This is a genomic window from Nocardiopsis coralli (assembly GCF_014892575.1).
Classification (GTDB): Bacteria; Actinomycetota; Actinomycetes; order Streptosporangiales; family Streptosporangiaceae; genus Nocardiopsis; species Nocardiopsis coralli.
The window spans coordinates 1-113,841 of sequence record NZ_JADBGI010000016.1 but is presented as its reverse complement, the minus strand read 5'-3'; the positions used below and the strand labels follow the sequence as shown (position 1 = coordinate 113,841).

Here is a 113,841-nt window from a genome sequence, read left to right as displayed (position 1 = left end):
GATCGGACGTGCGCGCAGGTGGCCGGACTGAAGAGCGAAAGAGTTGTCGCACCCCCGGCACCTTCTACGACCTCCCCACTTCATCCGTGGAGATCTTTGCGGACGGGGCCGGATCGAAGACCGAACCCAACCGATCACGCCGAACGTCCATGGAAAGAACAACGATGCAAGCAAACATCGCGATCCCGAACGTCCAGAGCCCCATGAACAGTATGATCCCTACGTGGAACGCCACCCCGGCAGCAAGAACCGGAACCCGGAAGCGCTTCTCGAAGAGCAACGAGAACGCGAGCAGGAGCTCGACGAGCATCACGAGCCAAGTACCTGCGGCCGTGACCACGGGGATCGCGAACAGGCTCCCGATGCCGTCGAGGTATCCGGGCAATCCGAAGTTTCCGTTGAATATGTAATACAGAGCAGAGCCTTCGGACCACTCCGGGACCGCGAATTTCGCTGTTGAGCTGTGCAGGGCACCATGCAGAAGGAGAGGTTACGTGGATAATTCATGGATTCGCAACCCCTTTCTGGAACGGCGTGACGCCAGTGCAGCGAAATCACAGGCCACAAGGCATTCCCGAGGAATAATCAAACATACGCACCCTCACCGAATATGAGGAGATGCCGGCCATTCTCTCGGTTCGGATATTCGGCGGAGAGTTGCGATCCCACCCAGATATGAGCGCAAGGCACCCTTGAACTGCGAAGATGCGATTTCGTGCACCGCGCGCCTACGCTGACCGGATGACGACTCCGACGTGCACGTGTGGATCCACCAGTTTCGAGGAGGGCTTCATCGACGACGTCGCCCAGGGCGCTGTGCGCTGGATATCGGGCAGCATCGAGTTCGGCATGCTCGGTTTCCCCAAGCGCGGCGGCGACCGCGACCACCGTTTCATCAGCGCCCTGTGCTGCACCCGGTGCGGGGTGCTCACACTGAGAGCACGGCTCGACATCTGAGCCCCCGCGCCGGGGTCGAGGCTCAGTCCTCGTCGCCGTGCTTGGGCAGCACCACGACGGGGATCCGCGCGCGGTGCAGGATCCCCTGGCTCACCGAACCGAGGAACAGCCCCCGGATCGTGCCGCGCCCGCGGGAGCCGACGACGATCGCGTCCGCGCCCTCCGCGGCGCGCAACACCCCGTCGACCGGGTTGGACTGCGTGTGCACCGAGTCGATCTCGATGTGCAGGTCGTCGCGGCCCTCGAGCGCCTCGTCGAGCATCTCGGTGATCAGGTCCTTGGAGCGCTTCTCGAACTCGTCCTCCATGGACCGGAACCCGCCGCCGGCCATCGCGACCGGGTCGTAGGGGTAAGGCACCTCCCAGCTGTTGACCACGACCAGCTCTCCCCCGGTCTCGGCGGCCATCTCCACCGCCAGGCCGAGCGCTCGGCGGCCGTTGCGGGAGCCGTCGACGCCGACGACGATGCGGTCCAGGGACGTCGTGGGTACGTGTCCCTGGTCGTCGTGGGGCACGACCACCACCGGGCAGGGGGCCTGCGCGGCCACACGCACGCTCACAGAACCCACGAACAGCGCGGAGACCGTGCCCAGTCCACGCGTTCCCAGCACGAGCAGGTCGTGGGGACGGCTCGCGTTGATCATCGCCTGCGGGGCGTCCACCATGCTCCCCACGGTCTCGGTCTCCAGGCCCGGCTGCAGTGCGACCGCGCGGTCCCGGGCCTCGGCGAGCACACCGGTGGCCTGGCCGCTGATCTCCTCTGTGGGCTGGAACCGCGGTGTGGAGCGGTCGGTGGGCACGACCATCGGCATCCCCAGGGCGTGCACGATCCTCAACACGGCCCCGCGGCGTACGGCCTCCGCGGCGGCCCACTCCAGTGCCGCCCAGGAGTGGGCGGATGCGTCGATACCGACGACGACCTTCGACGCGTGTTCCTGATCCGCCGACATGTGATCCTCCTCGGAGCGGGTGCTGTTGCACTCACCCCCGGAGTACCCGCTGGGGCACGGGGGACGCCCCGATCGGTCAGGACAACCCCGGTCAGAGCTCCGGGGACGGCCGGGCCGTACCCTCACCAGGACCGCCCGGCCTCCCCCTTCCCCCCGGCCCGGCCCCGCCCCTCGGAAGGAACACCGCTGTGTCCGCGCTCACCGCCGTCGCCAACTTCGCGAGCCGCACGTTCGCGCTGTGGATCATCGTCCTCAGCGCCCTCGCGCTGGCCTTTCCCCACGTCTTCGCACCCTTGGAGCCCTACACTGTCCCGCTCCTCGCGGTGGTGATGCTGGGCATGGGGCTGACGCTGAGGTTCAAGGACTTCGCCGTGGTGGCACGGCGTCCGGTCCCCCTGCTGATCGGCGTGTTCGCGCAGTACCTGATCATGCCGTCGCTCGCCTGGGCCCTGGGCAAGGCGCTCGCCCTCCCGCCGGAGCTCGCACTGGGGCTGATCCTGCTGGGGTGCGTGCCCAGCGGCACGGCGTCGAACATCATGGCCTACCTGGCCCGCGGCGACGTCGCGGTCTCGGTCGCCATGACCTCGGTGTCGACGCTGGTCGCGATCGTGATCACCCCCTACCTGGTGCTCTTCTACGGCGGCCACCTCCTGCCCGTGGACACCGGCGCGATGGTGCTGTCCATCGCGCAGGTGGTGCTGCTCCCGGTGCTCACCGGGCTTCTCCTCCAGGCGCTGCTGCCGAAGGTCGTCGAACGCATGATGCCGGTGGTTCCGACGGTCTCGGTGGTCGCTGTGGTGATCATCTGCGCCGGTGTGGTGGGGAGCAGCCGGGACACGTTCCTGGAGGCCGCTCCCCTGGTGATCGTCGGCGTCGTCGTGCACAACCTGGTGGGCCTGGCGCTCGGCTACGCGGTCGCGTGGATGACGCGGGTCCCCGAGTCCCAGCGCCGCGCCATCTCCTTCGAGGTGGGGATCCAGAACTCCGGGTTGGCGGCCACGCTGGGGGCGGCCCACTTCGGCCCCGCGGCCGCGCTGCCGGGTGCGATCGCCGCGGTGTGGGCCAACCTGTCCGGCCCGGTGCTGGCCACGTTCTGGGGACGCCGGGGTGTCGAGGAACCGGCCCGTGAAACCGCCGACTGAGTTCGCGAATTTCCGGGACCGTTTCCTGACGGGGCCGGTTCCGGTCGTGTCCACGAGCCGCCGACGGAGTAGTCCTCCGGACGGATGCCGTTGCCCTCCTGCTCCTCGTCACCGAGCGTGAGGCCCCGACCTGCTTGTAGTCCTCCACCCGCATCGTGAAGGCCCTCGTTCCCCTGGCCGACGAAGGAGTGGTACGGGGGTTGGTTGATCGTCACCCCCTGCAGATCCGGGTGCTGGGGGGCGTCCTTCGAGGTGAACTCGAGCATCTTGGCGCACTCGGTGTGGCACTCCGGGTTCTCGGTCCCGTGGTCGTAGTCCTCACGCGTGTCGGCCTCGTCGGCGAACTCGGCGCCGTGTCGTCCTCGTAGCCGATCTTGTCGTCGCCGCTGCCTGCAGCCGCGCGGCGCACGGGTCCTCTTGATGCTCTTTCCACGTCGGTCCTCTCGGGGGAAGGGGATCACGGGGGTCTTGGGGGCCGCGAAGGGTCTCGGCCGGGTCGGCCCTGGGCCGTCAGGCCTCCCGGGGGAGCAGGGCGGACACGTGGTCTCCCTGCAGCGCACGGGCGTGCACCTGTTCCACGGCGCACCGCACGGCCCCAGTGCGCACGGCGTCCGCGCCGAGCTCGGAGACCGTGATGTCGAGCCAGGGCGCGTAGAGGTACTCGGCGAACGTGGCCCGCGCCGCCTCGACCAGGCCCGAGAGCGCGGGCGCGACGGCGCCGGAGAGCACGATGCGGTCGAGGTCGAGCAGTCCGACGAGTACCACGCAGATGCGGGCGAGCCGGTCGGCGAGGCGGTCGACGATCTCCACGGCCAGCGGGTCGCCGTCGCGGGCGGCGGCGAAGACGTGCTCGGCCTGCACCTCGTCCTGCCCGTACGCGGCCAGGGCACCGCCCCCGCCCGAGGCGAGGGCCTCCCTTGCGTGGTGCCGCGCCCAGTGCCCCAGGGCCTCCGGAGACTCCACGCCGTTGACCAGCTCGAGCATGCCCAGCTCGCCCGCTCCGCCGCGGGGCTGGCGCAGGAGTTCGCCGCGGAGCACGAGGCCGGCACCGAAGCGTTCCCCCGCCAGCAGGGCGGCGAAGGAGGAGTCCGCCTCGGCCCCGCCCGTGTCCAGTTCGGCGAGGGCGGCCAGGTTGGCGTCGTTCTCCACCACACACGCCCAACCGCGCTCGACGCCGAGCGTGACCAGGTCGGGGTTGCTCTGCTCCCAGAAGCGGTTGAGGCCGACGGGGGACCGCCCCTCGGCGTCGACCGGGGCAGGGACCCCGAGCACGACGGCGCCCACGTCGCCGGGGATCAGGCCGGCGTCGTCGAGCGCGGAGTCGATCGCGGTGAGCACCTCCTTCCGGCGCTCCTGCCCGCTCTGCCGGTCGGGGTCGAACCGGCCGGGTTCGAAGGCCCGTTCGCCGTGGCCGATCTCCCGGCCCCCGAGGTCGGCCACCGAGGCGGAGATGCGGTGCTGGCCCGCGTCCACACCGATGACGTGGCAGGCGTCCCGCCGGAAGGCGTAGCGGAGCGCGGGGCGCCCCTTGGTGTAGGTGCCGGCCCGCCGGGAGTTCTCCAGGACCCCGAGCCACCCCTGGTCGGCGAGTTCGCGGCACAGGTCCAGGACAGTGGCACGCGTCAGTCCGGTCTCGCGGATGAGTTCGCTGGCGGTGACGGGTTCACCGCTCCAGACGTGGTCCAGGACCCGTCGGGCGTTCAGCCGCCGCATCAGCTGCGGTGATCCCACCTGCTCGCCCTCGGCGCCGCCTCGCATCTCGCCCTGCCCTCCGTCGGTGCGATCCGTTCGCCGGGATTATTGCAGCCCCTAAATTAAACGTCTATATTTAGGCGCGGCATCAACGATGGTGTCCTGGATCACAGGAAGGAGTGCCGTGATCTCAGCAGGACGGGGAGCCCCCTCCCCTCTCCCCCGTTTCTCCAGGCGGGCCGCGCTCGGAACCATGGCGGGCGGCGCGCTCGCGTCGGTCCTGGCCGGGTGCGGCTCGGGCGGTGGAGGCACACGGGTCTCCCTGCACCAGTCCAAACCGGAGGCGATCCCCTACTTCGGCGACCTCCTCGAGCAGTTCAACGACGAACACCGGGGCAGCATCCACGCCGTGCACGACATCTCCGCGAACCTCTCCAGCGGTTTCGCGCGCGGCAACCCGCCCGATCTGGGCTGCCTGAACTACAACTTCGAGATGCTGCGGTTCCAGGAACGCGGTGCGCTGTCCGACCTCTCCGATCTCGAGGCGGAGGCGAACATCGCCCCCGAGGTCCGGGAGCTGGTCGAGCACTTCCCCACCTATCCGGGGCGCACCAGCGTGATCCCCTACTCGATGATGGCCGCTGCCGTGCTCTACAACGAGGAGATCTTCGCCGAGCACGACCTCGAGATCCCGACGACCTACAGCGGTTTCATCGAACTGTGCGAGACCCTGCAGGAGGCCGGGGTCGACCCGGTCTACTCCACCTACGCCGACGCGTGGACGGTCTCGCAGGGCCTCATCGACTACAGCGTCGGCGGGAGCATCGACGTCCCCGCGTTCATGGACGAGCTCAGGGACCTGGGCCCCGAGGCCGGCCCCGACGCCCCGGTGTCCTTCTCCGACACCTTGCGCGAGCCCTTGGAGAAGATGCTGCGGATCGCCTCGTTCTCCCAGCCCGGTGCCGCCGCCCGCAACTACGGCGACGGGAACGTGGCCTTCGCACGCGGCGAGGCGGCCATGTACCTCCAGGGACCGTGGGCGCTCACGGAGATCGACCGCATCGACCCCGGGCTCCCGATCGGCATCTTCCCCCTGCCGATGACCGAGGACCCCGACGACGCCGGCGTGCGTGTGCACCTGGACCTGGCGCTGTGGATCCCCGAGGCCGCCTCGCGACCGGACGAGGCGCGGGAACTGCTGCGGTTCCTGATCCGGCCGGAGATCGCCGACCCCTACAACCAGGCCAACCTCGGCTTCGGGGTCCGGGAGGACGCCCCCGACGTGACGGACGCGCGCCTTCAGGACCTGCAGTCCTACGTCGACCGTGCCGCCTTCTACCAGGGCATCTCCCAGGCCCTGCCCGGCACGATCCCCTTCGAGAACTACTGCCAGGCCATCGTCACGGGCCAGAGCCTCGAAGCCGTGCTGCGCACGCTCGACGAGGACTGGGCCCGGCTCGCCCGCAGGTGACCTTCTTCCCCCCGGACACACAAGGATCCCCATGGCAACCACCGTCGAACGCGGGGCGCCGCCGGACGCCGGGACGCGCGACCGCCCGCCCCCGCGCAAGCGTTCCCGGCGCGTCGACCGCACCTACCACCTGTTCCTGGTCCCCGTCCTGATCCTCTTCTCGGTCTGCATCACGCTGCCGGCGGCGATGGGGATCTTCTACAGCTTCACCGACTCGATCGGCTTCGGCGAGTACGAGTTCGTCGGGTTGAACAACTACCTCGTGCTGTTCTCCGACCCGGCGATCCTGTCGGTCTACGGGTTCACCCTCGGGTTCGCGCTGTGCACCGTCGTCCTGGTCAACGTGGTCGCGCTCGGGCTCGCGCTGGGCCTGACCGGCCGCATCCGTGCCCGGGTGACCCTGCGGACGGTCTTCGTCCTGCCGATGGTGGTCTCGGGGATCATCATCGCCTTCGTCTTCCAGTTCGTCTTCTCCCACACCATCCCCGCGGCGGGGCAGGCGCTGGGCATCGGGCCGCTGGAGGAGTCCATCCTGGCCGATCCGGACCTGGCGTGGATCTCCATCGTGCTGGTCACCGCGTGGCAGGCGATGCCCCAGGCGCTGTTGATCTACATCGCGGGGCTCATGACGGTGCCCCAGGACGTCTACGAGGCCGCCGGCATCGACGGGGCCTCGGCGTGGAACCGGTTGCGGCACATCACCCTGCCGCTGATCTCGGGTTTCGTGCTCATCAACGTGATCATCGGGTTCAAGGACTTCCTGGCCGCCTACGAGATCATCCTCGGCCTCACCGACGGAGGGCCCGGGACCGCGACGCGTTCGGTGACGATGGCGATCTTCGCCGGGTTCGAGGACGGCGACTACGCGTACCAGATGGCCAACTCGACGGTCTTCTTCCTGATCACCCTGGCGATCGCGCTCGTGCAACTGCGTCTGACACGAGGAAGGACGGGCGGCTGATGGTGCTCCCCGAAACACGCACCCGGCAGAACAGGGACACGAGCCCCCGCGGCGAGGGGAAGAAGCGGTGGAGCACCACGATCGTGCTCCTGCTGTGTTCGACCACGGTCCTGTTCCCGTTCTACGTGGCCTTCTCCATGGCGTTCAAGACGGGCGAGCAGGCGGTGGACGGCGAGGCCTTCACCCTGCCGTCGCCCTGGAGCGTCGAGGGGTTCGTGCAGGCCTGGGCGCTCACCGACTATCCGCGGGCGTTCGCCGTCTCGGTGTTCATCACCGCGGTGGCGGTCACGGGCACGGTGCTGGCGAGCGCGATGGCCTCGTACGCGATCTCGCGGAACTGGGACCGGAAGTTCTTCCGGTGGTCGTTCTACTACCTGTTGTCCGCGATGTTCCTGCCGTTCCCCGTGCTGGCACTGTCGCAGGTCAAGCTGACGGGCATGGCGGGGCTGGCCAACCCCGCCGGGGTCGCGCTGCTGCACGTGATGTTCCAGCTCTCCTTCAGCACGCTGCTGTTCACCGCGTTCCTGCGTTCCCTGCCGCACGAGCTGGAGGAGTCGGCGCGGATGGACGGCGCCTCGACCTGGTTCACGTTCTGGCGGATCGTCTTCCCGCTGATGGCGCCGATGAGCGCGACGGTGGCGATCTTCGCCTTCCTCAAATCGTGGAACGACTTCATGATGCCGTCGATGATCATCGAGGACTCGTCCCTGCAGACACTCCCGGTCATCCAGGAGGTCTTCCAGACGCAGTTCAGCAACAACTACCACGTCTCCTTCGCCTCCTACCTGATGGCGATGGCACCGGCGGTCATCGCCTACGTGATCTCCCAGAGATGGGTGATGTCCGGGCTCACACAGGGCGCGGTCAAGTAACTCCGACAGCCACACCGCAGAAAGGGACCCACCTTGTCGCTCCACCCCACCGCCGACTCGGCGGAACTGCCGGCCGAGTTCCGCGTCGATCCCGACTGGTGGCGCCAGGCCGTCGTCTACCAGATCTATCCGAGGTCGTTCGCCGACGCGGACGGCAACGGGATCGGCGACCTGAAGGGCATCACCTCGCGTGTGCCCTACCTCCGTGACCTGGGCATCGACGCCGTGTGGCTGAGCCCGTTCTACCCCTCGGCCCTGGCCGACGGCGGGTACGACGTCGACGACTACCGGGACGTCGATCCCCGTATCGGCACCCTGGAGGACTTCGACGCCATGGTCGCGGCCCTTCGGGAGGCCGGCATCAAGCTCATCGTCGACATCGTGCCCAACCACACCTCCGACCGCCACGAGTGGTTCCGGGAGGCGCTGGCCGCACCGCCGCGCTCGGCGGCGCGGGACCGGTACATCTTCCGCGACGGCCGCGGCCCCGGCGGTGCGCAGCCCCCGGCGGACTGGGTCTCCAACTTCGGCGGGCCCGCCTGGACCCGGGTCCCGGACGGGCAGTGGTACCTGCACCATTTCGCGAGCGAGCAGCCCGACCTGAACTGGAAGAACCCCGAGGTGCACGCGGACTTCCTCGAGACCCTGCGGTTCTGGTCGGACCGGGGTGTGCACGGGTTCCGTGTCGACGTCGCCCACGGGCTCTCCAAGGACCTGCCGGAGAACCTGCCGAGCCAGGCCGAGCTGGACGCCACCCCCTCGGACGGCAACCACCCCACCTGGGACCGCGACGACGTGCACGAGATCTACGCCGAGTGGCGGAAGGTCTTCGACGAGTACGACCCGCCGCGGATCGGGGTCGCCGAGGCCTGGGTGGAGTCGGACCGGCGCCCGATGTACGCGAGCCCGCGGGGCTTGGGGCAGGCGTTCAACTTCGACCTGTTGGAGGCCGGCTTCGACGCGGCCCAGTTCCGCCGGATCGTCGGTTTCAACCTGGAGCTGGCCGAGCGCGGGGAGTCCTCCACCACCTGGGTCTTCTCCAACCACGACGTCGTGCGCCACGCGACGCGTTACGGCCTGCCGCCCGAGCCCGACGGCGAGAAGACCGGGACCCGGTGGCTGCTCAACGGCGGGCAGGAACCCGAGCTGGACGCGGCCGCGGGCCTGCGGCGCGCGCGTGCGGCGACGCTGTTCAAGCTGGCACTGCCCGGCAGCGCGTACCTGTACCAGGGTGAGGAGCTGGGCCTGCACGAGGTCGCGGAGATCCCGGACGAGCAGCGGCAGGACCCGTCGTTCTTCCGGAACCCGGGTGTGACGCGGGGCCGGGACGGGTGCCGGGTGCCGATCCCGTGGTCGGCGGAGGGCCCGTCCTTCGGCTTCGGCCCCGCCGAGCCCCACCTGCCCCAGCCGGCGTGGTTCGCCGGGTACGCGGTGGAGGCTCAGGAGGGGGACCCCGCCTCGACCCTGAACCTGTACCGCGAGGCCCTTGCGCTGCGGCGGCGGTTGCAGACCGGGGAGTCGCTGGAGTGGGTGGAGACCGGGGCCGAGCACGTCCTGGCCTTCCGCCGCCCGGGCGGTTGGGTGTGTGTGACCAACTTCGGCGAGGCGCCCGTCGACGTTCCTGACGGCGACGTGCTGCTGTCGAGCGCGCCGTTGGAGAACGGCCGGCTGCCCGGTGCCACGACGGTGTGGGTGCAGCAGTAGGCCTGACGAACGCGGGGCCCCGGGCCGCGGAAACAGGTTCCGTGGCCCGGGGCCCCCGGGGCGGGCCGGCGGCCTCACTCGTACTCGGTGCCGCCCCTGCGGGTGAGGTAGGCGTCCGAGACGAACTTGGCGATGGCGCGGCCCACGAGCACGTTCGAGAAGCGTTCCCGGGCCGGGCGCACCACCACACCCTCGCGCAGGTGCAGACCGCCGCCGCTCCAGGTCTCCTCGCCCTGCGCCGCTGCGAGGAGTTCGGCCTCGTCGTAGGGGCCCTCGTAGACCGTCGGGGCCTGCGGCAGGTCGAGGTCCTCCAGGAGTGCGGGCAGGTCGGCGGCGTCGATCCAGGTGCGGGTGCCGTCGGCGTCCACGCGGATGTCGAAGACCGCGTAACCGGGGTGCTCGCTGCGGCCGGTCTCGCCGTAGGCCAGGTCCTGCACGCCCGAGCCGAAGACCTCGCCGAACACACCCACGCGGTCGGCGCCGAACCGCTCGGCCGCCTTACGTGCTGCCTCGGGAACGCCGTGGGCGGTCACCGCCTTCCAGTACAGGTTGTCCTCGGCGTGGGCGAGCGCGAGGTTCTTCGCGCCCTGCCCCTTGGAGGAGACGAACCCCTCGCCGGTGGCGGCGACGTAGGTGTACAGGCACGCGGTGCCGTGGATCTTCTCCGTCGCGACGACCGGCTCGTCCGGTTCGAAGACGTCGGGATAGCGCTTGACGTTCTCGATCTCGATCCACCGCAGCAGGTCGGGCGCCGGCACGAAGTCACCACTCATGTGCAGCGGCACCTCCGGGACCCACTTGGTGATGCCCAGCTCACCGGAGAAGTCGGTGCCGGCCTCGTGCTCGGCCGCCAGGTCCCGGTCGACCAGCTGCTGCGGACGGCACACGATGCCCTGGGAGAGCTCGCCCCGCAGCCGGATCGCTTTCACCCGGTTGCGCTTGGAACCCGCGAGCTTGCCGGTCAGCCCGATCTCCTCGACGAGACCGTCCGGCAGGAGGGCGCTCTCGGGGATGTAGACCGCCCAGTCCCCGGTGCGGTAGGCGCCCTTGGCGACCACGGCGTGGAAGAGACCGACCTGCGCGAGCTCCAGCGCGTCGGCGTCGGGGTGGGGGTGGATCGTGAGCTGCTCGGCGGTGACCCGCAGCGTGGACATGGGGGTTCCTTTCGCATCGGGGGTTGGAGGCGGTGCGAGAGACCGGGTCTCGCGTGCCTCACTATGGTTCGCGGCGCTTCGGGGCGGCAATGTCTTTTTGTCCCCGCGGGCCCCGGAGGCCGGTGGGGCCCGGCGCGGGGCGGCGGCATAACCTGGGGTGATGCCCAGGACCGACAACCGCCGCCTGCCCCGGTACACCGCCGGTGAGGTCGACGTTCCCTACGCCGTCAGCGGGCACGGGGAGGTCCTGGAGCTCGACACCGTCTGGGCGGAGCACTCGCACCCCACACACGAGCTCCTCTGGAACGAGCGGGGTGTCTCCTCGGCCCGTGTGGGCGCGCGCATCTGGTCGGTGACGCCCAAGCTCGGCCTGTGGATCCCGGCGGGGGTCCCCCACTCGGGACGAGCGCCCGCGGGGACCTGGCACCGGGCGGCACAGTTCCGGGTGGGCTCGGCCCCCGGCCCGGCCCCGGAACCCGTCGCGGTGGAGATGACCCCGCTGTTGTGCCTGCTGCTGGAGCGCCTCGGCACCGAACACCTCGCACCGGAGGCCCGGGAGAGGACCGAGCTCATGGTCACCGACGTGCTCACACCCGCGGCCGGTGAGTTCTTCCTGACGCTCCCCAAGGCGCCGCTGCTCGCCCCGATCGTGGCCGCGCTGCGTGAGGACCCCGCCGACGGCACGACCCTGCGCGCCTGGGCCGGCCGCCTGGGGGTGAGCACGCGCACGATCACCCGGGCCTTCGTGGGCGAGACGGGGCTGACGTTCAGCGCGTGGTCGGCCCTGGCCCGTGTACAGCACGCCATGACGCTGCTGGCGCGGGGCGAGCGGGTCGACGAGGTGGCCGAACAGGTGGGTTACTCGTCGGCCAGTGCGTTCGGGACCGCCTTCCGCAGAGCGACCGGCATGGGCCCGGGACAGTTCCGCCCGAGGTGAGCGGTCTGTCCGTTACGCGACATCGGGTGTCCCCTGTACGCGATTGCGGACAGGGCGAGCGCGCTCTACCTTCTCTTAGGCAAGCCTTACCTCTCATTCGAGGCCCCTCCCCTGCCTCGAGAAACGGGACCCCATGCCACGCGTATCCTCCACCGCAGCCGCCGCCGCAACCCTGGTGCTCGCGCTCTCCGCCTGCTCGACCGAGACCGACAGCGAGGAGGGCGGCGGCGAGATCACCATCGAACACGCGCTCGGAACCACCACGCTGGACTCCCCGCCCGAGCGCGTGGCCACGGTGAACTGGGCCAACCACGAGGTCCCGCTCGCCCTGGGCGTGGTCCCGGTGGGAATGGCCGCGGCCGACTTCGGCGACGACGACGGCGACGGTGTGCTGCCCTGGGTGGACGAGCGGCTCGAGGAGCTCGACGCGGACACCCCCGTGCTCTTCGACGAGACCGACGGCATCGACTTCGAGGCGGTCGCCGACACACAGCCCGACGTGATCCTGGCCGCCTACTCGGGCCTGACCGAGGAGGACCACGACACCCTCAGCGAGATCGCACCCGTGGTCGCCTACCCCGAGACCCCCTGGGGCACGACCTGGCGCGAGATGATCGAGCTCAACAGCGAGGCCATGGGCATGGCCGAGGAGGGCCAGGAGCTGGTCGCCGAGCTCGAGGGCGAGATCGCCGACACCGCCGAGGCGCACCCGCAGATCGGGGACCGGGCGACCATGTTCCTCACCCACGTGGACACCACCGACCTCAGCGAGGTCAGCTTCTACACCGCCCACGACACCCGGGCCCGGTTCTTCGAGGACCTGGGCATGCGCACCCCCGACAGCATCGCGGCCGCCACCGAGGACACCGACCAGTTCGCCCTGACGCGGACCGCCGAGCAGGCCGACGCCTTCGACGACGTCGAGATCATCGTGACCTACGGCGGCGACGAACTCGTCGACGCGCTGGAGGGCGACCCCCTGCTGTCCCAGATGCCGGCGGTGGAGAACGGCGCGGTCGTCAACCTGCCCGGCGACAGCCCGATCGGCACCGCCGCCAACCCCACGCCGCTGTCGATCCCGTGGGTCCTGGACGAGTACCTCTCCCTCCTGGCCGAGGCCGCGGACGCGTCGCAATGACCACCTCCACGGCCACCGACCGGCGCGAGCGCAGTACCCGGCGGCCGCTCCCGCTCAAGACCCTGGCGCTCGTGGCGCTGTGCACGGTGCTGGTGCTGCTCGCGGCCCTGTCGGTCACCACGGGTTCCCGGCAGGTGGGGTGGGCCGACATCGTCGCGGCGCTGGGCGGGTCGACCGACGGGTTCGACCGGGCCGCCGTCGCCGCGCGTGTCCCCCGGACCCTGCTCGCCGTGCTCGCCGGCGCCGCCCTGGGTGTGGCGGGTGCGGTGATGCAGGGCGTGACCCGCAACCCGCTGGCCGACCCGGGCATCCTCGGTGTCAACACCGGCGCCGCGTTGGCCGTGGTCGTGGGCATGGCCTCCTTCGGTCTGGCCTCGGCCACCAGCTTCGCCTGGGTCGCGATCGCCGGGGGCGCCGTGACGGCCGTGTTCGTCTACGCGGTCGGGACCCTGGGCGGCGGGGGCTCGACCCCGCTCAAGCTCGCGCTCGCCGGAGCCGCGACCTCCGCCGCCCTGACCTCGTTCATCAGCGCCGTCGTGCTCTCGCGCAACGACATCGCCGACAACGCCCGCTCCTGGCAGATCGGCGGCCTGGGCGGTGGGACACAGGAGAGCCTGCAGCAGATCCTGCCGTTCCTCGTCGTCGGCTTCGCCCTGTGCTGGTTGTGCGCCCGCGGGCTGAACATGCTCGCGCTGGGCGACGACCTCGCCGAGGGGTTGGGCGAACGTGTCGCGCTCACCCGGGGCACCGCGTCCCTGGGCGCCGTCGTCCTGTGCGGGGCCACCACGGCCGTGACCGGGCCGATCGCTTTCGTGGGGCTGGTGGTACCGCACGTGTGCCGCCTGCTGGTGGGCGCGGACCACCGTTGGCTCCTGCCCTTCTCCGCCCTGGGCGGGGGTGTGCTGCTGACCGCCGCCGACGTGGTCGGACGGGTGGTGGCACGCCCCGTCCAGATCGACGTCGGCATCGTGACGGCGCTGATCGGCGCCCCGTTCTTCATCCACATCGTCCGACGCCAGAAAGTCCGCGCGCTGTGAATCCCCGTACCCGGGACCGCCCTGCCACCACGGGGCACTCCCCCGCACCGGAGCCCGCCTCCACCCTCGAGACCGTGGTCCGCGGCCGTGTGCGCCGCGCACGCCGCCGGCGCACGATCATCGCCGTTCTGGCCGTGCTCGTGGCCGCCGGGTTCGCCGCGAGCCTGATGTTCGGGCAGACCTTCTACCCGCCCGGCGACGTGGCGCGCGTGGTGTTCGGACAGGAGGTGCCGGGCGCCTCGTTCACCGTGGGGCGGCTCCGTCTGCCCCGGGCCGTGCTCGCCGTCGCGGCGGGGCTGAGCTTCGGCCTGGCGGGCGTGACCTTCCAGACCATGCTCCGCAACCCGCTGGCCAGCCCGGACATCATCGGGATCAGCTCGGGGGCGAGCGCGGCGGCCGTGTTCGCGATCGTCGTCCTGGGCCTGAGCGGGACGGCCGTGTCGACCGTCGCGGTCGTCGCGGCGCTGGCCGTGGCGCTGCTCGTGCACGCCCTGTCCGCGCGCCGGGGCGCCGCCGGGACCCGGTTGATCCTCATCGGGATCGGGATCGGCGCGATGATGGACAGCGTCACCGCGCACGTGCTCGACCGGGCTGCCGAGTGGGACCTGCAGGAGGCCATGCGCCGGCTGACCGGCAGCCTCAACGGGGCCACCTGGAACGAGACCGTGCCGGTGCTGGTGGTCCTGGTTCTGGTCGGCCCGCTGCTGCTGGCGATGTCCCGCGACCTGGAGATGTTCCGGCTGGGTGAGGACACCGCCCCCGCCCTGGGGGTACGTGTGGCCCGCACGAGGCTCCTGGCGCTGACGGGCGCGGTGGGGCTCATCGCGTTCGCGACCGCGGCGGCCGGACCCGTGGCCTTCGTCGCGTTCCTGTCCGGGCCGATCGCCGCGCGTCTGGTCGGCCCGAACGGTTCGCTGTTCCTGCCCGCGGCGCTGGTCGGGGCGCTGCTGGTGCTCGTCGGCGACTTCGCGGGCCAGTTCCTGCTGGACTCGCGCTACCCCGTGGGTGTGGTCACCGGCGTGCTCGGCGCGCCCTACCTCGTCTACCTCATCGTCCGCACCAACCGATCGGAGGGCTCCCTGTGACCACGGAACACTCGCTGCGCGCGGAGGAACTGAGCCTGGGCTACGGCGACCGCCTCGTGGTCGACTCCCTCGACCTCGACCTGCCCGCCGGGCGCCTGACCGCGGTGGTCGGGTCGAACGCGTGCGGCAAGTCCACGCTGCTGCGTTCCCTGGCCAGGCTGCTGAAGCCCCGGAGCGGGCAGGTGCTGTTGGACGGGCGTCAGGTGCACCGGATGCCGCCCAAGGAGGTCGCCCGGACCCTGGGCCTGCTACCGCAGTCGCCGGTCTCTCCCGAGGGGATCACCGTCAGCGACCTCGTGGGCCGGGGGCGCCATCCCCACCAGCGCATGTTCTCCCGGTGGGGCAGCGGCGACGACCAGGCCGTGGCCGAGGCCCTGGACGCCACCGGCACCGCCGACCTGGCGGACCGGCCCGTGGACGAGCTCTCCGGGGGCCAGCGCCAGCGCGTGTGGATCGCGATGGCGCTGGCCCAGCGCACCGACGTGCTCCTGCTCGACGAGCCGACCACGTTCCTGGACGTCAACCACCAGGTGGACGTGCTCGACCTGCTGACCGACCTCAACCGGGCGCACGGCACCACCGTGGTGCTGGTGCTGCACGACCTCAACCTGGCCGCCCGCTACGCGGACCACCTGGTCGCCCTGGCCTCGGGGAACGTGCACGCGCAGGGCACACCGGAGGAGGTGCTGACCCCGGAGAACGTGCGCGCGGTCTTCGGCCTGGAGAACCGGATCATCACGGATCCGGTGTCAGGCCGGCCGCTCATGCTCCCGGTCGGACGCCACCACAGCCGGGCGTGAGGGGCGGATCAGTCCAGTTCGGGGTCGTCGGGCCGCTCCCTCTCCAGGCCGGGCCGGGCGTTCTTCCAGTGCCCCCGGGTGAAGTCGGGGACGGGCACGGAGCCACCGCTCTCGAGCGAACTCTCCGACAGCGGCACCAGCGAGGACAGTGAGGCCGAGTCATAGACGTCGATGTCGGGCGTGAGACCGAGCCGCATCAACTGGATGGTCCGCCACTGGAGGATGTAGTCCATCCCGCCGTGGCCCCCGCCCTCGTCGCCGATCTCCTTCCACAGCCAGTGGTCGTACTTCTCGTAGGCCTCGTCGAAGTCGCGCCACTCGTGGTCGTCGTGGTCGAGGGACTCCAGGTAGATGCGCTGTGGGTCGCTCATCCACACCCCGCGTGTGCCGCCGAGGGTGTTGGCCCGGGTCTGGGGGTGCGGTGTGTTCACGTCGTGGTCGACCCGGATCATCCTGCCCGCGGCGGTGCTGAGCAGGCAGACGTTGCGGTCCCCGGAGATGTAGTCGTCCTGCCAGGCCGGGTGGTCGCTGTCCAGGTTCTCGGCGCGGTACTCGGTCAGGGAGAGCGCCGGGGAGGAGAACGAGACCAGGCGGTCGAGGCGGTCGCCCCGGTTGATGTCCATGGCGGCGGTGATCGGGGCCAGCCCGTGCATCGGGTAGTGGCTCGCGTTCATCTTGGTCTGCCACGCGCGGCGCCAGTCCTCGGGGTGGTAGGCGCCGTGGAAGAGGAAGGGGTCGCGGAGGTCGTGCACGTATCCGCCGGAGCCGTGCAGGAGGTCCCCGAACAGCCCTTCCTTGGCCATCATGAGGACACGCATCTCCTCCTGGCCGTAGTTGACGTTCTCCATGAGCATGCAGTGCTTGCGGGTGCGTTCGGAGGTCCGCACCAGGTCCCAGATGTCGTCCAGGGTGACGGCGATGGGCAGTTCCACCGCGGCGTGCATGCCGTGCTCCATGGCGTCCTTGGCCTGGGGGTGATGCCACTCCCACGGGGTCGCGATGTAACACAGGTCGACGTCGTCGCGTGCGGTGAGTTCCTCCCACGCATCGGTGGACCCGGCGTGCACGGCCGGGCGTTCGCCGCCGGCCTCCTCGACGGCGTCGGCGGCTGCGTCGGCCCGGTCCTGTTCGAGGTCGCACAGGGCGGTCACCCGGACCCCGTTGATCTGCAGGAAACGGTCGAGCATGTCCGCGCCGCGTTGGCCGGTACCGATCACCGCGAGGCGGACCTCGTCGTGGGGTTCGAAGGGGACCTCGGTCATGGGGGACTCGTCGCCGCCGCGTTGCGGGGCGTCGTCGGCGGACGCGGGTCGTGCGAGGACGGTACCGAGACCGGTGGCGGCACCGGCCGCTGCTCCGGAACGGAAGAGGTCGCGGCGGGTGGGGGGACGGATCACGTCGATTCCTCCTTGGGGGGTGAGGGGGGTTGGGGGGTGAGGGAGGTCAGGGGGTGACGGGTGCGGCCGTCGGGGCCGCGGGGTCGGAGGGGAACGGGGGTTCGTGACCGGGGATCAGGGGGTCATCGTGCGGTGCGGTCGGGGGTGATCGAGGGGACGTCCCAACGGGCGCCGTTGGCCCAGTAGCGGGCGATCTCGTCCAGGTCCCGGTCCTTGGTCTCCGGGGCGAGGAACCAGATGAAGACGAACGCGATCGCCGCCAGGGCCCCGAAGATGCCGAACACCCCGGCCCCTCCGACGGACTCCAGGAGGGGCGGGAAGGCCTGCGCGACGATGGCGTTGGCGGTGAGGTTGGCGGTGAGCATCAGGGAGGCGCCCAGCGCCCGGTACTTGGCCGGGAAGGTCTCCCCCGCGTAGACCCACACCAGGGCGCCGAACCCGAAGGTGTAACCCATCGTGAAGAGCACGATCGCGGCGAAGCCCACGACGGACGTCCACCCGCCGAACCCGTCGCTCAGGGCGAAGACGGCCACGAGCACGGTGTTGGCGACGATCATGGTGCCGACGCCGGTCAGCAGGACGGGGCGGCGCCCGGCGTTGTCGACGACGAACATGGACACGATCACCGCGAGCAGGGCGCAGAACTGCACGATCGCCGGCAGCCCGAGGAGGGCCGCGTGCCCGGAGAACCCGAGGTCCGCGAAGATGTGCGGCGAGTAGTAGATGGTGGCGTTGATACCGGTGATCTGGATGAAGAACCCGAGGCCGATGGCGAAGACGCTGGCCCTCAGCAGGTGCCCGCGGAACATGTCGCGCAGGCGGCCCGTCTCCTGCTGCAGGTCGGCCTCGATCCGGGCGATCAGGGGCTGGGGATCGTGCCCGGGGTTGATCCTCTCCAGTGATGCGCGGGCCGCCCGGACCCTGCCCTTCAGCAGATACCAGTGCGGTGTCTCCACCACGCGCAGCAGGAGGAAGAAGACCAGGGCCGCGGGCACGGCGGCCATCCCCAGGATGGCCCGCCACGACTCGGTCGCGGCGAGCAGCCAGGCCACGAGGTAGCCGGCGATGATGCCGGCCACGGTGGTGACCTGGTAGGCGACCATCAGTCCCCCGCGCACGCGGGTCGGCGAGGACTCGGCGATGAAGACCGGGACGACGATCAGCGAGATGCCGATCGTGATCCCCAGGCCGAACCGGGCCGCCAGGAGCGACGCGTACTCGGGCGCGATCGCACAGAGCACGGAGAAGCCGACGTATCCGATCGCGATGAGCTGCATGCTGAGCTTGCGCCCGATCGCGTTCGAGATCCACCCGCCGTTGAGCGCCCCCACGATCTGGCCGACGACGACCGCCGTGGCCAACCCCGCCAGCTCGCCCGAGGACAGGCCGAGGTCGGTCTCGAGGAAGAGCAGCGCTCCGGCGATGTTGGAGATGTCGTAGCCGTAGGTGATCCCCAGGGCGACGGCGCTGAGGGCGACCACGACCACTGATCGCGACGAGTTCCGGATGTCGTGGATGAAGCTCATGCATACCTCTCTCAGGTGGACACGAGGGTCACGTCTCGGTCTCCTCACTCACGGTGTGGACGGTGTATCCGGCACCCTCCAGGGCCGCGCGGGCCTCGTCGGGGAGCCGGTCGTCGGTGATCAGGGAATGGAAGGTGTCGGCGTCGCCCACGACGCCGAAGGAACGCCGGCCGTACTTCGAGGAGTCGGCGACCACGGCGGCCACGTCCGACCGCTGGGCCATGAGCCGGTTGACGCTCGCCTCGTTCTCGTTCACCGTTCCGGCCCCGACGTCGGCGGAGAAGGAGTTGACCCCGATGAAGGACCGGTCCAGCCACAGGTGCTTCATGATGAGTTCGGCGAACGTGCCGACGAGCTCGTAGCTCTTGCTGTTGAGTCGGCCGCCGGTGACCAGGATCGAGATCTCAGGGTGGACGGCCAGTCGGCTGGAGATCTCCACCGAGTTGGTGACCACCGTGAGCCCGCTGTGCAGGTCCTCGCGGTTGCCCAGGGCGTCGGCGATCGCGTAGGTGGTGGTGCCGCCGGACAGGCCCACGGACTGGCCCGGTTCGAGCGTCGACAGCGCGTGTTCGGCGATGAGCTCCTTCGAACGCCGGTGCTGCTGGGTCTCACCGCGCAGGGCCAGCGAGTAGGCCACCGAACGGCGCCCCGCTCCCCCGCGCCGGCGTTCGATCAGGTTGTTCGCCGCCAGGTGGTCGAGGTCGCGCCTGGCGGTCGCCTCCGAGACGCCCAGGTCGGCGACGATGTCGGTGATCGAGATCGTGCCGGACTCCTCGATGTTCTCGAGGATGTAGTAGATGCGCTGCTGACGGCTCATCGGCCTGTGCTCCTGACATGGTGGCGGGACACATCGACCGGAACAGTGTCCCGTCGCACGTCTGCCTGTGCCACGAGCTCCGGGTGGCTGGGGTGCAGTCGTCCGGCGCAGGGGGCGAGCACCGCGGCGGCGCCGTATCCGACGGCGCGGCGCAGGGTCGTGGTGAGCGGTTCCGGTTCGTCCGCGGCAAGCCCCAGCGCCAGGCCCGCGGTGACGGCGTCGCCCGCGCCGGTGGTGTTGCCCCTCAGCGCTCCCGGGGTGCGCGCCCTAAGGAGCGACGGGGCGCCGCCGTCGGTGTCGGGGCTTCCGGGTGTCCGGCCGGCCCCCGGGGCGAGCCCGGTGGCGGCGATGATGCCCTCGGCCCCGGCCGTCACCAGCACGTTGCCTGCACCGAGCCGCCCGAGGCCGGCGATGCCCTTGTCGACGGTGCCCGGGACACTCTCGGCGAGCTCGTCGGCGTTGCACTTGACCCAGGTGGCCCCGGCCCGGGCGGCCTCCTTCAGGGCCTGGCCCGAGGCGTCGACGATGCTGGGCACGGAATGCCGGTGTGCGATGGCCACCAGGTCCACGACGAGGGCGGCGGGCGTTCCCGGGGGCAGGCTCCCGGACACGACCAGCGCCCGGAGGCCGCCGGCCCCGCAGCGGTCCTCGATGTCGTGCAGGAGCCGTTGCCAGACGTGGTCCGGGTGGGGCTGCCCGGTCTCGTTCAGGAGTGTGGTGCGGCCGTCCTCCTCCACCACGGTCAGGGTCCGCCGCAGTCCGGTCGGGGAAGCGGTGAACGCCCACCACGAGCGTTCTTCCGTGTCCGCGGGCTCGACCGTGCGGTCGAGGGGACCGGCCGCGAGGGCGGGGACACCGGCGCCGTGCACGATGCGTGCGACGTTGACGCCTTTGCCGCCGAGCCGTGCCGATCCGGGGCCGACCCGGGACACCGTTCCCGGGACGAGCGCCGATGCACGCCAGGTCCAGTCGTGTGCGGGGTTGGGGGTGACGCACATTACCGCGATACCGATCCCCCCTCGTCCCGCTGCCCCTGTTCCGAGCGTTGCGGGCACACGGACACCGAAGGGTCGTCCCGCGAGAGCATCGCGGCGCCGATCAGGCCGGCGGCCGATCCGAGCCGGGCTCTCGACAGCGCCGGTCTCCGGTGGAAGGTCAGGGTGTGCTCGAGCCTCTCGGAGACCGCCGCGCTGATGCCGGCCTCCTCGCTCAGTCCCCCGCCGAGGATGATCGCCTCGGGCGCCAGCAGGGTGACGATCTGGTGGCAGGCCTGGTGGATGGCCCCGAGCGCGCCGTCCCAGACCTGCGCGGCGACACGGTCGCCCGCACCGATCCTCGCCAGCACGTCGGCCGATCCGTTCACCGCGCGGCCGGTGCGTCGGGTGTAGGCCTCGGCGATCGCGCGGGTCGAGGCGATGTTCTCCAACGGGCCCGTGAAGAGGCCCTCCGAGGTCTCCACGTTCACCTCGAGGAAACCGACCTCGCCCGCGTAACCGCCGGAGGAGTACGACCGTCCGTCGATCCTCAGCGCAGCGGCGATCCCGGTGCCGATGGTGATCATGACGGCGTTGTGCGCGGCTCCGGCGTCGCCGAACTCCGCCAGGCCGGCAGCGCGCACGTCGTGGGACATCGTCGCGGGGAGCCCGGTCCGGTCGCGGAGCTTCTGCGCGAAGGGCACGCCCCGCCACCCGAGGTTGGCCGAGTGCACGGCCAGGCCCCGGGCCTCGTCGACGATACCGGGCACCACCACGGAGACCGCGGCGACCGCGTCGCGCCCGTACCGGTTGCGCAACCCCTCGGCCGCGTCGGTGACGAGGCCGACGATCCGGTCCTCGACGCCGGGCCCGGGCCCGGGGGTGGCGACCGTGGCCCCGTCGGTGATCACACCCCGGGGGTCGACGAGGCCGATCTTGACGGCCGTGCCGCCGACGTCCACGGCCAGGGCCGCGGCACCGGGGCCGACGGCACGCCCGTGCGCGGCGGTGGTCAGCGCGTCACACCGTTCCATCCCCGGCGTCCTCAGAGGCTCTCGTCGTCCAGGACGACCGCACGGCTCAATGAGCGCGGGTGGTCGGGGTCGAGCCCATGGCGCCGGGCCCGGGTCAGGGCGGCCGCGTGGAGCCGCACCAACTCCGCGAGCGGATGCCGGTCGGAGGCCTCGAAGCGGGCGCCGGCCGTGCCGACCTGCTCGGCGAGCCCGGGCGGGGCGCCGCCGAACTGCCAGGTGACCCGGCCCGGGCCCGCGATCGCGATCGGGCCGTGCCGGTACTCCATCGAGGGATAGGACTCCGTCCACGCCTGGCAGCTCTCACGCATCTTCAGCGCCGCCTCGTGGGCCAGCCCGAGGCACCAGCCCGACCCGAGGAAGGTGAACTGCTCCGAGGCGAGGAGCTGTTCGTCCAGGGGTTTGCCCAGCGGGCCCGTTCCGGTGGCGTCGTCGAGCTCGAGCTCCGCCAGCAGGTCCCGGGTGTCGACGACGGCGCGGTCCAACCCGAACCGGTCGGCCCCGAGCGAGCCCAGCAGGAGGACCAGGGCCGACGTCGCGAACCGTGTCTGCACGACGCTGTGTTCGTCGGCGAACGGCAGACGGACGGCGTGTGTGGCGTGCCGGGCCAGTGCCGAGTCGGGGTCACCCACGATCGCGACCGTCGGGACCCCTGTGGGCAGGCGCCTCAGTACGTCGAGGACCTCGCTGGTCGTGCCGGATCGTGAGATCAGCACGACGCTGTCGTAACCGCGGGACAGGGGCGCTTCGGTGGGGGTGAAGGCGTCGGTCTCGCCGAGCCCTTCCTGTTCACGTGCCGCGGCGTAGGCCTGTGCCATGAACCACGAGGAACCGCAGCCGAGGACCTGGACCCGCTCACCGTGTCTCGGCAGGACCCCGGCGTGTTCGGGCAGCGCCTCGGACAGCACGCGGTTCCACACCGCCGGCTGCGACCGAAGCTCCTCGAGCATGTGGCGTCCGCTCATGGACTCCCCTCCGACCTCGCATTTATGTGACGTTTGCCACGAAGCTAGCATCGCCTTCATGATCGGTCCAGGGGTGTTTCCGTCATCGAAGTGAGCGAAGTGCTCGAACCCGTGCACCCCGACGTAGGGCGACGAAGGAGGATGGTCGGGATGCCGCTTGTTTCCCTCACCGAGGCCGGCAACCGCTGCCGGGCGGAGAACACCGGGCTGGGCGCGTTCAACGTGGTGCAGCTGGAGATGGCGACCACACTGGTGGACGCCGCCGAGGCCGTGGGCGCACCCGTGGTGCTGCAGATCAGCCAGAACGCCGTGAAGTACCACCGGGGACGCCTCGAACCGCTCGGGCTCGCGGCCCTGCGGGTGGCGGCCGACGCACGCGTCCCGGTCGTGGTCCACCTGGATCACGCCACCGACGTCGCCCTGGTCGAGAGAGCCGTCGAACTGGGCTTCAGCTCCGTCATGTACGACGGCTCGGCCCTGGCCTTCGAGGAGAACGTCTCCACCACGCGCGAGGTCGCGGAGTTCTGCCACGCGCGGGGGGTGTCGGTCGAGGCCGAACTGGGCGAGGTCGGCGGCAAGGACGGGGTCCACGCCCCGAGCGCACGCACCGACCCCCGGGAGGCCGCGGCCTTCGTCCGCCGCACGGGCGTCGATCTGCTGGCGGTGGCGGTGGGCTCCTCCCACGCCATGACCGAACGCACCGCCGAGCTGGACACCGGCCTGATCGGCGCCCTCGCCTCGGCGCTGGAGGTCCCGCTGGTCCTGCACGGTTCCTCCGGGGTGAGCGACGACGGCATGAAACAGGCGATCAGGGCGGGGATCACCAAGGTCAACGTCGCGACGCACCTCAACGTCTGCTTCACTGCTGCCGTGCGGGCCTCACTGGACGACCGCCCGGAGGCGGTGGATCCCCGCCGATATCTGGGTGCGGGTTACGCAGCGGTCGGCCCGGAGGTCGAGAGGCTGCTTTCGCTCTACTCCGGCTAGGGTCACCCGACCGGGCCGTTCGACCTCGCCTTTCGGGGCGCACGGCCCGATGTGGGGCGCGACGCGTGTTCCGGGCGGCGGGATTCCGCAGGGGCAGCCAAAAGGCCAGAAAGCGTTCCTTCACCTGTGCGGCTCTTCACACCGGGACGGCCCGTACGAAAGACCGGCATTTTACCGAGTCTCAGTTGAAGGTGAACGCGTGTTATTTTTGACTGGCAATAGCAGCGTACTTCAGGGGGACCCATGGCACAGAAGGTGGAAGTTCTTCTCGTCGATGATCTGGACGGCGGAGAAGCGGACGAGACGGTGACGTTCGGTCTGGACGGGTCCACTTATGAGGTCGACCTGAGCAGCGACAACGCAGCGAAACTCCGCGACTCCCTGGACTCTTTCATCGAGGCCGGCCGGAAGAAGGCCCGTAAAGCCGCCAAGGGCAAGGTGAAAACCGCGCGCTCGTCCTCGAACCAGCAGCGCGCCGCGGAGATCCGCGCGTGGGCCAAGGAGGCGGGCCTCGAGGTGAACGAGCGCGGCCGCATCCCCCAGTCGGTGGTCGACAAATACGAGGCCGCACAGAAAGGCTGAGGCCGCGGCTCCACTCTCCCGACCACCGGGCACGTGACTCGGCCGGTGGTTCTCGGCGGGCCCCTTCGGGGGCCCGTCTTTTCTGTGTCAGGAACGCTGCTCGATCGCGCGGCGCAGTGCGGTCATGCCGCGTACGAGCGCGTCGAGGTCGTCCGGGTGCAGAGAGGTCAGCACCTCGGTGGAGGGGTCGGGTTCGGCGAGGAACTGGCGTTGGATGTCGCCGGCCATCGGTGTGGCGACCAAGCGGGTCACGCGCCGGTCGGCCCCGGATTCCTCACGGGCGAGGTAACCGAGGGCGACCAGTTTGTCCACGCTCGCGGAGACGGTCGGGGCGGACACCTGCAGGGACCGCGCGAGTTCCCGCCCGGTGGTGGCGGAGCCGGTGGCCACGAGCAGCACGATCTTGAGCTGGTGGAGCGTGAGTTCCAGCCCGAGGAAGGGCTGCATGCGCTGCCCCGCGAGCATGCGCGCTAGCGCACGGCGTTCGGTCGTGTACTCCGCTATGAGCTGCTCGCTCGTCTTCTCCGGCATCCTCCGGCACCTCCCCCGCGGTCAATCTAGCAGCGGAACATCGGTTAGGCTCCACCTAACTGTTAGCCGGTGACGCCGTATCCCGTGAGTGAGGACCGCACCTTGAGCACGCCCCAGAACCTGGCCGACGACATCGATCTCGAGGCACTGCGGGAGCGCTACGCCCGCGAACGCCGACGCCGCCTGCGGCCCGACGGCAGGGCGCAGTACCGCTCAGCCACCGGCTCGTTCGGTTACTACGCGAAGGACCCCTACACCGAGTGGACCGAACGCGACCCGCTCACCGACTCCGTGGAGGTCCTCGTCATCGGCGGCGGCTTCGGCGGCCTCTCGACCGCGGCCCGGCTGCGGCAGGCCGGCGTGGAGTCGCTGCGCATGACCGACGAGGCCGGGGACTTCGGGGGCACCTGGTACTGGAACCGCTACCCCGGCATCCACTGCGACATCGAGTCCTACTCGTACATGCCGCTCCTGGAAGAGGTCGGCTACGTCCCCGAGTGGCGCTACGCACCCGGCGAGGAGATCCGGCAGCACGCCGTGGCCATCGCCGAGACCTTCGGGCTCTACCGCGACGTCCTCTTCCACACCCGGGTGACCTCGCTCGACTGGGACGACGAGGCCGCAGAGTGGACCGTGGGCACCGACCGCGGCGACCGCGTACGCGCCCGCTACGTCGTCACCTCGTCCGGGACCCTGACCCAGCCCAAGCTCCCCGGGATCCCCGGTATCGAGGACTTCCGCGGCCACACCTTCCACACGAGCCGCTGGGACTACGCCTACACCGGCGGCGACCAGTACGGCGGCATGGACGAGCTCGCCGACAAGACGGTCGCGGTCGTGGGCACCGGCGCGACCGGGGTGCAGATCGTGCCGCACCTGGCACGCGACGCCGAACGCCTCCTCGTCTTCCAGCGCACCCCCTCCACGGTCGACGTGCGCGACAACCGTCCCACCGACCCCGAGTGGGCGTCCTCCCTCGGGCCGGGGTGGCAGCGCGAGCGCATGGAGAATTTCCTCTCGGTCGTCTCCGGTGAAGAGACCGACCGCGACCTGGTCCAGGACGGCTGGACCGGCACCGCCCGCCTGCAGCGGCAGATGATCACCGGGGCGCGCGACACCGAACTCTCCGAGGAGGAGCGCGAGCGCCTCGACGAGCTCGCCGACGCCCGGAAGATGGCGCAGATCCGTGCCCGGGTGGACGACGTGGTCGAGGACCGGGAGACCGCCGAGGCCCTGAAGCCCTGGTACCGGTACATGTGCAAGCGGCCCACGTTCAGCGACCACTACCTGCAGGCCTTCAACCGGCCGAACGTGGAGCTGGTCGACACCGCCGACCACGGCGGCATCACACGCATGACCGAGGACTCGATCGTGGTCGGCGACCAGGAGTACCGGGTCGACTGCGTGGTCTTCGCGACCGGGTTCGATGTGGGGGTCTCGGGCGTGCTGACCGGGGCGCTGCCGGTGCGGGGCCGCGGAGGCACGCAGCTGCTGGAGGACTGGTCGCAGGCCGGACCGCGGACCCTGCACGGGTTCTACAGCCCCGGGTTCCCGAACCTGTTCCACCTGGGCCCGCTGCAGAACGCGACCTCGGTCAACTTCACGCACATCCTCATGGAGCAGGCCGAGCACATCGCCGCTGTCGTGGCCGCGGGGCGCAAGGCCGGGGCGCGGGTGATCGAACCGACGGCGGAGGCCGCGGAGTCCTGGGCGCAGACCCTGCGGGGATGCGCCTACGACAACAGCCGTTTCCAGCAGGAGTGCACCCCGGGGTACTACAACAACGAGGGTGCCGGCAGCCCGGGATCGCTCTCCTACAGCCCGGGCCCCGTCTCCTTCCACGCGCTGCTGGAACGGTGGCGCGACGAGCACGTGCACGAGGTCCTGCACACCGAGGCCTGATCCCCTCCCCCGACCAGTGAGGAACCGTATGCCCACCCATGCCCGCAGTCCGCGACGTACCGCGACGGTGCGCACACTGGCCGCCTCAGCGCTCGTGGTGAGCACGGCCGGCTGCTCCCTCGCCCAGGGCGAGGCCGCGGACGGCCCCGCCGAGGACGTGACCGCCGAGCACCTGGTGCAGGCCACCGAGGTCCACGAGGAGACGGGGATGACCCTGCTCGAGGGCCCGACCTTCGCCCCCGACGGCGAGCTGCGGTTCGTCGACGTGACCGCGCCCGAGGGCGAGCCCAAGGTGTTGAGCCTGGACACCGACTCCACCGAGCTGAGCGGCGTGTACACCGATGATGAGGGCTCCTACACCTCGGCCCAGTTCAGCCCGCACGACGACCGGCTGTACCTGACCGACTTCGGGGGCGGGCGCATCGTCTCGGTCACCCCCGACGGCGAGGATCCGGAGGTGTTCTTCTCCGGCGAGGTCGAGGGCGAGCGGATGTTCCCCGACGACCTGGCCTTCGACGAGGAGGGGAACATGTACGTCAGCGACATGGCCGGGTTCGAGGAGCCCGCGTGGGAGGAGAAGGGCCGTGTGGTCCGGGTCGACCACGAGACCGCCGAGGCCGCGGTCCTGGCCGACGAGCTGCCGCCGCCGAACGGGATCTCCTTCACCGAGGACTTCGCCGGGCTGTGGGTCGGCCTGTACGGCGCCAACCGGGTCGACCACTACGAGCTGAACGGGGACGGCACCGAGGTGGCCACCTCGCACGCGGCGATCCACTTCGACGGCGGCACGAGCCGGATCGACTCGATCGCGGTCGACGGAGACGGGAACCTGTACCAGGCGATCCACGGCGAGCCGGCGATGTACGTGTACAGCTCCCTGGGCGAGCACCTGGCCACGGTGCGGGTGCCCGAGGAGGACGCCGAGGGCCTGTACTCGGCCACCAACGTGGCGATCGAGCCGGGCACCACCGACGCCTACATGACGGTGAGCGGTGACGACGGCGGCCACATCTACACCTTCGACGCCCTGGCCGAGGGCGTCCGCCAGTCCAACGGCGGCTGAGGGCCTAACCCTGCGCGGGCCGTCCGTCCTCCGGGGCGGGCGGCCCGTTCCCGTGCTCGGGCGGGCCGTACTCGGCGTCGTGGGCCTCGGCGAACCTGGCGGAGTTGCGCTTGCGCTTTCGGGCGAAGGGCCAGGCGATCGCGAAGGCCACGACCATGAACGCCCCCAGCACCAGGGCCAACGGGTCGCCGTCTCCTCCGATGTGCCGGAGCACCTGGAGCACCAGGAAGGGGCCGGCGGCCACGACGAACAGGACCACCAGGAGCTTGGTGGAGTTCCCGCGCCTGGCCTGGGGAACCAGGTGCCGGGCGAGCCGGTCGGTCTCCGGGTCCCCGCTGAGCACCCCCTTGCGCAGGTGGCGCTGGGCCGCCCGCAGGGTGTCGGGGTCGGCGTCGCGGGGTACCGCGCCGTCCTTCGTGGTCCACTTCAGCATGAACAGTCCGACGCCTGCGCCGAACGCTCCGCCGAGAACCAGCGAGCCGAACAGGACCAGCAGCCAGGGCCACGCCTCGGCCAACGTGGTGTTGCCGAACAGGAAGAGCGGGACGGCGCAGATCCCGATCAGAACGGCGCCGTAGAGGGTGACGGCCACGGTGACCCGGCCCATGTAGGTCCACGGGTGGTTCTGCCCGTAGCGCTGGAGCAGCATGAACTGCCGGACGATGTTGAACCGGCCCATGCGGGGGGATGTGGTCTTCTCGGTCATGGTCCGGTCCCTGCCCCGGCTGCGGGAGAACAGTGCCCGCTGGCCACATTTGGCCAGTGACAACATTCATCCCCTGAAAACGTCCGGCGCCCGCGCCCGGACGCGCGCAGGGCCGGGCACGGGCGGCGCCGTCAGTCGAAGACCACGGTGCTCCTGCCGTTGGACAGCACCCGCCGCTCGCAGTGCCAGCGCACCGCGCGGGAGAGGGCCAGCGCCTCGGCGTCGCGCCCGACCCGCTGCAGCGCGGCGGGGTCATGGGTGTGGTCGATCCGGATCACCTCCTGCTCGATGATCGGGCCCTCGTCGAGGTCGGAGGTGACGTAGTGGGCGGTGGCGCCCACGAGCTTGACCCCGCGCTCGTAGGCCTGGTGGTAGGGCTTGGCACCCTTGAAACCCGGCAGGAACGAGTGGTGGATGTTGATGGCGCGGCCCTCCAACGCCTTGCACGCCTGGTCGGAGAGCACCTGCATGTAGCGGGCCAGCACCACGAGCTCCGCGTCGAACTCGTCGACCAGCTCCAGGAGCCGCGCCTCCGCCTCGGGTTTGCTCTCCGGGGTGACCGGGACGTGCACGAACGGCAGTCCGGCGCCCTCCGCCATCGGCCGCAGGTCCTCGTGGTTGGACACCACGGCGACGAGCTCGGCACCGAGGCTCCCCGTGCGCCAGCGGAAGATCAGGTCGTTGAGGCAGTGGCCGGTCTTCGACACCATCACCAGGACCCGGGCCGCGCTGCGGTCGGAGAAGCTGAAGTCCATCCCGAAGTCGGCGGCCACCGGCTCGAACCGGCGCTCCGTCAGGGCGAGGTCGGCCTCCTCGGGAGCATCGACCTGGGCGCGCAGGAAGTACCGCCCCTGCACGGGGTCGTCGAACTGCTGGTACTCGCCGATGTCGCAGCCGTGCTCGACGAGGAAGGAACTGACCGCGTGCACGATGCCGGTGCGGTTGGGGCAGCTCAGGGTGAGGACGAACGATCGGGTCATGGGGGTCTCCTCAGCATTCCACGATGTTGAGAGCCAGCCCGCCGCGGGCGGTCTCCTTGTACTTGTCCTTCATGTCGGCGCCCGTCTCCCGCATGGTCTTGACGGCCTTGTCGAGGGAAACGTGGTGCTGACCGTCGCCGCGCAGGGCCATGCGCGCGGCGGTGACGGCCTTGACCGAGGCGACGGCGTTGCGCTCGATGCAGGGGATCTGGACCAGTCCGCCGACGGGGTCGCAGGTCAGCCCGAGGTTGTGTTCGATGCCGATCTCGGCGGCGTTCTCCACCTGTTCGGGGGTACCGCCGAGCGCCTCGGCGAGGGCCCCGGCCGCCATGGAGCACGCCGACCCGACCTCGCCCTGGCAACCGACCTCGGCGCCGGAGATCGAGGCGTTCTCCTTGAACACGAGCCCGATCGCCCCGGCGGTGAGCAGGAAGCGCACCGCTGCGTCGTCGTCGAACCCGGGCAGGACCCGCTCGGCGTGGAGCAGGACGGCGGGCACGATGCCGGCGGCGCCGTTGGTGGGCGCGGTCACCACACGTCCGCCCGCCGCGTTCTCCTCGTTGACGGCGAGCGCGTAGAGCGTGATCCACTCCAGGGGATCGGCACCGCCCGCGGCAGGATCGTTATCCAGGCGGGTGCGGAGTTCGCGGGCGCGGCGCCTGACCTTGAGGCCGCCGGGCAGGGACCCCTCGGCGCGGGTGCCGTTCTCGACGCACTCGTGCATGACCGCGCGGATCCGCAGGAGGCCCTCGCGGATCTCCTGGTCGGTGCGGCGCACACGTTCGTTGGCGTACATGACGCCGCTGACCGGCAGCCCGCTCTCCCGGGTCCGGCCGAGCAGTCCGTCGCCGGTGGTGAAGGGGTACGGCACGGGGGTGGCGTCCTGGACGAGCACGGGGCTGCCGGTCTCGTCCTCGTCGAGCACGAACCCGCCGCCGACGGAGTAGTACTCGCGGCGTTCGAGGACCTCCCCTGCGGCGCCGAGGGCGTGGAGCACCATGCCGTTGCTGTGGAAGTCCAGGCGCCGGTTGCGGTGCAGGACCACGTCCTCGTCGGTGTCGAACCGGATCCTGTGGTGGCCTGCGAGAGCGATCCACCCCTCCTCCCGCACGGCGCGCACGGCGGGTTCGGCACCGACGGGGTCCACGAGGTGGGGTTGCTCCCCCATGAGCCCGAGCACGACGGCCTTGACGCTGCCGTGGCCGTGCCCGGTCGCGCCGAGGGAGCCGAAGAGTTCGCAGCGAACGGTCGCGGTGGCCGGCAGGGTTCCGGTCGAGGACAGGCGCGAGACGAAGAGCTGCGCCGCTCTCATCGGGCCGACCGTGTGGGAACTGGAAGGCCCGATTCCTACCTTGAAAAGGTCGAATACGGAGATAGTCACCTTTGCCCCTGAAATACTAGTTGTATCGCTTTGATGTCGACTTGTTCTGGGGCTGCGGCACCAGGTCCTAGGATGGGCGCATGATCACCACCCCCAAGGAGCTCGAACCGCCGTCCATGTCGCTGGCCGACCGCGCCTACGCCGAGATCCAGGAACGCCTGATCATGCTGGACATCCCGCCGATGGCCCCCATCGACGACGGGGTCCTGAGCGAGTCCCTGGGCATCGGCCGCACCCCCGTCCGCGAGGCCCTCAAGCGGTTGCAGACCGAACGCCTGGTGGTCTCCTATCCCCGCCGCGGCACGTTCGCGACCGGGGTGGACATCAGCGACCTGGCCTACATCAGCGAGATCCGGGTGAACCTGGAACCCGTGGCCGCACGCCGGTCCGCCGAGGTGGCCGGGCGCGGCACCAGGGAGCAGCTCTCCGGGCTCGCCGACAAGATCGAGGCCCTGGACGTGGAGAACACCGACCGCAGCGAGCTCATGCGCTGGGACCTGCGGGTGCACCGGAGCATCTACCGGGCCGCGGCCAACCCGCACCTGGAGGACACGCTCCTGCGCTACCACAACCTCGCGACGCGGCTCTTCTGCCTGTTCATCGACCGGCTCACCCGGTTGGACCGGCACATCAGCGAGCACGTGACCCTGCTGCGCGGCATCGCCGACGGCGAGGGCGACATGGTCTCCGAGCTCGCACGCGAGCACGTCATCGGTTTCGAGAAGGCGATCCGCGCGGTCACCTGAACGGGGGCGGCCCGTCCCGCCGCCCCCGCCAGGGGCCCGCATCCGGGCCGTCACCGGCCTCCTCCCAGCGCGGCGGCGCTCCGGACCGTGTGCCGGAGCAGCTGCGCGGTGGTGACCGGGCCGACCCCGCCAGGGACCGGGCTCAGGACACGGACCCGCCCGTCCACGGCCGCGTGGTCGACGTCGCCGGCCAGACCTCCGTCGGGGGTGGGTGTGGTCCCGACGTCGATGACGACCGCGTCCCGGCCGACGTGCCCGGCCGTGATGAGCCCGGGCCTTCCCACCGCCACGACCAGGACGTCGGCGGTGCGTGTATAGGCCTCCAGGTCCTCGGTGTGGCGGTGGCAGACCGTCACGGTGGCGTCGCGGCGCAACAGCAGCTGGGCCACGGGTCTGCCGACCACGTTCGAGTGCCCCACGACCACACACGAGCGCCCGAGCAGGGGGATCTCGCAGTGGTCGAGCAGGGCCAGCACCGCGGCGGCCGTCGCGGGCGGGTGTGCGGGCAGCCCGGCCGCCAGGCGCCCCTGGGAGACGGGGTTGGCCCCGTCCACGTCCTTGGCCGGGTCGATGGCGCCCGCCAGCTCACCGAAGTCGGCGCCGGCGGGCAGCGGTGTCTGCAGCATGATCCCGTGCACGGCGGGATCGGCGCTGAGCCGTGACAGGGCGGACCGGATCTGTTCCGGGCCCGCCTCCGGCCCCAGGTCGATCACGTCGCACAGGAGCCCGGCGGCCGAGGCGGCCCGGGCGATCTGGCGTACGTACCAGGCGCTGGAACCGTGGTCGGTGGCGACGACGAGGGCGAGCCGCGGCGTGGTCCCGGCCAGGTTGAGTTCGACGGCGTCGGCGGCGACCTCGGCGCGGATCCCGCGCGCCACCCCGGTGCCGTCGAGGGATTTGGTGGCTGGAGAGGGAAGTGTGGTCATCGGAGGATCTGCTCCCTGACTGCTTCGGTGGTCTCGTCGGCCCTGCGGAGGACGGCGTCGGTGGCGGCGACCGCTCCGGCCAGTTCGTCCCGGTTCGGAAGGTCCGCTCCCGCGCCCAGGTTGATCTCGACGTTGACCCGTGAGGTGGCCGCAGCGGCCCGGGCCGCCTCGGCCGCCGCGGCGATGTCGGAGACGACGTTCGGGTTGCACAGCGGGCGCAACTGCTCGGCCAGGTCGAGCACACGCGAGGCGACCGCGACGACCTCGGCCGGGACCCGCCCGGCCTCGGACAGCGCACCGGCGATCGCCCGGGTCCGGGCGTCCTGCTCCTCGGGTGTGGACCGCGGCATCCGGTGGGCCCGGCCCACACCCCGGAACGCCGAGACGTCCTGGTCGGCCAGCACGAGCGCACGTTCGCGCAGGGTGTCCGCGCTCTCGCGCACCCGCTCGACGGTGGGCGCCTGCTCGGCCTCGGCGGGCCCGTTGCTGTAGCGGGCCACCATGGCGACCAGCGCCGCGCCCTGGGCGGCGTGCAGCGCACCGGCCGCCCCTCCGCCCGGTGCGGGTACACGTGCGGCGAGCTCGCTGAGATAGGTGTCGACGGTGTCGGATCGCATGGGGTCCTCCGGTGGGGGGCGAGGGAGGGGCGCCGATCAGCGGCGGATGCGCTTCATCTCCGGGTCGACCAGGGGTTCGGCCGCGACCGTGGCCCTGACCCTGCGGTCGAAGTACTGGATCTCCACGGGTGTGCCGGGCACGGCCGAGGAGGGCAGCCACGCGTAGGCGATCGGGACGCCGAGCGTGTGGGCGAAGGCCGCGGAGGTGACGTAGCCGGCCGGTTCCCCGCCGATCAGCACCGGCTCGGAACCGAGCAGGACACTGCGGCCGTCGTCGACGGTCAGGCAGGTCAGGCGCCTGGAGACCGCGTCGGGGTCGAGGGCCTCGACCGCCTCGCGACCGATGAAGTCGCCCTTCTTGCCCATGCGCACCGCGAACCCGATGCCGGCCTCGTAGGGGTTGTGCTCGGTGTTCATGTCCGCACCCCAGGCGCGGTAGCCCTTCTCCAGGCGCAGGCTGTTGAACGCGGCCCGGCCGGCGGGGGCGACACCGAGCTCGCGCCCGGCCTCGTACAGCACGTCCCAGAGCTTCTGCCCGTACTCCGCGCTGGTGTAGATCTCCCAGCCCAGCTCACCGACGTAGGACACGCGCAGCACCGTGACGGGGATGCCGCCGATGTGGGCGCGCATGCAGCGGAAGAACTTCAGGCCGTCGTCCGAGAAGTCGTCGCGGCTCAGGGGTTGGACGAGGTCGCGGGCGAGGGGGCCCCACACCCCGATCCCGCAGGTGCCGCCGGTGACGTCGCGGAGCTGCACACTCCCGTCGGCGGGCAGCTCGCGGCGCAGGCGGTCGAGGTCGAGGTTGCCGTTGACCCCCACCTGGAAAGTGTGCTCGTCGAGCCGCGCGACCGTGATGTCGCTGCGCACACCCCCGGCCTCGTCGAGCAGGAGCGTGTAGGCGACGTAGCCGGGCACGCGGTCCATCTTGCTGGTGGTGAGCCGGTCGAGGAAGGCGATCGCTCCGGGGCCGGTGACCTCCAGGCGCTTGAGCGGGGTCATGTCGTACATCGCGACGGCGTTGCGCGTCTTCCACGCCTCGGCGGCCGCGATGGGCGAGTGGTACATCGCCGACCACGGGTCGCGCGGCCGCGGATACCACTCGGCGGGCAGCTCCTTGACCAGCGGGGCGTTGGCCTCGTACCAGTGCGGGCGCTCCCAACCGTGGCTCTCCAGGAAGAACGCGCCGAGCTCGCGCTGGCGTGCGTGGAAAGGGCTCACCCGCAGGTCCCTCGGTGAGAACTTGGGCTGCGAGGGGTGCGTGACGTCGTAGATCTCGATGAAATTCTGCTTGGAGGTCTCCTCGACGTAGTCGTCGACGGTCTCGATCTCGTCGAACCTGTGCACGTCGCAGCCGTGCAGGTCGACCTCGCTGCGCCCGTCGACGAGCAGCTGGGCCACGGAACGGGCCACGCCGGAGGAGTGCGTGACCCAGACGGCCTCGGCGATCCAGAACCCCGCGACGTCGGGGGACTCCCCGATCAGGGGCCCGCCGTCGGGGGTGAAGGAGAAGATCCCGTTGAAGCCGGCCTCGACCTTGGCCGTGCGCAGGGCGGGCAGCAGGCGCTTGCTCTGCTCCCATGAGGGCGCGAAGTCCTCGTCGGTGAAGGGCAGCATGGACGGCATCTCCTCCTCGGAGGTGGAGCCGTCCTCGTTCTCGGGCAGGTCGGTGAGCGAGACCGGGATGGGACGGTGCGCGTAAGTGCCGATCCCGATGCGGTCGTTGTGCTCGCGGTAGTAGAGGTCGTGGTCCTGGTGGCGCAGGATCGGCAGGCGCGCCTCGGAGAGCTCGTCGTTGCGGCCGACCAGCTCGGGGACCTGGTCGGTGCGGGCGTACTGGTGCGCCATGGGCAGCAGCGGCACCTTCATGCCGACCATGTCGCCCACCCGGCGGCCCCAGAAGCCGGCGCAGGAGACCACGATGTCGGCGGGGATGTCGCCCTGGTCGGTGTGCACCCCGGTGACCCGGCCGCCCTGCTGGTTGATGCCGAGCACGCGTGTCGATCCCCGGAACTCCGCCCCGGCCGCCTCGGCCCGGCGGGCCAGGGCGATCACCGCGCGGGAGGCCTTGCCGAGCCCGTCCGTGGGGGTGTGGAACCCGCCGAGCACCTCGTCGGGGGCGAGGAGCGGGTGGAGCCGGGCGCACTCCTCGGGGCCCACGACGGTTCCGGGCACGCCCCAGGAGGTGGCCCAGCCCTGCTTGCGGTGCAGGTCGGCGAGGCGTTCGGGGGTGGTGGCGATCTCCAGGCCGCCGACCTGGTTGAAGCACCACGCGCCGTCGACGTCCAGGCCTCGGAGCTTCTCGGCCGTGTACTGGGCGAACGCGGTCATCGTCTTGGAGGGGCCGGTCTGGTAGACGAGCCCGGGCGCGTGCGAGGTCGAGCCGCCGGTGAGGGGCAGGGGCCCCTGATCGACCACGGTGACGCGGTTCCATCCACGTGCGGTGAGTTCGTCTGCGAGGTTGGCGCCGACGATGCCGGCCCCGATGATGACGACGCGGGGGGTGGGACTCATGAGGGTCTCCTAACTCGTGGTCACCCGTGGATGCCCTGTGTGATCGCGCGCGGGCACGGAAGTGGTGCGGCCGGGGTGAGAGGCGAGAGCGGGGGCAGGGGTGCTTCGGGAGGGCTCTCGGGGAGAGGGGTGCGGGCGGGCGGATCCGCCGTGGGCCCTCGGAGGTTCGCGGTGACCTTCCGAGGCGCCGGCATGTCGTCAGCAGACTGATATATCAGATGGTCGGCAGATTAGGCTCCGGAAATTACCGCGGTCAAGAGCTCGCCGGAAAATCGACCGGACAAAAATCGACCCTTGCGCCCGCTCCGGACGCCTCCTTATGCTGAGCGCCAACTGATATGTCAGATCAGTTTCTGTTCGTCCCCAGGTCGTCCGACCTTCTCTCCCCTCCCCGGTTCCCCGCGTGGAAGGAATCCCCATGACCCCCTCACCCAGGGCCGGCGCGCCCGACCTCCCCCACGGTCGGCTGTCGGAGGTCGACCCCGAGGTCGCCGCGGCGGTCGACGCCGAGCTGGACCGGCAACGCTCCACGCTGGAGATGATCGCCTCGGAGAACTTCGCACCGCAGGCGGTGCTGGAGGCCCAGGGATCGGTCCTGACCAACAAGTACGCCGAGGGTTACCCGGGCAAGCGCTACTACGGCGGCTGCGAGAACGTCGACGTCGTCGAGCAGCTGGCCATCGACCGTGCCAAGGCCCTCTTCGGCGCCGCCTACGTCAACGTGCAGCCGCACTCGGGCGCCCAGGCCAACGCCGCAGCGATGTTCGCCCTGCTCAGCCCGGGCGACACCATCATGGGCCTGGACCTGGCCCACGGCGGCCACCTCACCCACGGCATGCGCATCAACTTCTCCGGCAAGCTCTACGACGTGGTGCCCTACCACGTCGGCCCCGACCACAGGGTCGACATGGACGAGGTCGCCCGGCTGGCCCGCGAGAAGCGTCCGAGGCTGATCGTCGCGGGCTGGTCGGCCTATCCCCGCCGGCTCGACTTCGCCCGGTTCCGGGAGATCGCCGACGAGGTCGGGGCGTACCTGATGGTGGACATGGCCCACTTCGCCGGGCTCGTGGCCGCCGGCCTCTACCCCGACCCGCTCCCCCACGCCCACGTGGTCACCACGACCACGCACAAGACCCTGGGCGGGCCGCGCGGCGGGGTCGTGATGTCGGCGGACGAGACCCTGGCCAAGAAGTTCGACTCCGCGGTCTTCCCCGGCCAGCAGGGCGGCCCGCTCGAACACGTCATCGCCGGAAAGGCGGTGCTGTTCAAGCTCGCCGCAGAGCCCGCATTCGCCGAGCGCCAGCGCCGCACGGTCGAGGGTGCCCGGATCCTGGCCGACCGGCTCTCGGCCGAGGACTGCACGCGCAAGGGCGTGCGCCTGGTCTCCGGCGGCACCGACGTGCACCTGGTCCTGGTCGACCTGCGCGGATCCGAGCTCGACGGCAGGCAGGCCGAGGACCGCCTCCACCGGATCGGCATCACCGTCAACCGCAACGCGGTGCCCGACGACCCGCGTCCGCCCATGGTCACGTCGGGCCTGCGCATCGGCACCCCGGCCCTGGCCTCACGGGGCTTCGGCGCCGCCGAGTTCACCGAGGTCGCCGACGTCGTCGCCGAGGCCCTCGACCCGGCGCTGGACGAGGCCGCGGCGGGTGCCCTGCGCACGCGCGTGGAGAAGCTCGCCGCCGACTTCCCCCTCTACCCGCACACGGACGGAGCACCCTGATGGCGCCGCGCACCCCCGGAGCCGACCTGCCCGAGCACCCGGAGTGGCTCTGGAGCTCCCCCGAGCCCAAGGCCTCCTACGACGCGGTCATCGTGGGCGGCGGCGGGCACGGGCTGGCCACCGCCTACTACCTGGCCGTGAACCACGGGATGACCGACATCGCCGTGCTGGAGAAGGGGTGGCTCGCGGGCGGCAACATGGCCCGCAACACCACCATCATCCGGTCCAACTACCTGTGGGACGAGAGCGCCGGCCTCTACGAACACTCCCTGAAGCTGTGGGAGGGCCTGGAGGACGAGCTCGACTACCCGCTCCTGTTCTCCCAGCGGGGCGTGCTCAACCTGGCGCACTCCCTGCAGGACGTGCGCGACAGCGTGCGGCGGGTCAACGCCAACCGGCTCAACGGCATCGACGCCGAGTGGCTCGACCCCGCGCAGGTGGCCGAGGTCTGCCCGATCATCGACACTTCCGAGGACCTGCGCTACCCGGTCATGGGCGCCACCTGGCAGCCGAGGGCCGGGATCGCCAAGCACGACCACGTGGCCTGGGGGTTCGCCCGGGCGCTCGACCGCATGGGCGTCGACATCGTCCAGAACTGCGAGGTCACCGGGTTCGAACGGGTCGGCGACCGGATCGTCGGGGTCGAGACCACCCGCGGCCCGATCCGTGCGGGCAAGGTCGCGATGGCCGCCGCGGGCCACTCGTCCGTGCTCGCCGACACCCTCGGCCTGCGCCTGCCGGTGCAGAGCCACCCGCTGCAGGCGCTGGTCTCGGAGCTGCTGGAGCCGGTGCACCCCACCGTGGTGATGTCCAACGCCGTGCACGTCTACGTCTCCCAGGCCCACAAGGGAGAGCTCGTGCTCGGCGCCGGCATCGACGCCTACAACTCCTACTCCCAGCGGGGTGCCTTCCACACGATCGAACGGCAGATGGCCGCGGCGGTCGAGCTGTTCCCGATGTTCGCCCGGGCGCACGTGCTGCGCACCTGGGGCGGGGTCGTCGACGTCACCCCCGACGCCTCCGCGATCGTTGGCCTGACGCCCTTCGAAGGCCTCTACGTCAACTGTGGTTGGGGCACCGGCGGGTTCAAGGCGACACCGGGCGTGGGCTGGTGCTTCGCCCACACCATCGCCAACGACGGCCCCCACCCCCTCAACGCCCCCTTCTCCCTCGAACGCTTCACCACGGGCGCCCTCGTCGACGAGCACGGCGCCTCCGGTGTCGCCCATTAGGAGTCCACATGATGCTGATCCCCTGCCCGTGGTGCGGGCCGCGTGACGAGATCGAGTTCCACTACGGCGGGCAGGCCGGCGTGGCCTACCCGCAGGACCCGCAGGCCGTCTCCGACCAGGACTGGGCGGAGTTCCTGTTCTTCCGCGACAACCCCCGGGGCGAGTTCGCCGAGCGCTGGCTCCACGCGGCCGGGTGCCGCCGATGGTTCGGCCTCCGGCGCGACACCGTCACCAACCGGGTTCTCGACAGCGACGACACGAGGACGGTGACCCAGTGAGCAGGTTCAGGCTGCGGACCGGGGGACGGATCGACCGCGACCGCCCACTGCGCTTCACTTTCGACGGCCGCGAGTACCAGGGGTACGAGGGCGACACCCTCGCCTCGGCCCTGCTCGCCAACGGGGTCCACCAGGTCGCCACCAGCATCAAACACGGGCGGCCGCGCGGCATCATGGCCGCGGGTGTCGAAGAGCCGAACGCGCTCGTACAGATCGAGAAGCCCTTCCCCGAGCCGATGCAGACCGCGACCACGGTCCGGCTGGCCGACGGCCTGGAGGCCACCGGGCTGCCCGGCCAGGGGCGCCTGGCCACCGACCCGGACCCCGCGCGGTACGACTCCATGCACGCCCACTGCGACGTGCTCGTGGTCGGGGCCGGTCCCGCCGGTCTGACCGCGGCGCTGACCGCGGCGCGCAGCGGGGCCCGTGTGATCGTCGCCGACGCGGACACCGAGTTCGGCGGCGGGCTGCTCGGGACCTCGGAGCGGCTGGACGGCGCGCCCGCCGACACCTGGGTGCGGCAGGCCGTGGCCGAGCTGGACCGTTACCCCGAGGTCCGGCAGCTGCCCGGCACCACCGTCTTCGGGCACTACGAGAACAACTACCTGGTCGCACTCGAGCACCGGGGCGAGCACGCGCACACCCGCCAGCGCGTGTGGCGGATCCGCGCCCGCGAGGTCGTGCACGCCACGGGCTCGCACGAGCGGCCGCTGGTCTTCTCCGGCAACGACCGGCCCGGGATCCTGCTCGCCGGGGCCGCACGCACCTACCTGCACCGCTACGGGGTCGTGCCGGGCGAGCGGGTGGCCGTGTTCACCACCGACGACAGCGCCTACGCGGCCGCCGTGGACCTGCACGACGCCGGTGTGGAGATCGCGGCGGTCGTGGACGCCCGCGGGTCGGTGCCCCCGCCGTGGGAGTCGCTGTGCACCGAACGCGGGATCACGCTGATGCCGGGGTCGGCGGTCGTGACCACCTCCGGCCGGGAGCGCATCGACCAGGTCCGGGTCGCCCCGTGGTGGCAGGACGAGGCGGCACCCGGCGCGGAGCACACGCGCATCGCCTGCGACACCCTCCTGGTCTCGGGCGGGTGGAACCCCGCGGTGCACCTGCACAGCCAGGCGCGTGGGGGCCTGTGTTTCTCCGAGGACCTGGGCGCGTTCGTGCCCGACGGGTACCCGCCGTCGGTGCGTTCGGCGGGTTCCGCGGCAGGGGAACCCACCACCGACGCGTGCCTGGCCAGCGGGGCGGACGCGGGGGCCCGGGCCGCCGTGGCGTGCGGGCTCACCGCTGAGCCGGCCGATCTCCCCAGGGCCGGGTCCGTGCCGGTCCGGTCGGGCCGCACCGTGTGGATGGTGCCCTCCCCCACCGACTCCACGGGGGACACGCAGTACGTGGACCTGGCCCGGGACGCCACCGTCGCCGACGTCCGGCGGGCGATCGGGGCCGGCATGGAATCGGTCGAGCACATCAAGCGGTACACGACCCTGAGCACCGCGCACGACCAGGGCAAGACCTCGGGGACCCTCGCGAGCGGCGTCATCACCGAGCTCCTGGGGCGCAGTACGGGTGAGATCGGCACGACCACATTCCGGGCGCCGTACACCCCGGTGGCCTTCGCAGCGCTGGCCGGCCGGGAACGCGGCGACCTGTACGACCCGGTGCGGGTCACCTCGATCCACGACTGGCACGTCGAGCAGGGTGCGCCGTTCGAGGACGTGGGCCAGTGGAAGCGCCCCTGGTACTACCCGCGCGGGGACGAGGACATGGAGGCCGCGGTCCTGCGCGAGTGCGGCGCGGTGCGCTCGGGTGTGGGCATCCAGGACGTGTCGACGCTGGGCAAGATCGACGTGCAGGGCCCGGACGCCGCCGAGTTCCTCGACCTCGTCTACACCAACAAGATGAGCACGCTGAAGGTCGGGCGCGTGCGCTACGGCCTGATGTGCCACGCCGACGGGATGGTCTTCGACGACGGCACGGTCGCGCGCGTCGATGAGCACCGGTACCTGATCACGACCACGTCGGGCGGCGCGGCCGGGGTCCTGCAGTGGTTGGAGGACTGGCTGCAGACCGAGTGGCCGCACCTGCGGGTGCACCTGACGTCGGTGACCGAGCACTGGGCGACCATCGCGCTCGCGGGCCCGCGCTCGCGCGAGGTGCTGTCGCGGGTGGCGCCCGGCATGGAGCTGGACAAGGACGGGTTCCCGTTCATGTCCTGGAAGGACGGCACGGTCGCCGGGCACGGGGCCAGGGTCTTCCGGATCAGCTTCTCCGGCGAGCTCGCCTTCGAGGTCAGCGTGCCGTGGTGGCACGGGCGCGAGGTCTGGGAGGCGCTCGTCGAGGCGGGCGAACCCCTGGGGATCACGCCCTACGGCACCGAGACGATGCACGTCCTGCGTGCGGAGAAGGGCCTGCCGATCGTCGGCCAGGACACCGACGGCACCGTGACCCCGTACGACCTGGGGATGGGCTGGGCGGTGTCGAAGAAGAAGGACGACTTCCTGGGCAAGCGCTCCTTCACCCGTGCCGACACCGCACGAACCGACCGCAAGCAGCTGGTGGGCCTGCTGCCCGCCGACCCGGACCTGGTGCTGGCCGAGGGCGCCCAGGTGGTGGAACACCCCGAGCTCCCGGCACCCCCGGTCCCGATGCTGGGCCACGTCACCTCGAGTTACCGCAGCGCGGTGCTGGAACGCGGGTTCGCCCTGGCCCTGGTCGAGGCCGGGCGCGACCGGATCGGCGACACGGTGCACGCCACCGCCGGCGACCGGCTCGTCGCGGCCACGATCACCGACCACGTCTTCTACGACAAGGAAGGAGCACGCCGCGATGGCTGAGATCACCGGTGAGTCGCCCCTGGCCTCCCGCACGGAGCTGCTGGCCGAGACCTCTGTTCCCGGGTCCCTGGACATCGGGGAGATCCCGTTCCTGACCCAGGTGACCCTGCGCGTGGCGCCGGAGGGCGCGGCGGCCGCACGGGTCGCCGACACCCTGGGCGCACCCCTTCCGGGCCCCGGCACGTCCGCGGTCGCCGGTGACCTCCTGGTGCTGTGGATGGGGCCGGACGAGTGGCTCGTGGTGGGTGAGCAGGGCCGGGCCCCGGACGTGGAGGAGGCGCTGCACAAGGCCCTGGACGGCGAGCACGGCGCGGTCGTGGACGTGTCCGGGCAGCGCACGGTGGTGGAGATCGCCGGGCCGCGTTCGGAGGAGTTCCTCAACAAGGGCTGCTCGCTCGACCTGCACCCGTCCTCCTTCGGCCCGGGCCGGTGCGCGCAGACGCTGTTGGCGCGCACGGAGGCGACCCTGCTGCGGCGCCACGGGGCGACCCCGGTCTTCTGGGTGCTGGTCCGGTCGTCCTTCGCCCGGCACCTGGCGGACTGGTCGGCCGACGCGGCCGCCGAGTACGGGGAGGGCGCGGTCCTGGCGTGAGCGAGACCCCGCCGTGGATCCGCCACTGAACACGGGCCCCGGCACCCCCGCCGGGGCCTTCCCACGTCCCGCACGGCGCGGTCCCGAGGGGCCGCGCCGTGCAGTTCTGTGGGTGGCCGGTCAGGTCCGGCCGGGGGCGATGGCCGCCTCGACCCAGGTGTGGAACTCCCCGATGTGGTGTTCGGAGGGGACCAGGACCCCGCCCCGGGCGTACTGGCGCGAGGACATCGCCGGCTGGCACCGCTCACACGCGTCGAAGTCCTGCTGGTTGACCCGGTGGAAGATCTCCACGGATCGCGACAGGTCCTTGCCGCTGTCGACGACCTCCTGCGTGTACAGCCAGTCGCACTCGACGATCGTGCGGTCGACGGCCACCGGGTACATGCGGTGGAAGATGACGTGGTCGGGAACCAGGTTCACGAACACCTGCGGCCGCACCGTGATCGCGTAGTAGCTGCGGTCCTGTTCCTCGCTCACCCCGTCGATCCGGCCGAACCCCTCGCTGCCGTCGACGGTGAAGCCCTCGACGTCCTCGCCGAAGGCCGCCCCGTGCCCCACGTAGAACTGGGCGGCGTAACCGTCGGCGAACTCGGGCAGCACCTCGGTCAGTTCCGGGTGGATCGTGGCGCAGTGGTAGCACTCCATGAAGTTCTCGATGATGAGCTTCCAGTTGGCCTTCACGTCGTAGGTGATGCGTTTGCCCACCGTGAGCCCGTCGACGCCGTAGTTGTCGATGGCCTCGGTGCTGCCCAGGCGTGCGACGACGTCGGCGACGACGGTCTCCTCGAAGGAGGGCGGGGTGTCGGCCAGGCACACCCACACGTAACCGAGCCATTCGGTCAGGTTGAGCGGCTGCAACCCGTAGGCGGTGCGGTCGATGTCGGGCATCGACGTGAGGTTCGGCGCGGCGATGAGCTTGCCGTCGAGCCCGTAGGTCCAGGCGTGGTACGGGCACTGGAAGGAACGCTTGACCGCGCCCGATTCCTCCGTGCACAGCCGGGCGCCGCGGTGGCGGCACACGTTGAGGAAGGCGCGGGGTTTCCCGTCGCGGGCGCGGGTGACGATCACGCTCTCCCGGCCGATCTGCACGGTGCGGAAGGCGCCCGGCTTGTCCAGGTCGGAGCTGCGCACCGCGCAGAACCACTGGGCCTCGAAGATGTGCTCCTGTTCGAGTCGGAAGGTGCCGGGGTCGGTGTAGTCGGTGCCGGGCAGGGTCGGGATGAGGCTGTCGGCGGGGACCTCGTCGGCGGCCTGGGTGTGCACGGACGTGCCTTCGGTCAACGGGGGGCTCCTTGCGCGGTGTTCGGGAACTCCGGAACTCGGTGTGTGCCGGCCGGGGCAGGGGCCGGGGACATGCGGGCAGGGGGCGGTGGGGACGGAGTGCGGGCGGGTCGGGGGCGGGCGGGCCGGGGACAGGATCCTGCTGCGGGCTCAGGGACGGGGGCGGACGCCCAGGGGCCGGGGGTCGGCGGCCACGGTGGCCTTCACGCGCTCCCCCAGGTGTGTGATCTCCACGCCCTGCCCGGGGTCGGCCAGGGACGCGGGCAACCAGGCGTGCGCGATACCGGTGCCGACCGTGTATCCGACGTCGGCGCGGGTCACGTGTCCGACCACGGCGCCCTCGGCGTGGACGGGGTCGGCCCCTCCGACCCGCGCGCGGGGGTCGTCGATCGTCAGGCGGGTGAGCTGCCGGACCGCGGGGGTCCCGGCGCGCTCCTCGAGGGCCTCCCTTCCGCGGAAGTACCCCTTGCCCATGCGCACGGCGTGGCCCAGGCCGGCCTCGTAGGGGTCGTGTTCGGTGGTCACGTCCCTGCCCCAGGAGCGGTGGCCCTCCTCCAGGCGCAGGCTGTCGAAGGCCGCGCGCCCGGCCGCGATGAGGCCGTGGTCGCGGCCGGCCTCCCACAGGGTGTCCCAGAGGAGCCGGCCGAGGTCGGCGCTGGTGCGCAGCTCCCATGCGGGTTCACCGATGCCGGAGGTGTGCAGGGCGATGACCGGCGCGGCCCCCAGGTGCAGGCGCAGGGCCAGGGGCCGCCCGGGGGTGTGGTCGGACAGGCCGTCCGCGGAGAGCTCCTGCATGAGGGCGTGCGCCCGCGGGCCCCACAGTCCGAGGCAACAGGTGCCCGGTGTGAGGTCGCGCAGGTGCACGCTGCCGTTGCGGGGCAGGTGCCGGCGCAGCCAGTCGACCCCGGTGGTGCCGTCCGCCCCGACGAGGAAGCGTGCTTCGTCCCGGCGCACGACGGTCAGCTCGCCGCGGACCCTGCCGTCGTCGTCGAGCATGAGGGTATGCACGACCGCGCCCGGTTCGTGGTCGACCTCGTTGGTGGTCATCGTCTGCAGGAAGCTCAGCGCCTCGGGGCCGCTGATCTCCACGCGGGTGCGCGGTGTCAGGTCGAACAGGGCCGCACGTGCGCGGGCCACCAGCGCCTCGGCGCCCACGACGGGCGAGCGGTCGCGGTCGGGCCACCCGTGGCGTTCGACGACCCTCTCGACCTCGGGCAGGGCGGCGTTGGCGTCGTACCACTGCGGGCACTCCCAGCCGGCCGACTCCACGGAGCGGGCCCCCAGTTCCAGCTGACGTTCGTGGAAGGGCGAGGTGCGCAGGGGGCGGTCGGCGTCGGCGGGGCGCGGGACACGCGCCCCGGTGTCGAGGGAGGCGCGGGCCCGGCGGCTGTGCCGGTACACGTAGACGGGCGAGCGCTGGACCTCGTCGAACCGGTCGAGTTCACAGCAGTGCAGGTCGTCCCGGGGCCTGCCGTCGACGATCCATTCGGCCACCGACGCGGCCACCCCGGCGGCGTGCGAGGGGCCCACCGCCTGGACGACCCAGAAACCGCCGAGGGCGGGGTGTTCGCCGAGCAGGGGGTGGCCGTCGGCGGTGGCCAGGGCCTCCCCGGGAACGGTGTGTGCGTCCGTCCTCCCGGCGAGCCCGGGCACCAGGTCGGCGACGGGACCCCAGTCGGGGAGCCCGTCCCCCGGGTCCCCGTCGGGCTCGGCCCGGTAGCCGTGGGCGCGCAGGTGGGGCGAGCCGGGGCGGCGGCCGGTGCTGAGGGCGGTGTCCCCGTGCCGCAGGACCGGCCCGCGCGCGTCGAAGCCCTCCTCCTCGCCCTCCTCGGTCCCCGTTCCGGTGTGCAGGACCCGGTGTGGCAGGTCGGTGACGGGCAGCGGAAGGCCCACGGTCGCGGCGATGCGCGGGCCCGAGGCGCCCGCGCAGGAGACCACGGCGTCGGCGCGGAAACTGCCGTGTTCGGTGGTGACGGCGCGGACGCGGTCGGCCCGGCGTTCGATGCCGGTGACCCGGTGGAACGGCAGGAACCGCACCCCGCGCTCGGCCGCCCGTTCGGCCTGGGCGCGGGCCGCCCCGTGCAGGTCGACGACGCCGTCGCCGGGGGTGTACAGGCCGCCCAGGAGCGGGGCCGTGCCGAGCTCCGGGTGGAGTCCGGCGCACTGTCCGGGGGTGAGCAGCGACGCCTCGATCCCCCAGGAAGCGGCCCACCCGTGCTGGTGTTTGAGGCCGTCCCACCGTGTCGGGGTGGTCGCCAGTTCCAGCCCTCCCAGGTTCCGGAACAGGGGCCGTCCGTCCGCGGCGAGGCCCGCGTAGGTCTCGGCGGTGCGGACGGCGCTCGCCGACAGGGTCTTGCAGGGGCCGACCCGGAAGAGGAAGGCGGGGGCGAGGGGGTGTTCGGGGGCGGAGCCGACCGTGGGCAACGGTCCCTGTTCGAGCACGGTGACCCTGGTCCACCCGCGAAGACTCAGCTCGTCCGCGAGGGCGCAACCAACGGTTCCCGCGCCGATGACGACGACATGGGGCTGCGTGGCCATGACGGCCCTCCTGTGCCTCCGGTGTTGCTGAATATGCAACACGATGCGGGATGCGCAACGACGTAGGGACCAATGTGAAGTACACGAGAAGGCGCTGTCAACCCCCGCGGAAAAAGATCGGGAGGCCCGCTTTTCGCACCCTGGACACAACAGAAAAAGGGTGGGGACCGAAACTCGGACCCCACCCTCTGAACAGGAAAAATGGTAATTCGGGTCAGCGTTCCACGTGGCCGAGTCTTCCGGAGAATTCCCGGGCGGCCGAGTCCAGCTCCCGGGACAGCTGCCGCACGCGCCGGTTGGAGAGCCGGTAGGAGGGTCCGGACACACTGATGGCCGCGACGACGGACTCACCCGGGCCGCGCACCGGGACCGCACACGCGTGCAGACCGGGCTCGAGCTCCTCGAAGCTGGTGGAGTACCCGTCGTCGGCCACCGCCTGCAACACGGGCCGCAGCTCGTCGGGGTCGGTGATGGTGCGCGCGGTGTAGGAGGGCAGCTCGCCGCGGAGGAACTCCTCCCGCTCGTCCTCGGTCATCGACGCCAGCAGGACCTTGCCGCTGGAGGTCGCGTGCAGGGCGGTGCGCTGGCCGGTCCAGTTCTGGGCCGCGATCGCCGACGACCCCCGCGCCTGACTGACGTTGACGGCGCTCATGCCGTCCAGGACCGCGATGTTGACGGTCTCGCCCAGGCGCTGCGCGAGGTCCTCGCACAGCGGAGCACCCAGGCGACCGACGTCGATCTGCCTGGTCACGGCCCCGGCGAAACGCAGCATGGCGAAGCCGATGGTGAACCGGCCGCGCTCGCCGTCCTGTTCGACGAGCCCCTTCGACTGGAGCGTGTAGACCAGCCGCGATGCCGTGGACTTGTGCACGCCCAGCTCGGCGGCGATCTCGGTGATGCCGGCCTCCCCCTGACGCAGGAGGAATTCGAGGACAGCGACCGCGCGGTCGACCGACTGCACGATCATCGAATCTTTGCGCTCGGAGTTTCCCATAGAGAAACAGTAAGCACGCAGAACGGACATCAGCAATTCTGCGCCGACCCCTTGACGCACTCTCGAGCGGAGCCGCACGATGATGTTGCGCATTACACAGAGCGTTCCTCATTACGCAACGGAGGGTTCCGATGCTGCTTGCCGCATGCACCGTGGAGGACCTGCCCATGGGCGAGTCGGTCCGCATCGACGCCGACGTGCCGATCGCGGTGTTCAACGCCGACGGCCGCCTGTACGCGATCGACGACACCTGCTCCCACCAGGACGCCTCGCTCTCCGAGGGCTGGTTGGAGGACTGCTTCGTCGAGTGCCCCCTGCACGAAGCCCTGTTCGACCTCCGCACGGGCATGCCGAGCTGCCTGCCCGCGAAGAAGCCCGTCCGCACCCACCCGGTCGTCGTCGACGGCGGCCACATCTACGTGCAGCTCGTCGAGCAGGAGGCGGTCGCATGAGGACGGTCACCGTGGTCGGCGCCTCCCTCGCCGGTATGCGTTCGGCCGAACACCTGCGGGCCCAGGGTTTCGACGGCCGTCTCGTGGTGGTCGGCGACGAACCCCACCTGCCCTACGACCGGCCCCCGCTCTCCAAGCAGTTCCTCGCCGGGACCGCCGACACCGCCTCCCTCGCCCTGGGCGACCGGTCCGACTTCGACGACCTGGACGCCCAGTGGCGCCTGGGCGTGCGCGCCACGGGCCTGGACGCCTCCGCCGGAACGGTCACGCTGTCGGACGGCACCGAGATCGCCACGGACGGCGTGATCGTGGCCACCGGCGGCCGGGCCAGGACCGTGCCCGGAGCCGAGGGGCTCGACGGCGTGCACACGGTGCGCACGATCGAGGACACGCTCTCCCTGCGCGCCGACCTCGCCGAGAACCCGGGCCCGGTCGCCGTGGTCGGCGCCGGCTGGATCGGCACCGAGGTCGCCTCCACCTGCCGGGCGCTCGGCCTGGAGGTCACCGTGGTCGAGGCGGCACAGGAACCCCTGGTGCGCGCGCTGGGGCCGCGCATGGCGGGGATGTGCACGAGCTTGCACGCCGAGCACGGGGTCACGCTCCGGTGCGGCGCCGGGGTGCAGGAGTTCACCAGCACACCGCACGGTTCGGGGCGGCGGGTCACGGGGCTGGTCCTGGCCGACGGCACCCGGGTTCCGGCCGGTGTGGTCGTGCTGGGGGTGGGCATGAGCCCGAACGCGGACTGGCTGGCCGGCTCCGGGCTCGAGGTGGACGACGGCCTGGTGTGCGACGCCGGCCTGGTGGCCTCGGCCCCGAACGTGGTCGCCGTGGGGGACGTGGCCCGCTACCGCTCGGCCACCGGGCAGCTGGTGCGCCACGAGCACTGGACCAACGCCTCGGAACAGCCGGGCACCGCGGTGCGCAACCTGCTCGCGGGCGCGACCGTGGCCGAGTACCGGCCGTCCCGGTACGTGTGGTCGGACCAGTACGGGTGCCGCCTGCAGGTCGCCGGGCTCACCGAGGACGCCGACGAGGTCGAGGTGGTCGAGGGCTCGGAGGAGAGCCGCTCCTTCGTGGCCGCCTACCGGCGCGGGGGCACGACCACCGGGGTCTTCGCCATGAACAACCCGAAACTCTTCACACGCACGCGGCGGAAGCTGCTCAGGCCCGCGCCCGCTTGAGAGCGCACCGCGCGGTGCCCCGTTCACCCGCGTGCGCGCGCACGAGAGGCGCCCGGCCCCGGGAGGACCCCGGTTCCGGGCGCTCTCTTCTGTGCTGTCGGCCGTGCGGCGCCCTGTTCAGGACTCCCGGCGCCGGGCGAGCACGTGTCGGCGCAGGCCTTCCAGGGCGAGCACGACCACGGCGCCGGAGATCAGGTGCATCAGGGTGAGCGAGGTGATCGTCACCGCGTCGGCCCCGTAGGTGAACACGCTCCAGAGCGTGCCCACGGCCAGCAGGGCTCCCAGCACCTGGGCGAGCCGTATGACGCCCGGCCACCAGCGTGCGATCACCGAGGCCAGGACGATGCCGAGCACCATGGGCACGATCGACGAGGAGGCCACGGAGCCGGCCTGGACCACGTAGTCCGGTTCCCCGGCCTCCACCAGGACGAGCGAGGCGCCCGAGACCTGAGCCGTACCCCAGACGAGCAGGTTCAGCACGGTCGCGGCGACGGCCCCGAAGAGCGCCGCCCGCCACCAGTTCAGGGCGGTGCGGGTGCGCTCGGGGGCCTGGCTGCCGGTGCGGACGGTTTCTGTGGATGTCATGTCGGCCTCCTGGTGTGCGTGTTCTCGGTCTGACACACAGACTCCGACCTGAAGCTTTGTTGAGGTCAAGGGCCGATTTCCGCCTCACCTGCACGGGAAGAATTCCGGGCCCGGGTGCGTTGCAAGCCCCTCGCCCACCCGTGGCCCGACCGCCCCCTCCACCACCCTCAACGGAGACCTCCCGTCCGGTACGCGCACGGGTGCGCGCAGACCTGGCCCTTTCGGACGTGACCTGGCCGGAGTACCGGGGCTGGGTCCAGCGGCCACGCAGCACCCTCGGCCGACCACGCACAACGCTCGGTGGGAAAATCCCAGCCGACCACCTGCCCGACCTACCGCCGCCCACAAGGGCCATCAGGTGTTGCGAAGCCCCCAGATTCCACCCCGAGGGCGGGCCTGTTCTCCCTTCGGAGTCAAGACCGGGTTCCCGTCAGCTCGGGCGCACGGGCACCCAGGGCGCTGAGCGCGCAGAGCACACCGAACCCTCCTGCGACGAGCAGCGCGGCGGTGCGGTCGTCGCCGGTGGGCAGGCCCGTGCCCATGATGGCGGCGTCCCCGGCGTCGGAGGCGACACGGATCCCGATGGCGGTGAGCAGCGGCCACCCCGCGGGGACGAGCATCATGGCCGCGCCGCAGGCGAGGTCGCGCACGAGCATGGTGCGGGTGAGCAGTGCGAGGTCGGGGTCGGGCGCGCCCTCGGACAGCCCGATGGCGGCGGTCATGGTCTCCGGCCGTGCGAGCACGACCACGGCGTAGCCGACGGTGACCGCACCCATGACTCGCGGGAAGGCGCTCAGGAGGAATCGGCCGGCGGTGCGGGGAGTGCTGCGGGTCCGGGGCGATACACGTTCGGAGGACACGGGGTCACATCCGTCTCTGTGGGTGCTGGGTCGCGGGGAGGGTAACCCGCGCGCCGGGCTCCCGGCCCTCGTGGCACGCAGGGGACCGGACACGAGGGCCTTGACCGGTCTTTCGCGGATGGCTAATCTCGGGGACAGGTTGTTCGTCATAAGAACAAGTATTCACAATGCGAACGGAGGCCTCATGGTCCTGCCCCTGGACGAGGCGGTCCGCACCCTCATCCGCGACGGGGACACCGTCGCCCTCGAAGGGTTCACCCACCTCATCCCCGTCGCCGCGGGGCACGAGATCATCCGCCAGGGCCTGCGCGACCTCACCCTGGTACGGATGACCCCCGACATCGTCTACGACCAGCTCATCGGCGCCGGGTGCGCGCGCAAGCTCGTCTTCTCCTGGGGCGGCAACCCCGGCGTGGGCTCGCTGCACCGGTTCCGCGACGCGGTCACCCACGGCTGGCCGGTCCCCCTGGAGGTCGAGGAGCACAGCCACGCCGGCATGGCCAACCGCTACGTCGCGGGCGCTTCCGGCCTGCCCTTCGCGATCCTGCGCGGCTACAGCGGCACCGACCTCGTGGGCAACAACCCCAACATCAGCACCGTGACCTGCCCCTTCACCGGGCAGGAGGTGGCCGCCGTCCCCGCGGTCAACCCCGACGTCACGGTCATCCACGCCCAGCGCGCCGACCACGACGGCAACGTGCAGCTGTGGGGCATCACCGGGATCCAGAAGGAGGCCGCCCTGGCCGCCGAGCGCGTCCTGGTCACGGTCGAGGAAGTCGTCGACACCCTCGAGCCCGTGCCCGGCCAGGTCCTGCTGCCCGGCCGGGTCGTCGACGCAGTCAGCGTGGTCCCCGGCGGAGCGGCCCCCTCCTACGCACACGGGTACTACGAGCGCGACAACTCCGCCTACAAGGCGTGGGACAAGATCGGCCGCGACCGCGAGGCCTTCACCTCCTGGCTCGACGACCTCACCGGAAGTACCCCCGGAGCCCGCCCCGAGCGGTCGGGCGCGACCACCCCCGACCCGGCAGGGAGCACCTCGTGACCACCGTGACCTGGACCTCCGACGAAATCATGACCGTCACCGCGGCGCGCTCGCTCGAGGACGGGATGTCCTGCTTCGTCGGCATCGGTCTGCCCAGCACCGCCGCGAACGTCGCCCGGCGCACCCACGCGCCCGGGCTGTGGATGATCTACGAGTCCGGAACGCTCGGCACGGTCCCCGACCACCTGCCGCTGTCCATCGGCGACGGCATCCTCACCGACACCGCCGACACCGTGGTCTCGGTCCCGGAGGTCTTCAACTACTGGCTGCAGGCCGGGCGCATCGACGTCGGTTTCCTCGGCGCCGCCCAGCTCGACCGCTACGCCAACATCAACACCACGGTGATCGGCGACTACGACGACCCCAAGGTGCGCCTGCCCGGTGCCGGCGGCGCGCCCGAGATCGCCGCGTCCTGCCGCGAGGTCATCGTGATCATGCGCCACAGCAGCCGCGCCTTCGTCGACCGGGTGGACTTCGTGACCTCGGTCGGGCACGGGCGCGGCAAGGGCGACCGCGAACGCCTGGGCCTGCGCGGGGCCGGGCCGACCCGGGTCATCACCGACCTCGGCGTGCTCGAACCCGACCCGGAGACCAGCGAACTGGTGCTGACCGGCGTGCACCCGGGTGTGGAGGTCGACCAGGTCGTGGAGGCCACCGGCTGGGACCTGAGGATCGCCGACGACCTCGTGCGCACCCCCGCCCCCACCGACGGCGAGCTGTCCGTGCTTCGCTCTCTCACCGGGGCCCGCTGACACCGGCCCCGCCGCCCGACCGGCCCGCATCGGCCGGAACACACCGACCGTGCCCGGCCACGACCCCACCACGACCAGGAGGCCCCCGGTGAGCGACACCTACGTCCTCGACGCCGTCCGCACCCCCTTCGGCAAGTTCGGCGGAGCGCTGTCCGGCGTCCGCCCCGACGACCTCGCCGCGCACGTCGTCGGCGCCCTCGTCGACCGCGCCCCCGGCCTGGAGCGTTCCGGGTCCCCCGTCGGCCCGGGCGGCAGCGAAGGCGAACCGCCCGTCGACGAGGTGCTGTTCGGCAACGCCAACGGCGCCGGCGAGGAGAACCGCAACGTCGCCCGGATGGCGTCGATCCTCGCGGGGCTGCCCACCTCGGTCCCGGGGTCGACGGTCAACCGGCTGTGCGGGTCCGGCCTCGAGGCGGCGGTCCAGGGCAGCCGCGCGATCCAGACCGGCGACGCCTCCCTGGTCCTGGCCGGGGGTGTGGAGTCGATGAGCCGCGCCCCCTGGGTCGTGCCCAAGCCGCCCAAGGGGTTCCCGGCCGGCGACGCGACCCTGCACTCCACGACGCTGGGCTGGCGCATGGTCAACCCGTGCATGCCCGACCAGTGGACGGTGTCGCTGGGCGAGGCGACCGAGCGCCTGGCCGACAAGTTCGGGATCGCCCGCGACGAGCAGGACGCCTTCGCCCTGGCCAGCCACGAGAGGGCCGCCGAGGCGTGGGAGAAGGGGGTCTTCGACGGCGAGATCGTCCAGGTGCCCGGCGCGCACCTGGACCGCGACGAGTGTGTGCGGGAGACGTCCCTGGACAAGCTCGGCGGGCTCAAGACCGTGTTCCGGGCCGAGGGCACCGTCACCGCGGGCAACGCCTCACCCCTCAACGACGGCGCCGCCGCCCTGCTGCTGGGCGACAGCGCCGCCGCCGACCGCACCGGGCTGGAACCCCTCGCACGCATCGCGGGCCGGGGCGCGGCCGGTGTGGACCCGGACGTGTTCGGTGTCGGTCCGGTGCGTGCCGCCGAGATCGCCCTCCAGCGGGCGGGGATCGGCTGGGGCGACCTGTCGGTGGTCGAGCTCAACGAGGCCTTCGCCGCCCAGTCCCTGGCCTGCCTGCGTTCGTGGGACGGTCTGGACCCGGCCGCCGTCAACCCCAACGGCGGCGCCATCGCCCTGGGGCACCCGCTGGGTGCGTCCGGGGCCCGTATCCTCGGCTCCCTCGCCCACGAGCTGCGCCGGCGCGGCGGCGGGTGGGGCCTGGCCACGCTCTGTATCGGGGTCGGCCAGGGGCTGGCCGTCGTCCTCGAGGCCTGAGCCCCGCACGAGCCCGCGCACGAACCGAAAGGACCACACGATGCCCACCACCCCCGAGGCGAGGACGGGGTCGGGGCTGTACGTGCCCCAGTACGTCCGCGACCACGACACCCATCCCCCGCTGGACTACCCCGGGTACAACAGCACGGCGCTGCGCCACCCGAAGCGGCCGCTCACCCTGCTGCCGCACACGCTGACCGAGGTCACCTCCCCGGTGCTGGGCCACGAGCGGGTCGGCGAGCTCGACCACGACCTGACCCGCCAGCACGAGGGCGGCGAACCCCAGGGCCAGCGGATCACCGTGCACGGGCAGGTGCGCGACAGCGACGGCAGGCCGGTCCCGCACACCCTGGTGGAGGTCTGGCAGGCCAACGCGGCCGGGCGCTACCGCCACACCGGCGACAACTGGCCGGCCCCGCTGGACCCCTACTTCACCGGGGTCGGGCGCGCCATGACCGACGCCGAGGGGTTCTACCGGTTCGTGACGGTGCGGCCGGGCGCCTACCCCTGGAAGAACCACCAGAACGCGTGGCGCCCCGCGCACATCCACTTCTCCCTGTTCGGGCAGGCCTTCACCCAGCGGCTCGTCACGCAGATGTACTTCCCCGACGACCCGCTGTTCTTCCAGGACCCGATGTGGAACTCGGTGCCCGAGGAGGCCCGGGAGCGTATGGTCGCCCGGTTCGACTACGGCAGCACCGAACCCGAGTGGGCGCTGGCCTACCGCTGGGACATCGTGCTGCGGGGCCGCGGGCAGACCCCGTTCGAGTCCGAGGAAGAGATCGCGGAGGACGACGAGTGAGCACCTACCCCACCACCCCGTCCCAGACGGTCGGCCCGTACCTGCACATCGGTCTGCCCTGGCCGGACGGTCCGTTCGCGGTCGACGAGGGCACACCGGGTGCGGTGTGGATCCGCGGGACCGTGCGCGACGGGGCCGGCGAGCTGGTCGCCGACGCGCTCGTCGAGACCTGGCAGGCCGACCCGGACGGCCGTTTCGATCACCCCGACGACCCGCGCGGCGCACGTTCGTACCCGGGGTTCCGGGCGTTCGGCCGCTGCCCCACCGACGGCGAGGGCTCCTACGGCATCCTCACCCTGAAGCCGGGCGCGGTACCGGGACCGGACGGGGACCAGGCGCCCCACATCGACGTGTCGGTCTTCGCGCGCGGGATGCTGCACCGGGTCGTCACGCGCCTGTACTTCCCGGAGGAGGAGGCCGCCAACGCCGCGGACCCTGTGCTCGCCAGCGTGGAGGACCCGGAGGCGCGGGCCACCCTCGTGGCGGGCACGGCCCCCGACGGCTACCGTTTCGACATCCGGCTGCAGGGCGAGGGAGAGACGGTCTTCTTCGACATCTGACCGCCCGCCCGGGCGCTGCCGCCGACCGCGCCCGTCCGTCCACCGAGGGAGCCACATGACCGGCCTGTTCGACGGGGTCCTCACGCGGGGCCCCGTCGGTCCGTGCACCGACGACACCGCCTGGCTGCGGGCGCTGCTCGACACCGAGGCGGCGCTGGCGCGGGCCCTGGCCGACACCGGCCTGATGACGCCCGCGCAGGCCGAGGCGGTGGCGGGCGCGTGCGACCCGGACCTGTACGACACCGGGGCGTTGGGACAGGCGGCCGCGGGCGGGGGCAACCCGGTGATCCCGCTGGTCAAGGAGTTGACCGGACGGGTGCGGGCCGTGGACGCCGAGGCCGCCCGCCACGTGCATCAGGGCGCGACCAGCCAGGACGTCATGGACACCGCCGCGATGCTCCTCTCGCGCCGGGCCGGGGACGCGCTCCTGGCCGACCTGGACAGCGCGACGGAGATCCTGCTCTCCTTGGCCGCCGAGCACCGGGACACCCCCATGGCCGGGCGCACCCTGCTGCAGCAGGCGCTGCCCACGACCTTCGGGGCGGTCGCGGCGGGGTGGGCCCACGGGCTCTCCACGGCCGGCGACGGGCTGTGGCGGGCGCTCGACGAGAGCGCGGCCGTGCAGCTCGGCGGGGCGGTCGGGACCCTGGCCTCCTTGGGCACGGACGGGCCCCGCGTGGCCGCCGCGCTCGCCCGCCGGCTGGGCCTGGCCGAACCGGCTCTGCCCTGGCACACCGAACGCGGCCGCATCGCCGACCTCGCCGGCGCCCTCGGGCGTGTGGCCGGCGCCGTGGGGACCGCCGCACAGGACGTGGTCCTGCTGTCCCAGACCGAGATCGGCGAGGTCACCGAGGACGGCGGCCCCGGGGTCGGGGGTTCCTCGACCCTCCCGCACAAACGCAACCCGGTCGCCGCCGTCAGCGCCCTGGCCTGCGCCCGCCAGGCCCCCGGCCTGGTGTCGACCCTGCTGGCCGCGCAGATCCAGGAACACCAGCGGGCGGCCGGGTCCTGGCACTCCGAGTGGCTGCCGCTGACCGACCTGTGGCGGCGCACCGGCAGCGCGGCGGCCTGGATGCACACCAGCGCCGAGCGCATGCGGGTGCACCCCGACCGGATGCGCACCGGACTGGACGCCACCGGCGGGACCGCGCTCAGCGAACGGGTCACCACCGACCTGGCCCCCGAACTGGGGAGGTTGGAGGCCCACCACCTCGTCTCGGCCGCCTGCGCGGAGGCCGTCGAGACCGGACGCGACCTGGTCGGGGTGCTCGCCGAGCGCCTCGACGGGGTCCGGAGCCCCGACCGGATCCGCGCCCTGCTCGACCCCTCCGGTTACCTGGGGGCGGCCGGCCTCTTCACCGACCGTGTCACCGGCGCAGGCGAGGCGGGGAGCAACGGCAGCACGACCAGCGAAGAAGGAACCCATGAGCGTTGAACTCCACCACACCGTCAGCGGCCCGGAGGACGCCCCGGCGCTGCTGCTCGGGCCCTCCCTCGGTGCGGCCTCCGACATGTGGCAGCCGCAGGTCGAGGCGCTCTCGGCCCACTTCCGGGTGATCTGCTTCGACACCCGCGGGCACGGGGACTCCCCCGTTCCGGACGGCCCGTACTCCATCGCCGAGCTGGCCGGGGACGTCCTGCGCCTGATGGACGACCTCGGGGTACGCCGCGCCCACTACGCCGGGCTGTCGCTGGGCGGCATGATCGGCCAGTGGTTGGCGGTGCACGCCCCCGAGCGCATCGACCGGCTCGCGCTGCTGGCGACCTCCCCGCGCATGGCACCGGCACAGAACTGGCTGGACCGGGCGAAGCTGGTGCGGTCCGAGGGCACCTCCGCGGTCGCCGACGGGGTCGTGGACCGCTGGTTCACCCCCGGTTTCGTGCAGGAACACCCCGACCAGGTGCAGGACCGGCGCGACCGGGTCGCCGCCACCGCCCCCGAGGGGTACGCGTCGGTGGCCGAGGCGATCGCCGAGTGGGACATCGTCGCCGAACTGCCGCGCGTCGAGGCCCCGACCCTGGTCATCGCCGGGGCCGACGACCCGGCCACCCCGCCGGAGGGGCACGGTTCGACCATCGCCGAGCAGATCCCCGGTGCGCGCCTGGCCGTGCTGGACCAGGCGGCGCACCTGCTGTCGTGGGAGCAGGCCGAGCGGGTCAACACGCTCCTCGTCGAGCACTTCACCGCCGGGGACCGGCACGCCGCGGGGATGCGGGTGCGCCGTTCGGTGCTCGGCGACACCCACGTGGACCGCGCCGAGGAGCGAAAGACGCCGTTCAGCGAACCCTTCCAGGACCTCATCACCCGGTACGCCTGGGGTGAGATCTGGACCCGGCCCGGCCTGGACCGCCGCACCCGCAGCTGCATGGTGCTCACCGCGCTGACCGCGCACGGCCACTGGAACGAGCTGGGCATGCACGTGCGCGCCGCCCGCCGCAACGGCCTGAGCGCCGACGAGATCGGCGAGGTCTTCCTGCAGGCCGCCATCTACTGCGGGGTCCCGGCGGCGAACAAGGCCTTCGCGATCGCGCAGGAGGTCCTGGCCGAGGAGGCCTGACCGGGCCTCCGCACTCGCTGCGCCACGAGGGCGCCCGGCCGCGGCCGGGCGCCCTTCGGTGTGTCCGGGGTCAGTCGTCCGCCGCCGGGACCCGGGGACGGGCTCCGGGATCGGTACCTCCGTCCGAGGTGCCGGGGCCCGTACCCCCGTCCAGGTGTTCGGGTTCGACCGGGGCGGGGCGGCGGGCGCAGAAGACCGCCAGGCCGCCGAGCACCCCGACCAGCGCGAAGGCGTAGAAGCCCCACGGGTAGGCGATCCCGGCGGTGATCAGCGCGCCTCCCAGCACAGGGCCGGTCATGGCGCCCAACCGGCCGACACCCGCCGACCAGCCCAGGGCGGTCGCCCGGTTGGCGGGCGGGAAGACCCGGCTGATGTAGGCGTAGACGAGCACCTGCGAGCTGAAGACGAAGCACCCGGCCAGGAGCACGGCCGCGTACGCGCCGACACCGGGCAGGCGGATGCTGAGCGCCGCGAGCAGCACCGAGGCGACCGCGAACCAGACCAGGTTGGTGGCGCGCGGGCCGAAGCGGTCGGCGGTGCGGCCGGCCACGATCAGGCCGACGACGGCACCGGTGTTGAGGGCCAGCAGCAGTCCCAGGGCGGCGTCGAGTTCGTACCCGGCGGCGCGCATGATCTCGGGCAGCCAGGTGTTGAGCCCGTAGACCAGCAGCAGGCCGCAGAAGGAGGCCGCCCAGAACGCGAGGGTGGACCGTCCCAGGCCGCCCCGGAACAGCGAACGGACCGCGTCGGAGCTCGCGCCGGCGGCCGGACGCTGCGGGGCCTGCTGCCCGAAGGACTCCGACTCGGGCAGGTACCGGATCATCAGCGGCACGAGGACCAGCGCGGGCAGGGATCCGGCGATGAACATGGCCTGCCAGCCCAGCGTGGGCAGGATGAACAGGGCGATCAGGGCGGTCAGCATGGCGCCCACGTGGTAGCCGGTCATCAGCGTGGTCGTGGCGCTGCTGCTGCGGCCCTTGCGGGCGTACTCGGTGGACAGGGCGATCGCGGTGGGCAGGCAGCCGCCGAGTCCGATCCCCGCCAGGAACCGCAGGAGCGCGAAGGCCCACAGCGAGGGCGCCCAGGCGCACAAGGCGGTGAGCAGGGAGAAGCTCGCCACCGCGTAGATCATGACCTTCCGCCGGCCGATGACGTCGGTGACGGTGCCGATGAACAGCGCCCCGATCGCCATACCGGCGAGCCCTGCCGTGGTGGCCATCCCGGCGGTGTTCGGGGTCATCCCCCACTGGCCCTCGTCGAGCAGCGTGGGCAGCGTGGTGCCGAGCACCACCATCTCGAAACCGTCGAGCACGACGGCGATCCAGCACAGGGGCATGACCCACCCTGCGTGGCGGACGGACGATCTCACGGGGCGCCTCCTGGAGGGGCGTGATGCGTGTGCGGGAACGCGGACACGCGGTCGGTCGGTGCGTGGCGGGGGGCGATCGGTGTCAGAGGGATCGGTGTCAGAGGGACAGGGGCCAGCCGGTGTAGGCCTCGGCGAGGTAGGTCGAACCGGCGGCGCTGCTGGTGACCGAGTCGAGCTCGCCGCGCTGGCGGTTGAGGTCGAAGTCGCTGCCGGCGGGGTCGGTGTGCAGCATCGAGGTCATCCAGTAGGAGAAGTGTTGGGCACGCCAGACGCGGCGCAGGGCGGTGGGGCCGTAGGTGTCCAGGGTGCCCTCGTCGCCGGATCCGAAGAAGTCGGTCAGGGTGCGGGCGAGCACCTGCACGTCGGCCATGGCGAGGTTGAGGCCCTTGGCGCCGGTGGGCGGGACGGTGTGTGCGGCGTCGCCGGCCAGCAGCAGGCGGCCGTGGCGCATCGGGGTACGGACGTAGCTGCGCATGGGGATCACCCCGCGCTGGAAGATGCGGCCCTCCTTCAGGGAGAACCCGTCCTCTCCCGCGACACGGGCCTGGAGTTCGTCCCAGATGCGGGCGTCGCTCCAGTCGGCGGGGTCCTCCCGCGGGTCGCACTGGAAGTACATGCGCTGGACGGTCGGGGTGCGGCTGCTGATGAGCGCGAACCCGCGTTCGGAGTGGGTGTAGATCAGCTCGGGCGCGGACGGCGGCGCCTCGGCGAGGATCCCGAACCACCCGAAGGGGTAGGTGCGGAAGTGGTCCTGGGCGGTGCCGTCGGGGAAGGCGTTCCGGCTCACCCCCGCGGACCCGTCGCACCCGGCGACGACGTCGCAGCGCAGGCGGGTTCGGGTACCGTCGCGGTCGGTGAAGGCGACCTCGGGCTCGGTTCCGCCGACCCCGTCGACGACGACGTCGGAGACGCCGAAGCGCAGGTCGGCGCCGTCGCGAACGCGGGTGGCGATGAGGTCCTTGAGCACCTCGTGCTGGGGGTAGAGCCACACGGACCGGCCCACGTGGCGGGCGAAGTCGATGCGGTGCCCGCGGCCGTCGAAGCGCAGTTCGATGCCGTCGTGCCGGGCCCCCTCGGTGTGGACGCGGGTGTCGATCCCGGATCCGGAGAGCAGGTCGACGGTGCCCTGTTCGAGGATCCCTGCGCGGATGGTGCCCTCGATCTCGTGGCGTTCGCGGATCTCCACGACGACGGAGTCGATGCCCTGCGCTGCGAGCAGGTGGGAGAGGGTGAGGCCGGCCGGGCCCGCGCCGACGATCGCGACCTGGGTTCGGGTCTCGTGAATGTGCATGAGGTCAACGGAACCCGTGCGTCAGGTCACAGTCCAGGGGTGTGTTCCGTTGACCGGAAGATCCGTGCAATTATGTGCGCATGCCGAGCATGCGTACGGATGACGACCGTTCGGTGACCGCCCGAGCCCTCGATCTCCTCGGAGCCCTCACCCCTGAGCGCCCCAGCGCGACCCTGGCCGAGCTGGCCCGCGCGGCGGGCCTCGCCCCGGCCACCGCCCACCGCCTCGTCGGGGAGCTGCTGTCGTGGGGCGCGCTGGAACGCGGCGCGGACGGGCGCTACCGGGTCGGGCTGCGGCTGTGGCGCACCGGCCTCCTGGCACCGGTCGCCGACCGCCTGCGCGAGCGGGCGCTGCCGTACATGCAGGACCTCTACGAGATCACCCGCGAGAACATCCACCTGGCCGTGCGCGACGGCGACCACGCGCTGTACGTGGAAAAACTCGCCGGACACCGCTCCGTCCCGGTGCTGTCCCGGGTGGGTGAACGCCTGCCCCTGCACACCACCGGCGTCGGCAAGGCGCTCCTGGCCTGGTCGGGACCGGACCATGTGCAGGCCTACTGCGCCCGCGGCCTGGAAGCACGCACCCGCCACACGATCACCGAGGGCGGCAGGCTCGCACGGGACCTGCGCCGGGCGGTCGAGCGCGAGTACGCCTCCACCCACGAGGAGATGACCCTCGGTTCGTGCTCGGTCGCGGTGCCCGTGCGCCCCGACCGGCAGGCGCCCCCGGTCGCAGCGCTGGGCATCGTGGTGCACTCGGTCCGCGCCGACCTGCAGCGGCTGGTCCCGGCGCTGCGGGTGGCCGCCACGGGGCTGGGACGGCGCCTGGCCGAGGACCCGGACCCGGGCGTGCCGGGCCGGCCCGGGTAGTCGGTCCGCGCGGGCTCAGAGCGCCGAGGGGTGCCGGGTCAGCGGCATGACCTCGATGTCCATGTACGGGAACAGCGGCAGGGCGGTCAGGATCTTGTGCAGCTCGTCGGCGGACTCCACGTCGAAGACGCTGATGTTGGAGTACTGGCCGACGATGCGCCAGATGTGCACCCACGTGCCCTCGCGCTGCAGCTGCTGCGAGTAGGCCTTCTCGCGGGCGACGGTGTCGGTGCGCACCTGCTCGTCGAGGTCGCGCGGGATGTCGACGTCCATGCGGACGTGGAAGAGAGCCATGTCGGGCCTTCCGGTCAGGTGCGGGTGAAGCGTTTGACGGCGTCGGGGTCGAGCTCGACGCCGAGCCCGGGCCCCTCGGGCAGGTGCAGGCGCCCGTCGGCGTAGCGCAACGGTTCGGTGAGCAGCTCCTCGGCCAGCAGCAGCGGCGCGAACAGCTCGGAACCGTGGTTGACCCCGGGTTCGGAGCACACGAAGTGCAGCGAGGCGGCGGTGCCCACCGGCCCCTCCAGGGACGTCGCGCCGTGCAGGGCGACCCCCTGTGCCTTGGCGATCGCGGCGACCTCCCGGCTCTGGCGCAACCCGCCGACCTTGGTGGTCTTGAGCGCGATGACGTCGGCCGCCCCCTGGCGCACGACCTCCAGGGCGTCGTGGGGGCTGCACACCGACTCGTCGGCCATCACCGTGGCGCCGGTGCGGCGGGTGAGCTCGGCCAGCACCTCGATCTGGTTGCCGGGGGTGGGCTGCTCGACCAGATCGACGCCGGCCTCGACGAGGCGGGGCACGTGGGTCAGGGCGGTGAAGCGGTCCCAGCGGGCGTTGACGTCCACGCGCACCGACGCGCGCCCGTCCAGGGCCCGGGCGATCTCGGCGACGCGGCGGGTGTCCTCGTCCGGTGGCAGGGCGCCCATCTTGAGCTTGAAGCTGTGGTGGAGCCCGGACTCGAGCTTGCCCTCGACCTCGTCCAGCACCTCGCCGACGGGGGCCGAGCCGAGCGCCCAGGTCACCTCGATCGAGTCGCGGCACGCACCGCCGAGCAGGTCGTGCACGGGCACCCCGAGCGAACGGGCCCAGGCGTCGTGGAGGGCGACGTCGACGGCGGCCTTGGCGAAGCGGGCGTTGGCGACCACCCGTTCCAGGTCGGCCATGATGCCCGGGAGCTCGTTCACCCGGCGGCCGACGATCACGGGGGCGAGGTAGCGGTCGACGATCGCCTTCATGGTCTCGACCGATTCGCCGCCCCACCAGGGACCGCCGGGCACGACGCCTTCGCCGTGGCCGGCCACGCCGTCCTCGGTGGTGACGGTGACCAGCAGGATCGGCTGGGCGGTGGCGGTGGTGGTCGCGAACTTGTGCGGGCGTATCAGGGGCACGTCGAGGATGACGCTGTCCACGGAGCGGACGGTGAGGTCGGGCATGTGCGCTTCCTGTGCGAGCGGGCAGGGGGCGGCCGCCGGCCCGGTGCGGGCCGACGGCGGCGAGGACGGGACGGGGTGCCCTACTCGGCGGGGTCGAGGGCGAAGCGGTACTCGACCCGGTGGAGGCCGTCCTCCCCCTTGACCGGGTCGAGGATCAGTTCGGGCTTGGTGGCGGAGGCGACGTCGTCCTCCACCCACTCGCCGCCCCGGAAGTAGAGCTGCGTGGTGATGGGGTGGCGGCCCGGGCTGGACACGATCAGGTGCAGGTGGGCGGGGCGCCACGGGTGGCCGTTCTGCGCCTCGATGAACTGCCCGGTGGGGCCGTCGGTGGGGATCTTGTACGGCGCGGGCAGCGCGGTGGTGATGGAGTAGCGGCCCTGCTCGTCGGTGACGATGGTGCCGCGCAGGTTCCACTCGGGCAGGTGCGGCGCGAACTGCGAGTAGTACCCCTCGGCGTCGGCGTGCCAGAGCTCGACCTTCGCGCCGCCGAGGCCGTTGCCGTCGAGGTCGGTGACCTGGCCGGAGAAGACGAGCTGCTCGCCCCGGCGGTCCTCCTCGCGCATCGGCATGGTGCACTCGGCCGGCAGCTCGGGCGCGTCGGCCACGTAGTAGGGACCCTCGATGCTGCCCTTGGTTCCCTGGCGGGAGCGGGCCAGGACCTCCTCGACGGAGTGCTCGATGAACACGTCGAGGAACAGCGGCCACTCGCCGCCCTCGCCGACGTCGATGAGCCACTGCTTGAGGACGCGGTACTCGGCGTAGCTGACCTCGTGGTCGAGGATCACCCGGTTGAGCGCGCCGAGGGCGTCCTTGGCGATCGCGGCCAGGCGCTCGGGCGGGGTGTCGGCGCTGACGCGCTCGGCGGTGAACTTCTCGGTGGCGGCGGTCCCGGAACCGGAGGCGGTGGGGGCGTCGGTGGCGGTCATCGGGGTTCTCCTCGCGGATGTCGCGGACGGGAGCGGAGCGGTGTCGCCGCGGGGGTGCGGGGGTGCGGGCCGGGAACGGGACCCACCCCACGGGGCGTACGCTGTGCGTACTGGTTAACCGCTGTGCGTACGAGGCTCAGTGTGCGTTGGTTCACCGGTGCTGTCAATGCCAGACTTCGCGGGCACGGCCCGGACACCCCGACTCGGAGGCCCCATGACCAGCAACGACCGCGACTTCATCCGGAGCATCGAACGGGGCTTCACCGTCCTGTCGGCCTTCGGCGAGCAGCGGCCGACCCCCACCCCGGCCGAGGTCGCCGAGGCCACCGGGCTGTCCCGGCCCGCGGTCCGGCGCATCCTGCTCACCCTCCAGCGGCTCGGGTACGTGGACAACGACGGGGACCGGTGGCGCCTGACCCCGCGGGTGCTGAGCCTGGGTCGGCACTTCTCCGCCTCCCACGCGCTGACCGAGGCCGCCCAGCCCCTGCTGCTCGAGCTGGCCGACCGCACCGGGGAATCGGCCTCCCTCGGTGTGCTCGACGGGACCGACGTGGTCTACGCGGCACGGGTCCCGGTCCGCCGGATCATGAGCATCAACGTCTCGGTCGGCACCCGGGTCCCGGCCTACGCCACGTCCATGGGGCGGGCGCTGCTGGCGTGGGAGAGCCCGGACACCGTCGACCGGGTGGTCTCGGGTTCGGGCTTCGCCCCGTTGGGCCCGGCCACGGTCACCGACGCCGACGCCCTGCGCGAGGCGGTCGGGGCGGTACGCGAACACGGGTACGCCCTGACCTCCGACGAGCTGGAGCGCGGGCTCATCACCCTGGCCGCCCCGGTCCGCGACGCCTCCGGGGTCTCCGTCGGCGCCCTGGCGAGCTCCACCTCGACCGGGCGGGCCTCGGTGGAGGAGTTCCGGGACGCGGTGGCCCCGCTGATCACCGACGCGGCCGAGCGGCTCAGCAGCCGCATGGGGTTCACCGGCCACTAGCACCTCGGGGACCTCACTGACCTGGGACTCCACCGGGGGACGGCCCGTGTCCCCCGGCTCCCGCACAGCATGACGGGCCGGGGCTGTCCGGCTCCAGACCCCCTGGGCCAGTCCTAGGCATTTGCCCGGTGTGACTCAGGACACCGAGTGTCAAGGTGGTGGGCAACTTCGCCGAAACGACCTGTTCACGGCGGGTTCACGAGCACCACAGGAGGTACCCGGTGACCGAGACCCTGGGCCATGTCCGATCCCTCCTCGACGACGCACTCATCGAGGACGAGGCCAACGGCCGCCACCAGATGCACCGGTCGGTCTTCACCGACGAGGAGCTCTTCGAGCTCGAGATGAAGTACATCTTCGAGGGCAACTGGGTCTACCTGGCGCACGACAGCCAGATCCCGAACGTGGGCGACTACTTCACCACCCACATCGGGCGCCAGCCGATCGTCATCACCCGCGGCAAGGACGGCGCGCTCAACGCCCTCATCAACGCGTGCAGCCACCGCGGCGCCATGCTCTGCCGCCGCAAGACCGACAACCGCACCACCCTGACCTGCCCCTTCCACGGGTGGACGTTCAACAACGCCGGCAAGCTGCTCAAGGCCAAGGACCAGCGCAGCGGCGGCTACCCCGAGCAGTTCAACAAGGACGGCTCGCACGACCTCACCAAGGTCGCCCGGTTCGAGAGCTACCGCGGGTTCCTGTTCGGCAGCCTCAACCCCGACGTCAAGCCGCTCGACGAGCACCTCGGCGACACCCGCACCATCCTGGACATGCTCGTCGACCAGTCCCCCGAGGGCCTGGAGGTGCTGCGCGGCGCCTCCACCTACACCTTCGACGGCAACTGGAAGCTCCAGGCCGAGAACGGCGCGGACGGTTACCACGTCTCCTCCACACACTGGAACTACGCGGCCACGACCGCCCGCCGCAAGTCCGGTGAGTCCGCGAACGAGACCAAGGCGATGGACGCCGGCACCTGGGGCAAGCAGGGCGGCGGTTACTACTCCTTCGACCACGGCCACCTGCTGCTGTGGATGTGGTGGGGCAACCCGCAGGACCGCCCGCTCTTCCCGCAGCGCGAGGAGCTCGCCGAGAAGTTCGGGGAGAAGAAGGCCGAGTTCATGGTGGGCGCGTCCCGCAACCTGTGCCTGTACCCGAACGTGTACGTGATGGACCAGTTCTCCAGCCAGATCCGGCACTTCCGGCCGATCTCGGTGGACAAGACAGAGGTCACCATCTACTGCATCGCGCCGAAGGGCGAGAGCGACGAGTCGCGCGCCAACCGGATCCGCCAGTACGAGGACTTCTTCAACGCGACCGGCATGGCCACCCCGGACGACCTGGAGGAGTTCCGCTCCTGCCAGAAGACCTACCGGGCCACCGCCTCCCCGTGGAACGACCTCAGCCGCGGCGTCACCCACCAGCTGAACGGCCCGGACGAGACCGCGCGCGGCATCGGGCTCGACAACGTGCTCTCCAGCGGCGCCAAGACCGAGGACGAGGGCCTGTACCCGATCCAGCACGGCTACTGGCGCGACGAGATGGTCAAGGCCCTGGCCGAGGAGAGCGCCCACCGGATCGAGCAGAACACCCAGAGCTGAGGCCACCGACCATGACGATCACCGCATCCGTGCCCGCGACCGCCGCCACCATCACCCGCGCCGAGGTCGAGGACTTCCTGTACCGCGAGGCCCGGCTCCTGGACGACCGCCGGTTCGAGGACTGGCTGGAGTGCTATCACCCCGAGGCCGAGTACTGGATGCCGGCCTGGGACGACAACGGCGAGCTCACCGAGGACCCCCAGCGCGAGATCTCGCTCATCTACTACCCCAACCGGGGCGGCCTGGAGGACCGGGTCTTCCGCATCCGAACCGACCGCTCCAGCGCCACGTCGCTGCCGGAGCCGCGGACCGGCCACAACATCTCCAACGTGGAGATCCTCGACCGCCGCGACGGCGAGATCGACCTGCGCCACAACTGGTTCTCGCTGTACTACCGGTACCAGACCACCGACACCTACTTCGGGGTCACGCACCTGACGCTGGACCTGACCGGCGAGCAGCCCCGCATCCGCCGCAAGAAGATCGTGCTGAAGAACGACTGCGTGCACCACGTCGTCGACATCTACCTGCTCTGATCCCGCTCCCCCAGCCCCCGGAAGGAGGCACCCCATGGCGCACCAGGTCGCGCTGGCCTTCGAGGACGGCGTCACGCGCATGATCTCCTGCAACCCGATGGAGACGGTCGCCGACGCCGCCTACAAGGCCCGCATCAACATCCCCTTCGACTGCCGCGACGGCGCCTGCGGAACCTGCAAGGCGTTCTGCGAGAGCGGCGACTACGACGGCGGCGACTACATCGAGGACGCCCTCACCGACGACGAGGCCGACGAGGGGTACTGCCTGCCCTGCCAGATGACCCCGGAGAGCGACCTCGTGGTGCAGGTGGCCAGCACCTCGGCCGCCGCCAAGACCGGCGCCGCCCGCCACACCGGCACCCTCACCGAGCTCCGCCACCTGTCGGAGACCACGGTCGCCTTCACCCTGGAGGTCGACGAGCGCGACGAGCTGGCGTTCCTGCCCGGCCAGTACGTGAACGTGGAGGTGCCCGGCACCGGGTCGACACGTTCCTACTCCTTCAGCTCGGGCCCCTCCGCCCGCGAGGTCTCGTTCCTGGTGCGCATCACCGAGGGCGGGCTCATGTCGGAGTACCTGCGCGACCGCGCCCGCGAGGGCGACCGGCTCGACTTCACCGGGCCGATGGGGAGCTTCTTCCTGCGCGAGCAGAAGCGCCCCGCCCTGCTGCTGGCCGGCGGCACCGGGCTCGCCCCGATGCTGTCGATCCTGGAGCGGATGAAGGACTCCCCCGCCGAGCACCCGGTCCACCTGGTCTACGGCGTCTCCACCGACGAGGACCTCGTGGAGCTGGAGGCCCTGGACCGGCACGCCGCCGAGCTCCCCGGGTTCACCTACTCCTACTGCGTGGCCGACCCCGACAGCGGCGCCCCCAACAAGGGGTACGTGATGTCGCTGATGGGCCCCGAGCACCTGCACGGCGGCGACGTCGACGTGTACCTGTGCGGCCCGCCGAAGATGGTGGAGGCGGTGCGCGGGCACCTCGACGACGAGGGCATCGCCCCGGCCGCGTTCCACTTCGAGAAGTTCAACCCGGCCGCCGCCCCCTCCGACGGGGAGAAGGAGGGCCTGCGGTCCTCCCTCGGGGAGAAGGTGGCCGGATGAGCGCCTCGGTCCACCCCGGCCGGTTCGACGGCAAGGTCGTCGCGGTCACCGGCGCGGCGCAGGGCATCGGCCGCGCGGTGGCCCTGCGCATCGCCGCCGAGGGAGGCACGACGGTGCTGATCGACCGTTCCGCGGTCGTGCACGAGGTCGTGGAGAAGATCCTCGGCGACGGCGGACGCGCCGAGGCCCTCACCGCCGACCTGGAGTGCTTCGAACCCGCCGAGGAGGTCTTCGACGGGATCCAGGAACGCCACGGCCGCATCGACGTGCTCGTCAACAACGTCGGCGGCACGATCTGGGCCAAACCCTTCGAGAAGTACACCGCCGACCAGGTGCAGACGGAGATCCAGCGTTCCCTGTTCCCGACGCTGTGGTGCTGCCGGGCGGTGCTGCCGCACATGATCGAGGCCGGCGGCGGCACCGTCGTCAACGTCTCCTCGGTCGCGACCCGCGGCGTGAACCGGGTCCCCTACTCGGCTGCCAAGGGCGGCGTCAACGCGATCACCGCATCGCTGGCCCTCGAGGCCGCACCGCACGGCGTCCGGGTGGTGGCGACCGCGCCGGGCGGGACCGAGGCCCCCGCCCGCAAGGTGCCGCGCGGGCCGTCGGCCGCCACCGACCAGGAACGCGCGTGGTTCCAGGAGGTCGTGGACCAGACCACCGAGCACTCCCTCATGGGCCGGTACGGATCGCTGGAGGAACAGGCCGCCGCGATCTGCTTCCTGGCCTCCCCCGAGGCCTCCTACATCACCGGGAGCGTGCTGCCGGTGGCCGGCGGCGACCTCGGCTGACGGGAGGGGTCACACCCCCCGGCCCCTCCCCTTCTTCCGCGCTCTTCCCCTCTCTCCCGCCCCGCGCGCCCCTGCCCTTCCTTCGCGCGCCCTCGGCCTGCTCGCATTCCCCTGTTCCCCCTCCGTCGCCCTGACCCCGCTCGTCCCACCGGACCCATGGCATCCGGCGGCGGCTCAGCCCCGCCGCACCATCCCGCCCGCAAGGGAGACCACCCATGCCTGCTTCCCGGGAGACCGCCTCCGCGACCCCCGACACCACCTGGAAGAGCCCCCGCCACCGCAGCACGGTGCGCTGGGTCGTCCTCATCGCGGCGCTCGCCGTGCTCTTCGACGGTTACGACCTCGTCGTCTACGGGACCGTGCTTCCGACCCTGCTCGCCGACCCCACCGACCTGGGCGAACTCACGCCGGGCCAGGCGGGGGCACTGGGCTCATACGCACTCGTCGGCGTCATGGTCGGCGCTCTGACCGCCGGGGCCGTCGGCGACCGCGTCGGCCGGCGCCGTATGATGATCATCAACATCGTCTGGTTCTCGGTCGGCATGGGGCTGACCGCGATGGCCACGTCCGTGGTCGCCTTCGGCGTGCTGCGCTTCGTCACCGGCCTCGGTGTGGGCGCCCTCGTGGCCACCGCCGGCGCGGTCGTGGCCGAGTTCGCTCCGCCCGGCCGGCGCAACCTGTACAACGCGATCGTCTACAGCGGGATCCCGGCCGGCGGTGTGATGGCCTCGCTGCTGGCGATCCTGCTGCAGGAGGCGATCGGCTGGCGCGGGCTGTTCTGGATCGGCGCGCTGCCGCTGGTGATCCTGCTGCCCCTGGCGCTGGCCAAGCTGCCCGAGTCCCCGCGCTGGCTTCTCTCCCGCGGCCGTACCGAGGAGGCCGCACGGGTCGCCGAACGCACCGGGGTGCCCCTGCCCTCCGCGAGTGAGGACGCCGCCGAACGCGACGACGGCGGGCGTTCGGGCTTCGCGCTCCTGGCGAGCCGCCCCTACCTGCTGCCGACCGCCCTGCTGGGCATGATGAGCTTCGCCGGGCTGCTGCTCACCTACGGGCTCAACACGTGGCTGCCGCAGATCATGGGGCAGGCCGGGTTCGACACCCAGGGCTCCCTGGCGTTCCTGCTGGTGCTCAACGGCGGCGCCATCCTGGGCGCGCTCTACGCCTCCTACCGGGCCGACCGCACCCACCCGCAGCGCATCATCGCCGTCACGTTCGGGCTCGCCGCGCTCGCCCTGGTCGTGCTGACCCTGGGCCTGCCGGTGTGGATGCTGCTGGCCGCGGTCGCCATGGCCGGTGTCGGCACGATCGGGACCCAGGTGCTGGTGTACGGGTTCGTGTCGAACTACTACCCGACCTCGGCACGGGCGGCCGGCGTGGCCTGGTGCGCCGGGTTCGGGCGGCTCGGGGGGATCCTGGGGCCGCTGGTGGGCGGTGTGCTCATGGGCGCGGGGCTCAGCAGCGAGGCCTCCTTCTACGTCTTCGCGGGCATCGCGGTGCTCGGCGCCGCGGTCACGTGGAGCGTCCCCCGGGAGGCGCGGCGGGCAGCAACCGCGGCATCACCCGAGGTCATCGGGGCGGAGTCGGCCGCGAGCGGCGACAGCGCACCTTCTAGCCTGCACAAGTGAGTGAAACAGGACACCCGGTGACCACTCTGCGCCGACACGAACTCGACACCCTCAACGCACACCTGGCCACGGCACGCTCCGACCGTTCCCTGCTGGTCCTGCTCGAGGGGCCGCTGGGCTCGGGGCGGACCACCCTGCTCTCCCGCTTCACCCGGCAGTGCGGCGACGGGATCACCGTCTCCGTCTCGGCCCTGCCCTGGACCAGCGACAGCCCCTACGACCTGGCCGAACAGGTCCTGGACGCCCTTCCCCTCCCCGGTGCCGCCGGGGAGGCGGGGCGTCCCGCACCCTCGCCCCTGATGCTGGCCGAGGCCTTCACGACCGCCGACCGCCCGGTGACGGTGGTGGTCGACGACGCCCACTGGACCGACACCGAGTCCCTGCGCGCGCTGGTCACGGCGGTGCGCAGGGCCGGGTGCGGTCGGGTACTGGTCCTACTGGCGGCCGACGACGGGGCCGCCGACCTGTCCCCCGCGTTCCGAAGACTCCGCGACCGCCACGTCGACCACACCGTGCCCCTGCGCCCGCTGACCAGTGCCGAGATCCGCGACCTCGCCCACACGGCCGCGGGTGTGCACCTCAGCCCGGGCAAGGCGCGGCTGCTGCACGAACACACCGGCGGCGACCTGTCGTCGGTCCTGCGGATCCTGGCCGAGGCCACCCCGGACACGTGGCGGGACACCTCGCGGTCGCTCCCGGTCCCCGCGTCCGTGCACGCCGAGGTGCACGAGGCGCTGCACCGGTGCTCGCCCGCCGGGGCCGCCGCCGCCCGGCTGGTGTCGGTGCTGCACGAACCGGTGCGCTACGAGGACGTGCGCGACGTGCTCGGGGTGCGGGATCCGCTGCCCGGGTTGGACGAAGCGGTCCGGCACGGGCTGCTGCGGGTCGTGGACGGCACCGCCCGCACCTGTTTCCGGTTCGTCTCACCCATGGCCCGGGCCGCGGTCTACCGGTCGGTGCCGCCGGCCGAACGCCGCGAGCTGCACCTGCGTGCGGCCGCGGGGCTGGACGGGACCGACGCCGTCCTGGAGCACCGGGCGGCGGCCGCGCTCGGCGGGGACGAGGAGCTCTCGGCCGCCCTGCGCGACCGGGCCGGGGTCCACGCGGCCGCCGGGGAGTGGCCGACGGCGGCGCGCCTGTTCCTGACCGCCGCCGAGCTCACCGACGGCTGCGACACCCGCGACGCGTTGACCATCGCCGGGGTGGACGCGCTGGTCGGGTCGGCCGACATCCCCGCGGCGATGATGCACACCCCGATGCTGGAAGAGGTGCGCCCCTGTCCGTCCCGGGACGCCTCCCTCGGTTACCTCGACATCCACCGCGGGCGCCGGCGCGCGGCGCACGCGTCCCTGCACCGGGCGGTGGCGGCCCTGAACCCCGCCACCGACCCGGCCGGGTTCGCGTCCGTGGCCCAGCGGCTGGTGCTGCACTCCTTGTGCGAGTGGCGCCCGGAACGGCTCGTCCACTGGGCCGAACGGGTCCAGGAGACCGGGGAACCGGGCACGTCGCCGGTGGTGGAGGCGTGGGCGATCCGCACGCTCGGGCAGGCCATCGTGCACGGCGAGGGCGACGGGTCCCGCGAACGCCTGGTGGCCGAGATCGGGTCGGTCTCGGCCACGCACACCCAACGGTTCCAGATGGCCGCTGGGTGGGTGGCGCTGGCCATGGACGACCCGGTGCCCGCCCGCGGCCTGCTCGAGAGCGCCCTGCCCACGAGGGAGGGCGACGGCTCGGCCCGCATCTCCCTCTGGGCGGAGGCCTGGCTGGCCCGCACCCACTTCGTGCTGGGCGAGTGGGACGAGGCCCTGCGGGTGGTCGCGCGCGCCTCGGCCCGGTTCGAGCGCTACGAGCTGACCCTGCTGAGCCCGCTGCTGCACTGGACCGCCGCGCAGGTGCACGCGCTGCGCGGGGACCAGGCCGCCGCCGGGAACCACCTGCGGCGGCTGGACACCTCGCCGGAGGGGTACCCGATCCAGGTCATCCCCTCGGCGATGTGCAACATCCAGTGCGCCGCGGTGCGGGGCGACCACGAGGCCGTGCTGCGGGCGGCGCGCCCCCTGCTGGAGCTGTCGGAGAGCGTCGACTTCCACCAGCCCGGGTTCTGGCCCTGGCACGACATGTACGCGGACGCACTGGTGCTGGCGGGCCGGGTCGAGGAGGCCGACGCGTTCCTGCGCCCGCACGAGGAGCGTTCGGCTCTGGCCGGGCACCGTTCGACGATGGCCAAGCTCAGCGCGGCCCGGGGGCGGATCCACGCCGCCCGGGGCGACATCGACCAGTGCCGGAGGGCGTTCGAGCGGGCCCTGGAGCTCATCGAGGACATCCCCGTGCCGTACTACCGGGCGCGGATCCACTTCGGCCACGGCCAGGCCCTGCGCCGGGCCGGCAAACGGCGGGAGGCGGACGCGGCGCTGGCCTCGGCGCGGGAGATCTACGTGTCGCTGGGTGCGTCGGTGTACGTGGACCAGTGCGACCGCGAGTTGCGCGCGGGCGGGTTCAACCGGCCGCGTTCGGAGGACCCCACGAAGTTGACCGCGCAGGAGTGGGCGGTCACCGAGCTGGTGGCGTCCGGCATGACCAACCGGGAGGCGGCCGAGCGGCTGTGTGTCTCCGTCAAGACCGTCCAGTACCACCTGACCAGGATCTACGCGAAGTGCGGGGTGCGCTCGCGCAGCGCCCTGGCCGCGAAGTTCGCCGAGGCGTGAGCGGGGAGGAGCAGCGATGACGGCGCAGTCCGAGCAGGGCCGGGACACCCGCGGGTCCGGGCACGACCGGGCAGTGGGGTCCGATGGGGCCGGCGGCGGCTCGGCGGGAGGGGGCCGGCCGCGGTTGCTGGAACGCCCCGACCGGCGGCCGCCCTCCCCGCGCAGGGTCCTGGCCGACCTGGGCCCGTCGTACGCGGCGTCGGCGGTCGTGGCCCTGGTCTTCTCGGCGACCGGACCGGTGGCCGTCATCTTCGCCGCGGGTTCGTCCGGCGGGTTGAGCGGGGCGGAGATGGCGTCGTGGATCTTCGCGGTCTTCTTCGTCAACGGCGTGCTGACCCTGGGCGTGAGCTGGTTCTACCGCACCCCGTTGGCGTTCTTCTGGACGATCCCCGGGACGGTGGTGGTCGGCAACGCGCTCGCCGGCGGCCTGCGGTGGAGCGAGGTCTTGGGGGCGCTGGTCGTGACCGGGGTGCTGGTCACGGTTCTGGGCCTGAGCGGCCTGGTGCGGTGGGTCAACGACGCGCTGCCGTTGCCGATCGTCATGGCGATGGTCGCGGGGGTGTTCCTGGACTTCGGTCTGGGGCTGGTGGGCTCGGTCGGGTCCCTGCCGCTGGTCGCGGTGCCGATGGTGGCGGTGTTCCTGCTGTTGTCGGCGCTGGGCCGGTGGGCGCGGTGGATGCCGCCGGTGCTGGGCGCACTGTTGGTGGGGGTGGCCGCGGTGGTGCTGACCGGGAGCGCCGGCGGTGCCCCGCAGACGGGCTCCCCCGTGGCCCTACCCCTGCTGCAGGCGCCCGAGTTCACCGTGCGGGCCCTGACGGAGCTGGTGGTCCCGGTGGCCATCACGGTGCTGGTCGTGCAGAACGGCCAGGGTGTGGCGGTCCTGCGGTCGGCGGGGCACCGGCCCCCGGTGAACGTGTCCGCGATCGTGAGCGGGGTGTGGTCGGTGGGTGTGGCCCCGCTGGGCGCGGTGTCCACGTGCCTGACCGGCCCGACCAACGCGCTGCTGGTCGCCACCGGTGAGCGGGCGCGCCAGTACACGGCGGCGCTCACGCTCGGGGTACTCGCGATGGTGCTGGGTGTGTTCGCCCCGGTCTTCGTCGGGCTGATGTCGGCGGCGCCCGCGGCGTTCGTGGCGGCGCTGGGCGGGCTGGCGATGCTGCGGCCGTTGCAGAACGCCTTCGTGGCCGGGTTCGGGTCGACGCACACGCTGGGTGCGCTGGCGTGTTTCCTGGTGACCGTCGCCGACGTGCAGCTGTGGAACGTGGGCGCCCCGTTCTGGGGCCTCGTCGTGGGCCTGGCCGTCTCTGCGCTGGTGGAACGGCGGGGGTGAACCCGCTGTCAGCGTGCGCGTTCGGAGACCCCCGGCGCCGCGCGGTCGCGGGGTTCGGGGTGGCCCGGCAACCCCTGTCGGCGGTAGAGCGCGGGCCGCACGCCCTCCCACGGGGTGGACTCCTCGAGCACCTCCAGCACCTCGACGTCCTCCCCGCGCACGAAGCACTCCCGCGAGGGCAGCCAGTAGTTCTCCAAGGAGGGCGGGACCCCCTTGACCCCGCTGAGCAGGCCCTCCTCCGCGTCCCAGAGGCCGTGGCGCGAGCGCAGCAGGACCCGCAGCTGCCAGTCGCGTCCGGCGGGCCCGGTCTGTCCCCACCGGGCGGCGCTGCGGTGCTCGGAGACCTGCGCGATGCGCCGGCGGATCTGCAGCACCTGGCGTCCCACCGCGGGGTTGCGCCCGTGCCCGCCCAGGGCACGCAGGTACCGCTGCTCGACCCCTTGGCGGGTGATGTTGGTGGCACGCGCGATCCGGCTCCAGGCGACCGGTTCCGGGCGTTCGCGCAGGGCGGCGAGGTGGCGGCGCTCAGCGGTGTCCAGGGTCTCGCGGAGTTCGTCGATGAGGCTCAGGGTGTCCAGCCGGTCGGCGTCGGAGGCCTCGACAGAGCTTCCCAACGCCACGACGTGCACGAAGTCGTCCGCGTGGTGGGGGTAACGCGCGTCGAGGCGGCGGCTGGCGGCCGAGCGCAGGTGTTCGGCGGGCAGGGGTCGGGGCACGGCTCCTCCAGGTCCGGGAACACTTCGCGGGGGGCGATTCACACGCTACGGCGCGCGGACCTGCCCGTTCAGGCGTTTCGTCGAACTCGCCCTTCCGGGTGCGGACTTCCCCGCACTCCCCAGGACATTCGGGACGGGGTGTCACCCCTGTGTGAGCTGGGGACTCGTGAAGCGCTCAGATCTCTTGCGTTACACGGGTTGACGCCGAGTAATTGGAAATCTAGTTTTCAGTTTCCTGTTCTCCCGACACGAGGAGCCCCGCATGATCGAACGCCGCCTCTTCCTCGGAGGGACCGCGCTCGCCGCCGGCGTCCCCCTGCTCGGCGCCGCCGGGTGGTCCGCCTCCCGGGCCCGTCCCGCCTCGGCTCGTACGCGCACGCGCAATTCGGGAGCGCTCCCGGTGAGCTTCACCAACGACTCCGGGCGCTACCCCGACGACGAGATCCTGCTGTACATCGTCGGTACGGACCTGACCACCGACGAGCACTGCTGGGTGGACTCCGACGGCACGCCCCACCCGGTCAGCGAGGACGACAACACCGACGACGGGTACACCGACTACTCCATCCCGCTGGACTCGGTGCCCGACGACATGACGCTCCCCTTCATGTCCGGGCGCATCTACATCGCGCTCGGCGGCAAGCTCGGCATCCGCATCGTCGCGGACGGGGACGGCAACCCCGCGCTCCAGCTGCCGTCGGGCTGGGTGGAGGACGAGCCCGGCTTCGACGTGCTGCACGACTCGGTGGAGTTCACGCACAGCGAGGACGGCATGTTCTGCAACACCACCATGGTCGACCAGTTCAGCGTGCCCATCGGGATCGAGCTGGCCGGGCAGGAGGACCACGCGACCGGGTTCTTCGTCCCGGGCGGGCGCGACGCCGTCTTCGAGACGCTCGCCGGCGACGCCGACTTCGGCGACCTGGTCTTCGACGACCTGCGCGTCATCGCCCCCGGCCACGGCCTCGGGGTGGGACGGTTCGACGGTTCCTACTACGACCCCTACGTGGACCGGGTGTGGGAGTACTACGCCGACACCGACCTGGTCGTGACCACCAACGCCGGGACCTTCACCGGCAGGGTCGAGGGCGACGAGCTGGTCTTCGACGGCGGCGTGGCCCCCATCGCCCGCCCCTCCACCGCCGACGTGCTGTTCTGCGACGGCGCGCTGGACGCCCCCAACGACGGCATCACCGGCCCGGTCGCGGCGATCGTGGGCGCGGCCCTGAACCGCTCGACCCTGCTCGACCACTCCGAGCAGCCCACCGACGACCCCGACGGGTTCTACCTGGACGAGGTCACCAACCGGTACGCGGCCGTCTTCCACGAGAACACCGAGGACGGAAAGGCCTACGGGTTCGCGTTCGACGACGTGGAGGACTTCGCCTCCTACGTCCAGGACCACGGGCCCAGCGCCTTCGCCGTCACCCTCACACCCTTCTGATCAGGGACCGGGCCGCCGGACCGATGCGCCGGCGGCCCGGCCGCGCTCATAGGATCGTGCGGGACGGGGCGGACCGCCCCGCACGAACGCACGGGACCGGGCCGGGGCGCCGGTGCCGGAAAGGAACGTGATCGACGTGGACGTCTCCGGGCTCCGGGCCGTGAAGGACCACACCCAGCTGCGCGAACTCGTGGGCGAGCCCGCGCCCGTCGTCGTCGCCAAGGACCGCGGGTACCTGGACGAGCACGGGCTGGCCTTCCTGGAGCGCAGCCCGTTCGTGCTACTGGCGACCTCGGGTGCGGACGGCACCTGCGACGTCTCCCCGCGCGGTGAGGAACCGGGTGTGTTCCGCGCCCTGGACGCGCACACGGTCGCCATCCCCGACCGGCCCGGCAACCGCCGTGTGGACTCCCTCGTCAACATCGTGGACAACCCCCGGGTCGGGCTGTTGTTCTGCGTGCCCGGCACCGAGGAGACGCTGCGGGTGAACGGCACCGCGACGATCGTGGTGGACGAGGAACTGCGGGAGAGCTTCGCGGTGCGCGGGCGCGCGCCCAAGCTGGTGCTGGTCGTGCGCGTGGAGGAGGCGTTCTTCCACTGCGCGAAGGCGTTCCGGCGTTCCTCGCTGTGGGACCCCGCGACCTGGCCCGACCGCTCGGAGCTGCCCACGCTCGGGCAGGTGCTCAAGGACCTCGAGAAGAGCCCGGAGCCGGTCGAGGCCATCGACGCGGCGCTGGAGGCGGAGAACCGGGCCGCCCTGTACTGAGCCGGGAGCGTACCGAGCCGCCCCGGGCACCCCGATCAGCCGGGCGGCCTTGTCCGCTCTTGGCCGGGACCTCCGTGTCTTCGTGCAGCCCGCCGGGTAGGTCAGCCGACGCACTCGCCTCCACCGGCTCGGAGGGCGTCATGGCAACCGACCTGAGCAGGATCGACAGCGTGGTGTCGACCCTGGCGCGCGACAGCACCTACATGACATTCGAGGCGATCCCGTCCGCCCTCGCCGACGGCGCCGAGCGGGCCGGACTCCACGGGGTGCGCCTGTACCTGGGCGACCGACAGCAGCGCACCCTGAACGAGGTGACGGGCGACAGCAGGGGCGCCGGCCTGGACGGGGAACGGCTGCGGGTGGACGGCACCGTGGCGGGTCTGGCGTTCATCCAGACCCGGGTGGTCCGGGTGGGCTGGGAGCCGCGCTTCTGGGTCCCGATCATGAACGGGAGCGAACGCCTGGGGGTACTGTACGTGCACCGGGCCGATCACCTCGACGAGGAACCTCTGTACCGGCTGGCCGCGATCGCCGGGCTCCTGGTGGTCGACAAGCGCCCCAGCAGCGACTCCTACGCGCGGTTGATCCGCACCCGCCCGATGTCGGTCGCCGCCGAGATGCAGTGGACGCTGATGCCGCCCAACACGTTCGCGACCGACCGGGTCACGCTGTCGGCCACGACAGAACCGGCCTACGACAACGCCGGGGACTCCTTCGACTACGCCGTGTCAGGCGACATCGCGCACATGGCCCTGTTCGACGCGATGGGCCACGACAACGCGGCGGGGCTGCTCGCGAACCTGACCGTGGGGGCGTTCCGCAACGAGCGGCGGCGCGGCACCGAGCTGTCGGAGCTGCCCGCCGGGGTGGAGGAGATCCTCACCGAGGACTTCGTGCGTTCGAGGTTCACGACCGGGATCATGGCTGAGCTCGACACGGCGAGCGGCGAGTTCCGGTGGGTCAACTGCGGTCACCTCCCGCCCGTGCTCCTGCGCAAGGGCGACCGTGTGATCACCCTGGAGTGCGAGCCCACCCACCCGTTGGGCATGAACTTCGGGGTGCCCGTGACCGTGTGTCACGCACAGCTCCAACCCGGGGACCGGGTCCTCATGCACACCGACGGCGTGACCGAGGCACGGGACTCCCGCGGGGAGGAGTTCGGGATCGACCGTTTCGTGGATTTCATCGTGCGCCACGAGGCCGACGGGCTGCCTGTGCCCGAGACGCTGCGCCGCTTGGTGCAGGCCGTCCTGGCCCACCACGACGGGCAGCTCGAGGACGATGCGACGGTCCTGTTCTGCGAGTGGCACGGGCGGTAGGAGGGGCGCCGGCCCGTCAGGGCGTGCGGCGGGAGGCGCTGTCGGCGGGCAGGGGTCCGGTTCCCGTCGCGCGGGTGAGCACGTCGACGAACGACTGGGCGCGGGCGAACTCCAGGGACGTGAACGGCAGGTCGGGGCGGAGCGCCACGAGGTGTCCGCCGTCGGCACCCCGCAGGCACAGGGTGGCCCCGCCGTTGCCCTCCCCCTCCATGTGCGCGGGCTCCTGTTCCCCGGGCCGGACCTCGGTGGCGCGCAGCAGGCGTGCGAGGGCCTGCGGCAGGGTCGAGGTCCCGTCGAGTACGCGTCCGACCAGGCGGAGGGTGTCGCTGGTGTCGTCGGTGAGGTCGTGCGGGGTCGCGTTCTGCAGCGCCCGGGTCCGCGCTCCCGCCCTGTGCACGGCGCCGCGCAGCAGGTGCGGGCCGACGTGGGAGGGGCTGAGTACGAGGAGTTCGTCGGTGACCTCCTCCCCGGCGGGATGCACCTGGACCGTGCGGATGTCGGCGCCGGTGCGGGCGAGTTCGTCGGCGAGGCGGGCCAGTCCCCCGGGCTGGTCGCTGACCTCCACGCGCAGGCGCCAGATCCGGCGCGGACCGGCGGCGTCCGGATCGTCGTGGGCGGCACGGTGGTCGGCCGAACGGGAGGCGTGGTGCAGGGCGCGTCGGCGGTGGTGGCGCCAGCAGCGGGTGGCCACGACCGCGAGGATGAGTGTGATGCCGACGGCGGCCAGGGCCCCGGCGGAGGAGTGTCCGAGCAGGAGGACGAGGGTGTGGGCGGCGGCGCCCGCGGTGAAGACGGCGGCGAGTTCGGCGAGCTCGGCCCACAGGGGGTGGCGGTCGTGGGTCGGGTGTGCGGTGTCGTCCGGACGGGTCCGCGGTGTTCCGGTGGCAGCGTCCATGGGCCCAGCATGGGGGACCGTCGTTATCGTCCGGTTACCGGATGTGAAGCCGAGGTGAGATCTGCGCAAAGCCGCGGGGCGTGCCTCATTCGGGGCGGCCGACGGTGAACTCGGCCAGGGTGATGCCGCGCCGGCTGTGGTCGCCGGCCAGGAACAGTCCCGCCCCCTCCGCCAGGTCGGAGAGCTCGGCCACCTCGCGTTCGCGGCCGTTGAAGTAGGCGAGCATGCGCACGTCGAGCTCGGTGACGGCCGCTCCCCCGCCGTACTCGGCCACCAGCACCGTGCCTCCGGGGCCTGCGGCCTCCGCGCAGCGGCGCAGGATCGCCAGGGCCGCGCCGTCGTCCCAGTCGTGCAGGACCCAGCAGAGCAGATAGGCGTCGTGGCCGGCGGGCAGCGGGCTGAAGAAGTCCCCGGCGACCGCGTCGCCCCGGTCGTCCAGACCGGCGTCCCGGAACGTCCTCCGCGCGGAGTCCGCTGCGCCGGCGAGGTCGAGGACGGTGCCGCGCAGCGAGGAGAAGCGGCCGAGGAGCTCATGCAGGAGGGTCCCGTCGCCGCCCCCGACGTCCAGGACGTGCCTCAGGGAACCCCACCCGTACATGCCCGCGAGGGTGCGCGCGTGCTCGGCCATGCGGGAGCCCATGACGCGCTCGAAGGAGGCCGCCAGTTCGGGCGAGGCGGCGAGGTCATCCCAGAACGTCGAGCGGAAGTACCGCCCGTAGGCGGACTCGCCCGTGCGCAGTGCCGGGGCCAGCTCGGACAGGCACAGGTCGGCGCGCCCGAGGGCCCCGTCCGCGGTGATCCATTCCCGGAGCGACCACGGGTGGTCGGAGCGCAGGGCCTCGCCGGTCGCGGTCAGGGCGAAGCGGTCGCCGTGGGCGGTGAAGAGTTCTTCGGTGACCAGGTGGCGGAGGACCCGTTCGAGGGATCCGGGTTCCGCCCCGACCGCCTCCGCGAGTTCGTGTGCGGTGCGGGGGCCGTCGGCGAGGTGGTCGGCGACGCCGAGGGTGGCCACGGCGCGGATCGCCATCGGGGTGACCGGCTCGGCCTTGTGCCACAGGCGCGCGGCGTCCTCGCGGCCCTGCGGCTCGCCGGTGGCCGGTCCGTGCATGTGGTGTTCCTGCGCCATGGGTCGCCCCTGTTCCCCGCGTGGCCGTGTCCTCGGACGTTATCCCGTCGGGTACCCGGTTGTCAGCGGACGGTGGACCGCCGCCCTCCGGGCCCGTGCGATCCGGCTCCGGCGGGGGTAGGTCGGTAGGCATGGCACACACCGTCGAACACCGCGCCCGGGCCCTCCTGCTCGACGGGGACTCCCTGCTCCTCATGGAACGCGACCGCCCCGACCGTCCCGGCATCTACCACATCACCGTCGGCGGAGGGGTGGAGCCCGGCGACCCGACCCTGACCGACGCGCTGCACAGGGAGGTGCGCGAGGAGATCGGCGGGGAGCTGGAATGGGCGGTCCCGGTGCACGTAGTGGTCGAGCGGCACCCCGGTCTGGTGCGGATGCAGCACGTCTTCGCCGCGCGGCTGGGGGCGTGGGACTTCGCGCTGCGGTCGGGGCCGGAGTTCGACCAGCCGTCGAACGGCCGCTACACCCCCGTGCACGTGCCGCTCACCCCGGAGGCGGTCCGGGCGACCGCGCTCGAACCCCGCCAGTTGCGGAATTTCGCCGCCGAGCACATGGACCTGTTGCGCGCGTGGACGGCCTCCCGCACCGCGCCGGGTTCCCCATTCCCCGGTGCCCCCGCGGTGTCCCGCGGCGGCGCCGCGTGACCGTCGAACCGACCGGGGCCCGGAACCACCAGAAGGCCCGGCCGGAGGCCGAGCCCTCCACATCGCACCGGGCGTCGGAACCGGCCGCCGGTGCCCGAGCCCCCACGAGGCCCTTCGAGCACCCGGCCACGAGCACACGAACGTCGCGAACTTCCCGAGCGCCGAGCCACCACATCGACCCGCCCCGCCGGGATGGCCCGCACGGGCCCTCCCGGAGCAGCCCCCGCGGTGTCCCGCGGCGGCGCCGCGTGACCCTTCGCCCGCAGAAGCCCAGTGCCCCGAGGGCACAGCCGGAGGCCGACGGCTCCACGCCGAGCGCGCCCCACCCATCCCGGTCCGAGCCCGGAGAACCCGGCCCCGGGAAAGGCCGGGCCGACAGGCCCTGCCTCGAGCGCATGACGCCCGAGGAACCAGAAGGTCCGGCCGGAGGCCGGGCCCCGACATCGATCCGCCCCACCGGGGCAGGCCCGTACGGGCCCTCCCGGAGCGGCCCCCGCGGTGTCCCGCGGCGGCGCCGCGTGTTCGCATGGAACAGAAGGAACCCCCCGGTCCGGACCGGCCCACGGGGCCGGCGACCGAGACACCCCCGAGGAGGCCGAGTGGACCCAGTGGACCGAACGGACCGAATCGACCACGCCCCCCGAGTGCCCCGGCAGGCCCAGCCGACCGGAACGGCCGAAGGACCCGCCGGCGGCGTCGGCGTCCCGGTGGACCTGCCGGACGCGGGCACGCTCGCGCGCCGTATCGCCCGCGGCGAGGCGAGCGCGACCGGCACCGTCCGGGACGCGCTGGCGGCCGTCGAGCGCACCTCCCACCTGCGCGCCTTCACCCAGGTGTGGGCGGAGGAGGCCCTGGAGCTCGCCACCCGCATCGACGCCGCCCTCGCCCGCGGCACCGACCTCCCGCTGGCCGGGGTCCCCTTGGCCGTGAAGGCGTCGGAGGGCACCGACTCCCGCCAGGCGCAGGCGCTCATCGCAGCGGGTTCGGTCCCGATCGGTTCCACGTCCGTACCAGGCCCCGGAACCGAGTGGAAGACCTGGGGCCGCACCGACGCGGGCCCCACCCTCAACCCCTGGGACGGCGACGCGGTGCCCGGCGGCTCCTCGGCGGGCTCGGCGGTGGCGGTGGCCGCGGGCGCCGTGCCGTGGGCGACCGCCAGCGACGGAGCCGGGTCGACCCGCATCCCGGCCGCCTGGTGCGGGGTGTCCGGCTACAAGCCGACCACCGGCCTGCTCCCCGCGCGTGACCGGGCGGGCCTCACCGTGGGCGGGCCGATCGCGCGCACCGTCGCCGACCTGGAGCTGTACCGCAAGGTGGTCCTGGGCGCGCGCCCCGCCCCGCCACCCACGCGGATCCGGGTGGCGTGGTCGCGCACGTTGGGCTTCAACGACCCCGACCCCGAGGTGGCCCAACTCGCCGAACAAACCCTGCACCGGTGGGCACGCGCCTCCGACGCGGTCGAGGCCGTGGACGCCCGTGTGGAACTCACCGATCCGGCCGATTCCTGGTTCGCCCGGCGCGGGGACGGCGACGTGCAGGACCACGACCCCGTGGACCGCCGCAACACCCGGGCCCTCGCGCAGCTCTTCTCCGGGTTCTCCGGCGCGGACCTGTTGGCGACGCCGACCACACCCAACCCGCCGCACCCCCATTCCGGCCCCGGCGAGGTGATGAGCGTGGGGTTCACGTGGTTGTTCAACCTCACGGGACACCCCGCGGTGAGCCTGCCGGCCGGGCGCACCCGGCGCGGCCTGCCCGTCGGCCTGCACCTGGTCGCACCGCACCACGCGGACGCGGCGCTGTTGTCCGCCGCGCGCGACGCCGAACGCTGCGCGGGCCCCGCAACGTGAACGCCGCCGAGGGGTCGTGCCTCGTCGTCCTGCGGGGCAACTCCGCCTCCGGCAAGAGCACGACCGCTCATGCCCTGCGCGAGGCCCACGGGCGCGGGATGGCCCTCGTCGAACAGGACCACCTGCGCCGGACGTTGTTGTGGGAGAAGGACCGCCCGGGAGCGGCCAACATCGGTCTCATCGACCTGACGGTGCGCCACGCGCTCGCCCACGGCTACCACGTCGTGCTCGAAGGGATCCTCCGCGCCGACCACTACGGCGCGATGCTCACTTCACTCGCGCGCGACCACCCCGGCCGCACCCGCGCCTACTACTTCGACCTGCCCTTCGACGTGACCCTGGAACGGCACTCGAACAAAGCCCTGGCGGCGGAGTTCGGCGAGCCCGTGCTCCGCCGCTGGTGGCGTCACCACGATCTGGTTCCGGGCCTCGGTGAGACCACGATCGACCGCCACTGGACCGTGGAGGGGGCGGTCGCCCGCATCCTGCACGACTGCGGCCTCCACGCACTCCACGACCCGTGACCGCGGGGCGGTGACGCCCGGGTCAGGTGCCGGTGAACGTCGGGGTACTGCGGTCGAGGGAGGCGGCGACGCCGGCGCGGTGGTCGTCGGTGCTGATGAGCGCGACCTGTTCGGCCGCCTCGCGTTCCATGGCGGCCGGCAGCTGCGCGCGCAGGTCGGCGCGGAGGGTGGCCTTCATGGAGCGCACGGCGAGGGGCGCGGACGCGGCGATGCTGCGGGCCTGCGCGAGGGCGGCCTCGAACACGGCGCCGGCGGTGTCCTCCTCGGTGAGGTGGTCGGCGAGGCCGATGGCGCGCGCTTCGGTGCCGGTGATGCGGCGGGAGGTGTAGAGCAGGTCGGCGGCGTTCTGCTCGCCGACCAGGCGCGGGAGCGTGAGGCTGATGCCGAATCCCTGGTGCAGTCCGAGGCGGCCGAAGTTGGCGTGGAACCGGCTCGAGGGTGCGGCCACGCGGAAGTCGGCGGCGCAGGCCAGGCCGAGCCCTCCGCCGACGGCCGCGCCCTGGACGGCGGCGATCACGGGGACGGGCAGGTCGAACAGGCGGCGCCCCTCGGCGTAGATGGCGCGCAGGCTCCGGTCGGGGGTGTCGCCGACGCCGGTCCCGGAGAAGTCGAGGCCGGCGCAGAAGTTCTTGCCCTCGGACGCCAGGACGAGCGCGCGGCACTCGGGGGAGGCGGCGGCCTTCTCGGCCTCGTCGGCCAGGCCCCGCAGGAGGCCGAGGTCGAAGTGGTTGTGCGGCGGCCGGTGCACCCGCAGGACGCCGACGTGTCCGTCGAAGCGCACGGACAGTTCCTCGCTCATGGGTCGCTCCCCGGGTCGGTGGTGGAACGGAACCGAGGTTACTGGGTGGTAGTCCGGCGGCCGCGGGCGGGCATGACGAAGGCCCCTCCCGCAGGAGGGGCCCCGGCCCGGCTCGGATGCCCCGTAGGGCGCGTGTTGTCGCTGCACGCTCTCCGCCAGGCAAAAGCCACCATACGCGCCCGTTCCGGACCCGGAACACGGAGGGCCGCGACGGGCCGCTCCGCGCGCGGGCGCGCAGGCCCGGGGTCGCCCGCACAGCACCGCTTCCGGCGCGCGGGAAACTCCGGAAGATTCTTCGGGGACGGGGTTTCCGGTGGCGTCGTGTACCGGAACCCGGCCCCGCCGAGCATCAGCGCATGTGCACCAGGTGCGCCGGCAGCCCCGCGAGCGGCGGCGCCTCCGGAAGCCCCTCCGCGTCGAGCCCCCACAGGTGCTCGACCAGGCCGTAGGTCAGCCCGATCATGTCGACGGGGGCGAGGGCGGGCAACCGCAGTACGAGCGCGTCGCCCCGGCGCGGCCGCCCCACCCACAGGTCGGTCGCGGCACGGTCGGCGTGCACGGTGAGCCCAAGGAGGTCGAAGGGTTCGTCGGCACGCCGAGACCACGCACCGGACGAGGAGGACAGTTCGTCGAGCAGGAAGGCGTGGCGCTCGGCCGGCCCCGCCTCGGCCCCGGGGTCCCAGAAGACCGTCCCGTGGTCGGCGGGGGCGGGTTCAGCCGGCCCGTCCGCGCGCAGGGCGGCCAGGAGGGCGTCGGGCCCCGGCTCGGGGGCGCACTCGAAGCGGGTCTCGGGGTGACCGTCGCGCGAGACGGTGATCCGGGGGCGAACCGCGAGCGAACGCGCCCCACCCGGGGCCGCCCCCGATCGATCCGGGCCGGCCCCGGGTCCAGCGGGGTCCGCCCCGGCCAGGTCCACCCTGCTCAGCAGGGACCCGGGGTTGGCACGCTGCAGCCCCGCGAGGTCGAAGAGCAGGGGCGCCCACCACGCTGCGGCGGGCCACCGGCGGGACCCGGACACGGCCCGCCCCGACTGCTCGTGCTCCATCGCCACTCCTCCCGTCGGGGGCGCGGCCGCCCGGCCGCGCCCCCGTGGTCTACCCGGCGGCACTCGCGTCAGGCAATGATGTTGCGGACCCAGTCCGGGCAGTGCCCCTGGACCCCGTCACAGTAGGACGTCACCACACCGAAGGGCGCTCCCCTGGCGTCGCGGAAGTTCACCACGGTCGTCGTGGGCTGCGTGTCTACGACTTCGCAGAAGAACCACCAGCTGCACTCCACCTGGAGCACGGTCGTGCTGTAGGTGTAGCTGGTCCCGGACTGGTGCTCCTTCTCGAGGCCGTCCGGGCTCTGGGTGAAGGCGCGGACCGCGTCCGTTCCGAGGTTGTGCTTCTGCTCGACCTTGTACTCGCCGAACCCGGTGTCGCCGCCGCTCCACCGGCCGGCGCGCATGGTGACCTCGTCGCCGTCGACGTCGTTCCAGCTGTCGACGATCTCGTAGGGGTTCTGCTGGGCGGTGTCGTCGGCCGAGGCGCCGTCCTCGCCGGTCACCGCGGCCTCGATGTCCTCGGGGGCGAACCCGGCGTCCTCGAGCTCCTCGAAGTCGAAGCGGCCGTCGGTGGGGAGTTCGCCGGCGTCGACGACGGCGAAGGTGACGCTCTGCCCCTCCTCGAGCGTCGAGGGGGCCTCCTGTGCGGTGGCGGTCGGGGCGAGCGCGACCAGGAGGAATGGCGCAGCGGCGATCCCTGCCAGGAATTTTTTGGTCCAGTTCACGATCTCAACTCTCCTTGAGTGGGGGTTTTCGGTGAACCGGGAATCAATCTAGACAGAACCGGAGAAAGAAAACAGCGAACGGCCGGGTTCGGCCATGAATTCACCCCGCAATGACCTCACGCCAGAGGACCGAAACCCCGGAACATCGGGCCATACCGCTCACCATCGACAGCCGAAACGGCATGGAGAACTGACCCATGTCCACATCGGGCCAACCCCGGAATCGACACCCGATACCGAAACCCAGGAAGGTCGCAATAAAACCCTACCCCACGGGGAACCCCATTCCGAATTTCCGGCCGAGAAGAAAGAAAGGCACCGCTCCGAATTCCGGAAACCATCGCACCGCACCCCGGCGCCGCACGGCCCACCCCCGCACACCCCGGACCCGCGCCGCCCCGAGCGCCCCGCCGCCACCGCACGGTTGTCCGCCGGCCCCGTGATGTGGGTCGCATTCACCACGGATCCGAGCCACTCGGACACCCGGCTGCACGCAGTCGAGCGAGCCTCCGAACACATTCAGTGATCATCTCCCCGCAGGTAAGCCCGCACACGCGCGTGAGACCGAGGGGGAAACACTACTGAAGGTGATCACGGTGGAACGCAGTGCCCCATACCGGCCACTGTACGAACCCTGGGCTTTAGGTTAGCCTTCCCTTGGTCCGGACGTCCCCGCCCGCACCCCATGTGTTCGCTCTCCCCCTCATGCCCGCATCCGGCCCACGGATGCATCCGGCATGCCCGCAATCAGGAGGACCTTCCATGAGCTCGCTCGCGCGGTCCGTCGAGGACCCGCACGCCGCAGAGCCGGCCGATCCGCCGGACCCGGCCCCGGAGCACCTCGCGCAACTGTTCGACGCCGGCAGTGCTGAGCACTACCACGACCTCACCCGCGAGGCCTCGGGCCGCGTCGCCCGCAGAGTGGCCGCCGCAGAACAGCCTCTCACCGGTGCCACCGCCGAGGACCTGCGCCCCGGCATGGAAGCGGTTGACCTCGACCGCCCGCTCGGCGACCCCGTCGCGGCCCTGGACGAGCTCGAGCACCTCTACCTCGACGACGCCGTCTACTTCCACCACCCCCGCTACATGGGGCACCTCAACTGCCCGGTGGTCCTGCCCGCGCTCATGGGCGAGTCCGTGCTCTCCGCGGTCAACTCCTCCCTCGACACCTGGGACCAGAGCGCCGGCGGCACCCTCATCGAGCAGCGCATGATCGAGTGGACCTGCGACCGTATCGGGTTCGGGTCCTCCTCCGACGGGATCTTCACCAGCGGCGGGAGCCAGTCCAACCTCCAGGCCCTGCTGCTCGCCCGCAACGAGGCGCACGAGCGCGAGGACCCCGACGCCCGCCTGGCCGACCTCATCCCCCGGATGCGCGTCCTGGCCTCGGAGGTCGGCCACTTCAGCGTCGCCAAGTCGGCCGCGCTCCTGGGCCTGGGTTACGAGTCCGTGGTCTCCGTCGCCTGCGACGACCGGCGCCGTATGCGCCCGGACGCCCTGGCCGCCGAGCTCAAGCGGTGCCGGGCCGAGGGGCTCCTCCCCATCGCCGTGGTCGCCACCGCCGGCACCACCGACTTCGGCAGCCTCGACCCCCTGCCGCAGATCGCCGACCTGTGCTCGCGCAGCGGTGTGTGGATGCACGTGGACGCCGCCTACGGGTGCGGCCTGCTGGTCTCGCGCCACCGCCACCTGCTCAGCGCCATCGAGCGCGCCGACTCGGTGACCGTCGATTTCCACAAGTCGTTCTTCCAGCCGGTCAGCTCCAGCGCCGTCCTGGTACGCGACGGCGTGACCCTGCGCCACGTCACCTACCACGCGGACTACCTCAACTCCCGCTCGGACGGCAGCACCCCGATCCTGTCGCCCAACCAGGTCGACAAGAGCCTGCAGACCACCCGCCGTTTCGACGCGCTCAAGCTCTGGCTGACGCTGCGTGTGATGGGCGCCGAGGGCATCGGCGAACTCTTCGACGGGGTGCTCGACCTCGCGGTGCAGGGCTGGCAGCTGCTCGACCAGGACGAGCGCTTCTCGGTCGTGACCCGCCCGACACTGAGCACGCTGGTCTTCCGGTGCGCGCTGCCCGGGGTCGACGAGGACCTCGCCGACGCCGCCAACCGCTACGCCCGCGAGGCGCTGCTGGACTCCGGTGCGGCCTTCGTGGCGCGCACGACCGTCGGCGGACGCCCGTACCTGAAGTTCACGCTGCTCAACCCCAAGGCCACCGTGGACGACATCAGCGAGGTGCTCGACCTGGTCGCCGGACACGCCGAGCGGTTCGTCGCCGAGCACGGTGCACCCGCCCCCGACGCCCTGTCGGCCGCGGACGCGGAACCGACCTCCACCTCGACCCACGGGAGTGCCCAGTGAGTGACAGCCCCCGCACCCCCGATACCCCCGATACTGCCGACACCGCGCAGAAGGTGTACGACTTCGCCGCGATCGGCGTGGGCCCCTTCAACCTGGGCCTGGCCGCCCTGAGCGACCCCGTCGCCGAGCTCGACGGGCTGTTCCTCGACCAGAAGCCCGAGTTCGACTGGCACAGCGGCATGATGCTGGAGGACGCCGAACTCCAGACCCCGTTCATGTCGGACCTGGTCACCCTGGCCGACCCCACCTCGCCGTTCTCGTTCCTGAACTTCCTCAAGGAGAACGGGCGGCTCTACCCCTTCTACATCCGCGAGCGCTTCTATCCCCTGCGCGCGGAGTTCAACGACTACTGCCGCTGGGTCTCTCGCGGGGTCGGCGACAACGTCCGGTTCGGCCGACGGGTCGAGTCGGTGGAGTTCGACGACGGGCGCGCGCTCTACACCGTGCGCAGCACGGAGACGGCCACGGGGCGCACGCACACGGACCTGGCCCGCCGCCTGGTGCTGGGCACCGGAACCCCGCCGTACGTGCCGCCGGCCTGCCGCGACCTGCCGGGCGACGCGGTGCACAGCTCCGGGTACCTGTACGCCAAACAGGACCTGCAGAAGAAGGACAGCATCACCGTCGTGGGCAGCGGCCAGAGCGCCGCGGAGATCTTCTACGACCTGCTGCAGGAGGCCGACACCCACGGCTACCGGCTGAACTGGGTCACCCGTTCGCCGCGGTTCTTCCCGCTGGAGTACACCAAGCTCACGCTGGAGATGACCTCGCCGGAGTACGCCGACCACTTCTACTCGCTGCCCGAGCACAAGCGCGAGGAGCTGGTCGCCTCCCAGAAGAACCTGTACAAGGGCATCGACTCCGACGTCATCGACGCGATCTACGACCTGCTGTACCAGAAGAGCCGGGTCGCGGCCCCGCGTGTGCGCCTGATGACCAACACCGAGGTCACCGGGGTGGACCACGACGAGCAGGCGTACCGGCTGGAGCTGCGCAACTCCGATCAGGAGCGCGACTTCGCCTTGCAGACCGAGGGGCTCGTGCTCGCCACCGGCTACCGGTACCAGGTCCCCGACTTCCTGGAGCCGATCGCCGACCGCCTGGCCTGGGACGGCCCGGGACGGTTCGCGGTGCGCCGCGACTACCGGGTGGACCTGGCCGCGCACGAGGGCGGGCCTTCCGCAGAGGGCGCGGGCGACGGCGGGGCCGGTGCGGTCTACGTGCAGAACGCGGAACTGCACACGCACGGCTTCGTCTCCCCCGACCTGGGAATGGGCGCCTACCGCAACTCCTGCATCCTGCGGGGGATGCTCGGGCGCGAGCCGTACACGGTGGAGCGGTCCATCGCCTTCCAGGAGTTCGGTGCACCCGGCAGTTCCGGCGCCGGGACCTGGGAGGGCGAGGACCTGACCCCGCTGCCCGCCGACGACGCTCCTCTGGAGGCCTCGAACCGATGAGCGAGACCACGCACGACGGCGCCGCGGTGTTCACCCGGGACGACCCCCACCTGGGCCGGTTCACCGTCCGCCCCGTCGACCCCGACACCGACGTGCCGCTGCTGCACCGGTGGCTGACCCACCCCAAGTCGTCGTTCTGGCTGATGAACGGGGCGAGTGAGGAGGACGTCGACCGGATGTTCCGGACCACCGCCGCCTCCGAGCACGAGCACGCCTACATCGGCGAGTGGGAGGGCGAGTCCCGGTTCCTCGTGGAGCTGTACGACCCCGCCCACACCGAGCTCAAGGACGCCTACACGGTGCGCTCGGGCGACGTGGGCATGCACTTCCTGGTCGCACCGACCGACAGCCCGGTCTCCGGGTTCACGCGCTCGGTCATCACCACGGTCATGGAGCTGGTCTTCACCGACCCCTCCGCCGACCGGGTCGTGGTGGAGCCGGACGTGCGCAACGGGCCCGTGCACGAGCTGAACGCGGCGATGGGGTTCCACGTCGACCGCACGGTGTTCCTGAGCGAGATGGACAAGGACGCCTACCTCAGCTTCTGCAGCCGGGAACAGTTCGCGGAGGCCACCGCGACCGACACGACGACGGGAGGGGAGCGGCGATGAGCGTCAGCACCCACGACGAACACGACCCGGCCGGCCTCGGCGCGGACGACCCGCGCACGGCCGCAGTCGGCCCCTACGGCGCCGCACCCCAGGACGCGACCGCGCACCTGGACCCCGAGCTGTGGGGGCGCGCCAACCGGCTGCTGGTGCGCAAGGCCCTGGCGGAGTTCACGCACGAGCGGCTGCTGCGGCCGGAAGCCGCCGGTGAGGGCCGGTACACGCTGAAGAGCGACGACGGCGGCATCGAGTACCGGTTCACGGCCCGGGTCCGGGCGCTGGACCACTGGATCGTCGACGCCGACAGCATCGAGCGGGTCCGCCGCGGTGGCGAGGCCCTTGCGGTGGACGCCCTCGACTTCATGCTCGATCTGCGGGACACGCTCGGCCTCAGCGAGGAGGTGCTGCCGGTCTACCTGGAGGAGATCAGCAGCACCCTGGCCGGAAGCGTGTACCGGATGGCCGACGGGCAGCTGGGCTCCCCCGAGCTGGCCCGGGCCGGGTTCCAGGCGATCGAGGCCGGGATGACCGAGGGCCACCCGTGCTTCGTGGCCAACAACGGGCGGCTGGGCTTCGGCGCCGGCGAGTACCAGGCGTTCGCGCCCGAGACCGCCGCTCCGGTGCGCCTGGTGTGGGTGGCGGCGCGCCGTGCGCTGACGACCTTCACGTGCTCGGAGGACCTGGACCGCGAGCGGCTGCTGGTCGCCGAGCTGGGACCGCAGGTGCTGTCCTCCTTCGACGCGCAACTGCGTGACCTGGGGCTGGACCCGGCCGACTACCACCTGATCCCGGTGCACCCGTGGCAGTGGTGGAACCGGATCTCGGTCACCTTCGCCGCGGACGTGGCCCGCCGCGACCTGGTGTGCCTGGGGTACGCCCCGGACGAGTACCGGGCCCAGCAGTCGATCCGGACCTTCTTCAACACCTCCGCGCCCGAGCGGCACTACGTCAAGACGGCGCTGTCGGTGCTGAACATGGGGTTCCTGCGCGGGCTGTCGTCGGAGTACATGGAGGCCACGCCCGCCATCAACGACTGGCTGACCGAGCTGGTCGCCGGCGACCCGATCCTGGCCTCGACCGAGGTGGAGATCCTGCGCGAGCGGGCCGCCGTCGGGTACCGCACCGACCACTACGCGCGGGCCGCGACGAAGGGTTCGCCGTACCTGAAGATGCTGGCGGGGCTCTGGCGCGAGAGCCCGGTGCCGCGTCTGGCGTCGGGCGAGCGGGTGGCGACGATGGCGTCGCTGCTGCACACCGACGCCGACGGCCGCCCGCTCGCGGCCGAGTTCATCGCGGAGTCGGGCCTGGCGCCGACCGACTGGCTGCGCAGGTACCTGGACGCGTACCTGGTGCCGCTGCTGCACTCCTACTACGCACACGACCTGGTCTTCATGCCGCACGGTGAGAACGTCATCCTGGTGCTGCGCGACGGGGTGCCGCAGCGGGTGCTGCTCAAGGACATCGCCGAGGAGATCGCGGTGATGAGCGAGGACGCCGAGCTGCCGGAGGCCGTGGAGCGGATCCGGGCGGAGGTGCCCGAGGACATGCGGTTGCTGTCGCTGTTCACGGACGTCTTCGACTGCTTCCTGCGGTTCCTGAACGGGATCCTCGCCGACGAGGACCTGGTGAGCGAGCAGGAGTTCTGGGCGACGGTCGCGGCGTGCGTGACCGACTACCAGGCGTCGGTGCCGCAGCTGGCGGACAAGTTCGAGCGCGATTCTCTGTTCGTGGACGAGTTCGCGCTGTCGTGCCTGAACCGCCTGCAGCTGCGCAACAACAAGCAGATGGTGGACCTGCAGGACCCGGCCGGGGCCCTGCAGCTGGTCGGCACCCTGGAGAACCCGCTCGCCCGGTTCCGTCCGGGCGACGTGTCCCGGTAGGCGCGCTGGGAGGGGCCCGTCAACGGCGACGGGCCCGGGTCGCGGCCCCGTGGGGGGTGGTTCAGGTCCCCACGGGGCCGTTTCTTGTGTCCGGCGGCTCAGCCCGGCACCGTCTCCCCGGTGTCCTGCCCGGTCTCCGGTTCTCCGGGCTCCTGCCGGGTCTCCGGGGCCTCCTGCGGAGAGGACAGTCCGGCGACGGCGGCGTGCAGCCGCTCGTGCCGGTCCCGGGGCACACCGAGGCGGTCCAGCCACACGCCGAGTTCGCCCTCCTCCAGGTCCCGTTTGGCGGTCTCGGCGCCCGGCCGCCGTACGGTGACGGTCCCGTGGGTCAGGGTCACGTGGCTGCCGTCGCCGGGATGGCCGGCCACGATCAGCATGGACCGGAACGACGAGTCGGGGTGGCCGCTCACGTAGTGGTTCCCCATGTCCACGTCGGCGGGGCGTACGAGGAGTTCGTCGGTGGTGTGCTGGCGTTCCCACGTCCCGCGCGTCCACCGCTGCAGCTCCCAGGAGACCGTGCCCTCCTCGACGACGCGGCGCACGCGGTGGGTCGTGCCGGCGTAGGTGTCCTGCGCCCCGTCGCGCAGTTCGATCGTCCGCAGCAGCCCGGATCCGTAACCCGGGTCGGCCAGCAGCCGCCGCCCGTCCAGCAGGACCTCGACGACCATGTGGGCCCGCGGCGCCTCGCCGGGGTCCCCGACCCGCCCCAGCCGGCGCCGCACCTCGTAACCGAGGCGTTCCAGGGCGGCGGCGAGCAGGGTGCCGTGCTCGAAGCAGTACCCGCCGCGCCCCTGTTCGAGGAACTTGCGGCCCACCGAGGCGAGGTCGGTGCGCGGCCCCTCCCCCAGCAGCACGTCGATGTTGTCGAAGGTGAAGGCGCGGACGTGGGCCTCGTGCAGGCGGTCGAGGGTCGCGCGGTCGGGGGTGCGCGCGTCCACACCCAGGCGGTCCAGGTAGGCCTGCAGGTCCAGTTCAGCCGTGTTCCAGCGGTCCTGGTGCGTCATGATCGGTTCCTTCCCGTGGATGCGGTCAGTGCGTGTACTCGGTGCCGCGCAGGCGTAGCGCCACGACGACGGCGAGGGCCGCCCCGGTGAGGCCGGCGGCCACGAAGGTGGTCTGGGTGGCGAGGGTGAAGGCCGGGCGCACCGCCTCCATGAGGGCCTGGCCCGCCTCCCCGCCGAGGCGTTCGGCGACGGCCGCGGCGGCACCGACGCTCCCCTGGGCCGACTCGGCGTCGGCGGGGTCGAGCCCGGCGGGCGCGCCGGTCTCCAGCACGGCCCGGTAGACGGCGATACCGAGGCTCCCGATGAAGGCCATCCCGGCGGCGTTGCCCAGGCCGGCGAAGACGTCCTGGACCGCGGTGGCCGACCCGGTGTGCTCCTCGGGTGCGGAGGTGATGAGCAGCTGCGAGGCCGTGGTCATGAAGACCGACCCGGACACCGTCATGACCGTGATGGCCGCGACCAGGCCGATGGGGTCGTGCACCCCGAGCGGCGCCACGGCCGCCAGCGCGCTGAGCCCCATGAGGACGAGCGTGCCGGCGAGGGCGGGTGCCGGGCTGACCAGGCGCTGCACGACCGGGGTCAGGAGGGTGCCCAGGATGCCGCCGGCGGCGGGGCCGAGCATGAGCAGGCCCACCTGCAGGGCGCTCATCCCCACGACCACTTGCAGGAGCTGGGTGACGAACATGTCGGTCGCTCCCATCCCCACCGAGGCGGCGAAGAGGACGACCACCAGCACACGGAACACCTTCGGGGTGAACAGGCTCAGCGGCACCAGGGGATGTGCGCTGCGTGCCTGCCGTCGCAGGAAGAACACGACCAGCACGGCCCCGGTCAGGGTCGAGAGCGCGGGCAGGGGCGCAAAACCGCTGTCGGCGGTCTCCTGCAGGCCGTGGACCAGGGCCATGACCATCGCGATGGACAGCACGACGCTGACCAGGTCCACGCGCACCGACGGGTCGGGGCGGTCGCGCGGGAGCAGGATCGGGCCGGCCAGCAGGAGCGCGAGGGCCGCCGGCACGTTGACCAGGAAGACCGAACCCCACCAGAAGTGCTCGAGCAGCAGCCCGCCCAGGGGAGGGCCTGCGGCGGCACCGCCGGTGAAGGCCGCCATGAAGACGGCGAAGGCGACGGAGAATTCGCGTGTGGAGCGGAACATCATGCGCAGCAGCGCGAGCCCCGCGGGGGTGAAGGCGGCGCCGGCGATGCCCAGGAGGGCCCGCGCGACGATGAGCATCTCTGCGGTGGCGGCGAAGGCGGCCAGGAGCGAGGCCGCCCCGTAGACGAGGACGGCGGCCAGCAGGAGCCGGCGGCGGCCCAGACGGTTGGTCAGGAGCCCGAACGTGATCACGCTGGCGGCCGACAGGAACTCGCCGATGTGCAGGATCCACAGCTGTTGGGCCCCGGTGGGCGCGAGGTCGGCGCTGAGCGAGGGCAGGGCCAGGAAGAGCACCGTCATGTCGGTGGCCAGCATGAAGATCGGCAGGGACATGGCGGCCAACCCCGCCCAGGCCCAGGGCCCGGCCCGTTCGGTGGTGTGCGCGGTGTGCATGGTCGCGGTTTCCCTTCCGGATCGTCGTCCGCGGTCCATGGGGTGACTGTGGCCGGTGCGGGTTCCGGAAGGGCTCCCCCGGGGTTCCGGTGGCCTGGGCGAGGACCGGAACCCGCCCGCACGCACGGTTTCCGGGGTCCGGTTCTCCCTGGACACCCCGGGTCGGGGCCGTGCGACGATGAGGCCATGCGCGTTGACGTGTTGGGGCCGGTGCGGCTGAGTACCGACGCCGGTGAGCCGGTGCCCGTGCCCGAGCGCAAGGTGCGTCTGCTGTTGGCCCTCCTCGTCTCCCGGGAGGGTGAGGCGGTACCCGCCGACACCCTGGTCGAGCAGGTCTGGGGCGACGGCCGGGCCGCCCACCCCACGCGTGTGCTCCGGGCCAAGCTGTCCCAGCTCCGTTCCGCCCTGGACCTGGCCGCGGAGGGCGGCCGGGGGCTGTTGGTGCACACCCCGGCGGGTTACCGGTTGGACCTTCCGACCGGGGCGGTGGACGCCGAACGGTTCCGGGACCGGGTGGAACGCGCCCGCGCCGCGGGATCGGCGCGCGAGCGTGCCGACCTGTTGGGCGGGGCGTTGGCGCTGTGGCGGGGTGGGGCGTACGCGGACGTGGCCGACGAACTCGGGCTCGCCCCCGTCCTGGCCGCCCTGGAGGACGCGCGGTTGGGCGCGCTCGAGGAGCGGGCGGAGGCCCTGGCGGAGTCGGGTGAGCCCGAGGCCGCGGTGGAGCTGGCGAGCGCACCGGCGAAGGAGCACCCCACCCGGGAGCGGCTCACCGGTGCGTTGATGTCGGCCCTGTACCGGACGGGACGCCAGCGGGACGCGCTGATGCTGTTCGAGTCGTTGCGCGAACGCCTGGCCGAGGAGCTCGGGGCCGACCCGGGGCCGCAGTTGCGCGCACTCCACGAACGGATCCTGCGGCAGGACCCGGAACTGGCCGCCGCCCCCGGGGCCGGTGAGCGCCCCGCCCCGGGGTCCGAGCAGAGCGCCCGGGGCAGGCTGCCGTCCGAGATCTCGCCGATCATCGGCCGTGCCGAGGAGGCCTTCGAGGTCGGCTGTTACCTGGACCGGGGGAGGCTGCTGACGCTGACGGGGATCGGCGGGGTCGGCAAGACCCGGCTGGCGGTGCACGTGGCGCACGCGCGACGGGAGCACTTCCCCCGGGGTGTGTGGTTCGTCGACCTGACGGCGCTGTCGCCCTCCCCCGGGTTCGCGGCCGGGGCAGAGCCGTGGGAGGTGGCCTACCGGGTCACCGATCTGGTCGCGGCCGCGATCGGGCTCCCGGTGCGCACGGTGCCCGACGACTGCCTGCACCGCCTCGGGGACGCGCTGGGTGAGCGCCCCTCCCTGCTGGTGCTGGACAACTGCGAGCACGTGGTCGAGGAGGCCGCCGCCTTCGTCGGGGGGCTCCTGGAGAGCGTGGCCGGGGTGCGGGTGCTCGCCACCGGCCGCGAGCCGTTGAACCTTCCGGACGAGCAGCGGTACGACCTGCGGCCGCTCACCGTCACCGCCGAGGGCGGCCCCGGCCCGGCCGTGCAGTTCTTCACCGAGCGTGCGCGCGCCGTGGACCCGGGTTTTGTCCTGGACTCGGAGACCGAACCGGTGGTGGAACGCATCTGCCGTGCCCTCGACGGTCTGCCGCTGGCGATGGAGCTGGCCGCCAACCGGGTGCGCGCCCTGTCGGTGCACGAGCTGTCGGACCGGTTGGCCCACCGGCTCAACCTGCTCTCCCGCCCGGGCGGCCGGGTCCCGCGCCGCCAGCAGACGCTCAGGGCGATGATCGACTGGAGCTGGCGCCTGCTGGACGGCGCCGAGCACAGGGTCCTGCGGCGGCTGGCGGTGTTCCGGGGCGACTGTTCCCTGGCGGCCGCGGAGGCGGTCTGTGCCGACCCCGACGGCGCCGGGGACGAGGGGGTTCCGGCCTCGTCGGTCCTGGACGTGCTGACCGGGTTGCTCGACCGGAGCCTGGTCACCTCGGAGCCCGTGGGCCGCGAGCGGCGGTTCGGCCTGCTGGAGTCCATCCGGATCTACGCGGCCGAGAAACTCGCCGAGGCGGGCGAGCTCGAGGAGGCCGAGCGGCGCCATCTCAACCACTACACGGATCTGGTTCGGCGGGCCGACGCGGGCCTGCGCGGCCCCGACCAGCGCGCGTGGCTGTGCCGGATGGACACCGAGCACGTGAACCTGCCGCAGGCCCTGGACACGGCGCTGTCGCACGGGGAGGGCGCCCACGCGGTCGAGCTGACGCTGGGAACGTTCTGGCACCGGTGGATCACCGGGCGCATGGCGCACGTGGGCGAGGACCTGGCGGCCGCGGTCGCGCTGCCCGGCCCGCGCGATGACCGTTTCGCCCGCGCCGAAGCCCTGTCCGTGGCGCTGGAGGTGCACGAGCACCCCGAACGGGCCGAGGCGCAGGTCGATCGGGCGCTGTCGCTCTTCGGGGCCCGGACCCGGGTGGAGCGCGCCGAGGTCCAGTGGTTCGCCGGTCTGAACCTCTTCACCGCGGGGCTCGAGGGGGCCGGCGAGCGCCATCTGTCGGAGGCGATCGGCACGTTGGCCGAGCACGGCAGGGACTGGTCGGCGGCGGTCGCGGTCTGCTACCGCGACTGGATGCGGCTGTCGGTGCACGGCACCCTGCCCGAAGGGCTGCCCGACGGCCGCGGGGCCGGGGAGGTCCTCGAAGGTCTGGGCGACGACTGGGCCGTGGCACAGAGTCTGTCCGTGGACCACCTCGAGGCCGAGGTCCTGGGCCGGTACGGCCGGGCGCGGGCGGTGTCCGAGCGGGCGCTGGCGCTGTGCGAGGACCTGGGCCTGCCGACCGAGGTGTGCTGGTGGCGGGTGAGCCTGGCCGTGTGCATGCTCCGTGACGGTGAGGAGACCGGGGCCGCCGACCTGTTGCAGCGGGCCAGGGAACAGGCGCACGGGCTCGTGGACACCTACTGCCTGGGCTACGCCGATCTGGCCGAGGCGATGGCGGCGCGCCGGGACGGGGACCTGGTCCGTGCCCGCCGGTGCCTGGACCGCTGGACCGGTGTGGCCGCGACGTCCGGGGCCGGCCCCCTCACCGGTCTGGAGGAGGGTTTCCTCGCTCTGGCCGAGGGGGAACCCGAACGTGCCGCGACCGCCCTGCGCGGCCTGCTCCCGACGGTGCCCGCCACGGACGCCGCGCCGGTCCTGGCCCGGGCCCTGGAGCTGCGGGCCGGAACCGAGGCGCTCGGCGGCGACCCCGTACGTGCGGCCGAGGCTCTGGGCGCGGCCGCGGGTGTGCGCGCGGGTACGGCACCCAACGTGCTGGAACGCGCGGACCTGGGGCGTGTGCGGGCCCTGGTCGCGGACCAGCTCGGCGAGGGGCCCTTCGCGGAGGCGCTGGAACGGGGCGCGGGCACGACACCTTCCGACGTGCTGGAACGGCCCCTGCGGGGCTGAGGCGGGCCCGGGGCCGACCGGGGACCGGAACCCCGGGGGAACGTTTCCGGAACCCCGCGGGGCGAGTGTCGGGGTGTCAGCAGGACACGACGCCCCGAAGGGATCGCACGGCCATGACCGACACGACACGTTCCGCGCACGCCCCCGGCCGCGATACCGCTCCCCTGCGGGTGGCCGTCCTCATCGGCAGTGTCCGCAAGGACCGCTTCGGCCCGGTCCCGGCCCGGTGGATCACCGCGCAGCTCACGTCCCGCCCCGAGCTGGACGTGGACCTGGTGGACCCGGCCGAGTACGACCTGCCCCAGGTCCTCAACGGCAACGACCCGGGCGAACCGCTCCCGGAACCGGTCAAGGCGCTGGGTGAGCGGTTGCGGCGGGCCGACGCCTTCGTGGTGGTGACCCCGGTCTACAACCGCAGTTACCCCGCCTCGTTGAAGACCCTCGTCGACTGGTTCGACGAGGAGTGGACGGCCAAGCCCGTCGGTTTCGTCTCCTACGGCGGTCTGACCGGCGGGGTCCAGGCGGTGGAGCACCTGCGCGCGGTCTTCGCCGAGTTCAACACGGTCTCCCCGCGTGAGGCGGTGCTGTTCCCGAACTTCTGGGAGGCCTTCGACCACGACGGCCGGCCGGTCGACGCCGGGACGGTGTCCCGGGCGACCGACGTCTTCGCCGACCAGCTCCTGTGGTGGGCCCGGGCGTTGCGGCGTGCGCGCGCCGAGTCCCCCTTCCCGGTGGAGGGCGAGCAGTGAGGGCCCCGAGAGGCCCGTACACGAGCGGGCGGGCACCGGGCCGCCCGGCAACGGAAGAGGTGGAGTGAGATGGGTTTCGAACCGAGGTCGGTGGCGGCCTACAGCATGGACGACGTGGGGTTGTGGGCCTGGGAGGACGAGGACTCCGGCGCTCACGTGGGTTACATCGCCGACGAGGAGGAGGGCTCCCGCATGGGCCTGGCCTTCGTCCGGTTCCGTGCGGGGGTGAACTTCGACTTCGCGTGGCCCTACGACGAGATCAGCGTGGTCACGCGCGGGTCCCTGACGGTGCGCACCGGCGGAGAGGTGATCACCGCGCGGGAGGGGGAGATCCTCACCCAGCCGAAGGGGGTGGCCGGGACCTTCGAGATCGACGAGGACCTGGAGATGATCTGCGTCCACTTCCCCACGTTCGCCCGGGCCTTCGGGATGACGTTGCGCGAGTACAAGGCCGAGACGGACGCCGGGCGGGAGCCGTCCGGCGGTGAGGCGGCGCCGCGCGGCCGGGAGTGGGCCGGGGGCGCTTTCGACCCCACTCGAATGCAGGTGTTCGGCCCGGGTGACGTGCCTTCCTGGGGGACCGTGGAGGAGGAACCGCTGTCCCGGGTTGGTTACCTGGCCGACCGGGCCGAGGGGTTCCCCATGGGCATGGCCTACTCGGAGTTCGCCCGGGGCGGGGTCCACGACCTGTCCTTCCCCTACGACGAGGTCGCCGCCGTGACGCGGGGTTCGTTCACGGTGCGCAGCGGGGGCCGCTCGTTCCGGGTGGGGCCCGGCCGGATGCTGTACATGCCCGCCGGGGTGTCTGCGGTCTTCGAGATCGAGGAGGACACCGTGGCCGTGGGACTGCACCACCCCACGTTCGCGGAGGCTTTCGGGCACGACCCGCACCAGGTGTACTGACCCGAGAGGTTGGTGACGCGGCCCGAGGCGCCCCGCCGCCCGTCCCCCGCGGGGGTCAGGCGGCGGGGGTCTCGGTGAGGTGCCCGTCGTGCAGGCGCAGGACCCGGTCGGCCCCGCGCGCTTCGTCCGCCGAGTGGGTCGCCACCACGACCGCGCACCCCCGGTCGCGTTCCTCCGCCAGCACCTGCGCGATGGCGGCGCGCGCCTCGGTGTCCAGGCCGGTGGAGGGTTCGTCCAACAACAGCAGGTCGGCCTCCTGTGCCAGCCCCTGCGCGACGAGCACACGCTGGCGCTGCCCGCCGGAGAGCGCGTGCAGCGGCCGACCGGCGAGATCGGCCACGCCGAGCCGGTCCAGGCAGTGCGCGACGGCCCCGTGGTCCTCACGCCGCAGACGCCGCCAGGCACCCCGGCGGGCCCAACGGCCCATGCGCACGGTCTGGACGACGGTGAGCGGCAGCGCGTCCGGAACCGCGCTGCGCTGGGGCACGAACGCGGGCCGGTGCGACCCGCGGTGCTCCACACGTCCGCTCCGCAGCGGATGTGTGCCGGCCAAGACCCCGAGCAGGGTCGACTTCCCGGACCCGTTGTCCCCGACGAGCGCGGTGACGGTCCCTGCCCGGATCTGCGCACTCACGCCGCACAGGACGTCGGCCCCGTCGTGTCCGGCGTGCACGGCGTCCAGGCTCACCCGCGCCCTGGTCCCGGTCTCGGTCTCGGTCGTCATGGTGGTCTCCGTTCCTACGCCCGGCCGGCCCTCAGGCCCGACTTGCAAATGATAACGGTTTTCATTGTAATGTGTCGGGCATGGAAGCACTGCTCGGACCCTTCGAGGTCTCCTTCGTCCAGCGCGCGCTGTGGGGCGGCGTCCTGGTTTCGCTGACCTGCGCGCTCGCCGGAACATGGGTGGTGCTCCGCGGCATGGCCTTCTTCGGGGAGGCCGTCTCGCACGGCATGCTCCCCGGCGTGGCCCTGGCCTCCCTGCTCGGCGGGAGCGTCTTCGTCGGGGGCGTCCTGGCCGCGGGCGCCATGGCCGCCGGGGTCACCGTGCTCAGCCGTTCACCCCGCCTGAGCAGGGACACCAGCATCGGCCTCCTCTTCGTCGGCATGCTCTCGATCGGCGTGATCGTGGTCTCGCACTCGCGGTCGTTCGCCGTGGACCTGACCGCGTTCCTGTTCGGGGACGTGCTCGCCGTGACCCCGCGCGACCTCGTCCACCTGGCCGGAGCACTCGCGGTGGTCGCCGCCGTGGCGTTCGCCGGGCACCGGTCCTTCCTCGCCCTGGCCTTCGACCCGCGCAAGGCCCACACCCTGGGGCTCTCCCCCAAGTGGGCCCACGCCGCGCTCCTGGCCCTGGTCACCCTGGCGGTCGTGGCGTCCTTCCACGTCGTAGGCACCCTGCTGGTCTTCGGCATGCTCATCGCCCCGCCGGCCACGGCCGTGCTGTGGGCCCGCACGGTTCCGGGCATCATGCTCGGCTCGGCCGTGCTCGGGTGCGCCGCGACCTACACGGGCCTGCTCGTGTCCTGGCACGCCGGAACCGCGGCCGGGGCGACCATCACCGCGACGGCCGTCGGCTTCTTCCTCGTCTCCGCCCTCGCAGCCCATGTGCGCGGGCTGCTGACCCGGCGTTCCTCCCCGCTCCCCGTCCCGACCCCGCCCTCCGCCGCTGCCCAGGGCACGGCCCGCACCGAGAGGACCCCCACCCCGTGACCCGCACATCCCGCACCCGGATCCCCCGTACGTTCGCGCTCACCGCCGGGGCGCTCGCCCTGGCCGCGGCAGCCACCGCGTGCACCGGCGGCACGGGCGAGGAGGACACCGACGCCGGCGCCGACGGCGAGGCCACCCCGCACGGTTACGTCGAGGGCGCCGAGGAGACCGCCGAACCCCAACCGCGCCTGGTCGTGGCCGACGAGGAGGGCGAGGCACAGGTCCTGGACCTGGTCACCGAGGAGGCCACCGACCTCGACCCGCTGCCCGACCCGGTGTCCCTGAGCGGGGACGGCCGGTTCGCCCACCTGTCCGACGGCGAACGCACCCGCGTGGTCGACACCGGGGTGTGGACCGTCGACCACGGCGACCACAACCACTACTACCGCGCGCCCGTCGAGGACCTCGGCGAGGTCGACATGCCAGGCCCCGTGCGGAGCGCCTCCGACACCGATCACAGCGTGCTCACCGGCGACGACGACACCCTCGTGCTCGACCGCTCCGCACTGGAGGACGGCGCCACCGAGACGGCCGACGCCGGCACCGAGTCGGAACCCGGAGCGCTCCTGGCCCCGTACGAGGGGTTCCTCGTGCACGCCCACGAGGACGGCACGGTCGAGGTCCTGGACGCGGAGGGTGGGACCGCCGAAGAACTCGACGAGACCTGCGAGGACCCCGCCGACAGCGCGCTCACCCGGTCCGGCCTGTTCCTGGTCTGCGACGGGGGCGCTCTGGAGGTGACCGGGTCCGACGAAGGGTTCTCCGCCGAGGCGCTCCCCTACCCCGACGGGACCGACGACGGCGACCGCGCCGAGTCCCTGGGCCACCGCCCGTTCGCCACCACCGTCGCGGCCCCGGCCGGCGACGACGGCGTGTGGGTCCTGGAGAGCGGTTCCGAGGGATGGAACCGCCACGACCTGCCCGACACGGTCGCGGCCACCGCGATCGGCGAGGGCGGCCCCGTGCTCGCCCTGACCGGGGACGGCCGGCTGCACGCCCTCGACCCGGAGACCGGGGAGGAACGCGCCTCCACCGACCTGCTCGCGGGCGTCGATCCCGAACACCCGCCGGTGGTCGAGGCCGATGCCGGGCGCACCTATGTCAACGACGCCGAGGAGGGCCTCGTGTACGAGATCGACCACGACGACGACCTGCGGGTGGCGCGCGAACTGGAGACCGGCCCCGCTCCCCACTTCATGGTCCGGACGGGGTACTGATGGGCGCCCCCGCACACCCGCGCACCCACGCGCGCATGCACCTCCTGCTGCCGGCCGCCGCCTGCGCATGCGCGCTCGCCCTCAGCGGCTGCACCGGGGATGCCGGCGACCGGGACCACGTGGTGGTCACGACCAACATCCTCGGCGACGTCACCGAGAACGTGCTGGGCGGCCAGGCGGAGGTCACGGTACTCATGCCGCCGGACGCCGACCCTCACTCGTTCGAGATCTCCGCGCAGGAGGCGGCCCTGTTGGAGTCGGCCTCCCTCGTGGTGCACAACGGGCTCGGCCTGGAGGAGGGCGTGGAGCACCACGTCTCCGCCGCCGAGGAGGCCGGGGTCCCCACCCTCGAGGTCGGGACGCACGTGGACCCCATCGACTACACCTCCGACGAGGACCGGGGCGAGCCCGACCCGCACTTCTGGACCGACGCCCAGCGCATGCTCTTGGCCGTCGACCTCATCGCGGAGGCCGGGGCGGAGGAGCTCGACGGTGCCGACACCGACGCTCTGCAGGCCGACGCCGAGGACTACCGCGGGGAGATCGAGGAGCTCGACACCTGGATGGCGGAGCGCTTCGAGGCCCTGCCGGAGGAACGGCGGTCCCTGGTGACCAACCACCACGTCTTCGGCTACCTGGCCGAACGCCACGGTTTCGAGGTGATCGGCGCGGTCGTGCCCAGCGGCACCACGCTGGCCTCGCCGAGCAGCGCGGACCTCGCGGACCTGGCCGAAGCGGTCGACAGGGCGGGCGTGGAAGCGGTCTTCGCCGACTCCTCCCAACCCGACCGGCTGGCCCAGGCCATGGCGGAGGAGGCAGGGACCGAGGTCGAGGTCGTCCCGCTGTTCTCGGAGTCGCTCACCGCGGACGGCGGGGGCGCCGACACCTACCTGGAGATGATGCGCTCCAACACCGACGCGATCGCCGACGCACTGACCGAGTGAGCCCCCGGCCGTGCCTGTCGAGGGCCGTGGGCCGCGTCCTCCCCTGTCCCCGCGCGGCGCTCCCCCGCTCACGTCCGACACGCCTCCCGACCATCCCCACCCATCCCCGCACAGAGGAGAAGCACCATGTTCACCCCACGCCACACCGGTACGGCCGCCCTGGCCGCATCGGCGCTGCTGCTGACCGGCTGCAGCGGCGGTTCCGGCGACGACCCGGCTCAGGCCGGGGACGGCGCAGACATCACCGACCCGGTGGTGACCACCTATGACGGGGGCATCCTCGTCCTCGACGGATCGACCCTGGAGGTGGAGGCCGACATCGAGCTCGACGGTTTCAACCGGCTGAACCCGGCCGGGGACGGGCGGCACCTGCTCGTGTCCACCTCCGCCGGGTTCGAGGTGCTGGACGCGGTCGCCGGCGAGCTCACCGGGACCGTGTTCGAGGCCGGAACCCCGGGCCACGTCGTGGTGCACGAGGGCCGCACGGTGCTGTTCGACGACGGCAGCGGCGACATCACCGTCTTCGACAGCGACGAGGCCGGCGAGATCGAGCCGGAGGAGGCCGAGACCCACAGCAGCGGCGAGCCCCACCACGGGGTCGCGGTGGAGCTGTCCTCCGGGGAGCTGGTGCACACCGTCGGCGACGAGGACGAGGTGTCCGGTGTCGCGGTCCTGGATCCCGAGGGCAACGAGGTCGACCGCACCGACGACTGCCCGGGTGTGCACGGTGAGACCGTCGCCCAGGACGAGACGGTCGTCGTGGGCTGCGAGGACGGCGCCGTGCTCTACGACGGCGACGGGTTCGCCAAGGTCGACAGCGAGGACGACTACGGGCGTATCGGCAACCAGGCCGGGTCCGAGCACTCGCCCGTGGTCCTGGGCGACTACAAGGTCGACGAGGACGCGGAGCTGGAGCGCCCCGAGCGGGTGGCGCTCATCGACAGCGCGGCCGAGGAGCTGGAGCTGGTCGACCTCCCGGCCAGTTACACGTTCCGTTCCCTCGGGCGCGGCCCGGAGGGCGAGGCGCTGGTGCTGGGCACCGACGGCACGCTGCACGTCATCGACCCCGAGGAGGGGGAAGTCGTCGACGGGGTCGAGCTCATGGACGAGTGGGAAGAGCCGCTGGAGTGGCAGCAGCCGCGCCCGGCCCTGTTCGTCCGCGGGTCCACGGCCTACGTCAGCGACCCGGACGCGGACGAACTGCACGCGGTCGACCTGGAGTCCCTGGAAGTCACGGCCACGCAGGGGCTCGAGGGTGAGCCGAACGAGCTGAGCGGCGTCTCCGCGCCCTGACCACGGCTCCCACGGACACTCTGCTCCGCAGCCACCGGCGGTGGGCCCGCCCTCTCCCCGGGCCCACCGCCGGTCCCTACTCCTGCGTCCCGGCGCCTATGCTGTCCGGTGCCCGAGGAACCGTGTTCCCCGCCACCGCGCAGTCACCGACGACGGAAGGCACCCATGCCGGACTCCCCCTCCCGGATCCCCCACGGCATCGACACCTCCGAACCCCACTCCGCCCGCATCTACGACTTCTGGCTGGGCGGCAAGGACCACTACCCCGTCGACCGGGCCGTAGGTGAGCAGATCCGCTCCGCGCTCCCCGTCATCGGGGACATGGCGGTCAAGAACCGGGCCTTCCTCAAGCGCGCGGTGCGCTTCCTGGCCCGGGAACGGGGCGTGCGCCAGTTCCTCGACGTGGGCACGGGACTGCCCACGGCCGACAACACCCACGAGGTGGCGCAGGCGACGGCGCCGGACTGCCGTGTGGTCTACGTCGACCACGACCCGCTGGTGCTGGCCCACGCCAGGGCCCTGCTCACCAGCACCCCGGAGGGACGCACCGCCTACGTCGACGCCGACCTGCGCGACCCGGAGACCGTCCTGCGGGAGGCCTCCCGCACCCTCGACCTGTCGCGTCCGGTGGCGCTGACGCTGCTGGGCGTGCTCTTCCACGTGCCCGACGACTCGGCGTACACGATCGTGCGGGACCTCATGGCGGCTCTGGCCCCGGGCAGCTACGTGGTCCTCACCCATGCCACCGACGTGGTCACCGGGCCGGCGATGCGCGAGGCGGTCCGGCAGTGGAACGAGGCCGCGTCCGTCCCGATCACGTTGCGCGCCCCGGCACAGATCGAGCGCTTCTTCCAGGGGTTGGAGCCGGTGGAACCGGGCCTGGTCTCCCTCCCCCTGTGGCGCCCGGACGCCTCGCAGGTGGGCACACCGCAGGAGATCGACGAGTTCGGCGGCGTCGCGTACAGACCCTGACGTGTGCCCCGGGCCGCGCCCCCGCAGTTCACAGAACACCCGTTCAGGGACGCCCCGGACACCTGCTGTTAAGGTATGGCTCACCTAACCTCAGGAGGTCCCCACCCATGGTCACCCCAACGGCCACCCTCGCCCCTGTTCCGGCCCTGCGTCCGACCGCCGCCGCACACATGACCCGCCGCGGGTTCGGGTTCGCCGGCGCCGCCGTGCTCGCCCTGACCGCGTGCGGGCCGGGCGCGGACTCCCCCGACGAGCAGGAGGGCGGCCGCACCGTCGAGGACGCGACGGGCGAGGTCGAGGTGCCCGAGCAGGCCGAACGGGTCGTGGCCCTGGACAGCCTGGTCATCGACACCTGCGTCGCCCTGGGCGCCCCGCTCGTGGGCGCCGCCGAGGCCGGGTCCGTCGACACCCTGCCGGTCTACCTCGGTGAGGACGTCGAGGGCGTGGAGACCGTCGGCAACATCGCCGAGCCCAACCTCGAGGCGATCGGCGCCCTGGAGCCCGACCTGATCCTGGGCACGAAGCTGCGCCACGAGGACCTGCACGAACAGTTCTCCGCGATGGCCGCGACCTTCTTCGTCGCCGAACCCGCCATCGGCTGGCAGGACAACGTGCTGGCCATCGGCCGGGCCCTGGGCCGGGAGGACCGCGCCGAGGAGGCCCTGGGTTCCCTGCTCGCCGAGGCCGTCGACGCGGGGCAGGAGGTGGGCGCCGAGGGCACCACCGTGCACGTGCTCCGCCGCGTGGACAACGGGGTGCGCCTGCACGGGCCCGACACCTTCTCCGGTTCCGTGCTGCGCGAGATGGGCTTCAGCGTCCCGGACATGGACTGGGACGACAACGACATGGCCGAGCTGAGCTTCGAGAACCTCGACCGCGTCGACGCCGACGTCGTCTTCGTCACCGACGACACCGACCTGGACGACGAGCTGCTGTCCGGGGTCCCCGCGGTCGCCGACGGCAACGCGTACGGGGTGGACGACCGCACGTGGATCTCGGGGATCGGCGTCGTCGGCGCCGGCCACATCATCTCCGACGTGCGCGGCTTCCTGGCCTGACCCCGGGCTTCGACCCGGTCGGACCCCGCTCGACCGTCCGTCCCCGACCCGCTCAGGCGCGCTGGGGGCGGCGGTCGACCGGGACGATCATCGGGGTCTTGGTCTCGGGGTCGGGCACCACGCGCACCGGCAGCCCGAAGACCTCCTCGACCAGCCCGGCGGTGACCACGTCCTCCGGTGCGCCCTGGGCGACGATCGCACCGTCCTTCATCACCACCAGGTGCGTGGCGTAGCGGGCGGCGTGGTTGAGGTCGTGCAGCACGGCCACGAGCGTGTGCCCGCGGTTGTGGTGCAGGTCCGCGCACAGGTCGAGCACGTCCATCTGGTGGGCGATGTCGAGGTAGGTGGTGGGCTCGTCCAGCAGGAGCAACGGCGTCTGCTGGGCCAGCACCATCGCCAGCCACACCCGCTGCCGCTGCCCGCCGGAGAGCTCGTCCACCGACCGGTCGGCCAGATCGGTGACCCCGGTGGCCTCCATCGCGTCGGTGACCACGGCCTCGTCCTCGGCCGACCACTGGCGCAGGAACCCCTGGTGGGGGTAGCGCCCGCGCGAGACCAGGTCGGCGACGCCGATCCCGTCGGGCGCCACGGAGCTCTGCGGCAGCAGCCCGAGGCGGCGGGCGACCTCCTTGGCCGGGTAGGAGCCGATGGCCTTGCCGTCCAGGTGCACCTCCCCGTCGGCGGGCTTGAGGGTGCGCGAGAGGGCGCGCAGCAGGGTGGACTTGCCGCAGGCGTTGGGGCCGACGATGACCGTGAACGAGTTGTCGGGGATCGACACCCCGAGGTCGCGGGAGATGACCCGCTGGTCGTAGGCCAGGGTCAGCCCGTGGCCGTTGAGGCGGGTGTCGTCGTGGCCGTTGGTGCTCATGTGTTCCTCGAGGTGGTCAGGCACGGCCGCCGCGCCATTCGGTGTACAGAAGCCAGATGAGGTAGGTGCCGCCGATGACGGCGGTGACCACACCCACGGGGAGCTGTGTGGGCGCCAGGGCGCGCAGGGCCACCAGGTCGGCGACCACGAGCAGTGTCGCACCCATGGCGGCCGCGCCCACCAGGGTGGTCCCGCCCGAACGGGTCAGACGGCGGGCCAGCTGCGGCGCGGCCAGGGCGACGAAGCCGATCGGGCCCGCCACGGCGATGGCGGCGCCGGTCAGGGCGCTGGCCGCGGCGAAGGCGACGATCTGTGTGCTGCGGGTGTTCACGCCCAGGCCGCGGGCGGTGTCGTCGCCCAGTTCCATGAAGCGCAGGCGGCGGGCGTAGGCGAAGAGCACCCCGCCCAGCAGCACGAACGCGATCCACACGGCGGCGACCTCGGCCCACCCCCGGCCGTTGAGGCTGCCGATCATCCAGATCTGCGCGCCCAGGGCGTCGGTGAGTTCGGCGCGGGTCATGAGGTAGTCGCGCACCGACGAGAGCATGGCGCTGATACCGATCCCGACGAGTACGAGCCGGTACCCCTGCACGCCGTTCTTCATCGCGAGCAGGTAGACGACGGCGGCGGTGATCAGCCCGCCGGCGATGGCCCCGAGCGACACCCCGAGGCGGCCGGCGCCGAAGGCGAGGATGGCGGCGACGGCACCGGTGGCGGCCCCGGACGTGAAGCCGATGATGTCCGGGCTGCCCAGGGCGTTGCGCGACAGGCTCTGGAAGACGGCCCCCGCCACACCGAGCGCGGCCCCGACGCCGAGCGCGGTCAGGGCGCGGGGCAGGCGGGTGTCCTGCACGAAGAACACGTCGAGGTGTTCCCCGTAACCGAAGATCGCCGCGGGCACGGCCGACAGCGGCACCTCGTAGTCGCCGACGGAGACCGACAGCGCCAGGGTGAAGGCGCTGACCAGGACGAGTACGAGGACGACGGCCAGCGTGCGGGGCCGGGCCAGGAAGGACAGGCGCCCCCGCAACGGCCGCACGGGCACGGTTCCGTGCGGGGCGTGGCTCCGGGCGGGACCGGGGCGCTTGCTCAGGGTGTCACTCACAGCTGGGCCATCTTTCTGCTGCGGACCAGGGCGATGAACACGGGGGCGCCGACGATCGCGGTGATGATGCCGACCTCCAGTTCGGCCCCGGGGACGACGAGTCGGCCGACGACGTCGGAGGCGGTCAGCAGGATCGCTCCGAGCACGGCCGAGTAGGGCAGGAGCCAGCGTTGGTCGGGCCCGGTGATGATGCGTGCGATGTGCGGGATGACCAGGCCGACGAACCAGATCGGCCCGGCCGCGGCGGTGGCGGCGCCGCACAGCAGGATGATGCCGACGGCGGCCAGGGCGCGCACGACGGGGATCCGGGCCCCGAGGGAGGCGGCGAGGTCGTCCCCGAGCGCGACGGCGTTGAGGGAGGGGCCCATGCACAGGGTCAGCACGATGCCGGCGACAAGGAACGGCGCGACCTGCCAGAAGATCTCGATGTCGCGTCCGACGAGGGATCCCACCTGCCAGAAGCGGATCCGGTCGAAGGCGAAGTCGTTGAGCACCACGACGCCGTGCACGAGCCCTTGGAGCACGGCGGCCAGGGCGGTTCCGGCCAGGGCGAGGCGGACCGGGGTGGCGGCGGCGCGTCCGCGGGACCCGAGCGCGTAGACGGCGACGGCGGCGAGGGCGGCGCCGATGAAGGCGGGCCAGACCAGGGCGGTTCCGCTGACGCCGAGCACGACGCTGGAGACGACCACGGCCGCGGCGGCGCCGGAGTTGACGCCGAGGATGCCGGGTTCGGCGAGCGGGTTGCGGGTCAGCCCCTGCATGAGGGCGCCGGCCAGACCGAGGGCGGCGCCGACGAAGACGCCGAGGATCGTGCGTGGCACGCGCAGGCTGCGCACGACGTCGTGGTCGTAACCGCCGTCGTAGTGGACCAGCGCGTTCCACACCTCGACGGGCGCGATGGCCTTGGATCCGACGGAGATGCTGAGGAGCACGCACCCGCCGAGCACGGCGAGGGCGAGCAGGAGCCCGGTGGGGCGGGCCACGCGACGGGCGCGTGTGGGTCCGGGGGGACTGGGAGCGCGCAGAGCCACGTGCTTCCCCGTTCGTGTTCGCGTCGAAGACAGAAGGTGAGGCTTGCCTTAGTATGGACCGACGCATCATCGTACGGCACGTCGGACAGCGCCCACCGCCCGACGTATCAGGCCAGGCTTACCTTACCAATCCTCCACGCGAAGGGTCCGATCGATGCCCCTGTCTGCATTTTTGCCCCGTTCCCTTCCCGCCGTGGGCCTCGGCGCGGTCCTCGTGGCGGCCGGCTGCTCACCGGGCGGCGACGACCCCTCGGAGCCCGACGGCGAGACCCGCACGGTCGAGGCGGCCAACGGTTCCGTGGAGGTACCCGCCGAGCCGCAGAGCGTGGCGGTGCTGTGGCGCCCGACCCTGGGGGCCGCCACGCAGCTCGGCCACGACGTGGTCGCGACCATGGGCACACCGGGCCAGAGCGGGCAGGGGCTGGAACCGTTTCTGCCCGAGGGGGCCGACGCCGACGCGCTCACGGTGGTGACCAACTCCCCCTCCGAGGAGGACGTCAACATCGAGGAGCTGGCCAACACCGCCCCCGACCTGATCATCGGCGTGGACACGCAGATGGGCGCGCAGGCGGAGATGCTCGACGACCTGGAGCAGATCGCGCCCACCGTACTCCTGGAGTGGGACGGCACCGGGGCCTGGCGCGGCCACCTGGAGGAGGTCGCCGAGGTCCTGGACGAGCCCGACCGGGCCGAGGAGGCGGTGGCCGAGTACGACGAAGCGGTGGAGGAGGCGCGCGAGGAGCTGTCCGACGCCGGCACCGACCCCGCCGAGACCGAGCTGTCGCTGGTGCGGCTGCAGGACGAGAGCGAGGTGCGCCTGGAGACCTCGGCCTCGTTCCCCGGGCAGGTCGTGGACGACCTCGGCTTCGCCCGTCCCGACGACCAGATCGACCCCGACGGTGAGACGGACTTCGTGCCGCGCAGTTACGAGAACCTGGACTCCGCCGACGGGGACGCGGTGTTCGTGCTGACCGGGTCGGGTTACCCCGAGGCGCCCGACACGTTCTCCGACGGGGTGTGGGCGAACCTGTCAGCCGTGCAGGACGAACAGGTCTTCCACGGCGACCACGACGTGTGGGGCGCCGCGTCCTACTACGCGGCGCACCGGATCGTCGAGGAGGTCACGGCCGCGCTGACCGGTGAGGCCGAGCCCGCCGTTTAGATCGTAGGTGGGGTTCAGATCGTTGATGGGGATTGCGCCCGGGGGGCGAAGGGGTGAGGCCTTCCCTCGGGCCCTGGGGGTGGGGGCTGTGGTGTGGCCTCGGGGGTGCTGGTTCGTTGGGGGTGGGTTCGTCGAAGGTGGGTTCGTCGAGGGTGGGTTCGTCGAGGGTGGGTTGTCGGGGTCTCGGATGGGTGTTCTGTGGTGTTGCCTCGGGGGTGGTGGTTCGTCGGGGCCGGGATCGTAGCCCGGCCGGGCCTGCACGCAACCCTCGTCGGCGCCACCCCCAGTCGCTGAACTCGGTGGAACGCGGCAGCTTTCTTGTGGTTGTTCGGGGCGCCTCGGGGTGTGCGTTCCGGCCCTGTTCGCCGGGCTGACCCGACCCACCTCGACGAACCACCCTCACCCCCGAGGCCCCCGCCCGCAGCCAAAAGAACGGTGGGCACGGGCGAACGGCAACTACCCCACTCCCTGGGGCGCTTCATTGCGACCAACGGTCCAGGCGTGCGGGCGGCCTTCGCTCCTGCGACCACCACTCTGGCCCCGCGCACTCCCGGCAGGGCATTGAGTCCAGGGGTGGCAGGTGTGCGGACGGCCTCCCGGGCCCCGCGCACTCCCAGCCGAGCATTGAGTCCCAGGGGTGGCACGTGTGCGGACGGCCACCCGGGCCCCGCGCACTCCCGGCCGAGCATTGAGTGTCAAGGGTGGCACGTGTGCGGGCGGCCACCCGGGCCCCGCGCGCTCCCGGCGGAGCATTGAGTCTCAGGGGCGGCACGTGTGCGGGACCGATCGGTCTTGGAGATTCTCCAGGCCTCGTGAGCGTGATGTCAGGTGGGTCACCGGCGAGCACCTGCGCCAACACGTCCTGCTCGAGAGATTCTCCGTTCGGGTCGCGCTGCGATGTGACCGTCGAAGACGGGGGTGGCGACCGCGGTCCTGGAGATTCGCCAAGCCCTGGGGCGGCTGCCGGGTGTCGTCGGCGTGTGTGCCTCCTCCGGGCCCTGCGCACTCCCCGTCGAGGATTCAGGCCTGGTGGCACGTGTGCGGGTGGCCTCCTGCCGGGGTCTGGGCTGACTGCTCACCAATCGCGCGGTCGCCGGGTCGCCCGGTCGTGCCCTGATTTCTGGTGGGGCCGAGAGGGAGGGCGCTCGATCCTGTGTCTCTGCGCCTCTGTGTTGTTGATGGTGCTCATAAGGGCGCTGACAACGTTTTCAGGTGCTCAGAAGAGCACTACCAACCGCGGGGAAGGGCCGCTCGGTCCAGGAGCAGGCTCACGTGCGATCGGGTCCGGTGGGGACAGAGTGCGGGCCGCAGCCGTGGGTGGGTATGTGTTGGGCCTTCGATGGAGATGCTCCAGAAGCGGTGCCTGGTGCCTGGCGCCCGGAGCGTGGTGGGCTGTGGGCCGTGGGCCTCGGCGGGGCCGGTTGCGGCAGTTGCCGTCCCAGCGTGCACCGCTGGATCCGGTCCTGGAGATTCTCTGACGGCCAGAGCGGGGCTCGGCAGGGGGACCGAGCCCGGTGCGGGCGGCCTATGGAAGGGGCCTGCTGGTCTAGCCGGTGCCGGTGTCGGTGGTGCCGGTGGTGTCGGTGGTGTCGGTGACCTCAGCACCCGAGCCGCCCTTGGCGCCGCCACCGGTCCCACCGGTCCCGTTGGTGGGGGTGTTCTCGGTGCGGGTGTGGCGGTACTTGGCGCGGTTGTGGGTCGAGCACAGGGGCTGGAGGTTGGTGGCCTTGGTTTCGCCGCCGTGGGAGAACTCGGTGATGTGGTCGGCCTCGCACTGCGAGACCGGCACGTCGCACCCGCCGTTCCAGGCGCAGGTGGTGTGCCCGGCAAAAGCGGCGGTGCGCAGGTAGCCGGGTGCGAGGCGGTGGGCGCGGCCCAGGTCCAGGGGCAGGCCGGTGCGGTCGTCGAAGATCAACCGGCGGATCTGGGCCGTCGGCGCCATGGCGCGCACCGCGGACAGGGCCAGGACGTTGCCGTCCTCGGTCACGGCCACACCGGAGGAGACGGGCACACCGGGGAAACCGGAGGGGCCCGGGAAATCGGGGGTGGTGGAGGGCGGCCCGGTGTTGGCGTTGGTGCCACCCGCGGTGGCGGTGGCGGTGGTGGTGACGCCGCCACCGGTGCCGCCGCCGGGGTCGGGGCCCGGTTCGGCGCCCGGCTCGGGGCCGGGGGCGGCACTCGCCCCGGTGTTCCCGGTTGCCCCGGTGGTGTTGGCGCCACCTGCGGTGGCGGCGCCCACGGCCCCGGCTGCGCCGGTGTGGCCGACGCCGTTGGCGCCGTCGGAGTTGTTGGTGTCGGTGTCGGTGTTGAAGGCGAAGCCGAAGCCCAGCAGCGCCGACAGGGGCACGGTGATGTTGATGACGGCCTTGGTGCCGGGCGGCTGCGAGCAGCCGCCACCGGCGGTGGCGCCAGTGGCAGCGGCAGGGCCGCCGGAGCCAGCCCCGGCGCCAGCGCCGTCGGCGTGGCCGACGGAGTCGGTGCCAGCAGCAACGGTGGTGGCACCGGCGAAGCCGTTGCCGTTGCCGTTGGTGGTGTGGCCGTGGTGGCCGTGGGCGAACCCGGCCGCGGAGATCAGGGCGTCGTAGGTGCGCGCGTAGCGCGAGGTCACCGACTCACCCGCGGGGATGAGTTCGATGTCGGCACCGGTGCCGGTGGTGCCTTCGGCACCACCAGGCGTCTTCTCGGTCGCCCCGTACGGGGCCGTGAAAGAAGCCAGCGCCGCCTTGAGGCGCTCACCGTCAGAAGCAGGGCCCCAGGCCTGGAACGTGAAACCGGCGAACGAGGTCTGCAGGCGGGCCCCGCGCTCAGCGAAAGCGGCCTCTTCGTTCTTCTCCGCCCGGTTGGGGTTGTAGGTCAGCCCCAGGGCGTGGGCGGTGCGGTCCAGGGTCTGCACCGAGGTGGCCGGCTTGACCCGCTTGAGGTTGGCCAACCCGTGCTCGAGCTTGGCCCGGTACAACTCCTCGTCCGGGTTCTCACCCACATCGCGGTTTTCGACCTGGCGC

Annotated in this window: 99 protein-coding genes; 59 read left to right on the top strand and 40 right to left on the bottom strand. The window is 72.1% G+C overall.

Going from position 1 to position 113,841, the window contains the following annotated elements; all coding sequences use genetic code 11:
* Positions 1-64 precede the first annotated feature (64 nt).
* The gene (locus IDM40_RS18470; protein WP_193123277.1) at positions 65-385 is read right to left on the bottom strand and encodes a hypothetical protein; all 321 of its coding nucleotides are present in this window, start codon (positions 383-385) and stop codon (positions 65-67) included.
* A gap of 356 nt (positions 386-741) precedes the next feature.
* Between IDM40_RS18470 and IDM40_RS18465 the strand changes: the two genes are divergently transcribed.
* Complete coding sequence (locus tag IDM40_RS18465) at positions 742-957, top strand: hypothetical protein (protein WP_193123276.1); 216 nt, start codon at positions 742-744, stop codon at positions 955-957.
* 22 nt (positions 958-979) lie between these two features.
* Here the strand turns inward: IDM40_RS18465 and IDM40_RS18460 are convergent, their stop codons facing one another.
* Positions 980-1,906: a universal stress protein gene (locus tag IDM40_RS18460; RefSeq protein ID WP_193123275.1), complete on the bottom strand. Its 927-nt coding sequence runs from the start codon at positions 1,904-1,906 to the stop codon at positions 980-982.
* A 188-nt stretch (positions 1,907-2,094) separates the two neighbouring features.
* On the opposite strand from IDM40_RS18460, the gene IDM40_RS18455 reads away from it, so the two are divergent.
* A complete protein-coding gene (locus IDM40_RS18455) occupies positions 2,095-3,048 on the top strand; it encodes a bile acid:sodium symporter family protein (RefSeq protein WP_193123274.1) in 954 nt (317 codons plus the stop codon).
* A 510-nt stretch (positions 3,049-3,558) separates the two neighbouring features.
* Here the strand turns inward: IDM40_RS18455 and IDM40_RS18450 are convergent.
* Positions 3,559-4,806 carry an ROK family transcriptional regulator gene (locus IDM40_RS18450; protein WP_193123273.1) on the bottom strand — a complete coding sequence of 416 codons (1,248 nt, stop codon included), beginning with the start codon at positions 4,804-4,806 and terminating at the stop codon, positions 3,559-3,561.
* 118 nt (positions 4,807-4,924) lie between these two features.
* Here IDM40_RS18450 and IDM40_RS18445 point away from each other — a divergent pair, with 118 nt between their 5' ends.
* Genes IDM40_RS18445 through IDM40_RS18430 form a run of 4 tightly spaced genes read left to right on the top strand, consistent with a single transcriptional unit; the run spans position 4,925 to position 9,748 of the window.
* Positions 4,925-6,211 carry an ABC transporter substrate-binding protein gene (locus IDM40_RS18445; RefSeq protein ID WP_328807057.1) on the top strand — a complete coding sequence of 429 codons (1,287 nt, stop codon included), beginning with the start codon at positions 4,925-4,927 and terminating at the stop codon, positions 6,209-6,211.
* A gap of 31 nt (positions 6,212-6,242) precedes the next feature.
* On the top strand, positions 6,243-7,172 hold the full coding sequence (locus IDM40_RS18440) for a carbohydrate ABC transporter permease (protein ID WP_193123271.1): 930 nt from the start codon (positions 6,243-6,245) through the stop codon (positions 7,170-7,172).
* Positions 7,172-8,044: a carbohydrate ABC transporter permease gene (locus IDM40_RS18435; protein WP_235997718.1), complete on the top strand. Its 873-nt coding sequence runs from the start codon at positions 7,172-7,174 to the stop codon at positions 8,042-8,044. Before IDM40_RS18440 ends, IDM40_RS18435 begins: the two co-directional genes overlap by 1 nt.
* 33 nt (positions 8,045-8,077) lie before the next feature.
* Positions 8,078-9,748 carry a glycoside hydrolase family 13 protein gene (locus IDM40_RS18430; protein ID WP_193123270.1) on the top strand — a complete coding sequence of 557 codons (1,671 nt, stop codon included), beginning with the start codon at positions 8,078-8,080 and terminating at the stop codon, positions 9,746-9,748.
* Positions 9,749-9,822: 74 nt separating this feature from the next.
* Here the strand turns inward: IDM40_RS18430 and IDM40_RS18425 are convergent, their stop codons facing one another.
* Positions 9,823-10,902, bottom strand: a complete 1,080-nt coding sequence (locus IDM40_RS18425; RefSeq protein ID WP_193123269.1) for an RNA ligase (ATP) — start codon at positions 10,900-10,902, stop codon at positions 9,823-9,825.
* Positions 10,903-11,062: 160 nt separating this feature from the next.
* Here IDM40_RS18425 and IDM40_RS18420 point away from each other — a divergent pair, with 160 nt between their 5' ends.
* The 5 genes from IDM40_RS18420 (at position 11,063) to IDM40_RS18400 (ending at position 15,899) form a co-directional block, all read left to right on the top strand.
* A complete protein-coding gene (locus IDM40_RS18420; RefSeq protein ID WP_193123268.1) occupies positions 11,063-11,839 on the top strand; it encodes a helix-turn-helix domain-containing protein in 777 nt (258 codons plus the stop codon).
* A gap of 133 nt (positions 11,840-11,972) precedes the next feature.
* The gene (locus tag IDM40_RS18415) at positions 11,973-12,977 is read left to right on the top strand and encodes an iron-siderophore ABC transporter substrate-binding protein (protein WP_193123267.1); all 1,005 of its coding nucleotides are present in this window, start codon (positions 11,973-11,975) and stop codon (positions 12,975-12,977) included.
* Positions 12,974-14,014 carry a FecCD family ABC transporter permease gene (locus IDM40_RS18410; RefSeq protein ID WP_193123266.1) on the top strand — a complete coding sequence of 347 codons (1,041 nt, stop codon included), beginning with the start codon at positions 12,974-12,976 and terminating at the stop codon, positions 14,012-14,014. The genes IDM40_RS18415 and IDM40_RS18410 overlap by 4 nt, the downstream gene beginning before the upstream one ends.
* Positions 14,011-15,099 carry a FecCD family ABC transporter permease gene (locus IDM40_RS18405; RefSeq protein WP_193123265.1) on the top strand — a complete coding sequence of 363 codons (1,089 nt, stop codon included), beginning with the start codon at positions 14,011-14,013 and terminating at the stop codon, positions 15,097-15,099. Before IDM40_RS18410 ends, IDM40_RS18405 begins: the two co-directional genes overlap by 4 nt.
* Entirely contained in the window at positions 15,096-15,899 is an 804-nt protein-coding gene (locus IDM40_RS18400) for an ABC transporter ATP-binding protein (RefSeq protein ID WP_193123264.1), read from the top strand. The genes IDM40_RS18405 and IDM40_RS18400 overlap by 4 nt, the downstream gene beginning before the upstream one ends.
* Positions 15,900-15,907: 8 nt before the next feature.
* Here the strand turns inward: IDM40_RS18400 and IDM40_RS18395 are convergent, their stop codons facing one another.
* The 6 genes from IDM40_RS18395 to IDM40_RS18370 all read right to left on the bottom strand — a co-directional run bounded on the left by IDM40_RS18395 (position 15,908) and on the right by IDM40_RS18370 (position 22,609).
* Entirely contained in the window at positions 15,908-17,296 is a 1,389-nt protein-coding gene (locus IDM40_RS18395) for a Gfo/Idh/MocA family protein (protein WP_193123263.1), read from the bottom strand.
* A 122-nt stretch (positions 17,297-17,418) separates the two neighbouring features.
* The gene (locus tag IDM40_RS18390; protein WP_193123262.1) at positions 17,419-18,822 is read right to left on the bottom strand and encodes a sugar porter family MFS transporter; all 1,404 of its coding nucleotides are present in this window, start codon (positions 18,820-18,822) and stop codon (positions 17,419-17,421) included.
* A gap of 28 nt (positions 18,823-18,850) precedes the next feature.
* A complete protein-coding gene (locus IDM40_RS18385) occupies positions 18,851-19,639 on the bottom strand; it encodes a DeoR/GlpR family DNA-binding transcription regulator (RefSeq protein WP_193123261.1) in 789 nt (262 codons plus the stop codon).
* Positions 19,636-20,637 (bottom strand): 1-phosphofructokinase family hexose kinase, encoded by a 1,002-nt coding sequence (locus tag IDM40_RS18380; RefSeq protein ID WP_193123260.1) that lies wholly within the window; start codon positions 20,635-20,637, stop codon positions 19,636-19,638. Before IDM40_RS18380 ends, IDM40_RS18385 begins: the two co-directional genes overlap by 4 nt.
* Positions 20,637-21,647, bottom strand: coding sequence for an ROK family protein (locus IDM40_RS18375; protein ID WP_193123259.1), 1,011 nt, complete (start codon positions 21,645-21,647; stop codon positions 20,637-20,639). Before IDM40_RS18375 ends, IDM40_RS18380 begins: the two co-directional genes overlap by 1 nt.
* An 11-nt stretch (positions 21,648-21,658) precedes the next feature.
* Complete coding sequence (locus tag IDM40_RS18370; RefSeq protein ID WP_193123258.1) at positions 21,659-22,609, bottom strand: SIS domain-containing protein; 951 nt, start codon at positions 22,607-22,609, stop codon at positions 21,659-21,661.
* Between the two features lie 150 nt (positions 22,610-22,759).
* On the opposite strand from IDM40_RS18370, the gene IDM40_RS18365 reads away from it, so the two are divergent.
* Positions 22,760-23,596 carry a class II fructose-bisphosphate aldolase gene (locus tag IDM40_RS18365; RefSeq protein WP_193123257.1) on the top strand — a complete coding sequence of 279 codons (837 nt, stop codon included), beginning with the start codon at positions 22,760-22,762 and terminating at the stop codon, positions 23,594-23,596.
* 243 nt (positions 23,597-23,839) lie between these two features.
* Entirely contained in the window at positions 23,840-24,178 is a 339-nt protein-coding gene (locus IDM40_RS18360) for a histone-like nucleoid-structuring protein Lsr2 (RefSeq protein ID WP_193123256.1), read from the top strand.
* Between the two features lie 87 nt (positions 24,179-24,265).
* Here the strand turns inward: IDM40_RS18360 and IDM40_RS18355 are convergent, their stop codons facing one another.
* The gene (locus tag IDM40_RS18355) at positions 24,266-24,709 is read right to left on the bottom strand and encodes a MarR family winged helix-turn-helix transcriptional regulator (protein WP_193123255.1); all 444 of its coding nucleotides are present in this window, start codon (positions 24,707-24,709) and stop codon (positions 24,266-24,268) included.
* 102 nt (positions 24,710-24,811) lie between these two features.
* On the opposite strand from IDM40_RS18355, the gene IDM40_RS18350 reads away from it, so the two are divergent.
* A complete protein-coding gene (locus tag IDM40_RS18350) occupies positions 24,812-26,611 on the top strand; it encodes a flavin-containing monooxygenase (protein ID WP_193123254.1) in 1,800 nt (599 codons plus the stop codon).
* 28 nt (positions 26,612-26,639) lie between these two features.
* Positions 26,640-27,674, top strand: coding sequence for an SMP-30/gluconolactonase/LRE family protein (locus IDM40_RS18345; protein WP_193123253.1), 1,035 nt, complete (start codon positions 26,640-26,642; stop codon positions 27,672-27,674).
* A 4-nt stretch (positions 27,675-27,678) separates the two neighbouring features.
* Here the strand turns inward: IDM40_RS18345 and IDM40_RS18340 are convergent, their stop codons facing one another.
* The 3 genes from IDM40_RS18340 to IDM40_RS18330 form a co-directional block, all read right to left on the bottom strand.
* Positions 27,679-28,380: a hypothetical protein gene (locus tag IDM40_RS18340; RefSeq protein WP_193123252.1), complete on the bottom strand. Its 702-nt coding sequence runs from the start codon at positions 28,378-28,380 to the stop codon at positions 27,679-27,681.
* Between the two features lie 131 nt (positions 28,381-28,511).
* Positions 28,512-29,360 (bottom strand): formyltetrahydrofolate deformylase, encoded by an 849-nt coding sequence (gene purU, locus IDM40_RS18335; protein WP_193123251.1) that lies wholly within the window; start codon positions 29,358-29,360, stop codon positions 28,512-28,514.
* Positions 29,361-29,370: 10 nt separating this feature from the next.
* Positions 29,371-30,741, bottom strand: a complete 1,371-nt coding sequence (locus IDM40_RS18330; RefSeq protein ID WP_193123250.1) for an L-serine ammonia-lyase — start codon at positions 30,739-30,741, stop codon at positions 29,371-29,373.
* 80 nt (positions 30,742-30,821) lie between these two features.
* On the opposite strand from IDM40_RS18330, the gene IDM40_RS18325 reads away from it, so the two are divergent.
* Positions 30,822-31,487 (top strand): GntR family transcriptional regulator, encoded by a 666-nt coding sequence (locus tag IDM40_RS18325; RefSeq protein WP_193123249.1) that lies wholly within the window; start codon positions 30,822-30,824, stop codon positions 31,485-31,487.
* A gap of 50 nt (positions 31,488-31,537) precedes the next feature.
* Here the strand turns inward: IDM40_RS18325 and IDM40_RS18320 are convergent, their stop codons facing one another.
* From IDM40_RS18320 to IDM40_RS18310, 3 genes are read right to left on the bottom strand one after another with little or no spacing between them, the layout of a single operon-like run.
* Positions 31,538-32,413: a bifunctional 5,10-methylenetetrahydrofolate dehydrogenase/5,10-methenyltetrahydrofolate cyclohydrolase gene (locus IDM40_RS18320; RefSeq protein WP_193123248.1), complete on the bottom strand. Its 876-nt coding sequence runs from the start codon at positions 32,411-32,413 to the stop codon at positions 31,538-31,540.
* The gene (locus tag IDM40_RS18315; protein ID WP_193123247.1) at positions 32,410-33,030 is read right to left on the bottom strand and encodes a cyclodeaminase/cyclohydrolase family protein; all 621 of its coding nucleotides are present in this window, start codon (positions 33,028-33,030) and stop codon (positions 32,410-32,412) included. Before IDM40_RS18315 ends, IDM40_RS18320 begins: the two co-directional genes overlap by 4 nt.
* Positions 33,031-33,066: 36 nt before the next feature.
* The gene (locus IDM40_RS18310) at positions 33,067-35,541 is read right to left on the bottom strand and encodes a GcvT family protein (RefSeq protein ID WP_193123246.1); all 2,475 of its coding nucleotides are present in this window, start codon (positions 35,539-35,541) and stop codon (positions 33,067-33,069) included.
* Between the two features lie 418 nt (positions 35,542-35,959).
* Here IDM40_RS18310 and glyA point away from each other — a divergent pair, with 418 nt between their 5' ends.
* Genes glyA through IDM40_RS18285 form a run of 5 tightly spaced genes read left to right on the top strand, consistent with a single transcriptional unit; the run spans position 35,960 to position 42,206 of the window.
* Entirely contained in the window at positions 35,960-37,267 is a 1,308-nt protein-coding gene (gene glyA / locus IDM40_RS18305; protein ID WP_193123245.1) for a serine hydroxymethyltransferase, read from the top strand.
* Positions 37,267-38,499, top strand: a complete 1,233-nt coding sequence (locus IDM40_RS18300) for a sarcosine oxidase subunit beta family protein (protein ID WP_193123244.1) — start codon at positions 37,267-37,269, stop codon at positions 38,497-38,499. Before glyA ends, IDM40_RS18300 begins: the two co-directional genes overlap by 1 nt.
* A gap of 8 nt (positions 38,500-38,507) precedes the next feature.
* A complete protein-coding gene (locus IDM40_RS18295; RefSeq protein WP_193123243.1) occupies positions 38,508-38,777 on the top strand; it encodes a sarcosine oxidase subunit delta in 270 nt (89 codons plus the stop codon).
* Positions 38,774-41,614 carry a 2Fe-2S iron-sulfur cluster-binding protein gene (locus IDM40_RS18290; RefSeq protein ID WP_328807056.1) on the top strand — a complete coding sequence of 947 codons (2,841 nt, stop codon included), beginning with the start codon at positions 38,774-38,776 and terminating at the stop codon, positions 41,612-41,614. Before IDM40_RS18295 ends, IDM40_RS18290 begins: the two co-directional genes overlap by 4 nt.
* Positions 41,607-42,206 (top strand): sarcosine oxidase subunit gamma, encoded by a 600-nt coding sequence (locus tag IDM40_RS18285; protein ID WP_193123241.1) that lies wholly within the window; start codon positions 41,607-41,609, stop codon positions 42,204-42,206. Before IDM40_RS18290 ends, IDM40_RS18285 begins: the two co-directional genes overlap by 8 nt.
* Positions 42,207-42,326: 120 nt before the next feature.
* Here the strand turns inward: IDM40_RS18285 and IDM40_RS18280 are convergent, their stop codons facing one another.
* The 3 genes from IDM40_RS18280 to IDM40_RS18270 form a co-directional block, all read right to left on the bottom strand.
* Positions 42,327-43,487, bottom strand: coding sequence for an aromatic ring-hydroxylating oxygenase subunit alpha (locus IDM40_RS18280; RefSeq protein WP_193123240.1), 1,161 nt, complete (start codon positions 43,485-43,487; stop codon positions 42,327-42,329).
* A gap of 150 nt (positions 43,488-43,637) precedes the next feature.
* A complete protein-coding gene (locus IDM40_RS18275) occupies positions 43,638-46,025 on the bottom strand; it encodes an FAD-dependent oxidoreductase (protein WP_193123239.1) in 2,388 nt (795 codons plus the stop codon).
* Between the two features lie 214 nt (positions 46,026-46,239).
* Complete coding sequence (locus IDM40_RS18270; protein WP_235997717.1) at positions 46,240-47,019, bottom strand: IclR family transcriptional regulator; 780 nt, start codon at positions 47,017-47,019, stop codon at positions 46,240-46,242.
* Positions 47,020-47,150: 131 nt separating this feature from the next.
* On the opposite strand from IDM40_RS18270, the gene IDM40_RS18265 reads away from it, so the two are divergent.
* On the top strand, positions 47,151-47,471 hold the full coding sequence (locus IDM40_RS18265; protein ID WP_193123238.1) for a bifunctional 3-phenylpropionate/cinnamic acid dioxygenase ferredoxin subunit: 321 nt from the start codon (positions 47,151-47,153) through the stop codon (positions 47,469-47,471).
* Positions 47,468-48,652 carry an NAD(P)/FAD-dependent oxidoreductase gene (locus IDM40_RS18260; RefSeq protein ID WP_193123237.1) on the top strand — a complete coding sequence of 395 codons (1,185 nt, stop codon included), beginning with the start codon at positions 47,468-47,470 and terminating at the stop codon, positions 48,650-48,652. Before IDM40_RS18265 ends, IDM40_RS18260 begins: the two co-directional genes overlap by 4 nt.
* A 117-nt stretch (positions 48,653-48,769) precedes the next feature.
* On the opposite strand, the gene IDM40_RS18255 is transcribed toward IDM40_RS18260, so the two are convergent.
* Both IDM40_RS18255 and IDM40_RS18250 read right to left on the bottom strand, forming a co-directional pair.
* Positions 48,770-49,237 carry a DUF6069 family protein gene (locus IDM40_RS18255; RefSeq protein ID WP_193123236.1) on the bottom strand — a complete coding sequence of 156 codons (468 nt, stop codon included), beginning with the start codon at positions 49,235-49,237 and terminating at the stop codon, positions 48,770-48,772.
* A gap of 413 nt (positions 49,238-49,650) precedes the next feature.
* On the bottom strand, positions 49,651-50,097 hold the full coding sequence (locus IDM40_RS18250; protein WP_193123235.1) for a hypothetical protein: 447 nt from the start codon (positions 50,095-50,097) through the stop codon (positions 49,651-49,653).
* A 184-nt stretch (positions 50,098-50,281) separates the two neighbouring features.
* Between IDM40_RS18250 and IDM40_RS18245 the strand changes: the two genes are divergently transcribed.
* The 7 genes from IDM40_RS18245 to pcaDC all read left to right on the top strand — a co-directional run bounded on the left by IDM40_RS18245 (position 50,282) and on the right by pcaDC (position 57,117).
* Positions 50,282-51,142: a CoA transferase subunit A gene (locus IDM40_RS18245; RefSeq protein ID WP_193123234.1), complete on the top strand. Its 861-nt coding sequence runs from the start codon at positions 50,282-50,284 to the stop codon at positions 51,140-51,142.
* Positions 51,139-51,894 (top strand): CoA-transferase subunit beta, encoded by a 756-nt coding sequence (locus IDM40_RS18240; RefSeq protein ID WP_193123233.1) that lies wholly within the window; start codon positions 51,139-51,141, stop codon positions 51,892-51,894. The genes IDM40_RS18245 and IDM40_RS18240 overlap by 4 nt, the downstream gene beginning before the upstream one ends.
* Before the next feature lie 88 nt (positions 51,895-51,982).
* Positions 51,983-53,197, top strand: coding sequence for a thiolase family protein (locus IDM40_RS18235; RefSeq protein ID WP_193123232.1), 1,215 nt, complete (start codon positions 51,983-51,985; stop codon positions 53,195-53,197).
* A 40-nt stretch (positions 53,198-53,237) separates the two neighbouring features.
* On the top strand, positions 53,238-53,999 hold the full coding sequence (gene pcaH / locus IDM40_RS18230; protein ID WP_193123231.1) for a protocatechuate 3,4-dioxygenase subunit beta: 762 nt from the start codon (positions 53,238-53,240) through the stop codon (positions 53,997-53,999).
* Entirely contained in the window at positions 53,996-54,559 is a 564-nt protein-coding gene (gene pcaG / locus IDM40_RS18225) for a protocatechuate 3,4-dioxygenase subunit alpha (protein ID WP_193123230.1), read from the top strand. The genes pcaH and pcaG overlap by 4 nt, the downstream gene beginning before the upstream one ends.
* Positions 54,560-54,614: 55 nt before the next feature.
* Positions 54,615-55,994 carry a 3-carboxy-cis,cis-muconate cycloisomerase gene (pcaB, locus tag IDM40_RS18220; protein WP_193123229.1) on the top strand — a complete coding sequence of 460 codons (1,380 nt, stop codon included), beginning with the start codon at positions 54,615-54,617 and terminating at the stop codon, positions 55,992-55,994.
* Positions 55,984-57,117 carry a bifunctional 3-oxoadipate enol-lactonase/4-carboxymuconolactone decarboxylase PcaDC gene (gene pcaDC, locus IDM40_RS18215; protein WP_193123228.1) on the top strand — a complete coding sequence of 378 codons (1,134 nt, stop codon included), beginning with the start codon at positions 55,984-55,986 and terminating at the stop codon, positions 57,115-57,117. Before pcaB ends, pcaDC begins: the two co-directional genes overlap by 11 nt.
* Positions 57,118-57,187: 70 nt before the next feature.
* Here the strand turns inward: pcaDC and IDM40_RS18210 are convergent, their stop codons facing one another.
* A complete protein-coding gene (locus IDM40_RS18210) occupies positions 57,188-58,486 on the bottom strand; it encodes an MFS transporter (protein ID WP_193123227.1) in 1,299 nt (432 codons plus the stop codon).
* A gap of 97 nt (positions 58,487-58,583) precedes the next feature.
* A complete protein-coding gene (locus IDM40_RS18205; RefSeq protein WP_193123226.1) occupies positions 58,584-59,777 on the bottom strand; it encodes a 4-hydroxybenzoate 3-monooxygenase in 1,194 nt (397 codons plus the stop codon).
* Between the two features lie 80 nt (positions 59,778-59,857).
* Between IDM40_RS18205 and IDM40_RS18200 the strand changes: the two genes are divergently transcribed.
* Positions 59,858-60,649: an IclR family transcriptional regulator gene (locus tag IDM40_RS18200; protein ID WP_193123225.1), complete on the top strand. Its 792-nt coding sequence runs from the start codon at positions 59,858-59,860 to the stop codon at positions 60,647-60,649.
* Between the two features lie 15 nt (positions 60,650-60,664).
* On the opposite strand, the gene catC is transcribed toward IDM40_RS18200, so the two are convergent.
* The 3 genes from catC to catA form a co-directional block, all read right to left on the bottom strand.
* Positions 60,665-60,943, bottom strand: a complete 279-nt coding sequence (gene catC / locus IDM40_RS18195) for a muconolactone Delta-isomerase (RefSeq protein ID WP_193123224.1) — start codon at positions 60,941-60,943, stop codon at positions 60,665-60,667.
* A gap of 14 nt (positions 60,944-60,957) precedes the next feature.
* A complete protein-coding gene (locus IDM40_RS18190; RefSeq protein ID WP_193123223.1) occupies positions 60,958-62,079 on the bottom strand; it encodes a muconate/chloromuconate family cycloisomerase in 1,122 nt (373 codons plus the stop codon).
* Positions 62,080-62,159: 80 nt separating this feature from the next.
* Positions 62,160-63,005 (bottom strand): catechol 1,2-dioxygenase, encoded by an 846-nt coding sequence (gene catA / locus IDM40_RS18185; protein WP_193123222.1) that lies wholly within the window; start codon positions 63,003-63,005, stop codon positions 62,160-62,162.
* A 214-nt stretch (positions 63,006-63,219) separates the two neighbouring features.
* On the opposite strand from catA, the gene IDM40_RS18180 reads away from it, so the two are divergent.
* The 8 genes from IDM40_RS18180 (at position 63,220) to IDM40_RS18145 (ending at position 73,683) form a co-directional block, all read left to right on the top strand.
* Positions 63,220-63,993, top strand: coding sequence for an IclR family transcriptional regulator domain-containing protein (locus tag IDM40_RS18180; protein WP_193123221.1), 774 nt, complete (start codon positions 63,220-63,222; stop codon positions 63,991-63,993).
* Positions 63,994-64,214: 221 nt separating this feature from the next.
* Positions 64,215-65,594: a benzoate 1,2-dioxygenase large subunit gene (gene benA, locus IDM40_RS18175; protein WP_193123220.1), complete on the top strand. Its 1,380-nt coding sequence runs from the start codon at positions 64,215-64,217 to the stop codon at positions 65,592-65,594.
* Positions 65,595-65,605: 11 nt separating this feature from the next.
* The gene (benB, locus tag IDM40_RS18170) at positions 65,606-66,130 is read left to right on the top strand and encodes a benzoate 1,2-dioxygenase small subunit (protein WP_193123219.1); all 525 of its coding nucleotides are present in this window, start codon (positions 65,606-65,608) and stop codon (positions 66,128-66,130) included.
* 34 nt (positions 66,131-66,164) lie between these two features.
* On the top strand, positions 66,165-67,232 hold the full coding sequence (benC, locus tag IDM40_RS18165; RefSeq protein ID WP_193123218.1) for a benzoate 1,2-dioxygenase electron transfer component BenC: 1,068 nt from the start codon (positions 66,165-66,167) through the stop codon (positions 67,230-67,232).
* The gene (locus IDM40_RS18160; protein WP_193123217.1) at positions 67,229-68,023 is read left to right on the top strand and encodes a 1,6-dihydroxycyclohexa-2,4-diene-1-carboxylate dehydrogenase; all 795 of its coding nucleotides are present in this window, start codon (positions 67,229-67,231) and stop codon (positions 68,021-68,023) included. The genes benC and IDM40_RS18160 overlap by 4 nt, the downstream gene beginning before the upstream one ends.
* A gap of 215 nt (positions 68,024-68,238) precedes the next feature.
* Positions 68,239-69,648: an MFS transporter gene (locus IDM40_RS18155; RefSeq protein WP_193123216.1), complete on the top strand. Its 1,410-nt coding sequence runs from the start codon at positions 68,239-68,241 to the stop codon at positions 69,646-69,648.
* Complete coding sequence (locus tag IDM40_RS18150; RefSeq protein WP_193123215.1) at positions 69,645-72,353, top strand: helix-turn-helix transcriptional regulator; 2,709 nt, start codon at positions 69,645-69,647, stop codon at positions 72,351-72,353. The genes IDM40_RS18155 and IDM40_RS18150 overlap by 4 nt, the downstream gene beginning before the upstream one ends.
* Before the next feature lie 16 nt (positions 72,354-72,369).
* On the top strand, positions 72,370-73,683 hold the full coding sequence (locus IDM40_RS18145; RefSeq protein WP_193123214.1) for a benzoate/H(+) symporter BenE family transporter: 1,314 nt from the start codon (positions 72,370-72,372) through the stop codon (positions 73,681-73,683).
* An 8-nt stretch (positions 73,684-73,691) separates the two neighbouring features.
* Here the strand turns inward: IDM40_RS18145 and IDM40_RS18140 are convergent, their stop codons facing one another.
* The gene (locus IDM40_RS18140) at positions 73,692-74,399 is read right to left on the bottom strand and encodes a hypothetical protein (protein WP_193123213.1); all 708 of its coding nucleotides are present in this window, start codon (positions 74,397-74,399) and stop codon (positions 73,692-73,694) included.
* A 262-nt stretch (positions 74,400-74,661) separates the two neighbouring features.
* Here IDM40_RS18140 and IDM40_RS18135 point away from each other — a divergent pair, with 262 nt between their 5' ends.
* From IDM40_RS18135 to IDM40_RS18125, 3 genes are all read left to right on the top strand, one after another.
* On the top strand, positions 74,662-75,843 hold the full coding sequence (locus IDM40_RS18135; protein ID WP_193123212.1) for a beta-1,3-glucanase family protein: 1,182 nt from the start codon (positions 74,662-74,664) through the stop codon (positions 75,841-75,843).
* A 127-nt stretch (positions 75,844-75,970) separates the two neighbouring features.
* Positions 75,971-76,609, top strand: coding sequence for a pyridoxamine 5'-phosphate oxidase family protein (locus IDM40_RS18130; RefSeq protein WP_193123211.1), 639 nt, complete (start codon positions 75,971-75,973; stop codon positions 76,607-76,609).
* Positions 76,610-76,749: 140 nt separating this feature from the next.
* On the top strand, positions 76,750-77,928 hold the full coding sequence (locus IDM40_RS18125; RefSeq protein ID WP_193123210.1) for a PP2C family protein-serine/threonine phosphatase: 1,179 nt from the start codon (positions 76,750-76,752) through the stop codon (positions 77,926-77,928).
* Positions 77,929-77,944: 16 nt separating this feature from the next.
* Here IDM40_RS18125 and IDM40_RS18120 read toward each other — a convergent pair whose 3' ends face one another.
* Together IDM40_RS18120 and IDM40_RS18115 are read right to left on the bottom strand one after the other, a co-directional pair.
* The gene (locus IDM40_RS18120; protein WP_193123209.1) at positions 77,945-78,823 is read right to left on the bottom strand and encodes an ACT domain-containing protein; all 879 of its coding nucleotides are present in this window, start codon (positions 78,821-78,823) and stop codon (positions 77,945-77,947) included.
* Positions 78,824-78,908: 85 nt separating this feature from the next.
* On the bottom strand, positions 78,909-79,949 hold the full coding sequence (locus IDM40_RS18115) for a methyltransferase (RefSeq protein ID WP_193123208.1): 1,041 nt from the start codon (positions 79,947-79,949) through the stop codon (positions 78,909-78,911).
* A 131-nt stretch (positions 79,950-80,080) separates the two neighbouring features.
* Here IDM40_RS18115 and IDM40_RS18110 point away from each other — a divergent pair, with 131 nt between their 5' ends.
* The 3 genes from IDM40_RS18110 to IDM40_RS18100 all read left to right on the top strand — a co-directional run bounded on the left by IDM40_RS18110 (position 80,081) and on the right by IDM40_RS18100 (position 82,970).
* A complete protein-coding gene (locus IDM40_RS18110; protein WP_193123207.1) occupies positions 80,081-80,596 on the top strand; it encodes an NUDIX domain-containing protein in 516 nt (171 codons plus the stop codon).
* Between the two features lie 608 nt (positions 80,597-81,204).
* Positions 81,205-82,446, top strand: coding sequence for an amidase family protein (locus tag IDM40_RS18105; RefSeq protein WP_407940005.1), 1,242 nt, complete (start codon positions 81,205-81,207; stop codon positions 82,444-82,446).
* Positions 82,443-82,970, top strand: coding sequence for an AAA family ATPase (locus IDM40_RS18100; RefSeq protein ID WP_193123206.1), 528 nt, complete (start codon positions 82,443-82,445; stop codon positions 82,968-82,970). The genes IDM40_RS18105 and IDM40_RS18100 overlap by 4 nt, the downstream gene beginning before the upstream one ends.
* Before the next feature lie 22 nt (positions 82,971-82,992).
* Here IDM40_RS18100 and IDM40_RS18095 read toward each other — a convergent pair whose 3' ends face one another.
* The 3 genes from IDM40_RS18095 to IDM40_RS18085 form a co-directional block, all read right to left on the bottom strand.
* On the bottom strand, positions 82,993-83,769 hold the full coding sequence (locus tag IDM40_RS18095) for an enoyl-CoA hydratase/isomerase family protein (RefSeq protein WP_193123205.1): 777 nt from the start codon (positions 83,767-83,769) through the stop codon (positions 82,993-82,995).
* Between the two features lie 349 nt (positions 83,770-84,118).
* Positions 84,119-84,814: a hypothetical protein gene (locus tag IDM40_RS18090; protein WP_193123204.1), complete on the bottom strand. Its 696-nt coding sequence runs from the start codon at positions 84,812-84,814 to the stop codon at positions 84,119-84,121.
* Between the two features lie 68 nt (positions 84,815-84,882).
* Positions 84,883-85,539: a hypothetical protein gene (locus tag IDM40_RS18085; RefSeq protein WP_193123203.1), complete on the bottom strand. Its 657-nt coding sequence runs from the start codon at positions 85,537-85,539 to the stop codon at positions 84,883-84,885.
* A gap of 762 nt (positions 85,540-86,301) precedes the next feature.
* Here IDM40_RS18085 and IDM40_RS18080 point away from each other — a divergent pair.
* The 4 genes from IDM40_RS18080 to IDM40_RS18065 are packed head-to-tail and all read left to right on the top strand — an operon-like array spanning position 86,302 to position 91,851.
* A complete protein-coding gene (locus IDM40_RS18080) occupies positions 86,302-87,906 on the top strand; it encodes a pyridoxal phosphate-dependent decarboxylase family protein (protein ID WP_193123202.1) in 1,605 nt (534 codons plus the stop codon).
* Positions 87,903-89,363 carry a lysine N(6)-hydroxylase/L-ornithine N(5)-oxygenase family protein gene (locus tag IDM40_RS18075; RefSeq protein WP_193123201.1) on the top strand — a complete coding sequence of 487 codons (1,461 nt, stop codon included), beginning with the start codon at positions 87,903-87,905 and terminating at the stop codon, positions 89,361-89,363. Before IDM40_RS18080 ends, IDM40_RS18075 begins: the two co-directional genes overlap by 4 nt.
* Positions 89,360-89,974 carry a GNAT family N-acetyltransferase gene (locus IDM40_RS18070; protein WP_193123200.1) on the top strand — a complete coding sequence of 205 codons (615 nt, stop codon included), beginning with the start codon at positions 89,360-89,362 and terminating at the stop codon, positions 89,972-89,974. Before IDM40_RS18075 ends, IDM40_RS18070 begins: the two co-directional genes overlap by 4 nt.
* On the top strand, positions 89,971-91,851 hold the full coding sequence (locus tag IDM40_RS18065) for an IucA/IucC family protein (RefSeq protein ID WP_193123199.1): 1,881 nt from the start codon (positions 89,971-89,973) through the stop codon (positions 91,849-91,851). Before IDM40_RS18070 ends, IDM40_RS18065 begins: the two co-directional genes overlap by 4 nt.
* Before the next feature lie 98 nt (positions 91,852-91,949).
* On the opposite strand, the gene IDM40_RS18060 is transcribed toward IDM40_RS18065, so the two are convergent.
* Positions 91,950-92,855 (bottom strand): arylamine N-acetyltransferase family protein, encoded by a 906-nt coding sequence (locus IDM40_RS18060; protein WP_193123198.1) that lies wholly within the window; start codon positions 92,853-92,855, stop codon positions 91,950-91,952.
* A 25-nt stretch (positions 92,856-92,880) separates the two neighbouring features.
* Entirely contained in the window at positions 92,881-94,404 is a 1,524-nt protein-coding gene (locus IDM40_RS18055) for an MFS transporter (RefSeq protein WP_193123197.1), read from the bottom strand.
* Between the two features lie 186 nt (positions 94,405-94,590).
* On the opposite strand from IDM40_RS18055, the gene IDM40_RS18050 reads away from it, so the two are divergent.
* The 3 genes from IDM40_RS18050 to IDM40_RS18040 all read left to right on the top strand — a co-directional run bounded on the left by IDM40_RS18050 (position 94,591) and on the right by IDM40_RS18040 (position 99,479).
* Complete coding sequence (locus IDM40_RS18050) at positions 94,591-97,827, top strand: BTAD domain-containing putative transcriptional regulator (RefSeq protein ID WP_193123196.1); 3,237 nt, start codon at positions 94,591-94,593, stop codon at positions 97,825-97,827.
* A gap of 113 nt (positions 97,828-97,940) precedes the next feature.
* Complete coding sequence (locus IDM40_RS18045) at positions 97,941-98,576, top strand: NADPH-dependent FMN reductase (protein WP_193123195.1); 636 nt, start codon at positions 97,941-97,943, stop codon at positions 98,574-98,576.
* A gap of 69 nt (positions 98,577-98,645) precedes the next feature.
* Positions 98,646-99,479 carry a cupin gene (locus IDM40_RS18040; RefSeq protein WP_193123194.1) on the top strand — a complete coding sequence of 278 codons (834 nt, stop codon included), beginning with the start codon at positions 98,646-98,648 and terminating at the stop codon, positions 99,477-99,479.
* A gap of 55 nt (positions 99,480-99,534) precedes the next feature.
* Here IDM40_RS18040 and aztA read toward each other — a convergent pair whose 3' ends face one another.
* Positions 99,535-100,203, bottom strand: a complete 669-nt coding sequence (aztA, locus tag IDM40_RS18035; RefSeq protein WP_193123193.1) for a zinc ABC transporter ATP-binding protein AztA — start codon at positions 100,201-100,203, stop codon at positions 99,535-99,537.
* A gap of 80 nt (positions 100,204-100,283) precedes the next feature.
* On the opposite strand from aztA, the gene aztB reads away from it, so the two are divergent.
* The 6 genes from aztB to IDM40_RS18005 all read left to right on the top strand — a co-directional run bounded on the left by aztB (position 100,284) and on the right by IDM40_RS18005 (position 106,673).
* Positions 100,284-101,189 (top strand): zinc ABC transporter permease AztB, encoded by a 906-nt coding sequence (gene aztB / locus IDM40_RS18030; RefSeq protein ID WP_193123192.1) that lies wholly within the window; start codon positions 100,284-100,286, stop codon positions 101,187-101,189.
* Entirely contained in the window at positions 101,186-102,406 is a 1,221-nt protein-coding gene (locus IDM40_RS18025; protein ID WP_193123191.1) for a PQQ-binding-like beta-propeller repeat protein, read from the top strand. Before aztB ends, IDM40_RS18025 begins: the two co-directional genes overlap by 4 nt.
* A complete protein-coding gene (gene aztC / locus IDM40_RS18020) occupies positions 102,406-103,350 on the top strand; it encodes a zinc ABC transporter substrate-binding protein AztC (RefSeq protein WP_407939995.1) in 945 nt (314 codons plus the stop codon). The genes IDM40_RS18025 and aztC overlap by 1 nt, the downstream gene beginning before the upstream one ends.
* 126 nt (positions 103,351-103,476) lie before the next feature.
* Entirely contained in the window at positions 103,477-104,643 is a 1,167-nt protein-coding gene (aztD, locus tag IDM40_RS18015) for a zinc metallochaperone AztD (RefSeq protein ID WP_193123190.1), read from the top strand.
* A 165-nt stretch (positions 104,644-104,808) separates the two neighbouring features.
* On the top strand, positions 104,809-105,615 hold the full coding sequence (locus IDM40_RS18010) for an SAM-dependent methyltransferase (RefSeq protein WP_193123189.1): 807 nt from the start codon (positions 104,809-104,811) through the stop codon (positions 105,613-105,615).
* Between the two features lie 107 nt (positions 105,616-105,722).
* Positions 105,723-106,673 (top strand): ABC transporter substrate-binding protein, encoded by a 951-nt coding sequence (locus IDM40_RS18005; RefSeq protein ID WP_193123188.1) that lies wholly within the window; start codon positions 105,723-105,725, stop codon positions 106,671-106,673.
* A gap of 52 nt (positions 106,674-106,725) precedes the next feature.
* On the opposite strand, the gene IDM40_RS18000 is transcribed toward IDM40_RS18005, so the two are convergent.
* The 3 genes from IDM40_RS18000 to IDM40_RS17990 are packed head-to-tail and all read right to left on the bottom strand — an operon-like array spanning position 106,726 to position 109,677.
* The gene (locus tag IDM40_RS18000) at positions 106,726-107,541 is read right to left on the bottom strand and encodes an ABC transporter ATP-binding protein (RefSeq protein WP_193123187.1); all 816 of its coding nucleotides are present in this window, start codon (positions 107,539-107,541) and stop codon (positions 106,726-106,728) included.
* A 16-nt stretch (positions 107,542-107,557) separates the two neighbouring features.
* A complete protein-coding gene (locus IDM40_RS17995) occupies positions 107,558-108,646 on the bottom strand; it encodes a FecCD family ABC transporter permease (protein WP_193123186.1) in 1,089 nt (362 codons plus the stop codon).
* Positions 108,643-109,677, bottom strand: a complete 1,035-nt coding sequence (locus IDM40_RS17990; protein WP_193123185.1) for a FecCD family ABC transporter permease — start codon at positions 109,675-109,677, stop codon at positions 108,643-108,645. Before IDM40_RS17990 ends, IDM40_RS17995 begins: the two co-directional genes overlap by 4 nt.
* A gap of 154 nt (positions 109,678-109,831) precedes the next feature.
* Here IDM40_RS17990 and IDM40_RS17985 point away from each other — a divergent pair, with 154 nt between their 5' ends.
* Positions 109,832-110,839: an ABC transporter substrate-binding protein gene (locus IDM40_RS17985; protein ID WP_193123184.1), complete on the top strand. Its 1,008-nt coding sequence runs from the start codon at positions 109,832-109,834 to the stop codon at positions 110,837-110,839.
* A 1,546-nt stretch (positions 110,840-112,385) separates the two neighbouring features.
* Here the strand turns inward: IDM40_RS17985 and IDM40_RS28270 are convergent.
* Positions 112,386-113,841: HNH endonuclease signature motif containing protein (locus IDM40_RS28270; protein ID WP_328807055.1), on the bottom strand; the 1,456-nt coding region annotated here is incomplete at its 5' end.

Excerpts from the sequence above, each read along its gene's own strand:
- IDM40_RS18000 (WP_193123187.1), bottom strand. The coding sequence starts at position 107,541 with ATGAGCACCAACGGCCACGACGACACCCGCCTCAACGGCCACGGGCTG.
- IDM40_RS18090 (WP_193123204.1), bottom strand. The coding sequence starts at position 84,814 with ATGGAGCACGAGCAGTCGGGGCGGGCCGTGTCCGGGTCCCGCCGGTGG.
- IDM40_RS18355 (WP_193123255.1), bottom strand. The coding sequence starts at position 24,709 with ATGCCGGAGAAGACGAGCGAGCAGCTCATAGCGGAGTACACGACCGAA.
- IDM40_RS18245 (WP_193123234.1), top strand. The coding sequence starts at position 50,282 with ATGGTCCTGCCCCTGGACGAGGCGGTCCGCACCCTCATCCGCGACGGG.
- IDM40_RS18275 (WP_193123239.1), bottom strand. The coding sequence starts at position 46,025 with ATGGCCACGCAGCCCCATGTCGTCGTCATCGGCGCGGGAACCGTTGGT.
- IDM40_RS18055 (WP_193123197.1), bottom strand. The coding sequence starts at position 94,404 with ATGCACACCGCGCACACCACCGAACGGGCCGGGCCCTGGGCCTGGGCG.
- IDM40_RS18415 (WP_193123267.1), top strand. The coding sequence starts at position 11,973 with ATGCCACGCGTATCCTCCACCGCAGCCGCCGCCGCAACCCTGGTGCTC.
- catC (WP_193123224.1), bottom strand. The coding sequence starts at position 60,943 with ATGGCTCTCTTCCACGTCCGCATGGACGTCGACATCCCGCGCGACCTC.
- pcaH (WP_193123231.1), top strand. The coding sequence starts at position 53,238 with ATGCCCACCACCCCCGAGGCGAGGACGGGGTCGGGGCTGTACGTGCCC.
- IDM40_RS18255 (WP_193123236.1), bottom strand. The coding sequence starts at position 49,237 with ATGACATCCACAGAAACCGTCCGCACCGGCAGCCAGGCCCCCGAGCGC.
- IDM40_RS18380 (WP_193123260.1), bottom strand. The coding sequence starts at position 20,637 with ATGTGCGTCACCCCCAACCCCGCACACGACTGGACCTGGCGTGCATCG.
- purU (WP_193123251.1), bottom strand. The coding sequence starts at position 29,360 with ATGACCCGATCGTTCGTCCTCACCCTGAGCTGCCCCAACCGCACCGGC.
- IDM40_RS18125 (WP_193123210.1), top strand. The coding sequence starts at position 76,750 with ATGGCAACCGACCTGAGCAGGATCGACAGCGTGGTGTCGACCCTGGCG.
- IDM40_RS18270 (WP_235997717.1), bottom strand. The coding sequence starts at position 47,019 with ATGGGAAACTCCGAGCGCAAAGATTCGATGATCGTGCAGTCGGTCGAC.
- catA (WP_193123222.1), bottom strand. The coding sequence starts at position 63,005 with ATGACCGCCACCGACGCCCCCACCGCCTCCGGTTCCGGGACCGCCGCC.
- IDM40_RS18315 (WP_193123247.1), bottom strand. The coding sequence starts at position 33,030 with ATGCGATCCGACACCGTCGACACCTATCTCAGCGAGCTCGCCGCACGT.
- IDM40_RS18050 (WP_193123196.1), top strand. The coding sequence starts at position 94,591 with ATGCGCGTTGACGTGTTGGGGCCGGTGCGGCTGAGTACCGACGCCGGT.
- benC (WP_193123218.1), top strand. The coding sequence starts at position 66,165 with ATGGCGCACCAGGTCGCGCTGGCCTTCGAGGACGGCGTCACGCGCATG.
- IDM40_RS18325 (WP_193123249.1), top strand. The coding sequence starts at position 30,822 with ATGATCACCACCCCCAAGGAGCTCGAACCGCCGTCCATGTCGCTGGCC.
- IDM40_RS18115 (WP_193123208.1), bottom strand. The coding sequence starts at position 79,949 with ATGGCGCAGGAACACCACATGCACGGACCGGCCACCGGCGAGCCGCAG.
- IDM40_RS18120 (WP_193123209.1), bottom strand. The coding sequence starts at position 78,823 with ATGGACGCTGCCACCGGAACACCGCGGACCCGTCCGGACGACACCGCA.
- IDM40_RS18420 (WP_193123268.1), top strand. The coding sequence starts at position 11,063 with ATGCCCAGGACCGACAACCGCCGCCTGCCCCGGTACACCGCCGGTGAG.
- IDM40_RS18040 (WP_193123194.1), top strand. The coding sequence starts at position 98,646 with ATGGGTTTCGAACCGAGGTCGGTGGCGGCCTACAGCATGGACGACGTG.
- IDM40_RS18385 (WP_193123261.1), bottom strand. The coding sequence starts at position 19,639 with ATGAGCCGTCAGCAGCGCATCTACTACATCCTCGAGAACATCGAGGAG.
- pcaDC (WP_193123228.1), top strand. The coding sequence starts at position 55,984 with ATGAGCGTTGAACTCCACCACACCGTCAGCGGCCCGGAGGACGCCCCG.
- IDM40_RS18180 (WP_193123221.1), top strand. The coding sequence starts at position 63,220 with ATGACCAGCAACGACCGCGACTTCATCCGGAGCATCGAACGGGGCTTC.
- IDM40_RS18340 (WP_193123252.1), bottom strand. The coding sequence starts at position 28,380 with ATGACCGAGAAGACCACATCCCCCCGCATGGGCCGGTTCAACATCGTC.
- IDM40_RS18440 (WP_193123271.1), top strand. The coding sequence starts at position 6,243 with ATGGCAACCACCGTCGAACGCGGGGCGCCGCCGGACGCCGGGACGCGC.
- aztB (WP_193123192.1), top strand. The coding sequence starts at position 100,284 with ATGGAAGCACTGCTCGGACCCTTCGAGGTCTCCTTCGTCCAGCGCGCG.
- IDM40_RS18190 (WP_193123223.1), bottom strand. The coding sequence starts at position 62,079 with ATGCCCGACCTCACCGTCCGCTCCGTGGACAGCGTCATCCTCGACGTG.
- IDM40_RS18465 (WP_193123276.1), top strand. The coding sequence starts at position 742 with ATGACGACTCCGACGTGCACGTGTGGATCCACCAGTTTCGAGGAGGGC.
- IDM40_RS18065 (WP_193123199.1), top strand. The coding sequence starts at position 89,971 with ATGAGCGTCAGCACCCACGACGAACACGACCCGGCCGGCCTCGGCGCG.
- IDM40_RS18080 (WP_193123202.1), top strand. The coding sequence starts at position 86,302 with ATGAGCTCGCTCGCGCGGTCCGTCGAGGACCCGCACGCCGCAGAGCCG.
- IDM40_RS18370 (WP_193123258.1), bottom strand. The coding sequence starts at position 22,609 with ATGAGCGGACGCCACATGCTCGAGGAGCTTCGGTCGCAGCCGGCGGTG.
- IDM40_RS18260 (WP_193123237.1), top strand. The coding sequence starts at position 47,468 with ATGAGGACGGTCACCGTGGTCGGCGCCTCCCTCGCCGGTATGCGTTCG.
- IDM40_RS18435 (WP_235997718.1), top strand. The coding sequence starts at position 7,172 with ATGGTGCTCCCCGAAACACGCACCCGGCAGAACAGGGACACGAGCCCC.
- IDM40_RS18060 (WP_193123198.1), bottom strand. The coding sequence starts at position 92,855 with ATGACGCACCAGGACCGCTGGAACACGGCTGAACTGGACCTGCAGGCC.
- IDM40_RS18320 (WP_193123248.1), bottom strand. The coding sequence starts at position 32,413 with ATGACCACACTTCCCTCTCCAGCCACCAAATCCCTCGACGGCACCGGG.
- IDM40_RS18285 (WP_193123241.1), top strand. The coding sequence starts at position 41,607 with ATGGCTGAGATCACCGGTGAGTCGCCCCTGGCCTCCCGCACGGAGCTG.
- IDM40_RS18070 (WP_193123200.1), top strand. The coding sequence starts at position 89,360 with ATGAGCGAGACCACGCACGACGGCGCCGCGGTGTTCACCCGGGACGAC.
- IDM40_RS18200 (WP_193123225.1), top strand. The coding sequence starts at position 59,858 with ATGCCGAGCATGCGTACGGATGACGACCGTTCGGTGACCGCCCGAGCC.
- IDM40_RS18110 (WP_193123207.1), top strand. The coding sequence starts at position 80,081 with ATGGCACACACCGTCGAACACCGCGCCCGGGCCCTCCTGCTCGACGGG.
- IDM40_RS18145 (WP_193123214.1), top strand. The coding sequence starts at position 72,370 with ATGACGGCGCAGTCCGAGCAGGGCCGGGACACCCGCGGGTCCGGGCAC.
- IDM40_RS18300 (WP_193123244.1), top strand. The coding sequence starts at position 37,267 with ATGGCGCCGCGCACCCCCGGAGCCGACCTGCCCGAGCACCCGGAGTGG.
- IDM40_RS18045 (WP_193123195.1), top strand. The coding sequence starts at position 97,941 with ATGACCGACACGACACGTTCCGCGCACGCCCCCGGCCGCGATACCGCT.
- aztD (WP_193123190.1), top strand. The coding sequence starts at position 103,477 with ATGTTCACCCCACGCCACACCGGTACGGCCGCCCTGGCCGCATCGGCG.
- IDM40_RS18460 (WP_193123275.1), bottom strand. The coding sequence starts at position 1,906 with ATGTCGGCGGATCAGGAACACGCGTCGAAGGTCGTCGTCGGTATCGAC.
- IDM40_RS18135 (WP_193123212.1), top strand. The coding sequence starts at position 74,662 with ATGATCGAACGCCGCCTCTTCCTCGGAGGGACCGCGCTCGCCGCCGGC.
- IDM40_RS18265 (WP_193123238.1), top strand. The coding sequence starts at position 47,151 with ATGCTGCTTGCCGCATGCACCGTGGAGGACCTGCCCATGGGCGAGTCG.
- aztA (WP_193123193.1), bottom strand. The coding sequence starts at position 100,203 with ATGACGACCGAGACCGAGACCGGGACCAGGGCGCGGGTGAGCCTGGAC.
- benB (WP_193123219.1), top strand. The coding sequence starts at position 65,606 with ATGACGATCACCGCATCCGTGCCCGCGACCGCCGCCACCATCACCCGC.
- IDM40_RS18310 (WP_193123246.1), bottom strand. The coding sequence starts at position 35,541 with ATGAGTCCCACCCCCCGCGTCGTCATCATCGGGGCCGGCATCGTCGGC.
- IDM40_RS18005 (WP_193123188.1), top strand. The coding sequence starts at position 105,723 with ATGGTCACCCCAACGGCCACCCTCGCCCCTGTTCCGGCCCTGCGTCCG.
- IDM40_RS18365 (WP_193123257.1), top strand. The coding sequence starts at position 22,760 with ATGCCGCTTGTTTCCCTCACCGAGGCCGGCAACCGCTGCCGGGCGGAG.
- pcaB (WP_193123229.1), top strand. The coding sequence starts at position 54,615 with ATGACCGGCCTGTTCGACGGGGTCCTCACGCGGGGCCCCGTCGGTCCG.
- glyA (WP_193123245.1), top strand. The coding sequence starts at position 35,960 with ATGACCCCCTCACCCAGGGCCGGCGCGCCCGACCTCCCCCACGGTCGG.
- IDM40_RS18425 (WP_193123269.1), bottom strand. The coding sequence starts at position 10,902 with ATGTCCACGCTGCGGGTCACCGCCGAGCAGCTCACGATCCACCCCCAC.
- IDM40_RS18010 (WP_193123189.1), top strand. The coding sequence starts at position 104,809 with ATGCCGGACTCCCCCTCCCGGATCCCCCACGGCATCGACACCTCCGAA.
- IDM40_RS17985 (WP_193123184.1), top strand. The coding sequence starts at position 109,832 with ATGCCCCTGTCTGCATTTTTGCCCCGTTCCCTTCCCGCCGTGGGCCTC.
- IDM40_RS18410 (WP_193123266.1), top strand. The coding sequence starts at position 12,974 with ATGACCACCTCCACGGCCACCGACCGGCGCGAGCGCAGTACCCGGCGG.
- IDM40_RS18205 (WP_193123226.1), bottom strand. The coding sequence starts at position 59,777 with ATGCACATTCACGAGACCCGAACCCAGGTCGCGATCGTCGGCGCGGGC.
- IDM40_RS18295 (WP_193123243.1), top strand. The coding sequence starts at position 38,508 with ATGATGCTGATCCCCTGCCCGTGGTGCGGGCCGCGTGACGAGATCGAG.
- IDM40_RS18375 (WP_193123259.1), bottom strand. The coding sequence starts at position 21,647 with ATGGAACGGTGTGACGCGCTGACCACCGCCGCGCACGGGCGTGCCGTC.
- IDM40_RS18095 (WP_193123205.1), bottom strand. The coding sequence starts at position 83,769 with ATGAGCGAGGAACTGTCCGTGCGCTTCGACGGACACGTCGGCGTCCTG.
- IDM40_RS18345 (WP_193123253.1), top strand. The coding sequence starts at position 26,640 with ATGCCCACCCATGCCCGCAGTCCGCGACGTACCGCGACGGTGCGCACA.
- IDM40_RS18390 (WP_193123262.1), bottom strand. The coding sequence starts at position 18,822 with ATGAGCTTCATCCACGACATCCGGAACTCGTCGCGATCAGTGGTCGTG.
- IDM40_RS18160 (WP_193123217.1), top strand. The coding sequence starts at position 67,229 with ATGAGCGCCTCGGTCCACCCCGGCCGGTTCGACGGCAAGGTCGTCGCG.
- IDM40_RS18155 (WP_193123216.1), top strand. The coding sequence starts at position 68,239 with ATGCCTGCTTCCCGGGAGACCGCCTCCGCGACCCCCGACACCACCTGG.
- IDM40_RS18360 (WP_193123256.1), top strand. The coding sequence starts at position 23,840 with ATGGCACAGAAGGTGGAAGTTCTTCTCGTCGATGATCTGGACGGCGGA.
- aztC (WP_407939995.1), top strand. The coding sequence starts at position 102,406 with ATGGGCGCCCCCGCACACCCGCGCACCCACGCGCGCATGCACCTCCTG.
- IDM40_RS18450 (WP_193123273.1), bottom strand. The coding sequence starts at position 4,806 with ATGCGAGGCGGCGCCGAGGGCGAGCAGGTGGGATCACCGCAGCTGATG.